Annotated in this window: 92 protein-coding genes and 2 pseudogenes (1 of these 94 cut by a window edge); 24 read left to right on the forward strand and 70 right to left on the reverse strand. The window is 66.8% G+C overall.

Annotation, left to right across the window (positions count from 1 at the left end):
• Nucleotides 1–1,001 carry the 5' portion of a DNA recombination protein RmuC gene (locus G4X40_RS19830; protein ID WP_277835052.1) on the reverse strand. The gene continues 187 nt to the left of window position 1, outside the view, so only the first 1,001 of its 1,188 coding nucleotides appear in the window; it begins with the start codon at nt 999–1,001; the stop codon falls past the left edge of the window.
• Nucleotides 1,002–1,123: 122 nt separating this feature from the next.
• On the opposite strand from G4X40_RS19830, the gene G4X40_RS19835 reads away from it, so the two are divergent.
• Nucleotides 1,124–2,272 (forward strand): exonuclease SbcCD subunit D, encoded by a 1,149-nt coding sequence (locus G4X40_RS19835; RefSeq protein ID WP_277835054.1) that lies wholly within the window; start codon nt 1,124–1,126, stop codon nt 2,270–2,272.
• A complete protein-coding gene (locus G4X40_RS19840) occupies nt 2,269–5,313 on the forward strand; it encodes an AAA family ATPase (RefSeq protein WP_277835056.1) in 3,045 nt (1,014 codons plus the stop codon). Before G4X40_RS19835 ends, G4X40_RS19840 begins: the two co-directional genes overlap by 4 nt.
• On the opposite strand, the gene G4X40_RS19845 is transcribed toward G4X40_RS19840, so the two are convergent.
• From G4X40_RS19845 to G4X40_RS19855, 3 genes are all read right to left on the reverse strand, one after another.
• Nucleotides 5,310–6,536 (reverse strand): AI-2E family transporter, encoded by a 1,227-nt coding sequence (locus G4X40_RS19845; protein ID WP_277835057.1) that lies wholly within the window; start codon nt 6,534–6,536, stop codon nt 5,310–5,312. The genes G4X40_RS19840 and G4X40_RS19845 overlap by 4 nt on opposite strands.
• Nucleotides 6,537–6,600: 64 nt before the next feature.
• Nucleotides 6,601–7,515: a DNA-3-methyladenine glycosylase family protein gene (locus G4X40_RS19850; protein ID WP_277835059.1), complete on the reverse strand. Its 915-nt coding sequence runs from the start codon at nt 7,513–7,515 to the stop codon at nt 6,601–6,603.
• Nucleotides 7,516–7,529: 14 nt separating this feature from the next.
• Nucleotides 7,530–7,670 carry a hypothetical protein gene (locus G4X40_RS19855; RefSeq protein ID WP_277835061.1) on the reverse strand — a complete coding sequence of 47 codons (141 nt, stop codon included), beginning with the start codon at nt 7,668–7,670 and terminating at the stop codon, nt 7,530–7,532.
• A 110-nt stretch (nt 7,671–7,780) separates the two neighbouring features.
• Between G4X40_RS19855 and G4X40_RS19860 the strand changes: the two genes are divergently transcribed.
• The 4 genes from G4X40_RS19860 to G4X40_RS19875 all read left to right on the forward strand — a co-directional run bounded on the left by G4X40_RS19860 (nt 7,781) and on the right by G4X40_RS19875 (nt 9,962).
• Nucleotides 7,781–8,623: a helix-turn-helix domain-containing protein gene (locus G4X40_RS19860; protein ID WP_277835063.1), complete on the forward strand. Its 843-nt coding sequence runs from the start codon at nt 7,781–7,783 to the stop codon at nt 8,621–8,623.
• Nucleotides 8,620–8,793, forward strand: coding sequence for a hypothetical protein (locus G4X40_RS19865; protein WP_277835065.1), 174 nt, complete (start codon nt 8,620–8,622; stop codon nt 8,791–8,793). The genes G4X40_RS19860 and G4X40_RS19865 overlap by 4 nt, the downstream gene beginning before the upstream one ends.
• Nucleotides 8,790–9,509, forward strand: a complete 720-nt coding sequence (locus tag G4X40_RS19870) for a DUF2637 domain-containing protein (RefSeq protein WP_277835067.1) — start codon at nt 8,790–8,792, stop codon at nt 9,507–9,509. The genes G4X40_RS19865 and G4X40_RS19870 overlap by 4 nt, the downstream gene beginning before the upstream one ends.
• Before the next feature lie 84 nt (nt 9,510–9,593).
• Nucleotides 9,594–9,962 (forward strand): hypothetical protein, encoded by a 369-nt coding sequence (locus G4X40_RS19875; RefSeq protein WP_277835069.1) that lies wholly within the window; start codon nt 9,594–9,596, stop codon nt 9,960–9,962.
• Nucleotides 9,963–10,304: 342 nt separating this feature from the next.
• Here G4X40_RS19875 and G4X40_RS19880 read toward each other — a convergent pair whose 3' ends face one another.
• The 58 genes from G4X40_RS19880 to G4X40_RS20160 form a co-directional block, all read right to left on the reverse strand.
• Nucleotides 10,305–10,901 carry a hypothetical protein gene (locus G4X40_RS19880; RefSeq protein ID WP_277835070.1) on the reverse strand — a complete coding sequence of 199 codons (597 nt, stop codon included), beginning with the start codon at nt 10,899–10,901 and terminating at the stop codon, nt 10,305–10,307.
• A complete protein-coding gene (locus G4X40_RS19885; RefSeq protein ID WP_277835072.1) occupies nt 10,901–12,691 on the reverse strand; it encodes a hypothetical protein in 1,791 nt (596 codons plus the stop codon). Before G4X40_RS19885 ends, G4X40_RS19880 begins: the two co-directional genes overlap by 1 nt.
• On the reverse strand, nt 12,688–13,062 hold the full coding sequence (locus tag G4X40_RS19890; protein ID WP_277835074.1) for a hypothetical protein: 375 nt from the start codon (nt 13,060–13,062) through the stop codon (nt 12,688–12,690). The genes G4X40_RS19885 and G4X40_RS19890 overlap by 4 nt, the downstream gene beginning before the upstream one ends.
• Nucleotides 13,059–13,436 (reverse strand): hypothetical protein, encoded by a 378-nt coding sequence (locus G4X40_RS19895; protein ID WP_277835076.1) that lies wholly within the window; start codon nt 13,434–13,436, stop codon nt 13,059–13,061. Before G4X40_RS19895 ends, G4X40_RS19890 begins: the two co-directional genes overlap by 4 nt.
• The gene (locus G4X40_RS19900; RefSeq protein ID WP_277835078.1) at nt 13,433–14,275 is read right to left on the reverse strand and encodes a glycoside hydrolase family 25 protein; all 843 of its coding nucleotides are present in this window, start codon (nt 14,273–14,275) and stop codon (nt 13,433–13,435) included. The genes G4X40_RS19895 and G4X40_RS19900 overlap by 4 nt, the downstream gene beginning before the upstream one ends.
• 10 nt (nt 14,276–14,285) lie before the next feature.
• Entirely contained in the window at nt 14,286–15,728 is a 1,443-nt protein-coding gene (locus tag G4X40_RS19905; RefSeq protein WP_277835080.1) for a DUF7257 domain-containing protein, read from the reverse strand.
• On the reverse strand, nt 15,725–16,600 hold the full coding sequence (locus G4X40_RS19910) for a hypothetical protein (protein WP_277835082.1): 876 nt from the start codon (nt 16,598–16,600) through the stop codon (nt 15,725–15,727). Before G4X40_RS19910 ends, G4X40_RS19905 begins: the two co-directional genes overlap by 4 nt.
• A 37-nt stretch (nt 16,601–16,637) precedes the next feature.
• Nucleotides 16,638–18,278: a Gp37-like protein gene (locus tag G4X40_RS19915; protein WP_277835084.1), complete on the reverse strand. Its 1,641-nt coding sequence runs from the start codon at nt 18,276–18,278 to the stop codon at nt 16,638–16,640.
• Complete coding sequence (locus tag G4X40_RS19920) at nt 18,275–19,222, reverse strand: hypothetical protein (protein ID WP_277835086.1); 948 nt, start codon at nt 19,220–19,222, stop codon at nt 18,275–18,277. The genes G4X40_RS19915 and G4X40_RS19920 overlap by 4 nt, the downstream gene beginning before the upstream one ends.
• 1 nt (nt 19,223) lies before the next feature.
• The gene (locus tag G4X40_RS19925) at nt 19,224–24,041 is read right to left on the reverse strand and encodes a phage tail tape measure protein (protein ID WP_277835088.1); all 4,818 of its coding nucleotides are present in this window, start codon (nt 24,039–24,041) and stop codon (nt 19,224–19,226) included.
• On the reverse strand, nt 24,034–24,528 hold the full coding sequence (locus tag G4X40_RS19930) for a hypothetical protein (protein ID WP_277835089.1): 495 nt from the start codon (nt 24,526–24,528) through the stop codon (nt 24,034–24,036). The genes G4X40_RS19925 and G4X40_RS19930 overlap by 8 nt, the downstream gene beginning before the upstream one ends.
• Complete coding sequence (locus G4X40_RS19935) at nt 24,483–24,953, reverse strand: hypothetical protein (RefSeq protein WP_277835091.1); 471 nt, start codon at nt 24,951–24,953, stop codon at nt 24,483–24,485. The genes G4X40_RS19930 and G4X40_RS19935 overlap by 46 nt, the downstream gene beginning before the upstream one ends.
• Before the next feature lie 85 nt (nt 24,954–25,038).
• A complete protein-coding gene (locus G4X40_RS19940) occupies nt 25,039–26,001 on the reverse strand; it encodes a fibronectin type III domain-containing protein (RefSeq protein ID WP_277835092.1) in 963 nt (320 codons plus the stop codon).
• Nucleotides 26,002–26,015: 14 nt separating this feature from the next.
• Nucleotides 26,016–26,414 (reverse strand): hypothetical protein, encoded by a 399-nt coding sequence (locus G4X40_RS19945; RefSeq protein ID WP_277835094.1) that lies wholly within the window; start codon nt 26,412–26,414, stop codon nt 26,016–26,018.
• 1 nt (nt 26,415) lies between these two features.
• On the reverse strand, nt 26,416–26,769 hold the full coding sequence (locus G4X40_RS19950) for an HK97-gp10 family putative phage morphogenesis protein (protein ID WP_277835096.1): 354 nt from the start codon (nt 26,767–26,769) through the stop codon (nt 26,416–26,418).
• The gene (locus G4X40_RS19955; protein WP_277835098.1) at nt 26,769–27,107 is read right to left on the reverse strand and encodes a hypothetical protein; all 339 of its coding nucleotides are present in this window, start codon (nt 27,105–27,107) and stop codon (nt 26,769–26,771) included. The genes G4X40_RS19950 and G4X40_RS19955 overlap by 1 nt, the downstream gene beginning before the upstream one ends.
• A complete protein-coding gene (locus tag G4X40_RS19960; protein ID WP_277835101.1) occupies nt 27,104–27,727 on the reverse strand; it encodes a hypothetical protein in 624 nt (207 codons plus the stop codon). The genes G4X40_RS19955 and G4X40_RS19960 overlap by 4 nt, the downstream gene beginning before the upstream one ends.
• Nucleotides 27,724–27,876, reverse strand: coding sequence for a hypothetical protein (locus G4X40_RS19965; protein WP_277835103.1), 153 nt, complete (start codon nt 27,874–27,876; stop codon nt 27,724–27,726). The genes G4X40_RS19960 and G4X40_RS19965 overlap by 4 nt, the downstream gene beginning before the upstream one ends.
• A gap of 80 nt (nt 27,877–27,956) precedes the next feature.
• On the reverse strand, nt 27,957–29,399 hold the full coding sequence (locus G4X40_RS19970) for a phage major capsid protein (RefSeq protein WP_277835105.1): 1,443 nt from the start codon (nt 29,397–29,399) through the stop codon (nt 27,957–27,959).
• Nucleotides 29,392–30,519 (reverse strand): hypothetical protein, encoded by a 1,128-nt coding sequence (locus G4X40_RS19975; RefSeq protein WP_277835107.1) that lies wholly within the window; start codon nt 30,517–30,519, stop codon nt 29,392–29,394. The genes G4X40_RS19970 and G4X40_RS19975 overlap by 8 nt, the downstream gene beginning before the upstream one ends.
• Complete coding sequence (locus tag G4X40_RS19980) at nt 30,512–32,056, reverse strand: phage portal protein (RefSeq protein ID WP_277835110.1); 1,545 nt, start codon at nt 32,054–32,056, stop codon at nt 30,512–30,514. The genes G4X40_RS19975 and G4X40_RS19980 overlap by 8 nt, the downstream gene beginning before the upstream one ends.
• A complete protein-coding gene (locus tag G4X40_RS19985; RefSeq protein WP_277835112.1) occupies nt 32,043–32,279 on the reverse strand; it encodes an LSm family protein in 237 nt (78 codons plus the stop codon). Before G4X40_RS19985 ends, G4X40_RS19980 begins: the two co-directional genes overlap by 14 nt.
• A gap of 21 nt (nt 32,280–32,300) precedes the next feature.
• Entirely contained in the window at nt 32,301–33,965 is a 1,665-nt protein-coding gene (locus G4X40_RS19990; RefSeq protein WP_277835113.1) for a terminase large subunit, read from the reverse strand.
• A gap of 23 nt (nt 33,966–33,988) precedes the next feature.
• Entirely contained in the window at nt 33,989–34,405 is a 417-nt protein-coding gene (locus G4X40_RS19995) for a hypothetical protein (RefSeq protein ID WP_277835115.1), read from the reverse strand.
• A 3-nt stretch (nt 34,406–34,408) separates the two neighbouring features.
• Nucleotides 34,409–34,780, reverse strand: a complete 372-nt coding sequence (locus G4X40_RS20000; RefSeq protein ID WP_277835118.1) for a hypothetical protein — start codon at nt 34,778–34,780, stop codon at nt 34,409–34,411.
• Nucleotides 34,780–35,244 (reverse strand): phage terminase small subunit P27 family, encoded by a 465-nt coding sequence (locus tag G4X40_RS20005; protein ID WP_277835120.1) that lies wholly within the window; start codon nt 35,242–35,244, stop codon nt 34,780–34,782. Before G4X40_RS20005 ends, G4X40_RS20000 begins: the two co-directional genes overlap by 1 nt.
• A 9-nt stretch (nt 35,245–35,253) precedes the next feature.
• Nucleotides 35,254–35,907, reverse strand: a complete 654-nt coding sequence (locus tag G4X40_RS22985; protein ID WP_408642257.1) for an HNH endonuclease — start codon at nt 35,905–35,907, stop codon at nt 35,254–35,256.
• 745 nt (nt 35,908–36,652) lie between these two features.
• Nucleotides 36,653–37,141, reverse strand: a complete 489-nt coding sequence (locus G4X40_RS20010; protein ID WP_277835122.1) for a VIT1/CCC1 transporter family protein — start codon at nt 37,139–37,141, stop codon at nt 36,653–36,655.
• Complete coding sequence (locus G4X40_RS20015; protein WP_277835124.1) at nt 37,135–37,356, reverse strand: DUF7427 family protein; 222 nt, start codon at nt 37,354–37,356, stop codon at nt 37,135–37,137. The genes G4X40_RS20010 and G4X40_RS20015 overlap by 7 nt, the downstream gene beginning before the upstream one ends.
• Nucleotides 37,357–37,426: 70 nt before the next feature.
• Nucleotides 37,427–37,801, reverse strand: coding sequence for a DUF1003 domain-containing protein (locus tag G4X40_RS20020; RefSeq protein WP_277835125.1), 375 nt, complete (start codon nt 37,799–37,801; stop codon nt 37,427–37,429).
• Entirely contained in the window at nt 37,798–37,950 is a 153-nt protein-coding gene (locus G4X40_RS20025) for a hypothetical protein (RefSeq protein ID WP_277835127.1), read from the reverse strand. Before G4X40_RS20025 ends, G4X40_RS20020 begins: the two co-directional genes overlap by 4 nt.
• Nucleotides 37,947–38,183 (reverse strand): hypothetical protein, encoded by a 237-nt coding sequence (locus G4X40_RS20030; protein WP_277835129.1) that lies wholly within the window; start codon nt 38,181–38,183, stop codon nt 37,947–37,949. The genes G4X40_RS20025 and G4X40_RS20030 overlap by 4 nt, the downstream gene beginning before the upstream one ends.
• Nucleotides 38,170–38,409: a hypothetical protein gene (locus tag G4X40_RS20035; RefSeq protein WP_277835130.1), complete on the reverse strand. Its 240-nt coding sequence runs from the start codon at nt 38,407–38,409 to the stop codon at nt 38,170–38,172. Before G4X40_RS20035 ends, G4X40_RS20030 begins: the two co-directional genes overlap by 14 nt.
• 671 nt (nt 38,410–39,080) lie before the next feature.
• The gene (locus G4X40_RS20040) at nt 39,081–39,878 is read right to left on the reverse strand and encodes a hypothetical protein (RefSeq protein ID WP_277835131.1); all 798 of its coding nucleotides are present in this window, start codon (nt 39,876–39,878) and stop codon (nt 39,081–39,083) included.
• A 161-nt stretch (nt 39,879–40,039) separates the two neighbouring features.
• Complete coding sequence (locus G4X40_RS20045) at nt 40,040–40,384, reverse strand: hypothetical protein (protein WP_277835133.1); 345 nt, start codon at nt 40,382–40,384, stop codon at nt 40,040–40,042.
• Nucleotides 40,381–40,548, reverse strand: a complete 168-nt coding sequence (locus tag G4X40_RS20050) for a hypothetical protein (protein WP_277835135.1) — start codon at nt 40,546–40,548, stop codon at nt 40,381–40,383. Before G4X40_RS20050 ends, G4X40_RS20045 begins: the two co-directional genes overlap by 4 nt.
• A 340-nt stretch (nt 40,549–40,888) precedes the next feature.
• The gene (locus tag G4X40_RS20055) at nt 40,889–41,155 is read right to left on the reverse strand and encodes a hypothetical protein (RefSeq protein ID WP_277835137.1); all 267 of its coding nucleotides are present in this window, start codon (nt 41,153–41,155) and stop codon (nt 40,889–40,891) included.
• 96 nt (nt 41,156–41,251) lie between these two features.
• Complete coding sequence (locus G4X40_RS20060) at nt 41,252–41,644, reverse strand: hypothetical protein (protein ID WP_277835139.1); 393 nt, start codon at nt 41,642–41,644, stop codon at nt 41,252–41,254.
• A complete protein-coding gene (locus tag G4X40_RS20065) occupies nt 41,641–41,979 on the reverse strand; it encodes a hypothetical protein (protein WP_277835140.1) in 339 nt (112 codons plus the stop codon). The genes G4X40_RS20060 and G4X40_RS20065 overlap by 4 nt, the downstream gene beginning before the upstream one ends.
• Nucleotides 41,976–42,800 (reverse strand): hypothetical protein, encoded by an 825-nt coding sequence (locus G4X40_RS20070; RefSeq protein WP_277835141.1) that lies wholly within the window; start codon nt 42,798–42,800, stop codon nt 41,976–41,978. Before G4X40_RS20070 ends, G4X40_RS20065 begins: the two co-directional genes overlap by 4 nt.
• 67 nt (nt 42,801–42,867) lie before the next feature.
• Nucleotides 42,868–43,104 (reverse strand): hypothetical protein, encoded by a 237-nt coding sequence (locus G4X40_RS20075; RefSeq protein ID WP_277835143.1) that lies wholly within the window; start codon nt 43,102–43,104, stop codon nt 42,868–42,870.
• Between the two features lie 98 nt (nt 43,105–43,202).
• Entirely contained in the window at nt 43,203–43,388 is a 186-nt protein-coding gene (locus tag G4X40_RS20080; RefSeq protein ID WP_277835145.1) for a hypothetical protein, read from the reverse strand.
• Nucleotides 43,381–43,581 (reverse strand): hypothetical protein, encoded by a 201-nt coding sequence (locus G4X40_RS20085; protein ID WP_277835146.1) that lies wholly within the window; start codon nt 43,579–43,581, stop codon nt 43,381–43,383. Before G4X40_RS20085 ends, G4X40_RS20080 begins: the two co-directional genes overlap by 8 nt.
• Entirely contained in the window at nt 43,578–44,564 is a 987-nt protein-coding gene (locus G4X40_RS20090) for a recombinase RecT (protein ID WP_277835147.1), read from the reverse strand. Before G4X40_RS20090 ends, G4X40_RS20085 begins: the two co-directional genes overlap by 4 nt.
• Complete coding sequence (locus G4X40_RS20095) at nt 44,561–45,448, reverse strand: YqaJ viral recombinase family protein (protein ID WP_277835148.1); 888 nt, start codon at nt 45,446–45,448, stop codon at nt 44,561–44,563. The genes G4X40_RS20090 and G4X40_RS20095 overlap by 4 nt, the downstream gene beginning before the upstream one ends.
• Nucleotides 45,448–46,257, reverse strand: a complete 810-nt coding sequence (locus G4X40_RS20100; RefSeq protein ID WP_277835150.1) for a hypothetical protein — start codon at nt 46,255–46,257, stop codon at nt 45,448–45,450. Before G4X40_RS20100 ends, G4X40_RS20095 begins: the two co-directional genes overlap by 1 nt.
• Nucleotides 46,254–46,454, reverse strand: a complete 201-nt coding sequence (locus G4X40_RS20105) for a hypothetical protein (RefSeq protein WP_277835151.1) — start codon at nt 46,452–46,454, stop codon at nt 46,254–46,256. Before G4X40_RS20105 ends, G4X40_RS20100 begins: the two co-directional genes overlap by 4 nt.
• The gene (locus tag G4X40_RS20110; protein ID WP_277835154.1) at nt 46,451–46,921 is read right to left on the reverse strand and encodes a WhiB family transcriptional regulator; all 471 of its coding nucleotides are present in this window, start codon (nt 46,919–46,921) and stop codon (nt 46,451–46,453) included. Before G4X40_RS20110 ends, G4X40_RS20105 begins: the two co-directional genes overlap by 4 nt.
• Nucleotides 46,918–47,130 carry a hypothetical protein gene (locus G4X40_RS20115; RefSeq protein ID WP_277835155.1) on the reverse strand — a complete coding sequence of 71 codons (213 nt, stop codon included), beginning with the start codon at nt 47,128–47,130 and terminating at the stop codon, nt 46,918–46,920. The genes G4X40_RS20110 and G4X40_RS20115 overlap by 4 nt, the downstream gene beginning before the upstream one ends.
• Nucleotides 47,131–47,230: 100 nt before the next feature.
• Nucleotides 47,231–47,503: a hypothetical protein gene (locus G4X40_RS20120; protein ID WP_277835157.1), complete on the reverse strand. Its 273-nt coding sequence runs from the start codon at nt 47,501–47,503 to the stop codon at nt 47,231–47,233.
• Nucleotides 47,503–47,709 (reverse strand): DNA-binding protein, encoded by a 207-nt coding sequence (locus tag G4X40_RS20125; protein ID WP_277835159.1) that lies wholly within the window; start codon nt 47,707–47,709, stop codon nt 47,503–47,505. Before G4X40_RS20125 ends, G4X40_RS20120 begins: the two co-directional genes overlap by 1 nt.
• Complete coding sequence (locus tag G4X40_RS20130; RefSeq protein WP_277835162.1) at nt 47,706–47,960, reverse strand: hypothetical protein; 255 nt, start codon at nt 47,958–47,960, stop codon at nt 47,706–47,708. Before G4X40_RS20130 ends, G4X40_RS20125 begins: the two co-directional genes overlap by 4 nt.
• Complete coding sequence (locus G4X40_RS20135) at nt 47,957–48,145, reverse strand: hypothetical protein (protein ID WP_277835163.1); 189 nt, start codon at nt 48,143–48,145, stop codon at nt 47,957–47,959. The genes G4X40_RS20130 and G4X40_RS20135 overlap by 4 nt, the downstream gene beginning before the upstream one ends.
• Nucleotides 48,142–48,393 carry a hypothetical protein gene (locus G4X40_RS20140; RefSeq protein ID WP_277835164.1) on the reverse strand — a complete coding sequence of 84 codons (252 nt, stop codon included), beginning with the start codon at nt 48,391–48,393 and terminating at the stop codon, nt 48,142–48,144. Before G4X40_RS20140 ends, G4X40_RS20135 begins: the two co-directional genes overlap by 4 nt.
• Complete coding sequence (locus tag G4X40_RS20145) at nt 48,390–48,620, reverse strand: hypothetical protein (RefSeq protein ID WP_277835166.1); 231 nt, start codon at nt 48,618–48,620, stop codon at nt 48,390–48,392. The genes G4X40_RS20140 and G4X40_RS20145 overlap by 4 nt, the downstream gene beginning before the upstream one ends.
• Nucleotides 48,620–48,790 carry a hypothetical protein gene (locus G4X40_RS20150; RefSeq protein WP_277835168.1) on the reverse strand — a complete coding sequence of 57 codons (171 nt, stop codon included), beginning with the start codon at nt 48,788–48,790 and terminating at the stop codon, nt 48,620–48,622. Before G4X40_RS20150 ends, G4X40_RS20145 begins: the two co-directional genes overlap by 1 nt.
• 1 nt (nt 48,791) lies before the next feature.
• Nucleotides 48,792–49,148, reverse strand: coding sequence for a hypothetical protein (locus tag G4X40_RS20155; RefSeq protein WP_277835169.1), 357 nt, complete (start codon nt 49,146–49,148; stop codon nt 48,792–48,794).
• An 85-nt stretch (nt 49,149–49,233) separates the two neighbouring features.
• Nucleotides 49,234–49,359, reverse strand: a complete 126-nt coding sequence (locus G4X40_RS20160) for a hypothetical protein (protein WP_277835171.1) — start codon at nt 49,357–49,359, stop codon at nt 49,234–49,236.
• A gap of 456 nt (nt 49,360–49,815) precedes the next feature.
• Here G4X40_RS20160 and G4X40_RS20165 point away from each other — a divergent pair, with 456 nt between their 5' ends.
• Complete coding sequence (locus G4X40_RS20165; protein ID WP_277835172.1) at nt 49,816–50,331, forward strand: helix-turn-helix domain-containing protein; 516 nt, start codon at nt 49,816–49,818, stop codon at nt 50,329–50,331.
• Nucleotides 50,332–50,507: 176 nt separating this feature from the next.
• On the opposite strand, the gene G4X40_RS20170 is transcribed toward G4X40_RS20165, so the two are convergent.
• Together G4X40_RS20170 and G4X40_RS20175 are read right to left on the reverse strand one after the other, a co-directional pair.
• Nucleotides 50,508–51,890: a recombinase family protein gene (locus tag G4X40_RS20170; RefSeq protein WP_277835173.1), complete on the reverse strand. Its 1,383-nt coding sequence runs from the start codon at nt 51,888–51,890 to the stop codon at nt 50,508–50,510.
• 28 nt (nt 51,891–51,918) lie between these two features.
• A complete protein-coding gene (locus G4X40_RS20175) occupies nt 51,919–53,358 on the reverse strand; it encodes an FMN-binding glutamate synthase family protein (RefSeq protein WP_332844345.1) in 1,440 nt (479 codons plus the stop codon).
• 119 nt (nt 53,359–53,477) lie between these two features.
• Here G4X40_RS20175 and G4X40_RS20180 point away from each other — a divergent pair, with 119 nt between their 5' ends.
• Together G4X40_RS20180 and G4X40_RS20185 are read left to right on the forward strand one after the other, a co-directional pair.
• Complete coding sequence (locus G4X40_RS20180; protein WP_277835174.1) at nt 53,478–54,080, forward strand: class I SAM-dependent methyltransferase; 603 nt, start codon at nt 53,478–53,480, stop codon at nt 54,078–54,080.
• A gap of 114 nt (nt 54,081–54,194) precedes the next feature.
• Nucleotides 54,195–54,329, forward strand: coding sequence for a hypothetical protein (locus G4X40_RS20185; protein ID WP_277835176.1), 135 nt, complete (start codon nt 54,195–54,197; stop codon nt 54,327–54,329).
• Between the two features lie 3 nt (nt 54,330–54,332).
• Here G4X40_RS20185 and G4X40_RS20190 read toward each other — a convergent pair whose 3' ends face one another.
• Complete coding sequence (locus tag G4X40_RS20190; RefSeq protein ID WP_277835177.1) at nt 54,333–55,445, reverse strand: winged helix DNA-binding domain-containing protein; 1,113 nt, start codon at nt 55,443–55,445, stop codon at nt 54,333–54,335.
• Nucleotides 55,446–55,494: 49 nt separating this feature from the next.
• Here G4X40_RS20190 and ychF point away from each other — a divergent pair, with 49 nt between their 5' ends.
• The 6 genes from ychF (at nt 55,495) to G4X40_RS20220 (ending at nt 64,181) form a co-directional block, all read left to right on the forward strand.
• Complete coding sequence (gene ychF / locus G4X40_RS20195) at nt 55,495–56,574, forward strand: redox-regulated ATPase YchF (protein ID WP_277835179.1); 1,080 nt, start codon at nt 55,495–55,497, stop codon at nt 56,572–56,574.
• A 262-nt stretch (nt 56,575–56,836) separates the two neighbouring features.
• Entirely contained in the window at nt 56,837–57,457 is a 621-nt protein-coding gene (locus tag G4X40_RS20200; protein ID WP_277835180.1) for a DUF1819 family protein, read from the forward strand.
• On the forward strand, nt 57,454–58,077 hold the full coding sequence (locus tag G4X40_RS20205) for a DUF1788 domain-containing protein (protein WP_277835181.1): 624 nt from the start codon (nt 57,454–57,456) through the stop codon (nt 58,075–58,077). Before G4X40_RS20200 ends, G4X40_RS20205 begins: the two co-directional genes overlap by 4 nt.
• A gap of 2 nt (nt 58,078–58,079) precedes the next feature.
• Nucleotides 58,080–61,604 (forward strand): BREX system P-loop protein BrxC, encoded by a 3,525-nt coding sequence (gene brxC / locus G4X40_RS20210; RefSeq protein ID WP_277835182.1) that lies wholly within the window; start codon nt 58,080–58,082, stop codon nt 61,602–61,604.
• A 43-nt stretch (nt 61,605–61,647) separates the two neighbouring features.
• Nucleotides 61,648–63,570, forward strand: a complete 1,923-nt coding sequence (pglX, locus tag G4X40_RS20215; RefSeq protein ID WP_277835183.1) for a BREX-1 system adenine-specific DNA-methyltransferase PglX — start codon at nt 61,648–61,650, stop codon at nt 63,568–63,570.
• Nucleotides 63,513–64,181 (forward strand): hypothetical protein, encoded by a 669-nt coding sequence (locus G4X40_RS20220; RefSeq protein WP_277835184.1) that lies wholly within the window; start codon nt 63,513–63,515, stop codon nt 64,179–64,181. The genes pglX and G4X40_RS20220 overlap by 58 nt, the downstream gene beginning before the upstream one ends.
• Nucleotides 64,182–64,214: 33 nt before the next feature.
• Here the strand turns inward: G4X40_RS20220 and G4X40_RS20225 are convergent, their stop codons facing one another.
• Nucleotides 64,215–65,405, reverse strand: coding sequence for an Eco57I restriction-modification methylase domain-containing protein (locus G4X40_RS20225; RefSeq protein ID WP_277835185.1), 1,191 nt, complete (start codon nt 65,403–65,405; stop codon nt 64,215–64,217).
• A 90-nt stretch (nt 65,406–65,495) separates the two neighbouring features.
• On the opposite strand from G4X40_RS20225, the gene G4X40_RS20230 reads away from it, so the two are divergent.
• From G4X40_RS20230 to brxL, 5 genes are all read left to right on the forward strand, one after another.
• Nucleotides 65,496–66,710, forward strand: coding sequence for a tyrosine-type recombinase/integrase (locus G4X40_RS20230; RefSeq protein ID WP_277835186.1), 1,215 nt, complete (start codon nt 65,496–65,498; stop codon nt 66,708–66,710).
• Nucleotides 66,711–66,809: 99 nt separating this feature from the next.
• Nucleotides 66,810–67,772, forward strand: a complete 963-nt coding sequence (locus G4X40_RS20235) for a BREX-1 system adenine-specific DNA-methyltransferase PglX (protein ID WP_277835188.1) — start codon at nt 66,810–66,812, stop codon at nt 67,770–67,772.
• 25 nt (nt 67,773–67,797) lie between these two features.
• On the forward strand, nt 67,798–68,838 hold the full coding sequence (locus G4X40_RS20240) for a PDDEXK nuclease domain-containing protein (protein ID WP_277835189.1): 1,041 nt from the start codon (nt 67,798–67,800) through the stop codon (nt 68,836–68,838).
• Nucleotides 68,835–71,339, forward strand: coding sequence for a BREX-1 system phosphatase PglZ type A (gene pglZ, locus G4X40_RS20245; protein WP_277835225.1), 2,505 nt, complete (start codon nt 68,835–68,837; stop codon nt 71,337–71,339). Before G4X40_RS20240 ends, pglZ begins: the two co-directional genes overlap by 4 nt.
• A complete protein-coding gene (gene brxL, locus G4X40_RS20250) occupies nt 71,339–73,486 on the forward strand; it encodes a BREX system Lon protease-like protein BrxL (protein WP_277835191.1) in 2,148 nt (715 codons plus the stop codon). The genes pglZ and brxL overlap by 1 nt, the downstream gene beginning before the upstream one ends.
• Nucleotides 73,487–73,675: 189 nt before the next feature.
• Here the strand turns inward: brxL and G4X40_RS20255 are convergent, their stop codons facing one another.
• A complete protein-coding gene (locus G4X40_RS20255) occupies nt 73,676–74,725 on the reverse strand; it encodes a serine/threonine-protein kinase (RefSeq protein WP_277835193.1) in 1,050 nt (349 codons plus the stop codon).
• A gap of 24 nt (nt 74,726–74,749) precedes the next feature.
• On the opposite strand from G4X40_RS20255, the gene G4X40_RS20260 reads away from it, so the two are divergent.
• The gene (locus G4X40_RS20260) at nt 74,750–75,199 is read left to right on the forward strand and encodes a hypothetical protein (RefSeq protein ID WP_277835194.1); all 450 of its coding nucleotides are present in this window, start codon (nt 74,750–74,752) and stop codon (nt 75,197–75,199) included.
• 586 nt (nt 75,200–75,785) lie between these two features.
• Here the strand turns inward: G4X40_RS20260 and G4X40_RS20265 are convergent.
• Nucleotides 75,786–76,355 (reverse strand): YdeI/OmpD-associated family protein, encoded by a 570-nt coding sequence (locus G4X40_RS20265; protein ID WP_277835195.1) that lies wholly within the window; start codon nt 76,353–76,355, stop codon nt 75,786–75,788.
• A gap of 96 nt (nt 76,356–76,451) precedes the next feature.
• On the opposite strand from G4X40_RS20265, the gene G4X40_RS20270 reads away from it, so the two are divergent.
• Nucleotides 76,452–77,429: a glycoside hydrolase family protein gene (locus tag G4X40_RS20270; RefSeq protein ID WP_277835196.1), complete on the forward strand. Its 978-nt coding sequence runs from the start codon at nt 76,452–76,454 to the stop codon at nt 77,427–77,429.
• A gap of 22 nt (nt 77,430–77,451) precedes the next feature.
• Here G4X40_RS20270 and G4X40_RS20275 read toward each other — a convergent pair whose 3' ends face one another.
• Together G4X40_RS20275 and G4X40_RS20280 are read right to left on the reverse strand one after the other, a co-directional pair.
• Complete coding sequence (locus G4X40_RS20275) at nt 77,452–78,420, reverse strand: pseudouridine synthase (protein WP_408642258.1); 969 nt, start codon at nt 78,418–78,420, stop codon at nt 77,452–77,454.
• 64 nt (nt 78,421–78,484) lie between these two features.
• A complete protein-coding gene (locus tag G4X40_RS20280) occupies nt 78,485–79,114 on the reverse strand; it encodes a hypothetical protein (RefSeq protein WP_277835197.1) in 630 nt (209 codons plus the stop codon).
• Between the two features lie 288 nt (nt 79,115–79,402).
• Here G4X40_RS20280 and G4X40_RS23000 point away from each other — a divergent pair.
• Together G4X40_RS23000 and G4X40_RS20295 are read left to right on the forward strand one after the other, a co-directional pair.
• A pseudogene (locus G4X40_RS23000) lies at nt 79,403–80,470 on the forward strand (IS110 family RNA-guided transposase).
• A gap of 244 nt (nt 80,471–80,714) precedes the next feature.
• Nucleotides 80,715–81,113: pseudogene (locus G4X40_RS20295) on the forward strand (hypothetical protein); the annotation flags it as partial.

An 81,113-nucleotide genomic window follows, 5' to 3' on the forward strand; every position in this document is an offset into this window, starting at 1 on the left:
GCCTTGCCGAGCTGCGTGCCGACGCGGTCGAGATGACCGGCAACCGTGTCCAGTCGGGAATGCAGTTCCTTGCCCAGTTTGTGGATCGTGGCCGCGTCCCGGGACAGAGCGTCCTGCCGCCACATGTGCGCCACCGTGCGCAACAACGCGATCAGGGTCGTCGGCGTCGCCAGTACCACGTTCTTCGCAAACGCGTACTCGAGCAGCTCCGGGGCGGTGGACAGGGCCGCGTCGAGGAACGGATCGCCCGGCACGAACAGCACGACGAATTCGGGGGTCGGATCGAACGACCGCCAGTACGCCTTGGCCGAGAGTTGATCGATGTGGGTGCGCAGCTGACCCGCGTGCCTGCTCATGTGCCGCGCGCGCTCGGCGGGGTCCTCCGTGTCGAGCGCGTCGAGGTACGCGCTGAACGGCACCTTGGCGTCGACGATCAGCTGTTTGCCGCCCGCGAGCCGGACGATGAGGTCGGGCCGGACACTGCGTGCGCCGTCGCCGACGGAGTCGACCGCACTGACCTGGGTGCTGAAATCGCAGTGCTTGCTCATCCCGGACAGCTCGACGACCCGCTCGAGCTGGACCTCACCCCACCGGCCGCGTACCTGGGGCGCACGCAGGGCGGTGACCAGCTGACCGGCCTGGTTGGAGAGCAGCTGGGACGCGCGCTGCATGCCCGCGACCTGTTCCGTCAGGCCGGCGTAGGCGTTGACCCTGCTGTGTTCGATCTGCTGCACCTGGTTGGACAGCGCCCCGACGGCCTCGCGCAGTGGTCCCACGACGCGGGTGAGCTGATCGCCGATCGCGCCCGAGTGCCGGCGTGCCGAGTCCGCGTTGACCGCGTTGAGCGACTGCTGCAGCGTCTGCTCGTTCTCGCGGATGGCATGCAGTGTGGCCTCGGCGCGGGCCAGCCGATCGCTCGCGCGTGCGGCGTGGACAAGCCATCCGACGACCGCGCCGACGCCGAAGGCGGCGAGGAGACCGACTGCCGTGATCGCGTTCATGATCGAGATCGTGCACCACGGCACCGACAGATTCGACAGGGTCGCGGGATCCGGCGGGGCGGCGCGGTCGGGCCCGCGTGCCGCCGCGGAGACTGTCGGTGAGGTGATCTACGGTCGGCGGCATGCGGATCTTGCACACCTCCGACTGGCACATCGGCCGGACCTTTCACGGGGTCGACCTGCTCGCCGACCAGGAGTTCGCGCTGTCCGCGATCGCGGAGATCGTCGCCGTCGAGAAGGTCGACGTCGTGGTGGTCGCGGGCGACGTGTACGACCGGTCCATCCCGGGTGCGGACGCCGTGCTGGCATGCAACCGCGGGCTCGAGCGGATCCGGGCAGCCGGCGCCGTCATCGTCGCCACCCCCGGGAACCATGATTCGGCGGCGCGGCTGGGTGCGGGCGCCGCCTTCGCCGCGGCCGGCGGGCTCCACCTGCGCACGCGCGTCGACGAATTGGCCGAGCCCGTGCTGCTCGCGGACGGCTCGGGGACGGTGGCGTTCTACGGTCTGCCGTTCCTCGAACCGGACGTCGCGCGCCGCGCCCTCGAAGTGCCCGAGGCCCGTTCGCATGTCGAGATCCTGACGGCGGCGATGGCGCGGGTACGCGAGGACCTGGCCGGTCGGCCCGCGGGAACCCGTTCGGTGGTGCTGGCGCACGCATTCGTGGTGGGCGGCGAGGCGAGCGAATCGGAGCGTTCCATCTCGGCCGGCGGTGTCGAGACCGTGCCCGCGTCGGTGTTCGACGGTGTCGACTACGTGGCGCTGGGGCATCTGCACACCCCGCAGACGCTCGGCGAGCGTATCCGCTACTCCGGCAGTCCGCTGCCGTACTCGTTCGGTGAGCGCAGTCACCGCAAGGCCGTGTGGGTCGTCGACCTCGACGCGGACGGCGCCGTCGCGGTCCGGCGGATGGACCTGCCGGCGGTCCGGGGACTGAGCCAGGTGATCGGCACGCTCGACGAACTGCTGGCGGACCCGCAGTTCGCGGATGCCGAGAACGACTATGTCTCTGCAGTGCTCACCGATGAGCGTCGGCCGGTCGACCCGATGCGGCGGCTCAAGGAACGGTTCCCCTTCGCCGTGCACATGGAGTGGCGCCGGCCCGGCGGCAACCCGGAGTTGCGCTATTCCGAACGGGTGCGCGGTCGCAGCGACGGCGAGGTCACGCGCAGCTTCCTGTCCGACGTCCGCGGCGAGCCCACGGCCGCCGAACTTCGCCTCGTCGAACAGGCTCTGGCGCAGGCGGTCTCGGAGAAGGAGACGGCGCGATGAGGCTACACAGCCTGGAGATGACGGCCTTCGGCCCGTTTGCCGACACCCAGCGGGTGGACTTCGACGCGCTCGGCGCCGACGGACTGTTCCTCCTGCACGGCAACACCGGTGCCGGCAAGACCACGATCCTCGACGCGGTGGCGTTCGCGTTGTACGGGACCGTGCCGGGTGCGCGGAAGGACGGCCGCAGACTGCTCTCCGACCACGCGCCCGCCGGCACGTGCCCGGAGGTGCGGCTGGAGCTCACACTGGGCGGTGAGCGGTTCCGGCTGGTCCGCCGCCCCGGCTACGAACGCCCGAAGAAGCGCGGCGAGGGCACCATCACCGAGCAACCCAAGGCCACCCTCGAATGGCTCACCGGCGACCGCGAGAGCCTGAGCCGGATCCCGGACATCGCCGCGGAGATCGGCCGGATGCTCGGCATGAGTGCCGACCAGTTCTTCCAGGTGGCGTTGCTGCCGCAGGGAGAGTTCGCGCGTTTCCTGCGGGCGGAGACCGATGAGCGGGGAGTGCTGCTCGAGCGGCTGTTCGACACCAGCAGGTTCGGTTCGGTGGAGGCGTGGTTCGCGGACCGCCGCCGCGACAGTGCGCAGGAGGTCGAGCGCGCGCGCCGGCGACTCGACGTCGATCTCGGCCGGCTGTCGACCGCGGCAGGTGTCGGCGTCCGTGACGAGGGCGAGGGCGGCGGCGAGGCGGAGCAGCCCGAGTCCGGCGTCACCGACGGTGCAGACCCCCGGTCGGACCCGGCCCGATGGGCGCAGGAACTGCTGGAGGGCGCCGAACTCCGGCAGGCGCACACCGCCGACGAGGCGCAGCGGGCGCAATCGCGCGCGGACGCGGCCAGGGCGGCTCTCGACGAACGGCGGACCCAGCGCGCCGTGCAGGAGCGTCGCGACCGCGCATCGAGCGATCTGGAACGTCACGAAGCCGGAGCGGAGCGCCGACGCACTCTCGAATCCGAACTGGACGCGGCGCGGCGGGCGACGGCCGTGACCTGGCGGCTGGCCGAGTCGGAGTCGGCTCACGAGACCGCGCGCGGCGCGGCCCGGCGACTCGAGGCGTGCCGTGAACCGTTGCAGAGCGATCCGGAATCCCTTGCCGCGCTGGCCGCGTCGACCGAACCCGACGGCACCGTCGATGCGGAGGCGCTGGCCGGGCATGCCCGCGATCGCGACGTCGACGTCGCGAGACTGGACGACCTCGTGCAGCTCGAGCACGACAGCCGGCAGTGGTCGGCCGACCTCGACGTACTGCGCGGCCGGCTCGCCGAGCATGAACGCGAACAGCAGACGCTCGCGACGGCGCAACAGGAACTCCCCGGTCTGATCCTCCGCGCGGAGGCGGCGGTCGAGCGGGCGCGCGCCGCGTCGACGGCGACGGAAGGGTTGACCGGGGCCTGCGAGCGTGCGACCGACGCCGCCACGGCGGCCCGCGAACTGGTCGGCTTGCGGCTGCGCCGGGGCGCGGCCGCCGAGTCCGCGTCGTCGGCGCGCGCGGCGCACCTGCAGGCCCGGGAACGACTGCTCGACGTGCGCGAGGCCCGACTGTCGGGCATGGCTGCCGAACTGGCCGGTCAGCTCGTCTCGGGCGAGCCGTGCACGGTGTGCGGCTCGATGTCGCACCCGGAGCCGGCGGGCGCCCAGGCCTCCGCGGTCACGAAGGACGACGAGGCGCAGGCGCAGGCCGACGAGCAGATCGCGGCGGAGGCCGTCGACGCGGCGCGGCGGGACCTGAACGATCTGGATGCGGCGGTCGACCTGCACGTGCACCGCTGCAGCGGGCGCGATCTCGACGAACTCGAGCGCGAACGCGAGGCGCTGGTCGCGGAACTGGCGGCCACGCGTGCGACGGCGGAGGGTCTCGACGCGGCGATGTCGGCGCTGTCGGGGCTGCGGGGGCGCGACCAGCAGTTGCAGCAGCGCGGAACCGAACTGGCGGGTGTGGTCTCGGCGGACCGGGTGCAGGTGGCCGAGACGCAGCAGCGCATCACCGCCGCCCAGGGCAGGCTCGACGAGGCACGCGGCGGGGATCGGTCCGTCGGTGTGCGGCGTGACCGGCTCGTGCGGGCGGTGGCGGACCTGACCGCGTTGGCCGGCGCCGTCGCCGAGGCCGCGTCGACGCAGGCCGCGGCGGCCCGACTCGACCAGGCGCTCGCCGCTGCGGCAGAGGAGGCGGGCTTCGCCTCGCTCGACCAGGCGATTGCGGCGGTGCGACCGGATCGGCGTCGACAGGAGATCGACGCCGAACTCACCGCCGCACGCGACGTGGAGGTCGCGGCGCGGGCGGTGCTGAGCGAGCCCGAGGTCCAGGCGATGGTCGAACGCGAGCCGATCGACCTGACCGAGCAGGTCCGCGAGGCGCAGGAGGCCGACCTCGAGCTCAAACGGGCGGTCGCAACGGCGGCCGAGGCCGGGCGTCGCGCCGCCGAGGTGCGGGCGATCGGCGAGGACCTGCGCGCGGGTTTGGAAGCGTTGGCGCCGTTGCTACGTCGGCACGACGAGCTCGCCGCGCTCGCCGAGGTCATCGCGGGCCGCGGCCAGAACACGCGGAAGATGTCCTTGCGGTCGTATGTGCTCGCGGCCCGGCTCGAGCAGGTCGCGGTGGTGGCGTCGGAGCGGCTGCGCCGAATGTCCGGTGGCCGTTACGAGTTCGTGCACTCCGACGAGGTCGGCAGCCGCGGGAGGCGGGGCGGTCTGGGCCTCGACATCCGCGACGACTACACCGGTGCGGTCCGGTCGGCCAAGACGTTGTCGGGCGGCGAATCCTTCATGGCGTCACTGGCATTGGCACTGGCGCTGGCGGACGTGGTCTCCACCGAGACCGGAGGAATCAGCCTGGACACGCTCTTCATCGACGAGGGATTCGGCACTCTCGACGCAGACACTCTCGACGCGGTGATGGGCGTGCTCGACGAACTGCGCGAGGGCGGGCGGGTCGTCGGCCTGGTCAGCCACGTCGACGAGATGCGCCAGCGGATCCCCAGCCGTCTGCACGTGATCCGCGGCAAGACCGGGTCCACACTGCAGATGGTCGCGCCCTAACGGTTGTCGGGCGGCGTCTCATCGGCGGTGTCGCCCACGGGTTCGTCGCCGCTGACCCGGACGGGCCCGTCACCACCGGACGGCACCGCCGCCTCCGCGGTGTGGGCGGTGACGATCTCGTCGAGGTATCGGATCACGACAGCGCCGACCGCGGCCACCGGGACCGCGAGGAACGCGCCGATGATGCCGAAGAGTGATCCGCCGGCGGTGACGGACAGCAGCACGACCACCGGGTGCAGTTGCATGCTGCGGCTCTGCAACATCGGGCTGAGCACATTGCCCTCGAGTTGCTGGACCAGCAGGATGACCGCCAGCACGATCAGCGCGGTGGTCAGGCCCTTGGCGACGAGCGCGACGAGCACCGCCAGGGCGCCGGCGACGAACGCACCCACGATCGGGACGAACCCGCCGATGAAGGTGATCACGATCAGCGGTCCGGCCAGCGGTACCCCCAGCACGATCAGCCCGATGCCGATGAAGAACGCGTCGATCAACGACACCAGCGCCTGCGTCCGGATGAAGCCGCCCAGCGTGTTCCACATGCGGCGGAGCACCTCTTCGAAGTGGCGCGCCGCGGGGCTGCCCGTCGACCGGTGCATCCATGGCAGGAAGCGGCGTCCGTCCTTGATGAAGAAGAACGTCAGCACCAGGACCAGCACGCCTGTCACCAGCGCGGAACCCGCGGCCGTGACACCGCTGAAGACGCCTTCGGCGATCGTGCTGGCGCTCGATTGAACCTTGTGGGTGATCGCTTCGATGGCGTGGTCGATCTGGTCCGGTTCGATGTTCAGCGGCGGACCGATCAGCCAGTTCTGCACCTTGCCGATGCCCTCGACCGCTCGGTCGGCGAGCGCGCTCGACTGGCTCACCAGCGACGGCGCGATCAGCGCGATCAGGCCGGCGAACACCAGCAGGAAGCCCAGCATGCTCACGGCCGCGGACACCGCGGGCGCGATGCGGTGGTCGATCATCCAACGGGTCGGCGGCCACAGCACGGTGGCGAGCACCACCGCCAGCAGCACCGGCAGCACGATGACCCACAGCTTCGACAGCACGAACCAGAGCACCCACCCGCCGGCGGCGATGAGGACCAGTCGCAGCCCCCACTTGGCGAGCCATTTGCCGCCCGACCCGATGACGGCGCCGCGACTGCGCGACGCCGCATCACCGGCACCGCCGGAGTCGGGCCCGGCGCGGTCGGCGCCGTCGGCGATGGGACTCATCCAGTTCCTCCGATCTGCCGCGACCTCCACGGCGCCCGCGTCACGATCCGTCTGCGCCATGATCTCAGAAGCGCCCGGTGTCGTCCGGGTGAGTGATCGCGTCCGGGTCGGCGCGGTCGGGCGGCGCCGCCGGATCGAGCCCCGCGCGGCGCCAGACCTCGACGCGCCACAGGTGCAGCGACGCGTAGGAGCGCCACGGGGCCAGGTGGCCGGTGTCCTCGACGTCCAGGCCGACGAGTTCGGCCCCGCGCCGAACCACCAGGTCGGTGCTCAGCAGCACATCGGGGTCGCGGAGCAGGCGCATGCCCACGTAGGCGGCGGTCCAGGGTCCGATGCCCGGCAGGGCGAGCAGTTCCGCGCGCAGTTCGCCCGGATCACGAGCCACGTCCAGCCGCAGCGTCCCGTCGGCCAGCGCCGCGGCGACAGCGATCACCGACCGCACCCGCCGGCCCGGTCCGGTCAGTACCGCGGCGCCGTGCTCGGCGATCGCGGACGAGGCGGGGAAGCGGTGGGTCAGCCGACCGGTCGGGTCGTGCAGCGGTTCGCCGAGGGCTCGGGCCAGCCGCGCGACCGCGGTCCGGGCGGCGGCCACCGAGACCTGCTGGCCCAGCATGGTGCGCAGCAGCAGTTCGTGCGGCTCGAGGCATCCGGGCAGCCGGATCCCGGGCGCCGCCGAGACCAGCGGAGCCAGCCGAGGATCGGCGGACAGCGTGCGGTCGACGGCGAGGGGGTCGGCGTCCAGGTCGAGGAAGCGCCGAATGCGGGCGAGCAACTCCGCCTCATCGCGGCGGTCGGCGTTGGCATCGGTGTCCAGGACGACGTGATCCTGCCCGATCCGTAGCGAGATCAGCGCCGGACCGTGCGGCAGCGGCACCGACGTGCGGTAGCAGCCGCCCTCGTAGGATTCAATGCCCGGCGCGGCGTGCGCCCGCAGGAACCAGTCCATCCAGGGCCGGTCGAACGGTGCGCGAAACGCCAAGCGGTGCAACACCGTCAGAACCGACTCGAATCCGCATCGATCCAATCGCTGAGCCAACTGGTCGGCGGATCCTCGAGCAGTGCCCCCGGACGCAGCCACTCGTGCAGGTCGGCGTAGGTGACCGTCCGGTGGACCTGGATGCGACGGTTGAGCATCGAGGGATTCAGATCACTCAATTCACGTTGGGGATGCTGACGAAAAACAGAACCCCGGCAGGTGCGCCAACACCTCCGGGGAGTGGTCCGACTAACCCAAGGAGTCGAACGTGTCTGATCCTACCGGCGGTATCCGCCGAGGTCCACGCCTCGCGGACAACTTCACCATCCTCTCGAACGAGGTCATCAACGACGGCCGCCTGTCCTACCGGGCCCGCGGGATCTTGCTGTTCCTGCTGAGCAAGCCCGCCGACTGGCGCACCCGGTCCGATGCGATCGCCGCGCAGTCTCCCGAGGGGCGCGAGTCCGTACGCACCGCGATGCGCGAACTCGCGAGCCTCGGCTACCTCACCCGCGAGAAGGTCCGCGACCCCAAGACTGGCCGGATCGCGACGATCCAGACCGTCCACGAAGAGCCCGTGGAAGTCACGGAACCGCAGGTCGTCCCGGCGCCCAAGATGCCGGTCTCCCGCGTGGCGGACGTCGGAGAGCTGGGCGTCTTTACAAAGGACCGATCACGAAGGATTGAGACCAACAACAACCGGCCTGCACGCGAGCCTCGCCAGTGCGCCACGAACCCGAGGTCGTCGTTGTCGAAGCTCGCGCAGGCCAACGACACCGACGCTGCGAAGCTCGCTGACCTCGAGGCAGCGACACTCGACGCGGGCCTTCCCGCCAGCTACCGGCGCATCCGAGCCGCGCAGCGCACGGCGATCCTCGAACTGATCGACCAGCACGGCGTCCCGGCGCTCGTCGACGCCGCGCGCCGGGCGCACCGCGACGCCAACCCGACGCTGCACGTGCACGGCTGGCTTCGGCTCTGGCAGGCGATGCCAGTGCGCCAGGCGCGCCGCGTCGCACCGAAGTGCGACCAGTGCGACGAGTACGGCTGGCTGCCCGACGACGCGCAGGGCCGAGCCGTGCGCTGCTCCTGCCGGGCGGTGGCCGCATGACCATCGCCGATCAGCTCACCGCGCTCTTGAACGACTCGCGTACCCGACTGATGACCGAGACCCACACCCCCGGCCAGGAGGCCGCGCTGTCCTACGCCCACGCCCTGTGGGCGCTCGAGGACGACATCCGCGCGCTCGCCGACCGCATCCGATCCGAGGAGACCCGATGACCCGCCACCTGCACGCCGCTGCGACCGCCGGCATCGCGGTCCTCGCGTTCGCGCTCAGCTACAGCAACCTCGCCGCGCTGGCCGGCCGCGCCGGGTACGGCATCGTCATGGCGCACACGTGGCCGTTCGTCGTCGACGGCCTGGCGGTCGCCGCGACCGCCGCGGTGATGCGACTGCAGGCCCGACGCACCTACGCGTGGTCCTTGCTCGGCGCGTCGACGACCGTCTCCGTTGTCGCGGGTGCCGCGGCGCACCTCCTGCCGGCCGGAGCGCTGCCGGGATGGGCTGGCGCACTCGTCGCGGTCGTGCCGCCGCTGTGCCTCCTCGTCGCGCCGCACCTCGCGGTCCAGCTGCGACGTGACGCGACCGGGGGAGCGACGCAGGCGCATGCAGCGGTTGAGGATGCGGCGCCCGTCGTGATGCCGCGGCAGACCCCCTCCGCCGCGGCCTCGCACGCCGAGGACGCCGCTCCGGAGCGCGACACCTGCGACGACCCGCAGGAACGCACCCCGACGCAGCCGACTGCCGCACTGTTCGACCTCGACGCGGCGCGCCCGCGACCCGACAGCGACGCGATGCGCGCCGAGGCACTGCACCTGCTCGCGACGACCGACATGTCGCAGCGGGCCGTCGCGCGCGCAGTCGGCACGTCCGAGGCGTCGGTGCGACGATGGCGCAAGGCCGCGTCGGCGACGCCGGCGCTCGCCGCGGTCTGACCTCTATCCACGACGCGCCCCGTGCGTCTACGATCTTGCTGTCGTGCGCATGGGGCGCACCCAACTTCAAAGGGGATCGAGCCGATGATCCGCAAGCAAGGCGCTTGGGGCCTATGGTGGCTGTGCGTCATCACGTTCGGGATCTACTACCTGGTTTGGTATGACCGGATCAACGATGAGCTCGCCGCCTTCACGGGGATCGAGCGGCTCGCGTGGACGCGCTGGTGGTCCCAGCTGATCCCGTTCTACAACCTCGTCGGCTTGCACCGGACGGCGAAGCGCCTCAACGATGCACACGCACGCGTGGGATCGCCGACCCGCGTCTCACCCTTCGTCACCTGGTTCTGGGCGACAGGGTGGTTCGCATCGCAGACTCGCTACCTGCAGCGTCGAATCAACATCCTCGCGGACGTCCAGGTGAGCCACCAGGCAGGAGCGAACGTCCATGCGTAGGGTCGCAGCCTTGGTTGCGGTTGCGGCGACGGTCTTCTTCGTCGGGGCTGGTGTCGCTGCGGCCGATCCAGTGTCCGACTTCCTCTCCGGTCTCGCGTCCGGCTCCGCTCATCCCGGTTCGGGGGATCCGGCCGACGATGGCGAGATGTTCGGCACGCAGTCGGATTGCGACGCCGCAGCCGACGCCGACAACGCCGTGAACCCTCAGTCTGCGAGTTGCCTTCCTGCTGCCGGTTCGGGCGGCACTATGTGGCAGCTCACCGATGACGGTCCGATCCAGTAGTCCAGAGACGACGAAACGCCCCCGGCCGGAGGTCGGGGGCGTTGTCGTGGGTGGGGCGGTCAGTTGTCGCCGCCCGACCAGTTGTCGAGCGCGAACGACTGATTCGTGCCACTGCAGGACGTGGACCAGCCGCAGTAGCGGTACCCCGCACCGGTGGTCACCGTGCCGCCCGGATCAGTCCACGACAGGACTGCGCTGCCGTTGATCGTGAGCGTGTACGTCCCAGACGACGACGAGAACCGCGCCACCTGGGCCGCCGATGCGGTGTAGCTGGCGGACTTCAGGCTGTTGCCAGCACTGCTCGCGGCAGAGGTGTTCGCGCAGATGTAGACGGTGTTCTGACCGATGTAGGCGGTCACATGGTTCGTGCGGTTGGCGTTCGCGTTGATCGTCAAGCCCAGCACGATGGCCGAACTTGAGCCGCCTGCGGACCCGACGATGGTGCACTGCGAGAACATGCTGTCCGACAGGGATTGCGTGGGCCACAGTGCCCACATGTCACCCGCGTTGTTCACCGCGTTCTGACCGATCGCGTTGGACACAATGGTCGGGTTCGCGCTGTTTGCCATGACCCAGCCGTTACCGACGTTCCCGTTGGGCCTGTTGAAGTTGTCGGAGTAGAGGGCGCCGTGACTGGCTTTCCGTGCGACGAACATCAGGACCACGTCCCCATGACGTGCCCGTACAGCCGGTTACCCGGCGTGGTTCCGACCGCGGTGGTGTTGAACTGCAGCCACGTTCCCGCGGCGACAGCGAGGCCGCCAGAGAAGGCGAGGGTCGCAGTCGCACCCGCCGACGTCAGGGTCGCCGTGCACGAGCCGCCCGACACCGCGGTGCCGTTGCCGGTTCCCGCGGTGGTCGTCGTGCACACAGCGACCGTGGTCGAGCCGGATGCGTCCGCAGTGCCGCCCTGGAACACGATCTGGTTGATCGTGCCCGCGTGCTGGATCAGGATGCCCTCGGGCATGTCCCCGAACCCGGTGGCGCGCGTGCCTCCCTGGATCAGCACGGTGAAGTCGAGGGGGCGCGTGAAGCGCGAGTCGTTGCCTTGCGCCGCCGTGCCTGCGACGGTGCCGAATTCTGCGACGCCCGCGACGGACGTCGACGCAGCGGGCAGCGCCTGCCATGCGACGTCGCCGGAGGTGTCCGACGCGGTGAGCACCTGGCCGACCGCCGGGGTGCCCGCGGTGACCTTCATCGCCGGGACCGTGACCGTGCCCGTGAACGTCGGAGACGCGAGCGGCGCGGCGCCGGTGATGCGTGAGTCGTTGCCCTGCGCCGCGGTGCCATCGGTGGTGCCGAACGCGGCCGACGAGAACGCCGGCGCCGTCGCGGTGCCGCCGAGGATCCCCGCGAGCTGAACCGCGCCCGGCGCCGAGGTGGTCGCGTTCGTCATCGTCCCGGCCGGACCTTGCGGACCCTCGATCGACGCCACCTTCGACCAGGCGCTCGCGCCGAGCTGGTAGACGTTGCCGGTGCCCGACGTGTCGAGGTACATGTCGCCCTGGATCGCGCCGGATACGGTCCCGGGCGCGCCCGAGCCGGTCCACCAGTGCGCGGCCACGCCCTGCGGTCCGGTGTCGCCGGTGTTCCCGATCGGGCCCTGCGAGCCGGTCGGGCCCTTGATCGACACCTGCAGCGTCCACGTCCCCGAGTCGAGCTGGTAGACGTTTCCGGTGCCGCTGGTGTCCAGGTACATGTCGCCATTCAGCGCGCCCGAGATCGGCCCCGGTGCGCCGGATCCGGTCCACCAGTGCGCCGGGTTGCCCTGCGGCAGCGTCAGGTCCAGCGTCTGGTTCGGCGCCGCGCCGGAGATCGACGCGGCCGCCGGCGACCCCGACGCAACCGTGCCGATCGTGAGCGTGTTCGCCGGACCGGTCAACCCTGTCGGTCCTTGCGGACCGGTCGGACCCTCGACGTGGAACCCGGACCCCTGCGGAGGCCACGCCCCGTTCTGCCACACGTAGACGAGATTGTCCGCCTCGCACAGGTACGCGGCCGGGGTGCTCGACGACGCGGGAAGTTGAGAATACGCCGCCACCACGCCCGAGATCGCGATCCCGCCCAGCGGGTACGAGACGGGCGTCGCGAGGTCCCCGCCCGAGTTGATCAGGTACTCGGTCGCATCGTCCTGGAACACCTGCACGGTGCCGGACTCGGTGCCCGAGACGCCGGTCGAGTCCGTCCACGTGACCGTCACGAGGTACGACCAGCCGGTCATGCCCAGATGTGTGTCCGGGGTGACGAAGCCGCCCTGATCCACCGCGGGCAGCAGCAGCCAGCCGGGGATCGGCGACGTCGTGCACATCGACGCCAGAGACTGTCCGGTCGCCGCCCACTGCAGGTTCAGCGTCGGCGTCGCCTGCACCTGCACCGAGGTGACGGTGCCCAGACTCGACGGCAGGCACGACACCTGCACCGTCTTCACGCCAGCGGGGATGCTCATGTCGACCTCTCGATCTCTGCCTCGAGGTCATCGCTGATCTTCGGGGCCGGAATGTTGTTGGCGCGCAGGATGTCGAACGCGTCCCGGATCACCGAGACGGCCTGGTGGAACAGGCCGGTGACGCGGGTCTGCTCCTGCTGCGACGTGGCGAGTTCCTCGCGCGTCTGCTGCAGGTCGCCTTCGAGCGTGGACACGCGGGCACCGAGTGAGGTGACCGCGTCGGTGAGGAGCTGCACCGCCGAGGCGCGGTCCTTCTCGATGATGACCTCGGAGTGCTTCCGGTTGCCGACCTTCTGGATGAGGGCCGCCGCCGCGGAGCCACCGAAGAACGTGACCGCCTCCACGCCGGCGGTTCCCCATCCGCCGTTCACGCGGTGGGCGCCTGCGGGTCGGCCGCGTGCTTGCCGCGGATCTCCGCGAGCAGCGCGTCGACGGCCGCCCGGTCGGCGCCGAGCTGCCCGTCCGCGACCACCTGCACCGCGGTGCCGAGTGCGGCCGGAGCGTCCTTGTGTTCGACGTCGTGCACCACAGACTCGACCTCGTCCACACCCTGCTCGATGAGCGGCTCGTTCTTCACGAGCCACACTCGGAACACGGTCATCGCTGCCAGCACGGCCTGGATGCCGCCTAGCCACGCGAGCGGAATGTCGTTGGATGCCCACGCCAGGGCGGTCGTGCCGACCATCAGCACGGTGCCGAACAGGGCCTCGATGGTCTTCGCGTACGCGCTGATCTTGGTGCTCATGCCTGAACTCCTGCCTTCGATTCGAGTGCTTCGATCCGCTTGAGGGCCTCGGCGAGCGCGTCGACGAGGGTGAGGTTCTGCCCGGCCGCGTTGGTGCCGAGCTGCGGCCAGCCCGCGCAGCCGGGGCCGCGCAGCTGAACCTGGATGTCGCGCAGGATCGCGTCCTGGTCGGGGGTCATGGTGTCCTCCTGAGTTGGGGCCGATGGGGGAGCAGGTGCGCCCGCGGGCTGCGCGAGCAGCGCGCGGAGCTGATCGGGGTTGCCGCGGAACGCGTTGGCGTCGACGGTCTGCCCGGCGACCTGCGCGGAGTCCGTGAACTGCAGGATCGCCGGGGTGCCGCCGTCGTAGCCGTCCCAGTAGCTCGACTGATCGCCCGGATACAGCGCGGATGCGTAGCCGGACCCGGACACGTAGCTCGAGGAGATGAGGCCCGGCACCTGCGACAGGTCACCGCCTCCGCCGGCGCCCTGGATGTACCAGCGCGGGATATACGACAGGGCGATCTGCACGCCGAGCGCGTTGACCGCGTTCACGAACGCCCAGAAGTTGCCGAGGGTGCCGCCGTTCGCCTCGAAGTCGATCATCGCGGGGATGTTCGGGCCGCGGTTGCGCACGAAGTTGTCGGCCTGCGCGTTCACGTCGTCGGTCGTGAGGTAGTGGTAGCCGACGAGCACGAGCCCGTTCGCGTTCGCCGCATCGCGGAAGCCGGGCCACGTCGGGTTCACGTACCCGGAGCCTTCGGTGACCTTGACGAACACGAAGTCGAAGCCCTCCGCCTTCACCTGCGCGAGGTCGAGTCCGGCCTGGTACGAGCTGATGTCGATGCCGAAGATGGTCATGAGTCGCCTTTCAGGAGAGGCTGGTGACGAGCGCACCGGTGAAGTAGGTATCGGTACCGGCCGCATTGCCGACCACCGAGTTCGATCCGGCCTGGTAGAACGCCGGCGACACCTGGTCGCCCTCGTATAGGTAGGCGATGGTGCACATGCCCACGTTGTAGACGTTGCTGCCCGAGCTGTCCTGGCCGATGCCGGCGAACCCGAGGACGCCGGTCGATACGGGTCGGTAGTAGATCCCAGCGTTGAAGACGTAGCTCGTCCCGCACGGCTGCGACATGCTTGCGTTCGTGCGCATCACGTACCAGCCGGTCTTCTGAATCGTGATGACGCCGTAGCCGAGACTGGTGATGGTGACGTTTGCGCACGGGCCTTCGGTGTCGAAGGTTCCGGCGCCCACTCCAGACCAGCTCGAACCCTGCATCGCGACCGCAGAAGTGGCGGACCGGAAGAGGTTCCAGCCGGTGCCGATCACCGGCGGTGAGGCGAGGTCGGAGAAGTTGATCGACTGCCAGCTGAACCCCATGCTGTCCTCGATGCCGAGGCCGCAGTGGCGGTTCGATGCGCCCACTGGCGACTGCACGGACGCGTCGGTGTGATTCAGCACGACCGACGAGTTCACGTACACGCTGTAGGTCTGACCGACTGCCCGCAGCTCGATCGTCGCGCCGGGCGACATGGCTATCGACGCGGACGTCCACTGATTGAAGGAACCGGTCTGTGTCGACGGGTCGTAGCTGATGTAGCCGAGCGCGATGCCATTGGAAGCGACGTTGACGTAGACAGCGGTCGACATGTCCGATGCGGCGCGCAGCATCAGGCTCGACACGTAGTAGCGCGCGTTGTTGGCGTTCCCGAGAACGCCGATCACGGACTGGTCATCAGTGAGAACTGACTCGGTGCTCACGATGTAGCTGAATCCACTTCCGTTGCCCGCGTTGCCCTCTACGGTCACGAGCTGGCCGCCGCTGACGGCGAGACCAGAGCCGATAGTTTTCGATGTGGACAGGCACTGGTACTGCGTCCAGGCGCTCGCACTGGGGTTGCCGTTCGGGTCGTCGCCGAAGTTGTCGCCGAAGCTCGAACCGCCAGTAGAACTGGAGTTGCCGGTTGAGGTGAGCTTCGCGATCGCCGCAGCGTTCGCGGCCGTGTTGGCTTGCATCCCAGACACCGTGGGGTGCACCTGCGTCGGATCGGACGACGGTGTAGCGCCCGCGCCCGTTGTGATGCCGGTTGCGATCGTGTTCACTCCGGCCATCGCCGCGTTCGCCTGGTTGTGCAGGTTCGTCGCCCATGACGACAGGTCGATGATTCCGCCCGTTGCCCCAGTCACCCAGTTGCAGACGTTCGCGCCGACCTGATCAAGGAACGCCTGACCGAACGCGCCCGCGAACCGCGACGCCTGCTGCTGCGCCGCGTTCGACACCTGCTGCGGCGGCTGCACCGGCTGCGTCACGACGGCACCGCCGTGATCGTCAGGTACCCGTTAGTCGTCTGCGCACCCCATGAATCGGTGGTCGAGTTCAGCTGCGACGCAACGAGGTAGAACGTCGCCGCTGTGTTCGCCGCGACCTGGCCGTACGTGGACGAGCCGGAGATCGACGCACCGAACGACGTCTGCACGTTCACCGGGTAAGGCCCGGCGCCCGTGATGCCGAGGCCGTAGCCGACCTGTTGGCCGGTTCCCGGGGTGGGGGAGTTCAGAAGCACCATCCCGTCGACGTGCGTGTTCACGGTGCCCGTGCCGTAGAACCCGGCCTGCACCTGCGGGCGGTACGCGTACGGCAGCGCAGGCAGGCCGATGGACGCAAGGGTCGCCGAGCCTGCGGTACCCGAGTAGGCGGTGAAGCTCGACGACAGCACCACGTACGGGCCCGTCGTGCGCTTCGGTGCCCCGACCAGCCACTTTGAGTTCACCGCGTCGTACGAGAGCGTGTAGCCCGCCGTCGCGGTCCCCAGCGAGACACCCGAGGGCAGCTCGAGGTCCGACGCCCCGGCGATCGTCGCGTTCGTTCCCGCCGCGCCCTGCGCGCCCTGCGGGATGCCGAGCGTCACCGTGTACGCCGACGCCGTGCCCGCGCTGCCCGGGTTCGTCTGCGTCGTCTGCACCGTCGCCGTCGCCCCGGCCGCGAGCGTGTTCACCGCGAACGTGAGCTGCGGCGGCAGGCCCGGCGCGCCGTCCACGAGCGCCGGAAGGTTGCTCACGCCGCCCGCTGGGGTGAGGGTCAGGGTCGCCACGCCCGTCGAGAGTGGATCGGTCGCGCCGCTGAACGTCACGCTGCCGTTCCAGGTGATGCTGCCGTCGGCATTGACTGTGTACGTCGCCACGTCGCGACCTCCCTATTGAAATATGTTGGTAGAGCGGTTAGTTGGTCGACAACATCGCGATCTGGATTGCCGACTCGAATCCGGACAGGCGGCGCTGCAGCACCGAGAAGGGGGATTCCTCGGCCGAGTTGTCGCCGATCGTGCACAGCAGCTCGACGCGGTGACTCGCGTCGTCGGTGAGGGTCGCCGAGTCGCAGTAGTCCGAGTAGTGCGTTCCGTTGTGAACCCACGAGACGAGGTCACCTTCGACGAAGTCCTCACCGAACGTGTACGGCGTTCCGTTGTAGGTGATGACCTGGTAGCTGTAGTAGCCGCGCGAGTCCCACATCGCGTTCTCGAGGGCGAAGAACTCGTCGAGCGTCCACGCCGTTGAGCCAGTCGAGGTGAACATCTCCGGATACCCGTACGTTCCGAGCGCTTCACGCCGGGGCGCGTTCTCGAACTCTTGGAACGCGAGGATGACGTCGTTGAACACGCCATCCAGCAGGGTGTCCGCGACCCCGGATGCGCCGATCGCCGCGAGGATCTCCGAGAGCGCGAACTCGAGGAGAAGGTTGATGAGCTGGTTGACCCAGTTCGGACTCTTGCCGCCGCCGACAACCGTGTACGCCAGCGGCGCGTGCGCGGTCATGTGGAATTCCTTCACGCCCGCGTTCGGATCATCGGGGTAGTAGCACACCCACGGCGGGGTCCAGTTGATGCCGAACGCCGGGTCGATGTTCACGCCGGGCGGCAGGTAGCCGGAGGTAGTGAGCGGCTGCACGACCTCGGCGTACGCGCCGTCGAAGATGTCGGCGATGTCCTCGATCAGGCCGTCGACGATCGTGCCGGTTGGGCCCGTGACGCCGGACTTGTCGACAACCTGAACGACGATCGTCGGAACGGTCAGCGTGAACGCCGTCGTCGGCTGCGGCTCGCCTGGCAGCCACAGCCGAGCAGTGAGCTGCAGGCCGTTGTCCTTGAGGATCTGCTTCGCCAGCGTCGCAACGGAATCCATGCGCGCCGAGACGGCGATCCACTTCGACGTGTCGAGCAGCGGATCGGACGGCACCACCGCGATCGGGGTAAGCAGGCCTTCCTTCTCCATCATTGACGCGAACCACGCCGGCGGGTCGACGATGTTGTTGACGATCTCCCACAGTCCGCGCTGCAGGCGGATGCACTGCTCGGCGATCATCTCCTCGAGGCACGTCACGGCCGGGCCGACGAACACGGCCTCCTTCGGGAACTGCACCTCGATCGGCAGCGCGAAATTCGGCCAGACGAGCAGCTTGTTGAACCAATTCCAGTCGTCTAGCAGCTGCAGCGTGCACGTCGCAACGCCGTCGACCATGTCGTAGCTCGCGGTGTCGATCCGGCCGGACCAGCGCGCCGGACCCGCGGTGATGGTGATCGGCACGACCGTCGAGACGCACATCATCGCGTACGCGACGAGCGGGTCCGAGCCCTTGAGCGCGATCGTTCCGGTGCCGACCGCGTTCCGCTTCCACGTGCACGTCGTCGAGATGTAGTCGCCGATCTCGCCGATCGGGTTGTACGCGTTGTCGTACATGACGACCTCGAGCTGCGGGTTCTGCAGGTACACCTCGTTGAGGCGCTGCGAAGCCAACTGGTCGGCCAGCGCGAACGCCTGCCACGGCTCTTCGAGGTTCAGCGGAGGAGCGTCCGGGGCCGTCACTCAGGCCACTTCCGGTACGGAGTGAGCGACGCGAGGATCTGCGTCTGGCCGGCCACCGCTCCCGTCACCGACACAGGAATGTTGACCTGCGTCGGGCCCGCGGGCGTCGCCGGGGCGATGCCGGTCGCGAACGACCCGCTCATCAGCGGGTACATGTTCGTGTTCGTGTTCATCTCGACGATGCCGCGGCGCCGGCGCAGGGTCGTCACGAGCAGCTGCACACCGGCCGGGACAGGCCCGATCGTGACGGTGTTGCCGCTGTCTGCATCCCCGACGCCGAAGATGCCGGGGCCCTGCAGTATGAACCGGGACCAGCCGGTCTGGTCGCCGCGGTTCGACAGCGGAAGCCACCCGGGCGGCGCGATGCCGAGCGGATCGGCGAGCGTCGATGGGCCAGTCGCCACCTGGCGCGACGTCGAATCGAACGACGTCCAGAACGGGTAGTCCGCACGCCCGGCCATCGACAGCGTCGCCGACGTCATCATCGCCGGGGCCTTCTTCAGCGTGTCGGTCGGCCCCTTGAGTAGACGCTGCGGCAGCCACCACTCGCCGAGCTGACTCGAGAACCACACGAGGCGGCCGAGCTGCTTCGGATCCCACGACGCGATGAACCCGCGCGCGGTGTTGCGGAACGTGCGCGGGTCCATGCCGCCGGCGAGGAACGTGTAGTCGACCTCGAGCGGATCCCACACGGCATCCTCGAAGTCGGCGCCGTCCTGCCGCGCGCCCTGCTGGTCCAGGATCTTGAACTGGCCCATCAGGCCCTTGATGTCCTGGATCACGACACCTGACTGCGCATTCAGCCAGGGGGCCATCGCGCCGGAGATCGGCCACACGGAGCCGTCGTAGCCGATCCACGTCAGCATCGAACCGTCGGCCGCGAGGAGATCGTTGATCGCGATCACGGTCGGCGGCGCGGGGAGCACGTACGGGGTGCCGGTCATGTCACCTCCCGCTCGCTGGGGCGTAGGCGTTCAGCTGGCGCACGATGTCGCGGTTCGCCTTCTGGTGGTCGCCGTTGTGGATGTGCTGGTTCTCGATGTGCACCATCGGGGCCTGCTTCACGTGCACGGGCGATGTGTGCGTGCGAGCCGACTTCGGCTGCTCGACCGTCGGCGTGGGCTGCGATGGCGTGGCGGTCGTCGGCTTCGGTGGCGCGTTGAGCTGAGTCAGGTACGGCTTGCCGAACTTCACCGACATGCCGGCGCCCGCGATCCGACCGAACAGCGAGTTGTTCGGATCGGCGAGCAGCGCGTCGAATCCGGAGTTGCCGATGGACGTCTCCTCGAGCAGGCCGTCCATCAGGGTGCCGCCGAGTTTCTCGCCGAACTGCTCGGGCGTCATCAGGCCCGAGGTCTGGTCCGCGCCAGCGGATGCCGACGATCCGGAGATGGACGCGCCCGGCGCAGTCGGCGTACCGGAGCCCGCGGCCTGCGCCTTCTGCTTGTACTGGGCGGCCTCGTCACGCTTCTTCTGCGCGTTCTCCTGCGCCTTCTTCGCGAGCGTCTGGTACTTCTGCACCGAGGTGACCGCACCGGTCTGCGCCTTCGCAGCCGCGGCCTGCGCCTTGTTCGCGTCGTCGGTGTACCGAGCGGCAGCGTCGAGGTGCTTCTGGCGGACCGCGCCGGTCGTTGTCGCTGCCAGGGCCTGCGCCTTCGCCGCGAGTCCGCGGTCCTTCGCCGCGAGCTGCAGGTGCTTCTGAGCCGCCGCCGCACCCGAGCCGGGCTGCTGCGCTGCCTCGGCGAGATACTTCTGCGCTTCGGCGTCGTACTTCGCGGCCGCGTCGAGCGCCTTCTGGGCGTCCTGTTGGTACTTGTCGACCTTCGACGGGGCGCCGGGGACGATGCCGCCGCCGCTGTACCCGTGGCCGTGGCCCCACGTGCCGAGCAGGTTTCCGCCGTGCTGACTCTTCAGTTCGCGCATGCCGAGACGCAGGTTCGTCAGCGGGTCGTAGATGTTGCCGCCCAACTGTGAGAGCCCGAGACCTCGAGCAGTGCCGGGCGTGACCTGCACGAGGCCGCGCGCCAGGTTGTTCGGCCAGTTGACGTCGTGGACCTGCTGGATGATGTTCGGGTTGCCGCCCGACTCAGTCATGATCTGCGCTTCGGTCGCCTGCACGTACGGCGCGGTCGTCGGGAATCCTTCGGCGGCGAGCGCCTGCACGATGATCGGCGCCCACTGCTGCGCGCCAGCGCCCGACGCCCACTTCTCGCTGCCGCCGCCGGAGCCGCCACCCATCCCGAGCATCGACTTGCCCCAGTTCAAGGCGGCGTCAAGGAACCGCTTCGGCATGCCGGCGACCGTCTGGAACCAGCCGGACGTCTTGTCGCCCGGACCGTTCGGCGTGCCCTTCGCCTTGTCGATGTACTTGTCGAAGAGACGATGGATAGAGCCGATCGGGTCCATCATGAACTTGCCGACGTCGATGGCCGCGTTCACGACGTGCTTCGCGCCGTTCACCACGTCCTTGCCGAGATCCTCGGCGCCCCCGACGATATCGCTGATGAAGCCGCCGCCGGCGAAGTGCGGCGCCGGGCCCGATCCGGGCTTGCGGCCGCCCGAGTAGTAGGAGTTCAGCGCCATGAACCGCTCGGGTCCGATCGCCTGCACGAGTTCCGGCACGGCGATGCCCTCGCCCGGGGACACCTTCGCGTTGACCGTGTCCTGTCCCGGCGCGTAGCCGGGGAAGATGCCGCCGCCCGCGTAGTGCGGGATCTTGTCGGTCGGCACGTCCGGCAGCTTCATCGAGTCGAGACCGAACGCGCCTGCGACGCCGTTCCACAGCTTCTCGATGCCGTCCTTGTACACGTACTCGGCGATGAAGTAGACCGGCGTACCAACGACTTTCGAGAGAATGTCCCAGGCGCCCTTGATGTCCGTCACGGCGTCCTTGAAGCCCTGGCGGATGCCATCCATGACGGTCTTGAAGACATCGCCGAGCGCGTGCCAGGTGGTGGTGAAGGCGTCGTCGATCCACTGTCCGAACGTCTTGAAGCCGTTCCACACGTCGGCGACGATCTGCTTGACGTCGCCGAACTTCGACCACACGTCCTTGACGCCGGTCGTGAGGTCCTGGAACGCCTTGATCGCGATATCCGCGATCACCCCGGCGAGCTGCTTGATCCAGTTCCAGACGTCGGCCACGATGTCGCGGAACGTCTGAGAGTGCTTGTACGCCTCGTAGATCGCGGCGCCGAGAGCGACGATGCCGGCCACAACGAGCACGATCGGGTTTGCATCGCACACGGCGTCGAATGCGGCCTGCGCGATCGTCCACGCCTTCGTGGCGGCCGCGGCGAGCTTCGAGGCGATCTGGAAGTCCTTCACGGCCTGCACGGCGGTCTTAATGCCGTTCCATGCCGAGATGAACCCGGAGATCGCCTGCGTCTTGAGCAGCTTCCCGAGGTCCAGCGCGGCGCCCGCGGCGGTCTTGCCGAAGTCGGCGACGAACCCGCCCGCGGACTTGAGTCCGGATGCGGCTTTCGAGACGCCCGATGCGCCGAGGTCCTTCGCGGCGCCGGCCGCCGACTTGATGCCGCGACCCGCGGCCTTCGCCCCCAACTTCGTGACGTCCCACGCAGAACCGGCCATGTCGCCCGCGATCTGCGCGCCCGAGGCGAGCTTGCCGCCGACAGCCGAGCCAGCGCGGCCGACCGCCGACGCGCCACGTCCGACCGCGCCGCCCACGCGAGACGCCGCGTTGCCGACCTTCGCCTTCCCGGTCCAGTCCCACCAGTCACCCGCCGAAGAGGCGACGTTGCCGATGCCGCGCGCGGCACCCAGGACGCCCTTCGCCGCGTACTGAGCCGGCTTGCCGATGCCGTACTTGAGCGCGCCACCGACGATCCGGCCGCCGAGATGGTCTGCGCCGAACAGGTTCCCGGCACCGTTCAGAATCTTGGTTCCTACACCGATGCCGCCCACGACGCCGCCGCCGACGAGCAGGGACTTGAGTACACCCGTGTGCTGATGAAGCCAGTTCGTCGCGTCCTGCATGGCTGACACGAACTTCGTCATCGGACCGAGACCGAGAGCACCGAACTGGGTGAGCGTGTTCTTGATGGATTGCTTCTCGTTCGCCAGCTTCGATTCGAGGGTGCTGTTCGACTCGTTCGCGCCCATCACAGTGCCGTCCGCGGCCGTTTGCGCATTGTTGACGACGTTCTGGATGCCCTGATAGTCGCCGTAGTTCGAGCCAGTGAGGTTGAGCGCGGTGCGTTCGGCGACAGAGTCCCCACCGAATGCCTTGTACATTGCGCCCATGTACGACTGCGCGCCTGGCTGACCGGCCTTGAGGAGCTGGTTGAAGCCCTGGGACTTGTCGTACATCGACGCCCACTGGGACAGCTGTGCCTGCCCCGTGGCGTTCAGGCCCTGCTTGAGCTTGAACAGCGAGCCGCCGTGCGTCTCGTACTGCTGCGCGAGCGCCTGAGCTTGCGGGCTCATCGCTCCGTACATTTCCTCGGCCGCCTGAGCGTTCTGCGAGGACTGGTTGAACGAGTTCAGCAGGATCTGCCCGTTCGGGCCCTGATGCGCGAGGATCGAACGCGAGATCATCTCGTCAGCGCCAGCGAGGCCGCCGTTCGCGCCCTTGTCCGCAAGCGTCGCCTGCAGTTGCTGGGGCGTGATCCCGTACTGACCGAGCGCCGTGATCATTGCAGGGTTCGGCGCCGAGAGCTTGTTGATCGAGTTCGTCAGGTAGTCCGAGGCAACCTGGCCAGTGAGACCATGCCGCGTCATCTCCGCCCACGCTGCGTTGAGCTGAGACATGGAGACGTGCGCGTTCTGCGCCGAGTTCTCCACCGCACCCATTGAGGCGGCATACTCGCCGAGCGTCGCTTTCGACTGCGAGATGGTCGCGACCTGCTTCGACGCCGAATCGTTGACCTGGTCGATGCTCTTACCGAAATCTGCTGTGGTCGTGGTCAACACATGCGTGACGTCGTTGAGCGGCGCCATCTCGGTGTGAGCCTCTTGCACCGCGCCGGTGAGCATCTTCACGGCGTCCTTGCCGTGATATCCGGCTTGCTCGACCGTGCGCAGGGAATCCTGAATATCGCTGACGCTGTAACCCCATTTGTTCGAGAGGCTGTACACCGCGTCCTGCAGCATGTTGATGTTCTTCGCGGACTCACCAGCGGACGTCTGCAGCAGCGTCATCTTCTGCTGCATCTTCGCGGCCTGGTCGAGTCCGTACGCTCCCGCGGCCACCATGCCGACGCCGAGCGCGGCGCTGGCGTTTGTAGCCGCGGCGCCCACCTTCGCAAGACTGGACGCGTGAGCGTCGTGCGCGGCGGCCGCGCCGCGGCTCGCTTCCGCGAGACCGGCGTGGGCGGCCTGCGAGTCTCGCTGAGCCCGTTCGACAGCGCGCGCCGAGGCCTCCACCTTGCGCTGCTCTGCGTCGACCTTCGCCAGCGCGGTCTGCGCCTGGATCGAGGTTTCGCCCCACTTCTCGACCTGCGCCTGAGCCTTGAGTTGCGATAGGCGCAGGGTGTCAGTGCGGGTCGCGAGGCCGTCCTGCGCCCGGGTCATCGCCTCCATCGAGCGTTCGACCGACGACTGCGCGGTGCGCATCGACGTCTCGATCTGCGCCGCCATACGCTGCGCCGCCGACGACGCGCCCGACCCGAAGTCCTTGCCGACCGAACGCGCCATGTCGTCCGACAGCGACGAGAACTTCGACGTGATGTCCCGGATCACCGAGTCGAGCGCGCCCCCGTCGAGACGGGGGAGGATGTCCATGAAGATTCCGCCATCAGGCATGCACATCACCCCCCATCCCAAGCGAGTCAGTAGTCACATACGACGAATTGCGTTTCGGCGGTTGGTATTTGCCGGTGGCCTGCGCGACCATCGCGTCATGCAGGTCGGTGTGGAACTGCTCCTGCGCGAGTTCTTCCTTCATCGCGGCCGGGGACCTGAGCAGCGTCGGCGCGGGCGACCTGCCATCGCTGTGCACCGAGCCGTAGTCGGCGCGCAGCATGCGTAGGTCGTTGAAGATGGCCGCCATGACGTGCTCGTCCTGCGACCAGTCGCCGTCGCGCATGGCCTTTTTCAACTCCGAGCGGTCCGGCAGGTGCTTGAGGCGGACGAGCACCTGCCGGGCCGACACCTTGCCGCGGTACCAGTCGAGGATGTCGATCTGGGGGTGGTAGTGCGACAGGTCGGATTCGACCTCGGTGGGGAAGTAGCGCAGGAGCTCGATCAGTTGGACGCTTTTGGGTCCATGCCCTCGGTCAGGGTGCGCCACGCCAGCACGACGTGTCCGGACTTGCCGCCGCCGGCCGCGAATGTCGCGTAGTCGTCTTCGCCGAGGATCGCGAGCGCGAGCCTCTTGGAGAAGGCGCCGGCGGGCTTGCCGTCGATCGTGTCGCCCGGAACCTCCACGCTGATGGCGTTGCCGTCCGCGTCGGTAAGTACGTTGCCGTCCTCGTCAGTGGCCTCGACGGTCCTGACGTCGAGGTCCTTCCCGGACTGGACGCGTTCGATCACTTCCTGACGCTCGTCGTCCACGAGCATCGGGTGCGGGATCGTCACCTTTTCGCCGGTCTTGAGGACCAGCGTGATGCCCGGGACACTGCCGAGTGCATCGAGCGCCTGCTCCTCGAAGTCCTCGAGAGCGAGTTCACGCGCGATGACCGGCTTCGCGGTACGGGCCTTCTTCTGCACTGCCATGGTGTTCTCCTTGGCTGGATTCCCTTGGCTGTGGCTGGAACCCGGCGGCGCGCCCAGCCAAGGACAACGCGCCGCCGGGGGTCAGTTACTTCGCGGCGGCCGCGCTCGACACCGCCGACGGCACCGACTGCGAGTCGTTCGCGCCGGTGGCCTGCACCGTGAAGGTGTAGGAGGTGGACGACGTCAGCGCGCCGACCGTGAGGACCACCTGCGAGGAGGTGGCGCTGGTGACGGTGACGTTCGCGGCCGGGACTGCGCCCGCGGTCGGGGTCACGGTGTTCACCTGGTAGGTGAACGGGCCGTTCGCCGAGGTGGGCGGGGTGAACGTCAGGGTGACCGTCCCGGTGGCGGTGCCGGTGGCAGCGGTCGGGTTGCCGGGCACTGTGGTGTTGCCGCCGGAGGCGCGCCATGCCGGGCCCTCGCGGAAGAACCGGACCGCGAAGCCGGAGTACGGGCACACGTACGAGTCGAAGGTCAGACCCGACGCGGTGGTGTTCTTCGCGTCGAACGAGATCTTGTCGGGCTTGACCATGCGGGCCATCGCGTACTCGAAAGCGAAGTACTCGGGCTGGCCGGTGTTGTAGTCCACGCCGATCGCGAGGATCTGCCGGTTCGCCAGCGACGGCCGGGTCGACTTGGTGAGCTGGTAGCCGGCGGCGCCCTGCTCCTGCAGGCTCGACAGGGCGTCCTGGAAGCGCAGCGCGTCCACCAGGGGGGACTGCTCCTTCGGGACGAACGTCATCTCCTCCTGGTCGAGGGTGACGTCGGTGCGCAGCGCCTGGCGCGTCTGCCACGCGTCGTCGTCGACGACGGTGAACTTCGGGGTGAACACGACGCCGGTCGCGTCCAGGTAGCCGGGGTTGTACCAGCCGTCCGTGGTCAGCAGGGTCGGCGACAGGTTGCCGGTGACCGGGTCGAACGGGCTGTATGAGGCGAGCGAGGTTGCGGCGGCGTTCCAGTCGCGCACCAGCACCATGCCGTACTGGGCCTTGAGGTCGCGGGTGGAGTCACCGACGAACAGGTTGTCCCACGTGGCGTATCCGGACATGCTGAATCTCCTTGTCAGAGAGGTTGGGAGTTGATTCGGGACGCGACCTCGTACCTCGCGACGTAGCGCTTGAGGTTCTCGTCCTGCCAGTCCACCCACGCGGGGCCATGGATGGTGATGATCCGGTCGATGTGCACGGTCGGGCCGCCGTCGAGGATCGTGACGGGCGTCTTGGCCGTGAGCTGCTGGATCAGGTTGTGCATTTGGCGCGCCGTCTGGCGGGCCTGGTCTCGGCTGTTGTGGAAGACGTGGACGTCGGCGATGCCGAGGTCGGTCTCCCTGTCATCTCCGCCTGCGACACGCGAGACGAGGATGAACGGCAGTGGCGGCGTGTTCGGCATCTCGACGGACACCTGATTCGGCGCGATCGGCTGCAGGTAGGCGACGAGCAGCTGCTCGGTGTCGATGAACACGTCAGCTCGAGAACCCGTGTGCGCGCATGTAGTCGCGGGTCTTCGCCATCGGCGCCTGCGCCGGCATCTTCGAGGTGCCGTACTCGATCCAGTGCGCCTTGAAGTCGGTCGCCTCGACGCGCACCTTCATGCGGGTCGGGTTGTGCATCATCTTGTGGCGGATCGAGTTTCGGTAGTCGCCCGGATGGTCGACGTATCCCGACTTGAGGGCGTGCTCCTTGTCGCCGACCGGCGCGATCGACTTCCAGTAGTCCTCGGCCTCTTGACCTGCGGCCATGAGCGCGGTCCACAGGGTGGAGTCGTGCTTGAGGAAGTCGGCGATCGCCGCGTGCGGCAGCTGCGCGGATGCGGGCATCAGCCCCTCGCTTTCCTGACCGTGAGGGTCACGTGAGACGGGTTGCCGTTCAGGCCGGTCCAGGGCTGCGGGTCGCCGAAGTCCTCGAACACGACGCCGTTCACCTCGATCGCGTCGGTTGCCTCGAGCTGCGTGATCGCGGGGACCGCGGGCGCGTAGAGGGTCCAGTAGGAGACGGTCAGATCGACGTCCGAGACGGTCTCGGCGGTGCGGGTGGGTTGGAAGCTGCAGCCCGGCACCACGGTCGGGGTCTCGGTCATGGCGGGCTGGCCGACGCTGTTCATCGCGCCGGTCGGGGCCCGCTTGATGACGGTCACTGTGTCGTTGCCGAGGATCATCCGAGGTCCACCACCGCGAAGCGATCGAGGATCGCCGCGTCCAGTGCAGAGAGCTGCACACCGCCCGAGGTGGTGCCGAACCTGCCCATCACCGATCCGACGCGCCGCTCGGTCATCAGCGTCGGGTTCTCGAGGTACTGGCACGCCAGGCGTGCACAGCAGTCGATCAGCGACTGCGGGTACGCGGTCGCGCCGGCGGCCATGAACCCGTGGTCGTAGGTGACCTTCAGCGACCCGGGCGTCGTCGGCCACGACTGCAGCGGAATGTTCGCGGCCGGGACGATCGGCGGCACCAAGTTGGTGGTGTCCCAGATCAGGCCTCGCGCAACGAACGCGAACATCGTGAGTGGCTGCCAATCCCACACGCCGGTGATCGGATCGGCCATGTATGCCTGCACCGATTCGACGTTCAGCACCGGAGCTTCGGGTAGCTGCGCCGTGTGGTCCGGCCGAGGGTCGATCGTGACCACGTCGGACTGCACGTAGTCGAACTGCTGCTGGCAGTACTCCCGAATGAACGACGACGCCCAGGACAGTCCCGCGCCGATCTGCGTCGCCGCGTACGGGTTGGCCGCGCCCAGCAGGTTCTCGACATCGCTGACCTGGGCGATGGTCGTCACTTCGTCTCGACGCCCTCGGTCGGTTCGGGCGCCGAGTGCTTACCCTCGGACGACACGACCTTCGTGGACACCGACATCGTCTCGGCGTCCTCGTCCGCGCGCAGCTTGCCGGTGATGCGCTCGTAGTCGTCGCAGTAGAACGTGGCCATGACGGCCTCCTCTCGTTGGGTGCACACCGGCCCCGCGCGCCGCGGTGGGCAGCGCGGGGCCGGTGTACGAGTGGCGGCTGTCAGCCGTTGGTGATCTGGATGACCTCGAACGCGCCGGGTCGGTAGCAGGCCAGGCCGAGGCGCTCCTCGGCGCGGACCTTGACCAGGCCGTTCTGGAAGTCGGTCGAGTCCGAGTTCGTCATCTGGACGGTGATGCCCTCGCGGCGGAAGATCTGGCACGCCTCGCGGAAGTTGCCGTTCAGGACGATGCCCTGAGGGATCGCCGGGGTGACCACGACCCGCTGGCCCCACAGCGACTGGGACGGGCCCGAGCCGCGCATGTTGCCGTAGTCGGCGCCGAAGAACGAGCCGCCGAAGTACTGCCCGTTGGCGTCCTTGCCGAGCCGGACGATCTGCCAGTCGTACGGGTTCATGATCAGGGCGTCCGGCACGAACCAGGAGTTCAGGTAGATGTCCGTGGTGGACTCCATCAGACCTTCGGCGATCGCCGATGCCGTCGGGTAGACACCGGTCGAGGCTCCCTTGATCTGGCGACCCGGGGTGATCGACGCGACGGTCGCCGCGGTGGTGCCGGAGCCGGGCGTTCCGGGCGCGGGGAACGACACGTTCGTCAGTGCGGTCAGCCCGGTGGTGCCCTGAGTGAACCCGGACTGGAACGAGAGCAGGCCGCCCACGCCCGGCGCGCCCGCACCGGCGAGCAGCTGCACCTCCTCCTGGCGCTGGACGCCGAAGGTGAGCCGGTTCTGCACGAAGCTGAAGAACTGCGGTGCGTCCCGGATCATCTCGTCGGTGACCGTGATCAGGTTGGCGACCTTGCCCACCTGCGCCTCGACGCGGGCGAGCTGGTTGCTCGACGCCGGGAACGTGCCGCCTTCAGCGACGGCCGCGGCGTTGTCGGTCCACGACGCTTCCTTCAGGTAGGAGATGACCGGCGAGTCAGTGCCGCCCGACGGCATCAGGTCGGCGATCGTCAGCGGAAAGAACCGCATGTCGACGATGCCGGGCAGGAAGTTCGGCATGACGGCCTGGCCGGCGGTACCGGGCAGGAACAGCGACCCGGCGGCCAGCGGCGCGGCCGCGGTGGTGCCGTTGAGCGCGTCGCCCATCAGGTTGCCGCCGACCGACGCGTCCTTGGTGCCGATCTCGAACGACTTGCGGAACTCGCCCTTGGCGCCGAGTCCCTTCGCGCCGCCGAGCGCCTCGACGACCGACTTGTAGTCGGGGTGAGCGACGGCCTGCTCGCCGAGGCTGCGGGCCCGGTAGCCCTTCTGCTCGAGGTTGTCCGCGTCGACGACCGCGTCGCCGGAGATGCCGAGCTTGGCGCGCACGTTCGCGGCCATCTCGGAGTTCTTCACGTCGACCTCGTGAGCCTCGAGGTCCTTCTGAATCGCCTCGAGGCGCTCGGACTTCTGGGCACCGGTCAGCTCGGCGTCATTCATGACGGTCTTGACGGCCTCAGCCAGTTCGCGGCCGCGGGTCTTGAGGGCGAGTGCGTCAGGCATCGCCAACCTCCTTCGAGTCAGGCATCGCGTCCGCGATTGCCGTGGTTGCGAGAGCGCGCGCAACGAGTTCGTGCGCACGCGATTCGGGCGCCACGTCATCGGCGGACTTGTCGGCGGCGTCGGCGGCGGTGGTCTTTGACACCACGGCGGCTTCTGCGGCGGGCGCGTCGGCGGACTCGTGCGGCTTGCCGGCGGACTTCCCGCCGGGGGTATGGGGCCCGTCTTCGTCGACGAGCGTGGTGATCAGGCTGACGTCGCGTACTGCGCCGTCGAGCACGGTGACGGTGCCGTCGTCCGTGAACGACCGGGCGAGCGTGTCCCCGCCGATCTCGTAGACGACGGTTCCTGAGCCGACGTCGTCGAGGAACGTCGCGCGGATCCACGGGTAGTTGTTCGGGTACGCGTCGTTGAGTGCGTCGTCGATCCGGGCCTTGAGGTCCTCGACGCTGCCCGAGATGGCCTTCGACACGACGATCAGAGCGGGACGCTTCGTGCCGACCGCTGCGGCGAGGCCGTCCTCGAACGCCTTGTTCGCGCCGTCGTCCTCGCCCGTGTCGGCGTCCGCGTCGGTCGCACACTGCGCGCCGAGGTGTCCGGCCGCGTCGTGGATGGCCTGGATCATCTTCGAGTCGTTCGCGCTGTTGCGGGCGCCGGCCTTCGCGAGAACCTCGGCCGCTGCCTTCGATTCGAGGATCACGGCCTCGCGGTTGGACGGGATCGCGACGACGCCGGCGTTGAGCAGCTCGCGCCGTGGCACGCCGTCCTTCTTCGTGCGGTCGTTCATGAATGCGACCGAGACGGTGGAGATGTGACCCTCGCGGATCAGCGAGCGCACCTCCTGCGCCTTCGGGGTGCTCGCAAAGGTGGCGTCGATCATCAGACGGCCGCCGTCGTCGAAGTACGGGTGCGCGCTGCCGATCGTCCCGGCCACCGACATCTCGTGATCCATGTCGAGGGTGATCCGGTCCGGAAGCGGCTCGACCCACTCGTCGCGAGCGAGCTGGTCGCCGTCCCGGTCCAGCGCCGGAGTGCTCAGGACAGCAGTGAAGCCACCGTGTTCGGCGGCTTCAGCGTCGGTGTCTTCGATTGTGGCCAGTGCCTTTTGGATCAGCTCAGGCATTGCGGGTCCTCTCTATCGCGAGGCGCACGGACGCCAGAATCTCCTCGGCGTCGTCCGGGTGTTTGGCGTAGATGTCGCGGGCCGCGTGCTCGAGCGACTTCCCGCGCGAGACGGCGCCCATCAGCGACCGGTAGTGCTTCGGCATCGGCGCCGACGGCGTGCTCGAGGTGAGCGCCGGCACCGCGGTCGGCGGCTTCCCGGGCTGCGTCGACGGCACGCTCGTTCCGCCGCCGGCGGCCGGGAGTGCCGCGAGCGGATCGACCGCGATGCCGTCCGGGTCGTTCTCGACCGCGCCGGTGAGCCGGATCTGCTCGGTCGGCTTCCCGAGCTCCTGAATCGCAGAGTTGGCGTACAGCTTGTCCGCGATCGGGCCCGCGTCGTTCAGGTCGAACCACGGCCGGGCTTCGGCGGGCTTCATGATCCCGTTCGCAACCAGCGCGATCGCCGTCGTCGCGCGGGTCTCGATGTCGCCGCGCAGAATCTCGCCAACCGCAAACCGCGCGAACTTCTGACCGTTGAACTCGACCCCGAGGTACGCGTCGAGGGTGGACTCGATGAACTCGATCAGCGGGGCCATCGAGTCGCGGTACAGGCTGCGCATCTGCTCGGTGATGTTTGAGAACGTGGCGTGGTCGAGGATCTGCACCACTGGCGGCGGCATGTCGAAGACGCCGCACACTTCCTCGCGGTTGAGTTGTCGGGCCTGCACGAACTCCATGTCGACGGCGTTCATCTGCATCTGGATCGCGCTCATGCCCTCTTCGAGCACCGCGGTGTTCCCGGCGTTGTCCGATCCCGCGTACATGGCGTCCCACGACTCGCGCAGCCGCAGCTTCGCGTCACGACTGAGCTTCTTGTCGGTGCTCAGCACCATGTTCGGGCGGCCGGCGTTGCGCCACATGCTCGACACCGCGGTGCGTGACGAGTCCTCGGCGAGCAGCGTCGACCGCAGCGCCTCGAGGCGAGACAGGCCGCGCTCGAGCTTGTTCGGGTTGAACAGGCGGAACGGGATCACGTCCTGCTCGTCGTACGTCATCAGGCCGTCCCCGGCGCCCGGGCCGAGCTGGAACGTGTACACGTACGCTCCGGTGTCCGGTGCCCGCTTGATCGCGACCCGCGACGGGTGCATCGGGATCAAGCCGACAGGACGGCCGCCGACGCCGCGCGCCTTGACGAGGTACGCCTCACCGAACACGTCGATCATCGCGACCAGCCAGAACCAGAACGTGAACGTGTCGAGGAACTGGCACGGCTTGGACATCAGCTTCGCGTACGGGCCCGACTGGTCGAGCACCTTCCCGTTGGCCGGCGACTCGTCCCACACGTTGATCGACACCCGCGCAACCGAGTTCGCCCGCTTGTCGACGACCGCGCGCACCCACGGCTGCTGCGCGTACAGCTGCCCGTACATCGCGAACCGGCGCTCGAGCTCGAGGCCGACCGCCTCCGGGTAGTAGTAGCCCGTCTGCGTCAGCGGCACCAGCTCGGCCAGGGCCTGCGGTGCGACCGGCACGCTGCGACCGTCAGAGAGCAGCATCAGCGGCCAGCTTCTGCATGTAGGCGACCTGGCCCCGGTCCACGTACAGCTGACCGGGTGCCGGTGAGGCGTTGCCGTTCGGCTCCATCAGCTTCACGTCGGCGAACACGAACGTCGACTCGTCGAACTCGACCAGCACGCCGGCGACCGTCTGGCCGTTGCTCAGGGTCGCGACGAAGCGTTGCCGGACCACCTTGTCCAGAGCGGACTTTTTGCGCAGCATCACCCCTCCAGACGTCGTGTGTCACAGGACGAGCAGCTCGCCGTCCTCGTAGGTGCTGTAGGCGTCGTCACCGCGGGTGATCCACGCGTTGACTGCCATCACCGCGGCCGGGACCGCGTCGATCCGCTTGGCCGCCTTGTTGCGGTTCGGCTTGTCGGGCCGGATCAGGTCCGGGTTGTACGGCGCGATCCGCGCCTCGGCGGCGTCGAAACAGAACCGCGCGACCGGGTTGTCGTGCCACCGGAACTTGCCCTCGGTGACGAGCTCGAGGATTCGGTGCATCCCGTCGCTCATGTGGGTGAAGTCGTTCTGGTACGCGAACACCTCTTGGATGTCTGTGCGGTCCTGCACTTCCTGGATCACCGGGTCCGAAGACCACTTGTCGGCGTCGCCGCCGAGGACTGTGAACCGCAGGGCGTCCGCCTCGATGTCCGCGTACACCTTCTGGAAGTCCAGGACGTCGCCCTCGGTGACCGTGAGCCAGCCGTCCTTGACGAACTTCGTGAACCGGCCCGAATTGCGGGTGTTGAGCTTCTCGAGCGCCGACTCGGGACACCAGAACCGCCAGAGCACGTCGCACTCGTCGCCGCCCGGAAATAGGAAGCACATGGCCGTGAGGTCCTGGCGCGCGGCGAGGTCGAGCCCGAACCAGCACTCGCGGCCCGTGAACGCATCCCGCGCGTCCTGCGCGGTGGGGTACTCGTCGCCCTTGGAGGCGTCCCACAGGTGCATCGGCATCCACCGGACCGCCTGAGATGTCCACTGGTTCAGCCGGAACTGGCGGAACGCGTTCTCCTTGATCGGGTTGTTCTGGGCGTCCTTCGCGGCCGCGCGCAGCTTCTCGAGCGAGAGGAACTGCCCCAGCGCCGGGTTCGCGTGATACCAGTTCTCCTCGTCCCACGGATCCGCGTCGCGCGGCGTGTTGCGCAGGTAGACGAACGTGTGCGGCGAGCGCGACGGATCGTCCTGGATCCGCTGCATCTCGTTGTGCATCTGGCCGGCGAAACCCTCGGTGTCCGAACCGGCTGTGGTGGCCGCGACCATCAGCGGTTGTCGGCGGGCACCGGAGCCCATGCCGGTCTCCATGGCGTCCCACATGCCGCCGTCGTGCCACGCGAGGATCTCGTCGGCGCCGACACCGTGCGGGTTCGAGCCGAGCGCGCCGCCCGCGTCCGCCGCGATGACCTGGTAGAAGCTGTGCGTCCGTTCGTCGACGATCCGCTTCTTGTGGTTGATGACCTTCAGCCGCTTGGACAGGATCGGCGAGAGTCGCACCATCTGGGCGGCCACCTCGAAGACGAGGCCGGCCTGGTCGCGGTTCTTCGCGACGCCGTAGATCTCGGCCGACTCCTCGGCGTCCGCGACGAGCAGGTAGAGCATGATTCCAGCGAGCAGCTCGGACTTGCCGTTCTTGCGGCCCAACTCGATCCAGGCGATCTCGTAGCGCCGCTTGTACGCCTCGAACTCCTCGGACCACACGGTCTGGCCGAACAGCTCGCGCACAATCTCGTCGCGCTGCCAGTCCATGAGCTCGAACCTGGTCCTGGCGTATTGGCCCTTGGTGTGGACCAGGATCTCCTCGAAGAACTTCTGTGCGTGGTCAGCGCGCGGCACGCAGAAGTGCTCGCCGCGCTCGGCGCATTCGATGCCGTCGAGCAGGCGACCGCAGACGGGAGGCTCAGACACGATGCCTCCCGTCCGCCGTGGACCTACTTCGTGGTGCTGCCTGCACCGGAAGCCGAACTGGGCGAAACCTCAGCGGAATCCGCTGGCTTCGCGGCGGAATCGACCTGAACCGCAGCAGAATCCGTCGAGGCGGGGACCGTCTGGGCGGGATCGGCGGCCACCGGCGGCTCGAGGGCGGTCAGCTTCGCCACCGCGGACTGCAGACCGGTGAAGTCCAGGCCGGGCGCCTGCGCCTGCTTCGCGGCGATCTCCGTGCTGATCGCAGCGGCTGCGGCCGCGATCTCAGCGACGTAGGTGTTCAGGGTGTCCTGATCCGACATGAGTCGTCCTAACTGCTCGATGATGAACCCGGCCCAGATCGGCACCGGGGCTTCGTGGAACGTGCGAACGTGGCCGCCGCCGAGGAACTCTTCCCAGGCGCGGACGTCGAAGTGGGCCATGCGTTACAGGGCGACCGAGCCGACCGTCAGCTTGCAGACCGACCCTGCGGCCGGCGCCGACACGGTGACTGCGACGGCGTTGCCCGTCGACCCGGCGAGACCGGACGGCGGCAGGAACACGAACGGCGCGCCGACCGCGAGCGACAGGTCGAGCGTCAGCACCGTTGTCGCGCCGTCGGCGACGGTCAGCGTCACCGGGCCCGAAGCGGCACCCGAGAACGACACTGCGACGAAGTCGATGCACTGCGCCCGGCCGACGGCCGCAGGCACGGTCACAGTGACCGCAGTGGCCGCAGCGGCCGTGGCCGTCTGCGAACCGGTCGGCAGGCCCGCGTTCAGGCCGACGACGCGGCCCTCGTAGTCAATCTCGCCCATCAGGACAGCAGCCTTTCTGCACCGAGCTCACGGGGAGCGTCATCGCCAGCGATTACGAGCCGGGCCCGGTCGGACGGGCTGAGACCGAACTGCGAGCCAAACTTGTCGGCCAGCGCGGCTGCGTTGACCATCTGATTCCAGTAGGGGGACCGAACGTCTTGATTCATCGACCCAGGCACGACGTAGTTCGTGCCCATCGCCTTGCGCACGGCCTCGTAGTCCGCCACTGCGTTGCAGTACATCGCGAATGTGTAGACGTCCCAGGACGTCAAGACTCCCTTGTCGATCAGATCCGGTGCGAGTTTGCGCCAGATCGCACGGGCCTTCGCAGTCATCCCCGGTGGCGGCTTGATCTCGTCCGCGCGCGCCGGTGTCGGCTCGTTGCGGTTAATGCGCGACTCCGGCGCGCCCTCAAGGATCTTGAGGTGGTTCGGTCGCGCTGGAGGTCCGTTCCTCTTTGGCATCGAGCCCTCCTAGCCGATCAGCGCGAGCTGTTCGCCAGCTCCGCGATTGCCCTTGCGAACGTTGCAGACCAGATGCGCGATCTGGACGTTCTCGCGAGTGTGAGTACCGCCGACCGAGATCGGCACAATGTGGTCCAGGGAGGCCGATTTCGGGTCTGGGTGACGTAACGAGTGGTTGATCCGGCCTTGGCAAATTCCGCATTTCCAACCGTCGCGCTCACCGATCTCGAACCTCTCGATGACCTCCGTCGCTCCTCCGCGCATCCGTTTGCGCCGACGAGACTTTCCGGACGCCGAAGAGCAACCCGAAGAGCAGAACCGCGGGGTAATGCCGGGAAGCCTGGGATTGCAGTGGAACTCGGTACCGCACCAGGCGCACGGTCGGTCGTACGGCTGAGGCAGACCCTCTCGGTGCCGTGAGACCTTCCGGTCGATCATCTCGGCCGACTTGCACGCTTCGGCGCAGTACATCCGCTGCCCCTTGGCGCGAAACCCGCTGCCGCAGCGACGACACGTCCGATCGGTCGCCCGGTCAATGTGGACGGGTGGCCGAACTCGCCGATAGCACCGCTCTGAACACACCTTCCGAGGTCTTCCCCGACCGGCCATCGGTGGCATAAGCTGACCGCAGCCTTCGCACCGCTTCTGCTGGCCGCGCTTCATATTTCCGCGAGCCTCACCGCAGTCGGCGCAGAACTTCCGAGGTCGACCAGGACCGGGTTTGACTGGCAGTGAGCAACCGCACCGCCCGCAGATCGCAGCCTCCGGTCGAACGACTTCGGGCACCGTCAACCTCGCCTTCGCGCTATGAAATTGGACCTATGCAACTCTCGAAAAAATCGATTCGGACTCGTGTCGACGCAGGGAACCATGGGAGAACGGCTCCTCGCGCAGCCCTCCAGGGATTGCGACCCCCCGCCCTCCCTGATGGGCCTCGGGCGGCTCCCCTTGGGCTCTCCGATGGCGGCAGGGGCACCATCCAGGGGTCTCGGGTAGGCGTGGCGCTGCGAGGTTCCGCCGTTGCGGCAGAGGACCTCTCAGCGCCGGTTCTGGGGGAGGTTCCGTGAGCCTTCCGTCAGGCCGGTGTGCCGGTTGTGGCAGGTGACGCAGAGCGCGCGGCCGGCGGCCGGGTTGTCGGGGTCGAGTCCGCGGGCGAGCAGGTCCCGTCGGCTGGTCGGGTGGTGGTCTGCGACGGTCGCGACGGCACCGCACAAACGGCACGTCCATCCATCACGTTCGAGGACTGCTGTACGGAATGCTCGGTGTCCGTCGCTGGTGTAGCCGCGCTGTGATGCGTTGCCGCGCTTGTCGTCTGTGCGTCGTCGGTGTTCAGCGAGGTGTCGTGCGCACTTGCCGCCGCTGACGACCGGTCTGCCGCATGTGGTGCACGGTGTGGGCGACTTGCGCATCAGATCAGCGAGCCGATGACGATGGTCGCTGCGAGTGCGAGTGCGCCGCCGATGACGATGCGCGCCACCGATCGTGCGGTGTTGGTGTGCGTCCAGCGGGCGCTGAGCGTGCCGGTGATCGCGAGTGCCAGCATGACCGCGATGTAGGTGACGGTGATGCGTCCAGTTGCGGGTGCGAGCAGTACCGCGATCGTGGGTAGCGCTGCGCCGACTGTGAACGATGCCGCCGACGAGATCGCGGCCTGTGCTGGGTTGACGAGTTCGGTGTCGTGCGCGGCCTGCTCGGCGTCGCGTTGCGCAGCGACGGAAACGTATTCGCCGAGTGCCATTGAGACGGCTCCTGCGACGAGTGCGGCGATCGCTGCGGTGAGGATCGTGTTCCTGTTCGCGGTAGCGGATGCGACGGCCAAAATGACGCCGGCAGTGGAGACGATGCCGTCGTTCGCGCCGAGCACCGCGGCGCGTAGCCAGTTGAGCTTGCTCAGCATCGACGTAGCCGGGTGAGTTGGTGGATCGGGTCGATCCTGGCGGGAATCAGGTTCGCGACGTGCGCGGCGACAAGTGCCACTGCGCAACGCGTCAGGATCGGCCGGCGCACGATGGCACGATCGGCAGCCTCGGAGAGCAGCTGGTCGTCCGGGGCTGCGATCTCGTAGGCGACGATACTCGCGGCGAGGATCAGCCACGCGCGCGCGCCGGTCATCGGTGGCGCACTCCGTAGATGAACGGGCCTGCGATGAGCAGGAAGATCACGGGCAGCAGGATCGCAGCGGTCATGATGCGCCCCCGTTCAGCTTGGCGTCGATCCGGCGAAGCAGCGCGAGCGCTTCGCGATCGGTGTCGAGGTCGAGTTCTGCGCGCTCGGAACTCTTCTGGTCGGCGCGTCGAGACGCGAGCAGGACGAGCGGCGCGGCATAGGCGGCCTGCGTCGAGAACACGAGGTTGAGCAGGATCCACGGAAACGGGTCCCAGTGCGTGCACCAGGCAACGGTGTTCAGAATCATCCACACGACGATCACTGCGGTCTGGCCCCAGATGAATGACCACGAGCCCATCGCGGCGACCGCACGGTCAGCAGCGCGCTCGCCGAAGGTGAGCTGTTCGCCGCTGCGCACGGCCGGGTGACGATGCCAGAGTGCCGGCTTCACTTCGCGGCCGCCGGAATCGTGATGACGGTCGAGCCGTCCTTGCGGGTCTTCACGGTCGCATCGACGTCGATGCGCTGCAGCAGTCCGAGCGCGACCCGGATGACCTGCTTGCGCTGCTGCTTCGAGATGCGTTCGGTCATCGGGCTCACGGGTTGGCCTTCTTCGGCTTGTCGCGCCGCTTCGGCGGCAGTTTCGGCATCAGCCCGTTCTCGCGCATCAGGTGCACGATGCCGGCGGCCACCTGCATGGCGACACGGTTCTCGGTGCCGCCCTTGAAAAGCGGCAGTGAGATGCGGCGTTCGCCGAGGCCGTCGTCGGTGGGGCACATGATCGTGGACAGGTTGTTCGCGAGGACCGCGACCGCCGGGTCAGTCTTGGGCATCGGCAACCTTCGCCTTGAGCGCGGCGATGGTGTCGGCGTCCAGGCGCTCGCCGATGCTGATCTCGTGATCTTCGGGCATGGCTCCTCGCAGAATGTCGATGCGTTGGTCGAGCAACTTGTCGATGTGCGCGGAAATGTCCTTGCGGCGCATTCGGTATCCGTGGCTGTCGAGTCCGTGGTGCGCGAGGCGTAGCGCGGCGTCGATGCGTTCGAGTGGGTTGCTCATCGGGGGCCTGCGGTGATGTTGACGTGGATCTCGGCGCGGTTGATCGCTTCGACGATCAGGCTGATGATCCATTCGCGGATGAGCGCGGTGATCGGCAACATCCGGGCCTCCTTGCGGTGTGGAGGTGCCCATCCGCTGCGACCGCGACGACGCAGCGGATGGACGGGTGAGGATCAGGCGGACAGGCCTGAGACGTACGGGAGAACGTCCTTGAACAGCTTCAGTACGCCGGGAACGAGGTCCAGGACGTCGGTCGCGATGGTGGTGAACATGCGAGTCACCTCCTCTCCGACGATCGAGTGCGGACGGAAGAGGGTGCCGGCCCCGGTCCGGTGAGTGATTTCGGAGTTCCGGGGCCGGACGTGTGTTCGTCGCAGCGCGCAGCAGCGCCTACCGACTGGAGACGGATGCTGGGCGCGCTTGCCGTTGAGCCAGAAAGGACGGGTTGACGCGCTGCGACGAAGATTTTGGGGCTGAAATGCGAATGCGCAGCAGTCCCAATGTGGAGACCGCTCGCGCAAGCGCAGCTTACCAGGATGTGATCCGCATCTTGTCAAGCCTTTCGACGTCCATGTAACGGTGCGCCACGAAGACGTTGCACATGGTCCAGGCGCATCGGTTGTCGGTCGGGGAATCGGGATGGGGAGTGTTCGTGCCACCTGTGCGCGTGCTCATCGTCGGCCTGAGGCCCTTTCCTGCTTGCGAATGAGTTTGAATGCGTCGCCTGCGCGATACAGCGGTCGACGGTCGAACGTCTTGCCTCGAACGCGCAATCGGTTGCGATATGCCCATTCGTGAATTCGTTTCTCCTGCAACATAATACCGCGACGTAGATAGATTGCGTCGATTAGTTCGGCGGCTGTGAGCAGACGATTCTCGATGATCGCATCGAGCCATTGCTGACGCCCCGTCCATGTGTGAGACGCGCCGCATTCGACACACAGGATGATCGGCTCAGAACGGTGCGACCACAGTTCCGCCTGGCACTTCCCGAATGCCGTCGGTGCGTGGCACGGACCCTGAAAGATCTTCATGGCGCGCGCGTCGATCGCACGGACCGAGTCACGAACAACGGATGCGACGCCGTCCATCAGCTCGCCGACCGTGGCCGACTGCCGGAGCGAGTCAACGTTGCCGCGAAGCCATCGCGCGATGCCGGCGGTTGTCGTGTCGCCGTCGTAGACCAGGCCGCGACTCTCGGTAGCATCGCGCGCCCAGGTCGACAGCGTGTTCCGCAGCAGCGCTGCAGCGATCGAAGCGCGCTCGTCGAACGGCAGCGGCGTCTCATCGCTGCCCGTGTGGACGTATCCGACGTTGGGTGCCGCTGTGCGGGACTGGCGGGTCAACGTGACGTCGAGTTCATTCGCGAGCCACTCGGCGGACGTCAAGTCCGCCCGAAGCACCGCTGTGCAGTTGGTGCACAGGAACGCGTCGAGGGCGACAATTGAGCAGTTCACGCATCGGTTCACTTGCGCCCCTTAAGGTTTCGGACTGATCGTCACCACCACGGTGCCGTCAGCTTTCCGCTTGATGTGGATCCACGGGTAGAGCTTCGACTTGAGTCGGGCGATGACCTGGACAACGGTGTCGAGGTCGAGGGTTCTATTGCCAGATGGCAACGGTTGTGGGCTCACAGCAACCCTTCCTGGTCGAGCATGTGGACGATGCCCTCCGCGATCTGTGGGGCGAACGCGTAGGCGCGGACGTGTTTGCCGGCGCGCTCGGGGTCGAGCAGAAAGTCGGTCAGCAGCCCGAGGTCCGGGCCGTGCTCGGCGAGGTGCTCGGCGATCATGTGCGCGTAGGGCTTCGCGATGACCTCGTTGCCGACGAGGTTCACACCGCGCTGGGTGCGCCGGCCATCGCGGTACAGGTCAGCCTCGCGCATCCACTCGACGAGTGCATCGACGACCGGGTCTGACTTGGTGGCCTCGTTGAGCTGGTCGTCGATCAGCTGCTCCATGGTCGGTTCGGTCACAGGTGGCTCTCCGGCCGCCGGGATTGCTCGGCGCCGGTGGCAACGCCCGTGAGGTATGTCCATGCCGAGCGGTAGTCGAACGGACCGCAGGATGATGTGCCGACCAGGATCGACCAGTAGCCGCGCTGTGGACGTCCGTCGATCTCGTACTTCGTTTCGAGCACCCACACTCGAAGGCCGGTGTCGACGCGTGTCCCGGCAGCGAGCCATTCGAGCTTGAGGCGGTCACTCCATGACGATTCGAGTGGTGGCGAGATGCGGGATCCCGTGGCTGTGTGGATTCGGCGCATGTGCGGGAACGGGGTCCGCGGCGGTTCGCACTCGGCGCAGTATCGGCCGCGGTCGGACGCGATAGGCAGGCCACACTCGCCGCAAGCCCACCCGCTGAACGAGGATCCTGTGATCTTCATGCACACCACCCCAGGAGCAGCGCGAGCGCGAGGCGCATCGGCGGGTACTGCAGCGAGTGGCCGCAGGCGGTCCAGGTCGGTCCGGTGGTGTCCATCAGTCCTCCTCGAGGTTGTCGCGGAACTTGCTCAGCGGGAAGGCGAATCCGGACGCGAGCTGATCGGCGGTCGGATGATCGGCGTCCTCCATGTAGCCGATGAACTCCCAGTGCTCGCACCAGTCGCTCGGCAGAGTTCCTGCGCACACGTTGGTTGATTTCGTGGCGCGCGGAACTTCGCACTCACAACCGGTAGGTCGTATCCACACCGGCAACTCGGGATTGCCCGCCATGCTCACGCCGTAGTTGGCCTTCTGGTCGGTCATCAGTCCTCCAGTCGTTCGCGGTACAGGTCGGTTTCGTGGTCGGGGTCCGGTTCGGGCCAGTCGGCCGGCTCCGGTGGGGTGAGATATCGCTCCGAGTCAGTCATCGGCTCGATCCCCACTGCCCATTCCTGGCCTCTGGCCGGTCACGAGAGCGACGAAATCGTCGATCGTCATGAGCACGACCTGATCGCCCGGTTTCGTCGTTAGACGCCTTTTCGCAACAACGAGTGCGATATCCGCATGGTCGTTGCCGCGCTCGATCTCGGCCTCGTCGAGCCACGGCTTGATCTCGACCCGGCCGCCGTAGTTCTTGCACTCGACAACGACGCGCAGACCGTGGACCTTGAGGCCGGTCAAGTCGCCCCGGTCGTTCGTGCCGTTCAGGCGGCGGCGCTCGATCCGATCGTCGATGTGCGCGGCCAGGTACCCGGCGATTTGGGTCTCGAACGTGCGGCCGGCGGCTTTCGCGGAGGCCCGGTTGCGGGTCATCGGTCGATCGCGAACGCGTTGCCGAGCGCCGTCATGCGCGCTTCGAGCTGGTGGTCGATGCGGCCCTCGCGAGCACGACGCTCGATCGCCGTCTCACGCTCGGACCGTTCGCGGCGCAGCTTGCGGGCCTGCGCAATCAGGTGGCTCGGCATGGCCCGGTCGGCGCACTCGCAGTAGTGGTTCGTGACGGCGGCGAGCAGGTCGACGAGCTCGAGCTCGTAGCGGCTGAACGCCTCGGCCCAGCCAGTAGCGAGTGCGGCGTCCGGCTTGCTGAACACCGGGTCGAAGCAGGAGCATTTGGCGAGGACCTTGGCGGCTTCTGCGGGTGTGGTCACTGGTCGATCGCTTTCTGGGAGTTGGGGGTTGCGAGTTGCTGGCCGAGGTTGAGCCAGCCTTCGGCCTTGGCGGTGGAGGTTCCGCGGCCGGGCGTCGCAGTGGCCGGCACGCGTTCGCGGATCACCTCGGACACCAGCGATGGCAGCGTTCGAGGACCGAGGTTCGGTTTGGCGAGCCAGCGTTCGAGCGCCGCGTGCACATCGGGCTCTGGCGTGCCGGACTTGAGCAACGCGCCGGACTCGATCGCGAGCGCGGTCCGGACGGCCTGCGGGTGCTCGATCGGGATCAGCGCGCGAACGAGCTTCCAGCCGTCGACGTCGACCGGCGATCCTGGCGTCTCGGACGGATCGCGCGCGTCACTTACGTGAGATGCCCTAGAAGGTACGTAAGTACCTTCTTTTGCCTTTACTTCTATTGGGGGCGTGACATCACGTGACATGTCACGTGACACGGGGTCGTGACTTTCGCGGGACCGTTGACGCTTCCGGCGCTGCCGTTCCGCGTCGTTCCTGCGGCGTTCGACCAGCTTATTGCCGCTTTCCTGCCACGGGTCCCAGTTGCGGAAGTAGTAGCCGCGGACCGGATTTCCGTCCATGTCCGTGTCGGTTTCAACCCACAAACGGGACGCGATTAGTTCCAAAACTCGTCGCGAAACCGAACGAATTCCGAACGTTTTCAGCACACTTTGGGGCACGAAACCGCGCGTTTCGGCGGCGCCGCAGTAGGCCATCGCCCGGGTGAACAGACGCTCGGCGTCGCCACTGAGACCGGCTACGGCCGGGTCGAGATAGTAGGTCGATGACAGCAGCACGGCCTTCATGCGTCGCCTCCTCTCGTGGGTTGTAGAGCCATCCGGGGCCGACCGTGGCCGGCCCCGGATGGGTGGATCACTCGGTGCTGTCGTTGCCGAACGCTGCGCGCAGCTCGTCTTCGAGCTCGAGCGGCAGCACGGTGGTGCCCGTGCGTTCCTCGAACGCGCGCATGACGAGCCGCTCAAGCTGCTTACGGTCATCGGACCGGCCGATCGGCTCGACGCGGCGCACACGGATCGTGGGGATCGCATCGCCCGTGTCCGTGTCGACCTTCGTGCTGGCGACGTCGAACACGATCACCGCGACGTGCATCTTTGACGGCTCCGATGTGAGCTCATCCTGGATGCTCGGCAGACCGTTGAGACCTTCTGTTCTCGGCAGGGAGCCGCCGAGTCGGACGCCGGAGATGTTCACTCGACCACCTTGAAGCTCGCCGGCGCGGCACACACCTTGCGCGCGTTGTTCTCGGCGTCCTTGCGGCTCGCCCATCGGCGGTGCGAATTGCCGTTGATCTGACCGTTGGCGGTCTTGCGTTCCCAGCGCCACTGGCCTTCCTGCTTGAAGATGCGGACGACGTCCTTGGAGGTGTCACTCATGGTTGGTTCCCTTCTCGTGGTTGGCGTTCGGTGATGCGAGGTGGATGTAGAGGCGCGGCTCACAGGAGTAGGTGGACGCGGCCGTGACGGCTTCGGCGACCTTGCGAACGGCTGCGGCCTCGGTGTCGGTCAGCTCGATCTCGACCCTGGTGTTGTCGTCGCAGCCCTTGGCTGCGACCGTGTAGAGGCTCACGCCGGTTCGCCGTTGGCGAGAAAGTCCAGCACCGCCGCGATCTCGGCCGAGGTGAGCTCGCTGAGGGCCTTGACCGCGTGGCCGACGCGGGCAGCCAGGAAGGCGGGCCGTTCCTCGGTGGTGATGCCGGCGGTGTCGAGTGCGGCGCGCAGCGACTTCACCTCAGCTGCGGTCGCCTTCGCAGGTGCCTCGACCTGGGCAGTGTCCACTTCTGCGCTCGGATTTGAGGCGACGCCGAGCTTCTCGCGCAGCGCCGCGGTGCCGCCGCGGGGACCGGCGACGCGTTCGGATACGACACGGACCGGCTCGGAGTCGAGGTGGGCCATCTCGGCGGCCTCGTGCATGCCGGCGGTGAGCGGGCAGACGCGCCGGTGCGCCTGCGCCTCTGCGCACTTGGCGAGCATGACCGTGGGCATCTTGTCCCACATCGAGTTCGGGCTGCCGTCGCGCTTGGTCTGCACGTATTCGTCCCACGTGGCGACTGTGGTCGCGGTGGCTTGTCCGACCGTGATAGTGACCTCTGCGGCCGCCGGGTAGCCCCACTTGCGCAGCCAGATCTTCTGCGGGTCGCCGTCGGCGTTGTAGAAGACGGGTCGGCCGATCTCGACGATCAGGCCCTTCTCGGACGCGTAGCGGTGGGTGACGGCGCGGAAGCCGTCGATGCCGACCTGGACGGACCACTTCGTTTCCCAGCGTTCGGCTTCGCCGCGGTAGCCGCCGGTCTTCGTCTTGCGGCCGACGAGGTAGACCTGCTTGACGAACGGGTCCAGTCCGGACCGGTCGGAGACAGCCTTGAGCATCGCAATGTCGCCGTCGCTGGCCTCGTCGAGACCGCCGAGCGCGCGGAGCTGGTCGCGCTGCTCCGGCGTCCAGTCGGAGTGGCCGCCGCGGTAAACGCCGCGATCCTCGGTCGTTCCGACGAGGTCGCCGGCGGTCGTTGTCGCGAGTTCGGCGCCGCCCTGGGTGGCGAGTTCAGTGGTCATGCTGCGAGCTCCTTGAGTGAGTCGAGGGACTTTCCGTTGGCGTACAAGCTGACTGCGCCGCCGCGACCCGGTCGCCGGTCTGCGACCTTCTGGTCGAAGCAGTTGGCGGTCTTGGCGTTCTTCATGGCGTCGAGCACGCGGGTCTTGGCGGCGCGTAGCCGCTTATCGATGGCTTTCGCTTCGGCGTCGGCCTCGAGGTACTCGACGGCAAGGTCGGCGTCGAGCTGGACTTCGGTGCCGTCGATCTCCGGATGCAGTGCGCGCACGCAGTTGTAGGTGGCGACCGTGTCGTCGAGCTCGGGCGGGACGTCGAGTGCGAGCGAGGCGTGCCAGGCGCGGCAGCGGTCCTCGATCACTGCGCACAACTCGGGGTCGTACTCGACCTCGTAGGTGTGCCACTGGAAGAACGGGCCCATGACCATCAGGTGCGCCGGCCACTTCGTGAACCCGGTCAGGTGCATCTGGAACTGGACCTGCGCGAGGTAGTCGGCGGGGGCCTGGTCGGTGAAGTCGTCGCCCCAGTCGGCAAGGTCGCGCGTGGTCTTGAACTCGACGATGCGCCGAGCCCCGCCGCGCCGGGCACGCCGGTCGAGGGTGCACACCGCGGGGAAGCCGAGATCGTCGCGCGTGATCCGGACCTCGCCGGGCGAGAGGAGCCAGCCGGGATTCTCGTTGCGCCACAGGTACGCGAGCGCGGGCTCGAACGCGTGGCCGGCAGTGAAGATGTCCTTCGGTCCCTCGGTGGGAACGAGTCCCTTCTGTCGATGCCAGAGGCGGTAGGGCGATTCGTAGCGGCTGACGCCGAGGATGGCGGCAACCTTGGACGGGCTGATCGTGCGTAGCCACTGCTCACCGCCGGGGGCGAGCGGATCGGTGGTCTTCATCAGCGAACCGCCTGCATCTGCCCGAGGGCCACGTCGATGACGTTGGTGTCGACGGGCTTCTCGTCGAGGCCGGAAATCCTGCGCCATGCGTCGATGGCGTGGTTCGTGAACTCGATGAGGGCGGCGGACTCGGCGGCGGACTCGGCGGCGGACTCGGCGGCGGACCAGGCGGCGGACCAGGCGGCGGACTCGGCGGCGGACCAGGCGGCGGACTCGGCGGCGGACCAGGCGGCGGACTCGGCGGCGGACCAGGCGGCGGACCGGGCGGCGGACTCGGCGGCGGACCAGGCGGCGGACCGGGCAGCGGACCCGGCGGCGGACTCGGCGGCGGACCAGGCGGCGGACCGGGCGGCGGACTCGGCGGCGGACCAGGCGGCGGACCGGGCGCTTTCCATCTCACCTTTGGCGACCTTGCGGTGCATCTCCGCGATGCGCTCGATCACGACAGCGCCGTCCTTGTCGGCCGCACGGATCGCACCCCACACCGGCGAGGTGAGCATCTCCGCCATCCACTCGTGAATCACCGAGTCCGACACGCCTGCGGTGCCGACGGTGCGCCAGCCGAGATCGAGGGCGATCACGGCGTTCTCGGGCGACAGGAACCCGTCTGGCCCGGCCAGGTTGTCATTGACCATCTGCACCAGCGACGCCAGCGGACGCGCCGAACAGGACGGGTAGTCGGTGATCTTGGTGTCACCGTTGATGTAGCTGATGACGTTCATGGCGCAGCCCTTGCCACTGCCGGCGCTGTGCGAGCCCTGCGCGAGACGAAGCGGGTTGGTGATGCGGGACAGGTCGAGATCAGTCATTTCATGGCTCCTGCGAGTCGGAGGTTGTCGGGATGGGTCTTGTGGATGCCGTTGGGGCCGTATTCGACCCAGATCCAGCGGTGGTCGACGTGGTCGATGACGCCGCTCTCGTCGACTTGCCTGGACGGTCCGGGCCGTGCGGGCGACGTGTAGGCGACCGAGTAGCCGATGTGGATGCGCGCCTGCTCGAGGGTCATGCTGCGACCACCTCCGCCGCTGCAGCCGCCTCGGCGCGGATTTGGCTCATGCAGTACAGGCACTGGTTCTTGTTGCTGGACATGACCGTTCCCGGGTGCACGTCGCGCGTGGACCGCGACGGCCGCATGGACTTGTTGCACCGCTGGCACGGACGCGGCCACTGGACGGTCTGCTTGCGGCCGCGAGGGCTGCGCGCCGGCGGGTCGCCGAGTCCAGCGTCGGCTGCGGCCTGCTGTAGATGCCACGTGGTCTCGATCATCTGGCCGGCCACGACCATGCCGGTCAGCTTCATCTCGACGGCGTTGCGCAGGCACGCGAGCTGCACATCGGTCGGGCATCCTGCGCACAGCTGCCTCGCGATCGCGGGCCGGTCGCGCTTCGGCAGCGGCAGATTCTCGATGACCCAGCGCTCGGGGTCCTGTCCGGCGCAGCGGCCGCGGTTGCGCCAGTCCACGTAGGTGGTCATGAGCGGACCGCCTCGGCGACGAGGTACACGAACTCGACCGCGCCGTCACGCGACCACTCGATGCTGATGCACTCGCGGTCGTCCTGGCTTGCGTGGTGGTAGCCGGAGTAGTTGGTGACGGTCCACTCGCCGCTGCCGATCGGTTTCGGCAGGTGGTCGAGCATGTTGGAGAAGTCGGGCTTGTCCCAGGCGTCGGCGGGATCGTTCACGACCACACCTCCAGGAACGTGCCGGCCTTGATCACCCCGAGGCTGAGGAGCGCGAGGCCGACGAGGACGGACAGGTCGTAGGCGAGGTTGCCGAGTGTGCTCATCCGTGGATCTCCGTCCACCACAGGCCCAGTCCGAGCACGACGCCCATCGAGGCGCCGGCGGTGAAGCCGCGGGCGATGTCGAGCCAGTTGGTCGGGCGCGCGGGCTCCGGGTCGTCGTCGTAGACGACCTCCTTGTCGGCCTCGGTGGGCCACTGCGGCCAGGAGGTGAGTTCGCCGCGGTCGACGGCGAAGTAGGGGATCGGCTCGTCGAGGCCGGCGGTCAGCGCGTCGTACGTGATCGAGTAGTCGCGGACGTCGATTGCGGTCATCACGCGGCCTCGATCCCGAGCAGCGCGAACAGGCCATCCGGCCCGTGGTTCGGGACGATGTACCGCGTTCCGACGCGAATCACGCGGCACGGAAACTCGCCCTTGCTCGCGAGCACATAGCCGGTCGACTTCCCGATGCCGAGGGCTCGACAGGCGGTTTGCAGGTCTGCGCTCGCTCCGAGGGCGAGCAGTTCACTCTTGTTCATCGGGGGCTCCTTGCGAAGAAGTTGCGGATCCGGATTGCCGAGCGGGCCTGGTCGAGGCGGCGCACGCGCTCGGCCTCGATCTGCTCGGGGGTGAGGACCTCGAACGTGACGGTCGTGGTGTTGGTGTCCGGGTTGAATTGCGAGCCGGTCTGCCGAATCCACTGGCCGTCAACATCCTTGGTGGCCTGCAGGTTGACCTCTCCGGTGGAGAATCGGCGCCCGGGGAAGGTGAGGGTTCGACGCTCGTTCATCGGCTGGTCTCCAATGCGAAGACAGCCGCCGCGGCGCCGCCGGTGTTGATCGCGGCGAGGGCGAAGTGGATCGAGTCGCCCGTGCTGAACGCGAGGATGATCTGCAACACCGCGAACAGGACGTTCGCGACGGCGAGGCACCGGAAGCTCGTGCGTGCCAGGCGTGCACGGGTGCGGGTGTTCATGCCTGCACCGCCATCAGCTCGAGCATCAGATGGTCCCGCACCTGCTCGGGCAGCACATCGAGAGACTGTGTCTGCACGTTCACGGCCGCTTCGCGGCCGAACATTCGGGCGAAGATGCCGACCCGCTTGTTCAGTGCGTCCCACTTCTCGTCGCTGACCGCGCAGACCTCGAGTACGAAGCGCTTCTCGCAGTCACACCCGACTGTTTGGCATGCCTCGGCGGCAATGCCCGTGACGAAGACCCTCACCGGGCGGCCGCCTTCGCAATCTCGTTGCGCTCGCGCAGGATCGCGAGTTCGGCGCAGACGGTCGCGATGAGGTGCTCGGCGTCCTTCTCGGTGAGGTAGAGCGTCGCGGAGCCGTGTTCGTCGGCGGAGTCGAATCGCAGCTTCATGCCGAATGTGTCGTCCTCGTTCTCGTGCACCACAGCGAAGGTGCGCACGGTCGGCACGTAGGTGTGCAGGTGTGCGTCCATCAGTGCCCCCGGTTGATTCGGCGGGACTTGCGGGCGGCCTTGTTGCGGCGCCGGCGCTCCGCGACGGTCGCGGCCGGGACGGTGCCGCCGTAGATGTGCGCCTGCTGCTGCAGGGAGAGCAGCGCGGTGCGCTCGTCGGAGCGCTCGACGGTGAACGCGGGGTGCTGCATGTCAGTTGCCCTTCATGGCGAGGAGGAGGAAGTCAGCGAGCGCGGCGGACATCGCCTCGGCGGCGGCGCGGATCAGGTCGGCCTGGTCGCGGTCGGCTCGGCCGCCATGGAAGTGGACGACCGGCGAGGTGAGCTGGGCGCTCCTCGCGGCCGCGTTCATGGCGCGCTCGACGACGGCGAGGCGTTTGTCGAGATTGCCGAGGGTGCGCAGCGTCTTCTCGATGCGGTCGAGCTGCTGGCCGAGGGTCGCGACGCGGGCGTCGTCGAGCACGACGTCTTCGGCGAGCTCGTCGAGCTTGGCCATGAACCGCTCGAGGTGCTGCAGAGTCACGGTGGGGGTGGTGGTCGTAGAATCCACGGTGGTTTCCTTTCGTGGTGATCGCGGGCCGTCAGGTGTGGGTGCACCTGACGGCCCTTCTCTTGCGGTTTGAGGGTCAAACTCCCTAAGACTGCGGGGTGACCATGCGCAATTTGCCCCGCAGAAGGGCGGCGAGACGGTCAAGCGTTTCGGCGGGTGCCTTGCCGACGCTTTCCACCCATTCGTCGATCGCCTGCTGGCTCAGTTCCATGCACCAACCTCCGTTGAATCTCTGAGAGGAACGCGGCACCGATGGCGCGGCTGAGCTCGTCTGAAGCCCCCCGGCGCCCGGTCTCCGCGTAGAGGACAGTTGTTGTGCCCCATGGGCTCCCGCTTTCACGAGGGTCCATCAGGTCGACCAGGTCACGGACGGACAGTCCGAGAGCTTCGCGCGTCTGCCGAATCGGCATCCGCGCCCAGTTGGTGGCTTCGCCACGCTGCGCGTCGTACTTCGCTTGTTGCGCCTTGGTGACCATGCCCTAGAGCCTATCCCGCAAATTGCGGATTTGGAAGCGCAATCTGTGGGTGATCACAGTTCGGCGTGTCGAATAGGGCGACAGGTTTTGTAGCTGAGTTAAAGATGCAGGTCAAATGCCCGGTATGTCCGTTCTGTAACCTGTTTCACACACATGTTGTGTTCACCAGACATCGGGGTAACATCAACCGCATGGCCTCAAACTGCGACCGCCTCGCCCAAATCTTGGCCACCAGGCGCGAAGAATTGGGACTGACCCAGGAAGACGTCCAGGAGCGCGGCGGACCATCCGCAAATACCGTCCGAGAGTGGGAACGCGGAAACATCCCCACCGGACGCACACCCCGCAAAACAATGTGGGCATTCGACACCGCGCTCGACTGGGAACGAGGAAGCACCGAACGCGTACGGGCCGGCGAAGGCGACCCGGAACCGCTACTACCGCACTCCGTGACCAGCGCGCAGAACGGGATCGTTGAGTCCAAGCTTGGCGTCCCGATGGGCACCGTGCGGCTACAAGACCTCACTGAAGCGATGCTTGAAGCTCAACGACTCAAGGAACTCGCGGCCGCCGGCAGTGACATAGTCGAACTGTCCGAGGAGATCGCCGACCGACTCAGTGCCATTCTCGTCGACGCTGTTACCTCGCGACTGAGCCCCGGCGGAATCGCCTCGACCATTCGCTCGCTGGGAAACCTAGAACGGTAACCGCGAACAGTGTTTAGCCGATATGCGACACTCCGTTAGTGAACAAGATTGCGCTTGCGGAGTGCGGCGAATGCACTGGCTGCGATACCGACGGACCCTGTCGGATCCTGCTTCAGCCCGCCTTCCGCGCCGCCGGGGATGAGCTTCTGCGCCGCGCTCACCGTTTCGTGTCCGTGCTACTTCCACTTGGCGACGACGCTGTGGGGGTCGAATGATCTCCCGCGCGCCTCTGTAGGGAGGATCTTCACCGTCAGGGACGACCGCACGGCATCGCGTTTGTCTGCGATCGGTAGATCGTCCCAGCGTGGTCCGGCGTCGGGGCCGGCCAGGGCAGCGAGCGTCCGATTCGGAATCACCGGGACGGCCGCAGACTTCGCTTCCTGCAGCTTCGGTTCGAGCTGCGCTTCGATCCGGGCAAGCATGGCCACGGTGATCTCACCCGCAACGTAGGCGTCGGCCGCGTCGGCCAACTTCTTCTCGATCGCCCGCACCGCGAGGGTCGCGTCGCGAACCTGGTCGGTACCCGTGTCAGCAAGACGCGCCGCGAAGTCAGGGTCGGCGAGCGTCTTGACGATGACGGCGCGGACGAGACGGTCGACCTGGCGCTGACTGCGGGCCACGTGCGCATTCACGCACTGATACTTCGGGTAGCGGCCGCCATTCAGTCTGCGCACCGGGGATCCGCACACTCCGCACTGAGCGATGCCGGAGAGCAGGTGCACCGGGGCAGTGCCGCGCGGGTTCTTCCGCGACGGGTCGCCGAGCAGTGCGACGACGGCGTAGTGCTCCTCGAGGGAGATCAGCGGCTCCCACGTGCCCTCGGTGATGACGCCGTGGTGCGTGCGCAGGCCTGCGTACACCGGCCGGCGGATCAGCGCGCCGAGGTCGTTCGGCCGCCACCGCTTCGACGAGCCCGGCGTGCTGACGCCGCGCGCATCGAGGTTGGCGGCAACGGACCGTAACGAGTCGCCGGCGAGCACGCGCGCGACGACCTCGCGCACGATGGGCGCTTCGGTGTCGTGAGGGACGCGCGCCGTGACCCTCCCGGTGTCCTGATCGTGGACAGCCTTGTAGCCGTACGGAACCCGTCCGTGTGGTTCGCCCTTCTCTGCACTGGCCCGAGTGGATCGCAGCACGCGGTCGCGCGTCTCGTCGCTGGCCTTCGCGGCGACGAGGGCGTCGATGCCCATCGAGAAGCGGTCATTGCCGTCGTTGGGGTTGTAGGTGCGGCCGGAGTAGTTGATGAGCACCTGGCGCTCGGCGGCCTCGTCGATGAGGTCGAGGGTCACGCGTGCGTCACGGGCGACGCGTGACGCTTCCCAGAACACGAGGATGGTTCCGGCGGAGAGTGTTTCGCGCAGCTGCTGGAACGCGGGCCGAGTCTTCTTGGACCATCGGGATGCGCCGCGGTCGTTGTCGGTCAGCACCGCCTCGATGGGCCAGCCTTCGCGTTCGCAGACGCGCCGGCAGTCGGCCTCCTGCTCGGCGACGGACCGCCCGTGGGCGCGGTCTGCGGAAACGCGGGTGTAGATGATCGCGCGGTTTACAGTTCGCGGCATGTGGACTAGCGTACCGCGATAGACATCGCTAATGCGAAGTGAGTTCGGAGAAGTCGTCCAAGCCCATCGACGAGAGGATCTGCTGTGCGCTGGCGACGGTGGCCTTCTGCAGGTTGTAGACGCGAGTGGTCTTGTCACCCACGTCCAGCGCGCGGGCGCGGCGCGGGTCCTGGGTGGTCACGCCGACGGGGCAGTGGTTGGTGTGGCACTTCTCCGCCTGGATGCAGCCGACCGCGAACATCATCGCCCGCGCAGCGAGGGTGAAGTCGGCGCCCTGGATGATCCGCTTGACGATGTCCATCCCGCTCGCGACCTTGCCGGACGCGCCGACCTTGACCCGATCCCGGACGCCACTGCCGACCAGTGCGTTGTGCACCAGCATCAGGCCCTCGGTCAACGGCATGCCGATGTGGTCCTCGAACTCGAGCGGCGCCGCGCCGGTGCCGCCCTCGGAGCCGTCGACGACGACGAAGTCGGGGGTGACCCCGGTCTCGACCATCGCCTTGCAGATCGAGAGGAATTCCTTGCGCGAGCCGACGCACAGCTTGAAGCCCACCGGCTTGCCGCCGGACAACCGGCGCAGGGTGGAGATGAAGTCGATCAGTTCGAGCGGTGTCGAGAACGCGCTGTGCGACGGCGGGGAGATGACCGTGACGCCGACCGGGACCCCGCGCGCCTCGGCGATCTCGGGGCTGACCTTGACACCGGGAAGTTCACCGCCCAGACCGGGTTTCGCGCCCTGCGACAGTTTGATCGAGATGCACTTGACCTGAGGGTTCGCGGCCTTCTCGGCGAACAGGTCCGGGTCGAAACCGCCGTCGGCGGTACGGCAGCCGAAGTAACCCGAGCCGATCTCCCAGATCAGGTCACCGCCGTGCTTGAGGTGATACCGGCTGATCCCGCCCTCCCCGGTGTCGTGCGCGAAGCCGCCGCGCGCCGCACCGGCGTTGAGCGCCTCGATCGCGTTGCCGCTCAGAGCGCCGAAGCTCATCGCCGAGACGTTGTACAGCGCGATGTCGTACGGGCGGGTGCAGTGCGGTCCGCCGAGCCGCACTGTCGGACGCTCGGCGGGCGCGGCCTTGGCGCGCATCGAGTGGGCGAGGAACTCGTATCCGATTGCGCCGACGTCACGTTCGGTGCCGAACGGCTGCACGTCGAGCACGCCCTTCGCCCGCTCGTACACGGTGCTGCGGGTCTCTCGGTCGAACGGAGTGCCGTCGGTGTCCCGTTCGACGAAGTACTGCTGGATCTCCGGGCGGATCTTCTCCAGCAGGAAGCGCGCATGACCGATCACCGGATAGTTGCGCAGCACACTGTGCTTGCGCTGCAACAGATCCCACGAGCCGACGACCGCCACCAGCAGCAGGATGATCGTGGCCGCGAGCCACCACGGCGACACCTCGAACACCAGCAACAGCGACAGCAACCCGACCGCCCACACGCCCAGCACCGCCAGCCATCGGATCATCTCGATCAGCTCCTCGCCCGCTCGCCCTCGGCGCCGCGGTCTGCCCGCGGCGCTGTCCCGCCAGAATGTCACGCGGCGACGACATCGGCAGGCGACCGTCGGCGACTAGGCTCGCCACCATGCACGAACGCACCAGGTGGCAGGACGAGCGCGACGAGGCGGGATCGCGTGAGTACCTCCGCCGCTTCGACGATCTGGCCGCCAGGGGCGCGGACCTGGACGGTGAGGCCCGGATGGTCGACGCGCTGCTCGCGCGCGATTCGACGGTGCTGGACGCCGGCTGCGGTTCCGGGCGGGTGGGCGCGGAACTGGCCCGCCGCGGACACCGAGTCTGCGCCGTCGACCTGGATCCGACGCTGATCGAGGCCGCGCGGGCGCGCGGCGGGTTGACCGTGTACGAGGCGGACCTCGTCGAGTTCACCGCTCCGGAGGCGCCGTTCGACGCGATCGTCATGGCCGGCAACGTGATGGTCTACCTGGCGCCCGGCACGGAGGCGCAGGTCGTCGACCGGCTCGCGTCGCAGCTGCGCGACCAGGGCGTGCTCGTCGCCGGTTCCGCCACCGACCGGCCCTACATCGTCGAGGAGTTCGACCGGGACCTTGCGGTCGCAGGGCTGGTCGCCGAGTCGCGCTTCGCGACGTGGGACCTGCGGCCGTGGTACGCCGACGCGCCGTGGGCTGTGACCGTTGCGCGAAAGGCGCACCCGAAGTCAGTGCGCTGACACAAAGAATCGTGATGCGCTGGACGCGGGCGACGCCGTCTGCCATTCTCCTGAACGAACGTCCAATGAACGATCGTCCAACGCGGCGGTCGTGTTCGGAACGGGAGTCGGGGTATGTACGCAATTCGCAACTACGTCAACCGTGGGGTGTCGTACCTGGTCGTCACGGCGACCACGGTGGCCGCATCCCAGCTCGGCTGGGGCGACTGCTCGCCGCGCCATTCCCGGCGCTCGCGCAGCTCTCACTGACCATCACTCGGTGACGGCGGCCAGGGTCACCTCCCGATGCTCGGCCAGCCGCCGAGCCTGTTCGTCGATCGCCGCACGGAGCGGCTTCGTCAGGGGCGTCCACGGCGTGATCTGCACGGTCAGCTTGCGCCCGCTGGTGCGCGGCCGCCACAGTCCGACGACCTCGCCGCCGTCGACGATGACGCCGGGACGGCCGAGTACCGGCCACAGCGCCTTGTGCTGGTCGGTGTGCGGGACGAGCAGTTCGCGGTCGCGTAACTGCAGATAGGGGTCGTACGGGCCGAGCAGGCGAACTCCGTGCGGCGCCGGCGGGTCGAGTAGTGCGGGCAGGTCGTCGCCGAGGATCCAGCGTGTTTCGCCGGCGACCGATACCTCGACGGCGTCCGCCGGCCACTGCGCCTTCACATCCTTGACCGGCGCGTCGATGTAGCCGGCGACGTGTTTCGGCGTGGCCGGACCGAAGAACCGCAGGAACCCGCGAACGACGTCGAACCGAGGCTCCGCGTCGGCGCCGGACCCGCCGAAATAGCCGGGGCGCAGCGACGGGATCCGCTCGAGCATTGGGGGAGAGGTGCCCGGCCGCAACTCCAGTCCGGCCTGCAGGGCGGCGAGCCGAAACGGCATCTCGTAGAGGTGAATCGTGTTGCACGGTCGGCAGAAGCGCTGATACGGGTCCGGCAGGCGGTCGGTCAGTGCCGACGACATCGCGCCCTTGACCGTCGGCTCGGTGACGATCTCGCGCATCTGCGTCGCCACCTCGCGCAGCGCCGTCAATGCGGGGATGCCGGCGGCCTTGAGCGGCTTGTTCGCGTCGAAGATGCGCTTGCCGGCATCCGCCTCGGACAGCGGTTGCGTGGCGACGGCGATCGCGGGCAGATCGACCCGTCGATAGCAATGCGGCGCGCCCCGCAGCGTCCACGCCAGCGCCAGCGAGCCGTCGCGGTCCGGGGGAGTGCCGCGCACCCGCAGCGCCCACGAGGCGCCGTCGCCGCCGGTGTCCTGGATGCCCAGGTCGAGCAGTGCGCAGTCGTCCGGAGCGGTCGCCGAGGTGCGGCCGAGCTGGTGGGCATGCCAGCGGAAGGCGAGTACCTGGGAGCGGCTGACCTCGGTGGGCATGGCGCGAGTGTAGGGGTGCGGACCGACAGTTAAGTAGACTCTGGAAACCGTGAGCCTAACCCTCGGAATCGTCGGACTTCCCAACGTCGGAAAGTCGACCCTGTTCAATGCCCTGACCCAGAACGACGTGCTCGCCGTGAACTACCCGTTCGCGACGATCGAGCCGAACGTCGGCCTGGTCGAGCTGCCCGATCCGCGGTTGGGCAAACTCGCCGAGATCTTCGGGTCCGAGCGGATCCTGCCCGCCACCGTGTCCTTCGTCGACATCGCCGGCATCGTCAAGGGCGCCTCCGAGGGCGCGGGCCTGGGCAACAAGTTCCTCGCCAACATCCGCGAGGCCGACGCCATCTGCCAGGTCGTGCGCGTGTTCTCCGACGACGACGTCGTGCACGTCGACGGCCGCGTCGACCCCGCCTCGGACATCGAGATCATCGAGACCGAGCTGGTGATCGCCGACATGCAGACCCTCGAGAAGGCGCTGCCGCGTCTCGAGAAGGAGGCGAAGAAGAACAAGGACCTCAAGCCCCTGCACGAGGAGGCCCTGAAGGCTCAGGCCGTCCTCGACGAGGGCAAGACGCTGTTCAGCGTCAAGGACACCCTGGACTTCGGGCTGCTGCGCGAGCTGCACCTGCTGACCACCAAGCCGTTCCTGTACGTCTTCAACGCCGACGAGGCAGTGCTGACGGACGAGGCGAAGGTCGCCGAGCTGCGCGCGTCCGTCGCCCCCGCCGATGCGGTGTTCCTCGATGCCAAGGTCGAGCACGAACTCCTCGAACTCGACGAGGAGGACCGCCAGGAGATGCTCGACTCGATCGGCCAGACCGAGCCGGGCCTGCACGCGTTGGCCCGCACGGGTTTCCACACCCTGGGCCTGCAGACCTACCTGACGGCCGGGCCGAAGGAGTCGCGCGCCTGGACGATCCACAAGGGCGACACCGCCCCGCAGGCCGCGGGCGTCATCCACACCGACTTCGAGCGCGGCTTCATCAAGGCCGAGATCGTCTCCTTCGACGACCTGGTCGCGGCGGGGTCGATGAACGCCGCCAAGGCCGCAGGCAAGGTGCGCATGGAGGGCAAGGACTACGTCATGGCCGACGGCGATGTGGTGGAGTTCCGCTTCAACGTGTAGAGCCAAATCGCGTGGCTCCTAGTCATTCGCTGATCGCGTGATCAGATGGTTCAGCACTGAACGCGTGTGGAGACGTGCGCTGGCGAAGCGGGCGGGGCTGATGGCTGCGAAGGTCTACCTGCCGTTCCGCCCGGGTGAGGTCCTGATGGAGGCTGGAACCTCAGTCAATGGAACGACTGCCGGAAATGTCGTAGATTCCCGATAATTTGAAGTGCTGCCTAGATAGACAGAATGAGAGGCCTCGCGCCACGTGAATGACGATATGCAATCGCGCTATGCATTGTCGTTCACCAGTGGCGGCCTTCTGTCCCGCGAGGGTGAAACCATCGCAGCGGTCTACCTCGACTCTCACGACTGGCAGGCGACTCGGGCCCGCGTCGTCGACTACAACCTTCTGCAGGCCCGCACCAACTCGTCACTTGTCCGGGTTGCCCGCGAGACCGTTCAGCGACTCGCGGTACTCGGCGACGACGAGATCGCACTGCTTGTCGAGGGCAGCCCGACGGAGCGGCACCACATGATGTGGGCTGCTGCCTGCCGCCGCTACACGCTGATCGGTGACTTCGCCGAAGAGGTGCTGCGCGAGCGTTTCCTGCTGATGACGCCGACGCTCGACGCCGACGACTTCGACCGGTTCATCACCGGCAAGAGCCTCTGGCATCCCGAGCTCGACGGCCTGAAGCCGTCGACGCGGCAGAAGCTTCGGCAGACGTTGTTCCGGATGCTCCGCGAGGCAGGCCTGCGTACCGACCCCGGCGACATCGTCCCCGCCGTAATTTCCGAGCGTGTCATCGAGGCGCTGGACCGCCGCACGCCCAGCGACATGCGATTTTTCCCGACGACCACACCTTTCACATCCTCAGGCGACCAGGTGGAGCGATGACAACGACCCAGCGAAACCTCGCTCACGACGAGAAGCATGTCTATGACGTGTTGCGCAGTGCCCGGTTCTTGAGGATGGAGGGCCTCTCCAAGGAGGTGCCCTTCTTCATCTACCACTTCCCGCCTGCCTGGGACCTGGACGTCGAGGGCATGCGTGATCGGGTGACCACGAAGCTCCAGAGCGACGACGGGATCAGCGTGGTCGAGGTCAATCTCTACGATCTCGCTGTGGATCTCCTCACCGAGCGGGGCGTCTGGGACCGCGTTCTTCAAGCGGAGCCGACGATGGACAAGACCGACTTCCGCGAGATGCTCCAGGGCATGCTCGATCCCCACGATCACCTCGCCCCGGCGATCCGCGCGCGGCTCGACGTCGAGCCGCGAACCGAGGACAACACGACCGTGGTCTTCCTCACCGGAATCGGTGAGGTGTTCCCGTTCGTCCGCACGCACACGGTGTTGGAGAACTTGCAGAGTGTGGTGGTGGGACGCCCGATGTTGGCGTGGTTTCCGGGGACGTACGAGTTCACTCAGTCGGCCGGACATCAGCTCCGCGCGTTGAACCTTGGCGCGAGTGACAGCTATTACCGGGCCAAGGACATTCTGGAGCAGGAGGCATGAGCATGACCACGATCAATGAGGTCTTCGCTAAACCGATCGACCGCTCGATCGAGGGCGTCATCAAGGCCGATGACACCGACCACCTCGCGACCGAGGTCGAGGAATACGTCCTCACCAACGAGGCCGCCAAGGGCGTCGAGCAGGTGCTGGAGGCGTACACGAACTACACGAACGCCAACGGGGTCTGGATCTCCGGTTTCTTCGGCTCCGGTAAGTCGCACCTGTTGAAGATGCTGGCGCACCTCCTCGGCGACATCGACGGGCACGATTACCCGCGAGCGGAGGTGTGTGCGCAGTTCCGTGCAAAGGTCACCGGTGACGAGCTCCTCACCGGGTCGATGGACATGGCCGAGCGAATCGCGGCGAAGAGCCTCCTGTTCAACATCGACCAGAAGGCCACGCTGATCTCGAAGGATCAGAAGGACGCCCTGCTGAAGGTGTTCGTCAAGATCTTCGACGAGTCTCGCGGGTACTACGGCAACCAGGGTCACATCGCCCGTTTCGAACGCGACCTCGACTCCCGAGGCCAGTACGCCGCCTTTCAGGAGTCGTTCGAGCGGATCGCGGGAGTCCCGTGGACGCAGGGCCGCGAGCAGGCGGCGCTCGAAGCAGGCAACATCGACAAGGCCTTCGCCGAGGTCAACGGCTCCGATAGCCCCGGCATCATCCGCCAGTACAGCGCAAGCTACTCGGTGTCGATCGAAGATTTCGCAGACGAGGTAGCGGCCTGGCTCGACCGACAGGCTGACGGCTACCGGTTGAACTTCTTCGTCGACGAGGTCGGCCAGTTCATCGGTGCCAACACCCAGCTCATGCTGAACCTTCAGACCATCGCCGAGTCGCTTGCCACCAAGTGCCGGGGGCGGGCGTGGATCTTCGTGACCTCTCAGGAGGATATGGAGAAGGTCGGCGGCGACCGCACCAAGCAGCAGGCCAACGACTTCTCCAAGATTCAGGCGCGATTCAAGAACCGGGTCAAGCTCACCAGCCAGGACGTCGAGGAGGTCATTCGCAAACGTCTGCTGGCCAAGACCGATGGCGCAAGCTCCGAGGTCGAGGCGATCTACAACGCGGAGCACGCGAACTTCAAGACCCTGTTCGACTTCGTCGAAGGTCGCCACTACGCGAACTACCGCGACGAGCAGCACTTCGTCGGCACGTATCCATTTGTGAGCTACCAGTTCCCGCTGTTCCAAGCTGCAATCGAGTCGATCAGCGACCACAACATCTTCGAGGGCCGCAACAGCTCGGTCGGTGAACGCTCCATGCTTGGCGTCGTCCAGGAAGTCGCCACCGGCATCGCCGGCCAGCCGCTTGGCACCCTCGCATCCTTCGACCGGATGTTCGAGGGTATCCGGGCGTCGCTGAAGTCCGCGAACCAGCGCGCGATCCTGAGTGCCGAGAACGCCTGTGACAGTGGCAAGCTCAGCGCACTCGCGGTTCGGCTGCTCAAGGCGCTGTTCCTGGTGAAGTACGTCGACAGCTTCAAAGCCACACCGCGCAACCTCACCGTGCTGGTTTACGACCGCTTCGGCACCGACCTGACACAGCTCGGCAGGGAGGTCGTCGAGGCGCTGAACACGTTGGAGGCGCAGACCTACATTCAGCGCAATGGCGACCTGTACGACTACCTGACCAACGAAGAGCAAAAGATCGAGCAGGAGATCAAGGATGTCGACATCGACAGCTCCGACGTCTCCGCGAAACTCAACAAGCTGCTCTCGGAGTCGGTGGTGAAGTCTACGAAGGCCACCGCCAAGAGCGGCCAGATCTTCCCCTTCGGCTACAAGCTCGACGGTGTCCCGTACGGCAAGCAGTACGAGCTGTCACTGCACTTCATCAGCCCCGAGACGGATTTCAATCTGGAGCAGATCAAGATGCAGAGCGCGGGGTTGGACGAACTCCGGGTGGCGCTCCCGGCGGAAGCGAACCGAATCCTCGCCGACCTGCGTCTGCTGTTGAAGACGGAGAAGTACATCAAGCGTGCTCAGGGGTCGAGTCGCACCGCTGTGGAGAGCCGGATCCTCAGCGAGAAGGGCTCGCAGAACACTGAGCGGGAGAAGGAGATCGTCGAGCGTCTCCGGGCAGCGGTCGGGGCGTCGACCCTGATCCACAACGCGGGGGTTCTCGACGTGAACGCCACGGATGCGCAGATTCGCATCAACGACGGCTTCGGCAAGGTCATCGCCGCTACCTACACGAACCTCAGCATGCTGGGCGGAAGAACGTTCGGCGAGCAGACTCTGAACGGGCTGGCGAACCCGGCCGAGGGGATCGTCGAGGAGACCGGCAGCATCCTCGAGGTGCCCGCGGGCGATCTGCTGGGGCATCTGGAGTTGCGTGGCAAGCGGCACGAGATGGTCACGATGAAGCAGCTCGTCGCGCGGTACACCACCAAGCCGTACGGCTGGGACCAGTGGTCGGTCGCCGCCGTGGTCGCCTACCTTGCGGGGCAGGCGAAGATCGAGATCCAGGTCGACGGCCAAACTCTCGCCCGCACGGAAATCGTTGCGGCGCTGCGCAATACTCAGCGTTACCCGAATCTGATCGTCGCCCCGCAACGCGTCTACGACCAGAAGATCGTGAACCTGTTCCGCAAGTTCGTCGTCGAGTTCACCGACGACGGCGGCATCACGAAGGACGCCGCGGAACTCGGCCGTGTCGGCAAGGAACACCTCGAAGCGAAACTCGCCGAGCTGAAGGCGCTACGCTCGGGCGCCTCCGTCTACCCCTTCATCGACCAGCTCGACGAACCGATCGAGCTGCTCGCGGAACTGAGCAGCAATCCGGCCGCCTGGTTCGTCGAGCATTTCGTCGGTGCCGATGATCTGCTCGAGGCCAAGGACAACACGATCGATCCGATCAAGGCGTTCCTCAACGGCAACCAGTCCAAGATCTATGGCGATGCCCGCTCGTTCATGCAGACGAACAGCACCAACATCGCCTACCTGCCGGCCGGTGTCGCCGACGAGATCGAGACGGCGCTCGAGGATGCTCAGACCTTCCGCGGTAACAGGACCACGCGGCTGGGCAACGCGGTCACGGCGGTACGGGCGCAACTCGATGGCGTGATCGCCACGGAGCGGGACACAGCGACAGCCAAGATCGACGATTATTGGGTGCAGGTGCCCGGCAGTGCAGCGTATGCTGCCGCGACGGAGGCGGCCCGTCAGTCGGTGACCGCGCGGGCCGAGCAGATGCGGGAGCGGGTTCGGCAGGAGACGCAGATCCCGGCGATCCGCAACGCTGCTGCGCACTTCGTCGACACGGTCTATCCCGCGATTCTCGATGAACTCGAAGCCGCGAGACTGGCCCCGACTCCGAAGCCGAAGGTCTCCGGCGACGACGAATCGAAGGGGCCGGTCACCCCGGATCCTCCGGCGAAGCAGAGCATCTCGATCAAGAGGCTCTCGCTGCCGGGAGCAGGTGGGGTGCTCGAAACCGAGGCACAGATCGATGCCTACCTGAATGAGCTTCGCGCAACTCTGGTCGCGACGATCAACGACAACAAACGCATCACCCTCTGACCGACCCGAATCTCTGCACAAGACACAGGTTTAAGGACGACGCATGGACACCAAGCCACTGGAGAACTTCGCGAAGGCTGCTCGACGCGAACTGCTCGTCGCCGTCGAGGCGCGGGTATCGACGGTGCTTGCCGCCGGGTCGGTCGCGCGCAGCGAGCGCGCCGAGACCGTGCGCTTCCTTGAGTCGGACATCGCCGAGCACGGTCGTGGGCACGTGATCGACAGGGTCGCTTACACCTGGTTCAACCGGCTGATTGCGTTGCGCTTCATGGATGCCCGCGGCTACACGGACGCGGGGGTCGTCTCGCCGGCATCGGGTCAGGACCACGGTCAGCCGGAGATCCTCGCCGACGCGAAGCGCGGTGTCCTCGACTCCGAGGTCGTCAGTGCGCGCGCTCACGAGCCGATTATCGGCCTGCTCGACGGCACCCGCCGCAGCACCGACGCCGAGGGTGAGGCGTATGCACTGCTGTTGACCGAGTACTGCCGGCATTGGCACACGATGATGCCGTTCATGTTCGAGGCCGAGGGTGCCTACACCGAGTTGCTCGTGCCCACAGGCATGCTTGCTGATGGAGCATTGTTGGCCCGCGCTCGTGAGGTGCTCACCGAGGACGTCTGTGATGACGTCGAAGTGATCGGCTGGCTCTACCAGTTCTACATCTCCGAGCGGAAAGACGAGGTATTCGCCGGGTTCAAGAAGAAAAAGAAGGCCGGTGCGGACGAGATCCCTGCCGCCACACAGCTTTTCACCCCGCACTGGATTGTTCGCTACCTCCTGGAGAATTCGCTCGGACGACTGTGGATGCTCAACCGACCGGCCTCGCGACTGGTCGAGCAGATGGACTACTACATCGCGCCGATCGACGAGGAAACCGACTTCCTGAAGGTTTCGGGGCCGGAAGAGTTGACGGTGATCGATCCGGCCTGCGGTTCGGGCCACATGCTCACCTACGCCTTCGACCTGCTGTATGCGATCTACGAGGAGGAGGGCCATGCGCCGTCGGAGATCCCGAGCCTGATCCTCGCCCACAACCTTCACGGCGCCGAGATCGACCCTCGGGCTGGGTCGCTCGCGGCCTTCGCGCTCACCATGAAGGCGCGAGCGAAGGACCGCCGCTTCTTCACCCGTTCGGATGCTCAGCCGAAGATCTGCGTGATCGAGCCGATTTCCTTCACCCCCGACGAGCTGGACGTGCTCATCACGAAGGGCGGGGACCGCGACGCTGAAGAAGCGTTCTGGAATCAGTTCCGTGACGCCGACACGTTCGGTTCGCTGATCCAACCGGACGCGGACGCGACCGCACAGGCTGCGGTGGTTCTGGAAGGACTGAAGGACCAGGAGGAGACCTTCTACTACGACACGCTCTTTCGCGCGCGAAGGAGCGTTGCGCAGGCCGAGGTGCTGAGTCGCCAGTACTCGGTGGTCACGGCGAACCCGCCCTACATGGGCGGGAAGCAAATGAGTGCGCTCCTTTCACAGTTCATGAAGGAGAAGTATCCGACCGGCAAGGCCGACCTCATGGCGGCATTCATGGTCCGCGCTCAGGAGCTCACGGTTCGGCGAGGCACCTGGGGGATGATCAACCTCCCGTCGTGGATGTCGTTGAAGTCGTTCGAAGACCTGCGGCACGACCTGCTTGAGGGCCAACGAATCGTGTCGATGGTCCACCTCGGGCGCGGCATCTTCGGTTCAGACTTCGGATCCGTCGCGTTCGTGATCGACAACGCTCCGGCCAAGTCGGCTCGCGGTGTGTATCGACGGCTCTTCGAGCAGCACGTGGACGTCAGGTCGGTACCTGCGATCGAGGCGCTGTTCCACGACCCTACCTACAACCGCTACGAGGTGGCACAGTCGGACTTCGCCGCGATCCCCGGATCCCCGGTCGTCTACGGCTCAGTGAAAAGATGCGGGCGGTTTTCACCGCTGGCAAGTCGCTCGGCGCTGTTGCTTCGCTGGCCGTAGGCCTCCAGACAGGCGACAACAACCGGTTTCTTCGCCTCTGGTGGGAAGTCTCGGGCACCCGCACCGCGTTCAGTTGCACATCACGTGAAGAGGCCGCGGCAAGCGGCGCACGCTGGTTTCCGTACAACAAGGGCGGCGAGTTCCGGAAGTGGTACGGCAACCACGAGTACGTGCTCAACTGGGAGCACGACGGCGCAGAGATCGTCGCTTTCAAGCCACGCTCGGTGATTCGCAACCCTCGAACATACTTTTCACCGTCAGTGTCATGGTCCAAGATAAGCAGCGGAGCCCCGGCTTTCAGGTCCTACCCTGCTGGATTCATCTATGACGTGGCAGGCACCTCGATCTTCGCGGCCACGGACTCGGAGCGTGCTGGCTTGCTCTCGTACACGAACTCGCACGTAGTGCTTGAGCAGCTCGCTGCGATCGCTCCGACGCTCAACTACGAAGTGGGACAGGTCGCGGGCCTCCCAGTCGCGGACGGTACCGCGGAGAGCGGAGCGGCCCGCGCCGTAGCGGCAATCGCCGAGGCCAAGTCTGATTGGGACGATTTCGAGACATCGTGGGAGTTTGCGAGAAGTCCGCTCGTCGCGCAGTTCGAACGCGGATAGTCGTCGATCCACTTCGCCCGGCGTTTGGTGTTGTCAGACAAGCGTGACCAAGGGATTGCGTTCGAAGTTCCACGAGGTCTCAGAGAGATCCCAATCTATTCGAGACGTCTCAACCAAGTGTTCCACGGCATCGGTCGGGAGTTTCGTGATGCCAGGAGAAACCGGAACCAGCCCGACATACCCGATGTGGAAGTGCATGGTTGGCGCTAGGACCTTCATCACCTCCATTACGTACTTCGAGTTCAGGAGCAATGCGATCTGTCCTAGGAGGTCTTCCGCTCCGAATCCCGAGTGTCCCGTCGAGTCGTGAACGAAACCTGCTGGGTAACGCCGGAACGCGGCCTCCCCTGACGAGATGTCGGACCATGACACTGACGGTGAAAAGTACGTTCCTGTGTTCTGGGCGCGGGACCTCGGCCGACCGCCGTCCTCTGTCCCGAATGTGCGTATCTCTGCGCCGTCGTGCTCCCAGTTGAGCACGTACTCGTGGTTGCCGTACCACTTCCGGAACTCGCCGCCCTTGTTGTACGGAAACCAGCGTGCGCCGCTTGCCGCGGCCTCTTCACGTGATGTGCAACTGAACGCGGTGCGGGTGCCCGAGACTTCCCACCAGACGCGAAGAAACCGGTTGTTGTCAGCGGTTGCCAATCCCTGTCGCAAATCGGCTACGGCACTAAGCCGCCGGCCCGTTGCGAAGGACCCCAGCATCTTTTCACTGAGCCAGTAGACGATCGGTGCGCCCGGAATGGCCATGAAATCTGCGTCCGACGCCAGGTGGAAGCCCGCATCCTTGGTCCGGACCTCAAGGGCGGTCCTCAGTGCGGCGGCCTTCTCCGCTTCGGATGTTCCATCGACGAGGCGGATGAAGGTGCCGGCACGCTCGCGGGCAGAACCTCGGCTCTCCGGCGGCACGTTCGACAGGACGAACGCAGTCGAGGAGACGACCTCGCCTCCGATCGAGTCGAAGGCGCGAGCACCGAGGTGCAGCATCGAGGCGATTCGCTGATTCATGAGGAGCGAGGCGCGCAACTTCTCGTATGAGCTGAGGAACATCCACGACTGCATGGTGATCATTGCCGCCGCTCCGCGCGGCCGTGCGAGGCTGGCGCAGCGTTCGATGAAGGCGGCGAAGAGGTCGGACTTGCTGTCCGGGTACTCGTCCTTCATGAACTGTGTTGCGGCGAGCCCCGCAAGCTCACCCGCGCGGGCGCTCAGACGTGCCACATCACCTCGCCGCGCTTCGGTGACCGCCGTCGATGGCTACCCCGATGGCTACCCCGACAACGAGGGCGGTCACGGCCCTACCGTGAATTCATGTCAAGGTTCAAGCAGCGGAGCAAGGGAACGGGGTCGGTGTACCGGAACTCGCGGGGGCAGTGGGTCGCTGCGATCGAGGCCGGCTGGACGGGACGCGGTGGGCGGCGCCGCATCACGCTGAAAGCATGCACGGAGGCCGCAGTTCGTAAGCGACTCGCGGAGGCGTGGCAGCGGATTGCAGCGGAGGGGCCTTCCGCCCCGACCTTCGGCAGGATCACGGTCAAGCGCTGGGCCGATCGGTGGCTCGAACAGCGTCAGCGCATCGTGAGGCCGGGCACCTATGTCTCGGACCGATCCGGGGTGAACCGCTGGATTGTGCCGACTATCGGGCACCTACGCCTCGATGCCCTCGTGCCCGCAGACATCCGGAAGGTAGCCACGGCCCAGGAAGACGCCGGCCTTGCACTCGCCACGATGCAGCGCACGCACGCGGTGCTCGGCAAGATCCTCTCTGACGCGGTCGCCGAGGGATACCGGGTCCCGCAGAATGTCCGGGAGGCCGGTAGTCCGGGTGCCGGGCACTCCCCAAGGCAGTCGCTGAGTGCCGCGGCGGCGGCGAAAATCCTCGCGGTGGCCACTACGCGCCCTGATGCCTCACGATGGGTCGCAGCGCTCGTGGAAGGTCTGCGTCCCGCGGAGGCGCTGGGACTGACCTGGGACATGGTGGACCTTGACGCCGCGACGATGACGCTCGCCTGGCAGCTCAAGGCGCTGCCATATGTGGAGTTCAGGCAACCCGAGAGTGGGTTCCGGGTTCCCCGGGGGTTCGAGTCCCGACGAATCCACGGCGCCTATCATCTGGTCCGACCGAAGACCCGCGCGGGGAGTCGCGTCATCCCGCTCGTGCCGTGGCTCGCTGAAGCACTCACCTCCTGGGCAGGCTGCGCACCATCGTCGCCATCCGGGCTCGTCTGGCCCCGAAGCGACGGCACCCCCCGATCCGCGGAACACGACCGTCGACAGTGGTACGAGATCGCTGAGCAGGCAAAGGTCACAGTCACTCTCCCGGACGGCAGCAGTCGGAGACCGCTCCTGTACGAGGCGCGTCACACAGCAGCCACGCTGCTACTGGCCAACGGGATCGACGAGACCACGATCAGAGCCGTGCTCGGGCACTCGTCTGTGCTGAGCACCCAGTCGTATTTACACACCGATGACGAGAGAACTCGAGCGGCGCTTGCCGTGTCCGCGAAAATGGTCGGACTCAGCTAGGTAACCTGGGGCGACGCACTTCGGCTACCCCCATGGCTACCCTCCGCGCCCGACGACGGTACGGATCGATGCCCTGGTCGACCCTCGTAAGGAATCCTGTTGAAGACGCTTGAACAGACTGTTGCGCAGCATCGGGAACAGTGGGCGGTACGCTCGCGCGCTCAGCAGCAGTTGGAGATCGAGAACAATGAGGCCGTCGCGCGACTCTACGGACTCGAGGACGAAGTGCCCTCGCATGTTCCGCTCGAACGAGTGTCCCTCACCAACAACTCCGCGTTCCGGTGGCCGAACAAGACGCCCGAGGAGCGCGACGCACTGTTCACCGAGTCCGCCATCGTGGACCTCGTCTCGTATGCCATCGGCTGCATATTCGGTCGCTACAGCCTCGACGAGCCGGGACTGATCCTTGCCGACCAAGGCGGGACGCTGCAGGACTACCTCGCGAGGATCCCCTCTCCCGCGTTCATGCCGGACGCCGACAATGTGATCCCGTTCGTCGACGACGGGTGGTTCGAGGACGATGTCGTCGAAGGGTTTCGAAAGTTCCTGAAGGTCGCGTTCGGCGTGGAGCACTTCGAAGAGAACCTGCGGTTCGTGGAGGAGTCGCTGGGTGTGAAGACGCTGCGCGACTACTTCATCACCAAGTCGGGCAAGTCGAAGTTCTACGACGATCATCGGAAGCGCTACAAGAATCGCCCGATCTACTGGATGTTCTCCAGCCCCAAGGGCTCGTTCAACGCGCTGATCTACCTGCACCGCTACACGCCGTCGACGGTCTCGACGGTGCTCAACGAGTACCTGCGCGAGTACGAGAACAAGCTGCAGAAGGCCCTTGAGCGGGCAGAGGTGGCCGCCGCCGGTGGGTCGTCCGCGAAGGACCAGAAGGAAGCCGACCGGCTGCGGAAAGTGCTGGCCGAACTGCGCGACTACGAGCACGACGTGCTCTACCCGCTCGCCACCCAGCAGGTACAGATCGACCTCGACGACGGCGTGAAGGTGAACTACCCGAAGTTCTACCCGGCGGTGCAGAAGATCGCCGGCCTGGATGCCGGCGATGAGTGACGGCGAAGCACCGGCGAGAGGTCGTATGGCTGAGCTGGAGCGGCTGGGCGAGTCGGGTGACCTGTTCGATCGAGTGTCCGAGCTGATCGACCGGACCCGCACAACGGTTGCCGCGCAAGCGAACTCGGCGCTGACCCTGATGAACTGGCAGATCGGGCACCTCATCGACACCCAGGTCCTCGCCGAGCAGCGTGCCGAATACGCCCGGGAGACTGTCGTGGCGCTGTCACGACAATTGACGAAGCGCTACGGGCGCGGTTTCGACCGGGCCAACCTGTACCGGATGCGTCAGTTCGCCCAAGCCTTCCCCGACCGCGACATTGTCGCCACGCTGTCACGACAATTGAGCTGGAGCCACTTCATCGCACTGATCGCGGTCGACCGCGACACCGCGCGCGACTTCTACATCCAGCAGGCCCTCGACGCCCGGCTCAGCGTCCGCGCGCTCCGAGAGCTGATCGGACGACAGGGATTCGAGCGTCGCGAGATCGCCAACGCGCAGACCCCTGGCGGATCAGCGGTGCCGCTGGACACATTCAGTGACCCGTACTTCCTCGACTTCCTCGGGCTCAAGGACAGCTACGCCGAACGCGACCTCGAAGACGCGCTCATCCGCGAGATGGAGGCATTCCTACTCGAAGTCGGTCACGGTTGGACCTTCGTCGCCCGTCAGAAGCGGATAGAGATCGACAACGACGACTTCTTCCTCGACCTGCTGTTCTACTCGCGCCCACTGCACCGGCTGATCGCGGTGGAACTCAAGATCGGCAAGTTCAAGGCCGCGCACGAAGGGCAGATGAAGCTCTACCTGAAGTGGCTCGACCGCTACGAGCGCCGCAGCGACGAAGAAGCACCGCTGGGTCTGATCCTGTGCACCGAGACCTCGCGGGAACAGATCGAACTTCTCGAGATGCACAAGGACGGCATCGTCGTGGCCGAGTACTGGACCACACTGCCGCCCAAAGAAGAGCTGCAGCAGCGCATCACGCAGATCTACCGCGCTGCGAAAGAACGAGTCGCGCGTCGCGCACTCGGTCCGGCCCGCGACAGCGAGGACGCGGAATGAGTAAGACCCCCACGATCGCCGACCACCTCGCGGATCGCTTCGACTCCCGACGGATCGTCGTATGGCACGACCCCGACGGCGGCTATGCGACCGAGCTCGACACGCTGGCGCCGGGTGACGTGACGGTGCTGCAGGTCGCCGACGACGAGTTCGCGATCAAGTACCGGGTGCTGCGCGTGGAACGGTCAGCGAAGTTCCTGATCTACCGCTCCGGCACTGTGCCGGAGGGCGTGGGGAACTGGCTGCTCGACATCGAGCTGGCCTACGGCCCGGTGTTCACCGCCGACCGTGGCGCGCTCATGCGGTCCGACCTCGGGCTCACCGCGCCGGGCTCCGAGGAATTAATCGCCCGGTACTCGTCCTTCTTCGACGACGCGAAGCTGGTGACACGACTCAAGGCGATGCCGCTGATCGGCGACGACGCGACGGTGGTGCAGGCGCAGATGTGTGCCGTGCTTCTGAACCAGAAGGAACACAGTTTCTCCGAGCTCACCCGCACGCTGCTGATGCAGCACGCCGACGGCGACACCACCGGATTCGATGCGCTCGCCTCCCACGGCCTCGCGGACTTCTACTGGGCCGGCGCCTCCGGTATCTACGGGTTCACGTCGCAGGCTCCGACGGTGGCGGGGCTGGTGCTGTGGATGTTCCAGCGTGCCGTCGGCGGGTTCGACGTCAGTGAGTCGAACAAGGTGCGGAACCTGGCGCTCGACTTCCGCGGCTTCCGCGACTCCAAGCGCAGCAGCGGGGCAATGAAGACGCTGGCGCGCACCGTCGAGCGCCACCTCGACTACGCCGATCACGTCGGTGAGATCGCGTGGGAAGCGCTGAAGGAAACCGACGTGTTCGACGCCAGTGAGCGGGAAGTGATCCGGCGTCTCGTCGAAGGGATCAGCGCGAAAACGATGTCGTACCGCGACATCGCCGATGCAATCAGCACCAGGCGCCGCGACAGCTTCTGGTTCGACGACTACGCGACCCTGTACGAGGGGCTGAGCGCGGCGGCTGAACTGATTCCGGCGATCCGGAATGCTGTGCTTCACGTAACCAGCTTCGGCGAGGGCCTGACCCGGTATCGCGACGAGTGGTTCCGCATCGACCAGCGCTACCGACAGTTCACCCAGGCCTACCTGACGGCCGAGTTCAAGCAGCCGATCGAGGCACTTGCCGAGCTTGTCGAGAATGCCTACGTCACCGATTACCTTGCCCCACTCGGGGTGGCGTGGCAGCAGCAGATCGATACGGTCAGCCAGTGGCACACTGCCGGCCTGACCTCGCAAACATCGTTCTACGACCACTACGTGGCCCCGACTCTCACGGGCCGCAAGAAGGCCGTCGTGATCGTCTCCGACGCACTCCGCTACGAAGTGGCCGAAGAACTGAGTACCAGGATCCGCGGTGAGAACAAATTCTCCGCCTCGATCGACGCCACGCTCGGTGTGCTGCCGTCGTACACGCAACTCGGGATGGCAGCACTGCTCCCGCACACCACGTTGGCACATTCACCAGAAGGCGACGTGGTGCTGGTTGACGGCCAGAAGTCCGACGGAACCTCGAACCGCGGCAAGATTCTCGGTGCAGTGGGTGGCGCCGCGATCCAGTCGACAGACTTCATGGAGATGAAGCCAGTCGATCGTCGCGACCTGTACTCGTCGAATCAGGTGCTGTACGTCTACCACGACACGATCGACGCGACCGGCGACAAAGCAGTCTCCGAGCACAGAACATTCACGGCGGCAGCGGACGCGGTCCGTGAGCTGATCGACATCGTCAAGAAGCTCGCGAGCGCGAACGCGACGAACATCATCGTCACTGCCGATCACGGGTTCCTCTACCAGCGCTCCAAGCTGGCCGAGCAGTTCAACCTGACGGTGAAGCCGCAGGGCGAACAGATCGTAAAGTCGAAGCGCCGCTACGTACTGGGGCGAGGCTTGAAGAAAAACGCAGCGTTCACGACCTTCCAGCCCGATCAACTGGGACTGTCAGGCGATCTGGAAGTGCAGATCCCGAACTCGATCCAGCGGATCGTGCAACCCGGAGCCGGATACCAGTTCGTGCACGGCGGTGCGTCGCTGCAGGAGGTGGTGGTGCCGGTGATCCAGATCAACAAGAGCCGCAGTGACACGGTGGAGCCGGTGAACGTCGACATCCACCCCGAGTCGGATCGGATCACGACCGGGCAGATCGTCGTCAAGCTGTACCAATCGGCCAAGGTGGAGCCGCACAAACCTGCGCGGCGTCTGCGTGCCGGCCTTTACTTCGGTGACACGCTGATCTCCGACGAGCAGGAGATGACCTTCGACTCGAGCAGCGATGCGGGGCGCGACCGATTCCAAAGCGTCACACTGCTTCTCAGCAAGGCTGCGGACGAGGCCAACAACCACAGCGTGGAGTTCCGGCTCTCGGAGCCCATCGAGGGCACCGACCAGTGGAAGAAGTACAAGAGCGCGCCGTACACGATCAAACGTGCCTTCGCCAGCGACGACGGATGGGATTTCTGATGAGCGACCACATCGACCTGACCGAGGCGGTCCTCATCGAGCAGACAGTCGACGATGGCCCTGAGGACGCCGTGGCGGAGCCGACCGCATTGGACCGCAAGATCAACGCGCACTTCCCGGGAGCGGTGGTGCGCAAGGATCTGGTCAAGGCCGTCAAAGGCAACGCGATCGTGCCGTCCTACGTACTGGAGTACTTGCTCGGGCAGTTCGCCGCGACCGACGACGAGGCGACGATCCAGGAGGGCATCGAGAAGGTACGCCGGATCCTCGCCGAGCACTATGTGCACCGCAACGAGTCGGAGCTGGTGAAGTCGAAGATCCGCGAGAAAGGACGCTTCCGGATCATCGACCGGGTCAGCGTGACGCTGAACGAGAAGGACGACGTGTATCAGGCGTCCTTCGCGAACCTCGGCATCAGCGGGGTGCTTGTGGAGCCGAACACCGTGACCGCGAACCAGAAACTGCTGGTGGGCGGCGTGTGGTGCCTGTGCGACATCGAGTACTTCCACACCGACGACTCCCGCGTCGTGCCCTGGATTCTGGGCCGATTGCAGCCGATCCAGATGTCGAGTTTCGACTACGCCGGCTATCTCGAGGCCCGGGCCTCGTTCACCACCGACGAATGGATCGACCTGCTGATCCAGTCGATCGGGTTCAACCCCGAGATGTTCGGCCGACGCGCGAAGCTGCTTCAGCTGACCCGGCTGATCCCGTTCGTGGAACGCAACTACAACCTCGTCGAACTGGGTCCGAAGGGCACCGGCAAATCGCACATCTACTCCGAGTTCTCGCCCCACGGCATGCTGATCTCCGGCGGCGAGATCACCGTGCCGAAACTGTTCGTGAACAACGCCAACGGGAAGATCGGTCTCGTCGGCTACTGGGACGTCGTCGCGTTCGACGAGTTCGCGGGCAAGAAGAAGCGCACCGACAAGGCGCTGGTCGACATCATGAAGAACTACATGGCGAACAAGTCCTTCTCCCGCGGTGTCGAGACGCTCGGCGCGGAGGCGTCGATGGTATTCGTCGGCAACACCTCGCACACCGTGCCGTACATGCTCAAACACTCCGATCTCTTCGACGAGCTCCCCGAGAGCTACCACGACTCGGCCTACCTCGACCGGCTGCACTTCTACATTCCCGGCTGGGAGATCGACACGATTCGCGGCGAGATGTTCTCCAGTGGTTACGGTTTCGTCGTCGACTACATTGCCGAGGTCCTCAAGTCGATGCGGAACCTCGACTACTCCGACCGTTACCAGCGGTACTTCACGCTCGGCTCGGACATCTCCACCCGCGACCGCGACGGTATCCACAAGACCTTCTCTGGCCTGATGAAGCTGCTCTACCCGCACGAGCAGGCAAGCGCTACGGAGATCGAGGAGATCTTGCGCTTCGCGATCGAGGGCCGCAAGCGCGTCAAGGACCAGATCCTGCGCCTGGACGCGACCATGGCTGAGGTGAAGTTCGGCTACCGGTCGCTCGCTGGCGAGTGGACGGCCGTCACCACACTGGAGGAGGACGAGTACCCCGCGCATTATCACCATGGTCGCCGCGGCGCCGCGGGCGATGGTGAGGAATCCGCCGATCCGGTTGGCCCCACGCTGGGTGCGGCCGGCCCGGGGACAGCGATTGTCCCGGCCCCGGCGAAAGAGGAGCTGTTCGAGGGGCAGCGGGACTTCGTCGAAAATCAGCGCGGCATCTCCTTCGAGACCCTCCTCATGCCGTACCTGCGAGGTGCGAGCGAGATCGAGTTGCATGACCCGTACATCCGGATGAGCCATCAGGGTCGGAACCTTGTCGAGTTGCTGGCCCTGATCGCTTCGGCCAAAGACCCCGCCGACGAGGTGACGTTCAAGTTGTTCACCGTGCTCGATACCGACCTCGACTACCAGCAGAAGCAGTTGCAGATGCTTGGTCAGATCATTCAGGGAGCTGACCAACAGGGCATCAAGGTCGAGGTGGCCAAGGACCCTGGCGGTCACGATCGCTGGATCCGCACGGACAACGGATGGCGAATCAACCTCGGTCGCGGCCTCGATATCTTTCAGAAGCAAGAAGGTGGCTGGTTCGACTTCGGCAGCACGCGCCAGGAATTCCGCCAGGTGCGGGCATTCGGCGTGACGTACATCCGGGAAGCGAAATGATGGTGGACGTCGGCGGATGTGGGTCCGTCGGCCTCGCCCCTGCTAACTCTGAAGAGCCGGAATGCTCCGTCCGGCTAGGGGAATGCGATTTTCACCCTTGAGGACAGGACCTGATTTCGCGTTCCGGACAGGGCGACCAAATGAATGTCGCGGACCGCGGCGGTCGACCGTTGCGGTCCGTACCGTGACTCAGAGACTTGCCGTCAGCTGCTGCAGTGTTACAGCCAGCCTGCCAGGCGTGACGTAGATGTCCGGTCTTCCGGGAACCTGGCGCCCGCTTTCAGCCATCCGGGCGCTGACCTCGATCGAGCGCTTGTCGATCTGAGTGCAACAGACCTGGACTTCCTTTTTTGCACCGTGGCTCGCTCCAAAGATGCAGTGCAGGTGTCCATCATGCGCCATGCGGTGCCAGTCTCTACTGCCCTGGACAGCGCCCACGAAGGCATTGCCGAACTCCGTGGCGTTCGCATGGCGCTTTCTCGGGTCGCTGTTGAGTGACTTCCGTACCACCGTTCCGACTGCTCGAGACACGTGCGGGGCGATTGCCCGGAGTTCGCGGATCGAACCAGCTAGAATCCGATCGCGCTGCTTCTGCTTCGAGGTCCGGTGGTCGATCGGGTACTCGCCGCTTAGGAGGTAGAACGCCGTAGCCGCGAGCGAATAGACATCGGTCGCTGGCGTGCACCTGCCGCCTTCTTGTATCACCTCAGGGGCCACCGTGCAGAAGGTTCCATTCGGAGGTGCTGTTCCTTCGTCATCGAGGAAGTGGCAGAAGCCCAGGTCGCCCATAACTGCGTGATCGTCCTGTATCAGGACGTTGCCAGGCTTGACGTCACGGTGGACCATGCCGGCCCGATGGATGCGATCGAGTCCGGAGGCAATCTGTTGCACCAGGTGAGCCGCCGCCGAAGCTCGCAGACCGTTCGGTTCGGCGAGTCCTGCGAGATCGCCACCACTCATGACGGGAGTGACGATGAACCGGATGTCGCTGTTGATCACGACATCGGCATTCACCACTTGGAGCAGGAATCTGGACTTGAGCTGTTCGAGCAGCTGGGCCTCTTGCCAGGGTCCTGTCGCGCCCTCGTCCGACGGGTTGAGCAGTTTGACTGCGACGCGAGCGTCGAGGTGCCGGTCGTGTGCCTCATATACCGAGCCGCCAGCCCCGCCCCCGAGGCTGTTGATCAGCTCGTAGCGGTCGTTGATCGTCGTCCCAGCGGGAAGCTCCGACAGATTCACACGTTGAAGGCTAAGGTTTCGCGCATGCGTGCGCTAGGAATCGCCGTGGATCCGGCGGCCGGCAGCCCGAAGGTCTACGTCGCGACCGTCGAGCTTCAACCGTCTGGCCCGGTCCTCGTCGACTGTTTCATCATCAAGACGACAGAAACTGAGCCCGGAGCGCAGGCGGTCAATCTTGCTCGGCTTCTCCAAGGACGGCTTCCTGCGCTGTCGTTCGGGGCTGCCGCGCTCAAGACTGCGGGGGCATCACCAGTCGCGCGCAGGAGTCGAGCCACGTTCCAGCGGGCCCACGCCGAGGGCGCTCTCCTTTTCGTGCTGAATGAGGTTCCGCATGTCCGGGTGGAGGCCAAGGATGCCCAAGGACTCGCGACGCTCGCGGGGAAGAAGAAGGACGAACTGGAGGCGGCGGCAGTGGAGTTATCTGTGAGCAAGTACCGCGACGCGGTCTATGCTGCCCTGGCTCTGTTGCCGTAGTGGGGGCCGTTTGGGTTCGACGCGGACATGATCGAGCCCAGCGACGCGGGTCTCAACACCCGAATCGACTAGCGGGTTGAGTACGATGCCGACGAGCCGTGACTCGTTGCCACGGTCCCGAAGACGTCGAGCCGCGCGGGCGAGCATGGTTCCGCTCGCGTAGTTCACGTCGAAGACGATCGACGGGCCGCTACTGTCCCCGTGAATCGTCGGTGCCAGCATCATCGCGGCCCCGAGCACGCGCTCTGCCTGGGGGCTGGCGGCCACTACACCGAAGCCTTCATATTCCGACGCCGCGCGCACGAGAGCTTCGGCCGAGCGCCGCAGATGGTCGGCCGCGTCGTTTTGGCGAACGACCGCTGAGCCGCGGTTCATGATGCTGACTAGGTCCACAGCACTCTCCTTTCGGTCCCGCCCGCAACGATGCCGGGTCGTGCGACATTAGCGCGTCGGGCGTCGGGCGTCTTGGAAGCGGTGGAGATTCATCCAGCCATTCGTCGTGTGCGGTCGCAGGCTCGCGGGCATCCCCGAGGTAGCTGCATGGGCGTCGCCAGTGCTGCTGGCTGCGGTATACCCGCAACGAGCCTCACGGCCGCTCGTTGCGTGCGGCCTTCTCGACGATGCCGGCGATGCGCCTGGTCTTGGTCGCGGGTTGCTTGGCGAAGGCGATCTGGCTGAGCGCGAACTTGCGGACGCTCGGCGGCCACGCGTCCCAATGGGTCCGGGCCTGCGGGGCGGCGTCGAGGGCCGCGGCCAGCTCCGGCGACTCCACCAGTGCCTCGGCGTCGTCGAGTAGGGTCCACAGGCCGCGCTGTTTGGCGTCGTCGATGACGGCCAGTCCGGCCGGCTGGATGCGTCCCTCGGCGAGCAGATCGGTCACGCGTGCCTTGTTGGACGCGGCCCATGCGCTGTTGCGGCCGCGTCGTGTGAACCACATGCCCCGTCGGTGTTCGTCGATGGTCCGCGTGTGCCCGTCGACCCACCCCCAGCACAGCGCCTCCCGCACCGCCTGGTCGTAGTCGAGAGGAGTGTTCCCGGACTCCTTGCGCCAGAACACAAGCCAGACGCCGTCGGATTCGACGTGGTTGTCCCGCAACCACGCGTGCCACTCGTCGAGGGACTCGGGATGCAGGTGTTCGGCGTTCGGGTTGGCCATCGGGCAAGGCTAATCGCCGGCGGTCGCGCGCCCTCGGTTCCGGCGTGTCTGAGCCGAAGTCGAGCGGGCCCGCGCCTGGTGTCGGATACTGCTCCGATGGTGCGTACGAAGCGAACCGTCTTCTCCATGGTCTCGGTGGTGCTGCTGGCCGTTGCCGCCCTGCTGGTCTCGGTCCCGGCGAGCAGCGGCGCGGACCCGGCTTCTGGCTGGCGCTACACGATGGTGGCGTTCAGCAATGCCACCGACCGCGCCATGGACGTCTACCAGTCGTCGGACGGCACGAACTTCCAACTCCTCCGCAAGGCGGCGTACGTGCCGCCGTCGGGTCTCGTGCGCGATCCGCGGATCTTCCGGAACTCGGACGGCTTCTACTACCTCGCCTACACGACGGGCGCGACCAGCATCGGCCTCGCGCGCAGCAGCGACCGCGTCAACTGGACGTTCCTGGAGAACTGGCCGGTCCCGCTGTGCTGCGCCCTGCTGCCGGGCACGGGCGACGGGCAGGGCCTGTTCGGTTCGAGTGGGCCGGGCTCGTCGCAGTTCCCGGGATCCAGCGACGGACCATCGCTCTCGCCGTTCACCACGAAGGCGTGGGCGCCCGACTGGTTCGTCGACAACGGCCGCGTCAACCTCGTCCTGTCGATGTCGACCGGCGGCGGCTTCGTGCCGTACATCATGACGGCGCTCGACCCCTCGCTTCGGTCGTGGGGCCCGCCCGTTCCGCTCCAGGGAATCGGCGCCGACCACATCGACACCACCATCGTCAAGGTCGGCTCGACCTATCACGCGTTCACCAAGAACGAGACGAAGAAGGTCATCGAGCACGCTGTCGCGTCGTCGCCGGCCGGCCCGTACCGCTTCGTCCCGCCCGGAAACTGGGGCACGCTCGTGGAAGGTCCGGCCCTGACCCAACTGCCGAACGGCACCTGGCGGATGTACTTCGACGGCTACACCGAGGGGAAGTACTTCTACTCCGACAGCACCGACGGACTGAACACCTGGTCGCCTCGGCAGGAACTGCCCGGACTGTCCGGCACGGTGCGCCACGTCGGCGTGCTGCGCGAGCCGGCCTGAGCGTGCGTCCGCTCGGAGTCGCCTAGGCCGGCGCCTCACTCAATGTCCGACCGGAGACGAAGCGCCGCAGCGCACCTGACAGTGGATCGGTGAATTCCAGTTCCCGCGCGAGCAATTGGAGCGGCAGGCCGTGGTCGTCGGGCGCCTCGGGCAGCACGTCGGGATACTGCCGGTCGCCCAGGATCCCGGTGCCGAGCGCGGCCAGATGCACCCGTAACTGGTGCATCCGACCGGTGCGTGGACGCAGGATCGTGTGCAGCACGGCGCGGCCGGAGGCGCTCACACCGGCGCCGCGCACGTCGATCAGCGTCTCCGCGTTGGGTTCTCGACGGTCGTCGACGAGGGCCTGCCGGACACCGCGGCGCGACTCGATGTGGTTGCGGTAGACGACGGGAACCGTGTGGCCGGCGAGCGTCGGCGTGTCCGCGTCCCAGCCATCCGGCAGCCTCGACACCGCCTCGTACACCTTTGTCACCCTGCGCTGTTCGAACAGTGACTGATACGCGCCGCGGGTTTCGGGGCGGGCCGAGAACATCACCAGGCCCGCGGTGGCGCGGTCGAGACGGTGGATCGGCGTCAGGTCCGGGTTGCCGAGGCGGACCCGCAACCGCACGAGCGCGGACTCGCGCAGGTAGCGCCCGGCCGGGGTGGTGGGCAGGAAGTGTGGTTTGTCGATCACGACGAGGTCGTCGTCGACGTGCAGGATCTCCTCGCGAAACGGCAGCGGCTCCTCGTTCGGCAGGTCGCGGTGATACCAGATGAACTCGTGCGTCCCCAGCGCGGCGTCGCGGCCGACCGGGCTGCCGTCAGCGGCCACGATCTCGCCCGCGTCGAACCTGCGATACAGCACGTCGGCATCCAGATGGGCGAAGCGAGAGGCGACGTACTCGGCGATCGTCGCCCACGGCCCCGACGCCGGGACCCGCAGCCGGGTCGGTCCGATCCCGTCCTTGACGGGCAGCGGTGGGGGCGTCGGCACGTGCCTCATCATCCCACTGCCGACGGGCCCGACAGCGCCTCGGGCCACCTCGCCGTGGGTGGTGGCCCGCCGGTGATCAGACCCGCAGCAGGGCGGCCGACGGGGTCATGATCCCGAAGTACTCCGGAGCCAGCGGGATCAGGCCGGTCCAGCCGGGGATCTGCCCCCAGACCACGAGCGCGACGTGGCCGCCCCCGGTGGCGAGGGTCGCGGCGTGGTCGGCATAGGCGGAGCCGTAGTGGATGTCGTCGGGAACCGGGACCACGTCCGACAGGCCGGTGACCCCCGACCTGCCGTTGCCCAGATTGGTCCAGCCGACCGACAGCCCGGACGGTCCCGACAGCCAGCGCTGCACGACCGTGACGGAGCCCTGCTCGGGGTCGACCACCGCGTCGACCTCGGTTCCAGGGAAGCTGAACTGCCTGCCGGGGTGGGCGATCGGGACGACACCGTCGGCCGAGGCAGGCTTCACGACGGCCGCCTGCCGCGCCACCTGAGCGGGCACGCCCGCGGCGATCAGGCCCTGCACCGGGTCGATCTGCGTGGTGGCGGGTGCGGCCTGGGCGGTGCCTGCGGCGCCGAAGGCCGTCGCCGTAGCGGTGGCGACGACCGTCAGCAGAAGACCGGCGCGACGCCGGATGCTCCGCCGGGCGCCGGGGGGACGGGTGGATGACGTCGGGGCCTGCGTGGACGTCGACACGGTCATGTTCATCTCCGCTCTCCGACTTGTATGTGTCCGCGGTCTCGTGTTCGAACCGACGGGTTCGTAACGTGCCGTAGGAGACCGCAGGGATAGCTCGCGCTCTTCCTGTCGCCCCGCTAGCACTAGCGAGAGGGGTTGGCTCACCCAGGGTCTGCCTTCCCTGCGGTCTCCGTCCGCGGACTGGCCCAACAGAGGCATGAGCACCGCAGGTTGCGGTGCCCGAAAGTCGGACTGCCGACCGCGGATCCTCACCACGCCGCACGCTACATGCACCGGAGGACACGTTCGCCCGTGATCGTCATCGGTATCGACCCCCACAAGTCCACCCACAGCGCCACCGCAGTGAACCCGGCCACCAACGCCGACTTGGGTTCGCTGCGGATCAATTCTTCGTTTGAGGACTACGACCGACTGCTGACATGGTCCGCGCAATGGCCACAGCGACGCTGGGCGGTGGAGAATGCGCGCGGACTCGGACATCACCTGGCGCAGTGGCTGATCTGCCACGGCGAGGATGTGGTCGATGTGCCATCGACAGCGACCGCCCGGGTTCGGCAGCTCTCCTGCGGCAACCGCCGCAAGAACGATCGGATCGATGCGGCCGCAGCCGCGTGCGTGGCGGCGCTACAGGGCGATTCCCGTCCGGTACGCACCGAGGACCACACCGATCTGTTGCGGCTGCTCGACGAGCGCCGCAAGAACCTGATCGTGCATCACCAACGCCTGATCAACCAGCTTCATGCTCTGCTGCGCGAGTTGCTGCCCGGCGGGGTTGACATCGGGCTGGACGCAGGCAAGGCCCGGCTCGTGTTGTGATGCTTCCAACCGCTCACCCCGTGTGACGAGCTGCGCAAAACACTGGGACTGGAGATGGTCGGCGATCTGCACCGCACGCAGGTCCAGATTGCCGACATCACCGAACGCACCGAGGCCATCCTCGCCGAATCGGAGTCCACGCTCACCGAAATCCACGGTGTGGGTCCGGTGATGGCTGGCCGCATCCTCGCCCGCACCGGTAACCCTTTCAGGTTCCCCACCGAGGCCGCGTTCGCCTGTTACGCCGGCACCGCCCCGGTCGAGGTCGCCAGCGCAGACAACAACCGTCACCGGCTCTCCCGGGCAGGTGACCGGATACTCAATTCCGCCATCCATGTCGTCGCGCTCAGTCAGGCACGAACTCCCAGTTCCGAAGGGCACGCCTACTATCAGCGCAAACTCGCCGAAGGAAAGTCGCAGCGAGAAGCGCAACGTTGCCTCAAACGGCAAGTCACCCGGAAGCTCTGGCGAACGATGTGTCAGGACCAAGGCAGGCGGGCCGACGCTTCCCATAGTTACCTACCGCCGGCCCGCCTTGCCTGAGCCTATCAAGGGTGTCGAACACATGTTCCCGTATTAGGTAGGGTGGATTTCATCTCGTTCGGAGTGCCGAACATCGCTCCACGATGCAGAACTCTTGTGAAGTCGACCCACCAACGCCTTGTTCTCGGGGCAGGGTAGTTGATGGCTTCAGCTAAGGTCGGCTGTCGTGTCGATCACTGTGAGTGACCCTGCACCTGCTTCATCGACTTCCGGGGACAGTTCTTCCCGCGATGAGCGGGCACGGGTGCGCGTTGCGCGCCGGGTGGCGATGGTGTCCGGGTTGTTGGGGTTCGTGCTGGCGGTGTTGACGCCGGTCCTGCCGGTCACGCAGACGACCGCCCAGGTCAACTGGCCTCAGGACCACAGCCTGAACGCGGTGACCGCCCCGCTGGTGTCGTACGCACCCACCGAGCTCGACCTGGCGGTGCCGTGCACGGCCGTTGACCGGCTCGCGCAGCAACCCGGCGGGGACAACGCGGTGTTGCTCTCGACCGCGCCGAAGCAGGCGGGGACCGATGCGCTCGAGCGCGGGTTGTTCGTCACCGCGAAGGACGGCACCGTCTCGGTGCGCTCACGTAACACACTGATCGCCGAGGCGCCGCTGACGCAGGTCGCGAGGGGCCAGTGCACGTCCATCGATGTG

The organism is Speluncibacter jeojiensis (genome assembly GCF_029589495.1).
In the GTDB taxonomy this organism is placed as follows: domain Bacteria; phylum Actinomycetota; class Actinomycetes; order Mycobacteriales; family Mycobacteriaceae; genus Speluncibacter; species Speluncibacter jeojiensis.

Coding starts and splice junctions, on each gene's coding strand:
- G4X40_RS20180 (WP_277835174.1), top strand. CDS start 53,478: ATGCACGAACGCACCAGGTGGCAGGACGAGCGCGACGAGGCGGGATCG.
- G4X40_RS20070 (WP_277835141.1), bottom strand. CDS start 42,800: ATGAAGGCCGTGCTGCTGTCATCGACCTACTATCTCGACCCGGCCGTA.
- G4X40_RS22985 (WP_408642257.1), bottom strand. CDS start 35,907: ATGAAGCGCGGCCAGCAGAAGCGGTGCGAAGGCTGCGGTCAGCTTATG.
- G4X40_RS19935 (WP_277835091.1), bottom strand. CDS start 24,953: ATGGCAGTGCAGAAGAAGGCCCGTACCGCGAAGCCGGTCATCGCGCGT.
- G4X40_RS19985 (WP_277835112.1), bottom strand. CDS start 32,279: ATGCTGCGCAAAAAGTCCGCTCTGGACAAGGTGGTCCGGCAACGCTTC.
- G4X40_RS20220 (WP_277835184.1), top strand. CDS start 63,513: ATGCGGGCGGTTTTCACCGCTGGCAAGTCGCTCGGCGCTGTTGCTTCG.
- G4X40_RS19965 (WP_277835103.1), bottom strand. CDS start 27,876: ATGGCCACGTTCTACTGCGACGACTACGAGCGCATCACCGGCAAGCTG.
- G4X40_RS20175 (WP_332844345.1), bottom strand. CDS start 53,358: ATGATCCGATGGCTGGCGGTGCTGGGCGTGTGGGCGGTCGGGTTGCTG.
- G4X40_RS19870 (WP_277835067.1), top strand. CDS start 8,790: ATGACCCGCCACCTGCACGCCGCTGCGACCGCCGGCATCGCGGTCCTC.
- pglX (WP_277835183.1), top strand. CDS start 61,648: ATGGACACCAAGCCACTGGAGAACTTCGCGAAGGCTGCTCGACGCGAA.
- G4X40_RS20105 (WP_277835151.1), bottom strand. CDS start 46,454: ATGACCCTCGAGCAGGCGCGCATCCACATCGGCTACTCGGTCGCCTAC.
- G4X40_RS19840 (WP_277835056.1), top strand. CDS start 2,269: ATGAGGCTACACAGCCTGGAGATGACGGCCTTCGGCCCGTTTGCCGAC.
- G4X40_RS20130 (WP_277835162.1), bottom strand. CDS start 47,960: ATGAACGAGCGTCGAACCCTCACCTTCCCCGGGCGCCGATTCTCCACC.
- G4X40_RS20000 (WP_277835118.1), bottom strand. CDS start 34,780: ATGGGCGAGATTGACTACGAGGGCCGCGTCGTCGGCCTGAACGCGGGC.
- G4X40_RS20170 (WP_277835173.1), bottom strand. CDS start 51,890: ATGCCGCGAACTGTAAACCGCGCGATCATCTACACCCGCGTTTCCGCA.
- G4X40_RS20200 (WP_277835180.1), top strand. CDS start 56,837: ATGCAATCGCGCTATGCATTGTCGTTCACCAGTGGCGGCCTTCTGTCC.
- G4X40_RS19950 (WP_277835096.1), bottom strand. CDS start 26,769: ATGCCCGCATCCGCGCAGCTGCCGCACGCGGCGATCGCCGACTTCCTC.
- G4X40_RS19835 (WP_277835054.1), top strand. CDS start 1,124: ATGCGGATCTTGCACACCTCCGACTGGCACATCGGCCGGACCTTTCAC.
- G4X40_RS20160 (WP_277835171.1), bottom strand. CDS start 49,359: ATGGAACTGAGCCAGCAGGCGATCGACGAATGGGTGGAAAGCGTCGGC.
- G4X40_RS19855 (WP_277835061.1), bottom strand. CDS start 7,670: ATGCTCAACCGTCGCATCCAGGTCCACCGGACGGTCACCTACGCCGAC.
- G4X40_RS20150 (WP_277835168.1), bottom strand. CDS start 48,790: ATGCAGCACCCCGCGTTCACCGTCGAGCGCTCCGACGAGCGCACCGCG.
- G4X40_RS20095 (WP_277835148.1), bottom strand. CDS start 45,448: ATGAAGACCACCGATCCGCTCGCCCCCGGCGGTGAGCAGTGGCTACGC.
- G4X40_RS20055 (WP_277835137.1), bottom strand. CDS start 41,155: ATGACCGACCAGAAGGCCAACTACGGCGTGAGCATGGCGGGCAATCCC.
- G4X40_RS20185 (WP_277835176.1), top strand. CDS start 54,195: ATGTACGCAATTCGCAACTACGTCAACCGTGGGGTGTCGTACCTGGTC.
- G4X40_RS20090 (WP_277835147.1), bottom strand. CDS start 44,564: ATGACCACTGAACTCGCCACCCAGGGCGGCGCCGAACTCGCGACAACG.
- G4X40_RS20110 (WP_277835154.1), bottom strand. CDS start 46,921: ATGACCACCTACGTGGACTGGCGCAACCGCGGCCGCTGCGCCGGACAG.
- G4X40_RS19970 (WP_277835105.1), bottom strand. CDS start 29,399: ATGCCTGACGCACTCGCCCTCAAGACCCGCGGCCGCGAACTGGCTGAG.
- G4X40_RS20100 (WP_277835150.1), bottom strand. CDS start 46,257: ATGACTGATCTCGACCTGTCCCGCATCACCAACCCGCTTCGTCTCGCG.
- G4X40_RS20015 (WP_277835124.1), bottom strand. CDS start 37,356: ATGACCGGCGCGCGCGCGTGGCTGATCCTCGCCGCGAGTATCGTCGCC.
- G4X40_RS20135 (WP_277835163.1), bottom strand. CDS start 48,145: ATGAACACCCGCACCCGTGCACGCCTGGCACGCACGAGCTTCCGGTGC.
- G4X40_RS20005 (WP_277835120.1), bottom strand. CDS start 35,244: ATGCCAAAGAGGAACGGACCTCCAGCGCGACCGAACCACCTCAAGATC.
- G4X40_RS19895 (WP_277835076.1), bottom strand. CDS start 13,436: ATGAGCACCAAGATCAGCGCGTACGCGAAGACCATCGAGGCCCTGTTC.
- G4X40_RS20230 (WP_277835186.1), top strand. CDS start 65,496: ATGTCAAGGTTCAAGCAGCGGAGCAAGGGAACGGGGTCGGTGTACCGG.
- pglZ (WP_277835225.1), top strand. CDS start 68,835: ATGAGTAAGACCCCCACGATCGCCGACCACCTCGCGGATCGCTTCGAC.
- G4X40_RS19940 (WP_277835092.1), bottom strand. CDS start 26,001: ATGTCCGGATACGCCACGTGGGACAACCTGTTCGTCGGTGACTCCACC.
- G4X40_RS20275 (WP_408642258.1), bottom strand. CDS start 78,420: ATGATGAGGCACGTGCCGACGCCCCCACCGCTGCCCGTCAAGGACGGG.
- G4X40_RS20120 (WP_277835157.1), bottom strand. CDS start 47,503: ATGACCGCAATCGACGTCCGCGACTACTCGATCACGTACGACGCGCTG.
- brxL (WP_277835191.1), top strand. CDS start 71,339: ATGAGCGACCACATCGACCTGACCGAGGCGGTCCTCATCGAGCAGACA.
- G4X40_RS19900 (WP_277835078.1), bottom strand. CDS start 14,275: ATGACCATCTTCGGCATCGACATCAGCTCGTACCAGGCCGGACTCGAC.
- G4X40_RS20060 (WP_277835139.1), bottom strand. CDS start 41,644: ATGACCCGCAACCGGGCCTCCGCGAAAGCCGCCGGCCGCACGTTCGAG.
- G4X40_RS19880 (WP_277835070.1), bottom strand. CDS start 10,901: ATGTTCGTCGCACGGAAAGCCAGTCACGGCGCCCTCTACTCCGACAAC.
- G4X40_RS20035 (WP_277835130.1), bottom strand. CDS start 38,409: ATGAGCAACCCACTCGAACGCATCGACGCCGCGCTACGCCTCGCGCAC.
- G4X40_RS20010 (WP_277835122.1), bottom strand. CDS start 37,141: ATGCTGAGCAAGCTCAACTGGCTACGCGCCGCGGTGCTCGGCGCGAAC.
- G4X40_RS19875 (WP_277835069.1), top strand. CDS start 9,594: ATGATCCGCAAGCAAGGCGCTTGGGGCCTATGGTGGCTGTGCGTCATC.
- G4X40_RS20165 (WP_277835172.1), top strand. CDS start 49,816: ATGGCCTCAAACTGCGACCGCCTCGCCCAAATCTTGGCCACCAGGCGC.
- G4X40_RS20260 (WP_277835194.1), top strand. CDS start 74,750: ATGCGTGCGCTAGGAATCGCCGTGGATCCGGCGGCCGGCAGCCCGAAG.
- G4X40_RS20075 (WP_277835143.1), bottom strand. CDS start 43,104: ATGCACGTCGCGGTGATCGTGTTCGACGTCGCCAGCACGAAGGTCGAC.
- G4X40_RS20240 (WP_277835189.1), top strand. CDS start 67,798: ATGGCTGAGCTGGAGCGGCTGGGCGAGTCGGGTGACCTGTTCGATCGA.
- G4X40_RS19955 (WP_277835098.1), bottom strand. CDS start 27,107: ATGATCCTCGGCAACGACACAGTGACCGTCATCAAGCGGGCCCCGACC.
- G4X40_RS20080 (WP_277835145.1), bottom strand. CDS start 43,388: ATGAGTGACACCTCCAAGGACGTCGTCCGCATCTTCAAGCAGGAAGGC.
- G4X40_RS20205 (WP_277835181.1), top strand. CDS start 57,454: ATGACAACGACCCAGCGAAACCTCGCTCACGACGAGAAGCATGTCTAT.
- brxC (WP_277835182.1), top strand. CDS start 58,080: ATGACCACGATCAATGAGGTCTTCGCTAAACCGATCGACCGCTCGATC.
- G4X40_RS19925 (WP_277835088.1), bottom strand. CDS start 24,041: ATGCCTGATGGCGGAATCTTCATGGACATCCTCCCCCGTCTCGACGGG.
- G4X40_RS20280 (WP_277835197.1), bottom strand. CDS start 79,114: ATGACCGTGTCGACGTCCACGCAGGCCCCGACGTCATCCACCCGTCCC.
- G4X40_RS20265 (WP_277835195.1), bottom strand. CDS start 76,355: ATGGCCAACCCGAACGCCGAACACCTGCATCCCGAGTCCCTCGACGAG.
- G4X40_RS20125 (WP_277835159.1), bottom strand. CDS start 47,709: ATGAACAAGAGTGAACTGCTCGCCCTCGGAGCGAGCGCAGACCTGCAA.
- G4X40_RS20030 (WP_277835129.1), bottom strand. CDS start 38,183: ATGCCCAAGACTGACCCGGCGGTCGCGGTCCTCGCGAACAACCTGTCC.
- G4X40_RS19980 (WP_277835110.1), bottom strand. CDS start 32,056: ATGCTGCTCTCTGACGGTCGCAGCGTGCCGGTCGCACCGCAGGCCCTG.
- G4X40_RS19885 (WP_277835072.1), bottom strand. CDS start 12,691: ATGAGCATCCCCGCTGGCGTGAAGACGGTGCAGGTGTCGTGCCTGCCG.
- G4X40_RS20270 (WP_277835196.1), top strand. CDS start 76,452: ATGGTGCGTACGAAGCGAACCGTCTTCTCCATGGTCTCGGTGGTGCTG.
- G4X40_RS20145 (WP_277835166.1), bottom strand. CDS start 48,620: ATGGACGCACACCTGCACACCTACGTGCCGACCGTGCGCACCTTCGCT.
- G4X40_RS19975 (WP_277835107.1), bottom strand. CDS start 30,519: ATGCCTGAGCTGATCCAAAAGGCACTGGCCACAATCGAAGACACCGAC.
- G4X40_RS20190 (WP_277835177.1), bottom strand. CDS start 55,445: ATGCCCACCGAGGTCAGCCGCTCCCAGGTACTCGCCTTCCGCTGGCAT.
- G4X40_RS19920 (WP_277835086.1), bottom strand. CDS start 19,222: ATGACCGGCACCCCGTACGTGCTCCCCGCGCCGCCGACCGTGATCGCG.
- G4X40_RS19865 (WP_277835065.1), top strand. CDS start 8,620: ATGACCATCGCCGATCAGCTCACCGCGCTCTTGAACGACTCGCGTACC.
- G4X40_RS19845 (WP_277835057.1), bottom strand. CDS start 6,536: ATGAGTCCCATCGCCGACGGCGCCGACCGCGCCGGGCCCGACTCCGGC.
- G4X40_RS19995 (WP_277835115.1), bottom strand. CDS start 34,405: ATGGCCCACTTCGACGTCCGCGCCTGGGAAGAGTTCCTCGGCGGCGGC.